125 protein-coding genes and 2 tRNA genes (1 of these 127 running past the window's edge) are annotated in these 108,755 nt (G+C 48.0%); 73 read left to right on the top strand and 54 right to left on the bottom strand.

Going from position 1 to position 108,755, the window contains the following annotated elements:
- Window positions 1–192: the beginning of a YqiA/YcfP family alpha/beta fold hydrolase gene (locus WHS43_02325; protein MEJ5338473.1), read on the bottom strand. The gene continues 492 nt to the left of window position 1, outside the view; 192 of the gene's 684 nt are visible here — the first part of the coding sequence; the start codon lies at window positions 190–192; its stop codon lies off the left edge, out of view.
- On the opposite strand from WHS43_02325, the gene WHS43_02320 reads away from it, so the two are divergent.
- The 15 genes from WHS43_02320 to WHS43_02250 all read left to right on the top strand — a co-directional run bounded on the left by WHS43_02320 (window position 185) and on the right by WHS43_02250 (window position 13,717).
- On the top strand, window positions 185–760 hold the full coding sequence (locus WHS43_02320) for a diacylglycerol/polyprenol kinase family protein (protein MEJ5338472.1): 576 nt from the start codon (window positions 185–187) through the stop codon (window positions 758–760). The two genes, WHS43_02325 and WHS43_02320, sit on opposite strands and share 8 nt — an antisense overlap.
- Before the next feature lie 2 nt (window positions 761–762).
- A complete protein-coding gene (gene murB / locus WHS43_02315) occupies window positions 763–1,656 on the top strand; it encodes a UDP-N-acetylmuramate dehydrogenase (protein MEJ5338471.1) in 894 nt (297 codons plus the stop codon).
- Window positions 1,619–2,482, top strand: coding sequence for a D-alanine--D-alanine ligase (locus WHS43_02310; GenBank protein MEJ5338470.1), 864 nt, complete (start codon window positions 1,619–1,621; stop codon window positions 2,480–2,482). The genes murB and WHS43_02310 overlap by 38 nt, the downstream gene beginning before the upstream one ends.
- Window positions 2,483–2,484: 2 nt before the next feature.
- Window positions 2,485–3,207: a hypothetical protein gene (locus WHS43_02305; GenBank protein MEJ5338469.1), complete on the top strand. Its 723-nt coding sequence runs from the start codon at window positions 2,485–2,487 to the stop codon at window positions 3,205–3,207.
- Window positions 3,204–4,457 (top strand): cell division protein FtsA, encoded by a 1,254-nt coding sequence (gene ftsA / locus WHS43_02300; protein ID MEJ5338468.1) that lies wholly within the window; start codon window positions 3,204–3,206, stop codon window positions 4,455–4,457. The genes WHS43_02305 and ftsA overlap by 4 nt, the downstream gene beginning before the upstream one ends.
- A 16-nt stretch (window positions 4,458–4,473) precedes the next feature.
- The gene (gene ftsZ, locus WHS43_02295) at window positions 4,474–5,559 is read left to right on the top strand and encodes a cell division protein FtsZ (protein ID MEJ5338467.1); all 1,086 of its coding nucleotides are present in this window, start codon (window positions 4,474–4,476) and stop codon (window positions 5,557–5,559) included.
- 2 nt (window positions 5,560–5,561) lie between these two features.
- Window positions 5,562–5,834, top strand: a complete 273-nt coding sequence (locus WHS43_02290; GenBank protein ID MEJ5338466.1) for a hypothetical protein — start codon at window positions 5,562–5,564, stop codon at window positions 5,832–5,834.
- A 40-nt stretch (window positions 5,835–5,874) separates the two neighbouring features.
- Window positions 5,875–7,056 (top strand): TolC family protein, encoded by a 1,182-nt coding sequence (locus tag WHS43_02285; protein MEJ5338465.1) that lies wholly within the window; start codon window positions 5,875–5,877, stop codon window positions 7,054–7,056.
- Window positions 7,053–8,417 carry an efflux RND transporter periplasmic adaptor subunit gene (locus tag WHS43_02280; protein MEJ5338464.1) on the top strand — a complete coding sequence of 455 codons (1,365 nt, stop codon included), beginning with the start codon at window positions 7,053–7,055 and terminating at the stop codon, window positions 8,415–8,417. The genes WHS43_02285 and WHS43_02280 overlap by 4 nt, the downstream gene beginning before the upstream one ends.
- A 123-nt stretch (window positions 8,418–8,540) precedes the next feature.
- Complete coding sequence (locus WHS43_02275; GenBank protein ID MEJ5338463.1) at window positions 8,541–9,155, top strand: hypothetical protein; 615 nt, start codon at window positions 8,541–8,543, stop codon at window positions 9,153–9,155.
- Window positions 9,152–9,529, top strand: a complete 378-nt coding sequence (locus WHS43_02270; GenBank protein ID MEJ5338462.1) for a DUF411 domain-containing protein — start codon at window positions 9,152–9,154, stop codon at window positions 9,527–9,529. Before WHS43_02275 ends, WHS43_02270 begins: the two co-directional genes overlap by 4 nt.
- A gap of 4 nt (window positions 9,530–9,533) precedes the next feature.
- On the top strand, window positions 9,534–9,854 hold the full coding sequence (locus WHS43_02265) for a hypothetical protein (protein MEJ5338461.1): 321 nt from the start codon (window positions 9,534–9,536) through the stop codon (window positions 9,852–9,854).
- Between the two features lie 11 nt (window positions 9,855–9,865).
- Window positions 9,866–10,318 (top strand): nitrous oxide reductase accessory protein NosL, encoded by a 453-nt coding sequence (locus WHS43_02260; protein MEJ5338460.1) that lies wholly within the window; start codon window positions 9,866–9,868, stop codon window positions 10,316–10,318.
- Window positions 10,319–10,469: 151 nt separating this feature from the next.
- Entirely contained in the window at window positions 10,470–13,508 is a 3,039-nt protein-coding gene (locus WHS43_02255; protein ID MEJ5338459.1) for a CusA/CzcA family heavy metal efflux RND transporter, read from the top strand.
- The gene (locus WHS43_02250; protein ID MEJ5338458.1) at window positions 13,505–13,717 is read left to right on the top strand and encodes an AtpZ/AtpI family protein; all 213 of its coding nucleotides are present in this window, start codon (window positions 13,505–13,507) and stop codon (window positions 13,715–13,717) included. The genes WHS43_02255 and WHS43_02250 overlap by 4 nt, the downstream gene beginning before the upstream one ends.
- On the opposite strand, the gene WHS43_02245 is transcribed toward WHS43_02250, so the two are convergent.
- Genes WHS43_02245 through WHS43_02195 form a run of 11 tightly spaced genes read right to left on the bottom strand, consistent with a single transcriptional unit; the run spans window position 13,668 to window position 22,219 of the window.
- Window positions 13,668–14,090: a thioesterase family protein gene (locus WHS43_02245; GenBank protein ID MEJ5338457.1), complete on the bottom strand. Its 423-nt coding sequence runs from the start codon at window positions 14,088–14,090 to the stop codon at window positions 13,668–13,670. The genes WHS43_02250 and WHS43_02245 overlap by 50 nt on opposite strands.
- A 9-nt stretch (window positions 14,091–14,099) precedes the next feature.
- On the bottom strand, window positions 14,100–14,900 hold the full coding sequence (gene pstB, locus WHS43_02240; protein ID MEJ5338456.1) for a phosphate ABC transporter ATP-binding protein PstB: 801 nt from the start codon (window positions 14,898–14,900) through the stop codon (window positions 14,100–14,102).
- An 11-nt stretch (window positions 14,901–14,911) separates the two neighbouring features.
- Window positions 14,912–15,856, bottom strand: coding sequence for a phosphate ABC transporter permease PstA (gene pstA, locus WHS43_02235; protein MEJ5338455.1), 945 nt, complete (start codon window positions 15,854–15,856; stop codon window positions 14,912–14,914).
- A 1-nt stretch (window position 15,857) separates the two neighbouring features.
- Window positions 15,858–16,781, bottom strand: a complete 924-nt coding sequence (gene pstC / locus WHS43_02230) for a phosphate ABC transporter permease subunit PstC (GenBank protein MEJ5338454.1) — start codon at window positions 16,779–16,781, stop codon at window positions 15,858–15,860.
- Complete coding sequence (locus WHS43_02225) at window positions 16,778–17,782, bottom strand: PstS family phosphate ABC transporter substrate-binding protein (protein ID MEJ5338453.1); 1,005 nt, start codon at window positions 17,780–17,782, stop codon at window positions 16,778–16,780. Before WHS43_02225 ends, pstC begins: the two co-directional genes overlap by 4 nt.
- Window positions 17,783–17,814: 32 nt before the next feature.
- Window positions 17,815–19,581, bottom strand: coding sequence for a GGDEF domain-containing protein (locus WHS43_02220; GenBank protein ID MEJ5338452.1), 1,767 nt, complete (start codon window positions 19,579–19,581; stop codon window positions 17,815–17,817).
- Complete coding sequence (locus tag WHS43_02215) at window positions 19,574–20,026, bottom strand: HEAT repeat domain-containing protein (GenBank protein MEJ5338451.1); 453 nt, start codon at window positions 20,024–20,026, stop codon at window positions 19,574–19,576. The genes WHS43_02220 and WHS43_02215 overlap by 8 nt, the downstream gene beginning before the upstream one ends.
- Window positions 20,023–20,811, bottom strand: a complete 789-nt coding sequence (locus WHS43_02210) for a hypothetical protein (protein ID MEJ5338450.1) — start codon at window positions 20,809–20,811, stop codon at window positions 20,023–20,025. The genes WHS43_02215 and WHS43_02210 overlap by 4 nt, the downstream gene beginning before the upstream one ends.
- Entirely contained in the window at window positions 20,789–21,319 is a 531-nt protein-coding gene (locus WHS43_02205) for a GTPase domain-containing protein (GenBank protein MEJ5338449.1), read from the bottom strand. Before WHS43_02205 ends, WHS43_02210 begins: the two co-directional genes overlap by 23 nt.
- Entirely contained in the window at window positions 21,316–21,765 is a 450-nt protein-coding gene (locus WHS43_02200; GenBank protein MEJ5338448.1) for a hypothetical protein, read from the bottom strand. Before WHS43_02200 ends, WHS43_02205 begins: the two co-directional genes overlap by 4 nt.
- Window positions 21,713–22,219 carry a hypothetical protein gene (locus tag WHS43_02195; GenBank protein ID MEJ5338447.1) on the bottom strand — a complete coding sequence of 169 codons (507 nt, stop codon included), beginning with the start codon at window positions 22,217–22,219 and terminating at the stop codon, window positions 21,713–21,715. The genes WHS43_02200 and WHS43_02195 overlap by 53 nt, the downstream gene beginning before the upstream one ends.
- Before the next feature lie 80 nt (window positions 22,220–22,299).
- Between WHS43_02195 and WHS43_02190 the strand changes: the two genes are divergently transcribed.
- On the top strand, window positions 22,300–23,817 hold the full coding sequence (locus WHS43_02190; GenBank protein MEJ5338446.1) for an HDIG domain-containing metalloprotein: 1,518 nt from the start codon (window positions 22,300–22,302) through the stop codon (window positions 23,815–23,817).
- Here WHS43_02190 and WHS43_02185 read toward each other — a convergent pair.
- Window positions 23,780–24,460 carry a type III pantothenate kinase gene (locus tag WHS43_02185; GenBank protein MEJ5338445.1) on the bottom strand — a complete coding sequence of 227 codons (681 nt, stop codon included), beginning with the start codon at window positions 24,458–24,460 and terminating at the stop codon, window positions 23,780–23,782. The genes WHS43_02190 and WHS43_02185 overlap by 38 nt on opposite strands.
- On the bottom strand, window positions 24,441–25,340 hold the full coding sequence (thrB, locus tag WHS43_02180; protein MEJ5338444.1) for a homoserine kinase: 900 nt from the start codon (window positions 25,338–25,340) through the stop codon (window positions 24,441–24,443). The genes WHS43_02185 and thrB overlap by 20 nt, the downstream gene beginning before the upstream one ends.
- A gap of 58 nt (window positions 25,341–25,398) precedes the next feature.
- Between thrB and WHS43_02175 the strand changes: the two genes are divergently transcribed.
- From WHS43_02175 to WHS43_02140, 8 genes are read left to right on the top strand one after another with little or no spacing between them, the layout of a single operon-like run.
- Window positions 25,399–25,773, top strand: coding sequence for a CZB domain-containing protein (locus tag WHS43_02175; protein ID MEJ5338443.1), 375 nt, complete (start codon window positions 25,399–25,401; stop codon window positions 25,771–25,773).
- 36 nt (window positions 25,774–25,809) lie between these two features.
- Window positions 25,810–26,184, top strand: a complete 375-nt coding sequence (locus WHS43_02170; protein ID MEJ5338442.1) for a hypothetical protein — start codon at window positions 25,810–25,812, stop codon at window positions 26,182–26,184.
- A gap of 11 nt (window positions 26,185–26,195) precedes the next feature.
- Entirely contained in the window at window positions 26,196–26,510 is a 315-nt protein-coding gene (locus WHS43_02165) for a hypothetical protein (protein MEJ5338441.1), read from the top strand.
- 12 nt (window positions 26,511–26,522) lie between these two features.
- Complete coding sequence (locus tag WHS43_02160) at window positions 26,523–26,726, top strand: hypothetical protein (protein ID MEJ5338440.1); 204 nt, start codon at window positions 26,523–26,525, stop codon at window positions 26,724–26,726.
- Window positions 26,723–28,807 (top strand): heavy metal translocating P-type ATPase, encoded by a 2,085-nt coding sequence (locus tag WHS43_02155; GenBank protein MEJ5338439.1) that lies wholly within the window; start codon window positions 26,723–26,725, stop codon window positions 28,805–28,807. Before WHS43_02160 ends, WHS43_02155 begins: the two co-directional genes overlap by 4 nt.
- 6 nt (window positions 28,808–28,813) lie before the next feature.
- Window positions 28,814–29,089: a hypothetical protein gene (locus WHS43_02150; GenBank protein MEJ5338438.1), complete on the top strand. Its 276-nt coding sequence runs from the start codon at window positions 28,814–28,816 to the stop codon at window positions 29,087–29,089.
- Window positions 29,086–29,343, top strand: a complete 258-nt coding sequence (locus WHS43_02145; protein MEJ5338437.1) for a hypothetical protein — start codon at window positions 29,086–29,088, stop codon at window positions 29,341–29,343. The genes WHS43_02150 and WHS43_02145 overlap by 4 nt, the downstream gene beginning before the upstream one ends.
- A complete protein-coding gene (locus WHS43_02140) occupies window positions 29,327–29,662 on the top strand; it encodes an SCP2 sterol-binding domain-containing protein (GenBank protein ID MEJ5338436.1) in 336 nt (111 codons plus the stop codon). Before WHS43_02145 ends, WHS43_02140 begins: the two co-directional genes overlap by 17 nt.
- Here the strand turns inward: WHS43_02140 and WHS43_02135 are convergent.
- From WHS43_02135 to acs, 7 genes are all read right to left on the bottom strand, one after another.
- Window positions 29,659–29,865 (bottom strand): hypothetical protein, encoded by a 207-nt coding sequence (locus WHS43_02135; GenBank protein MEJ5338435.1) that lies wholly within the window; start codon window positions 29,863–29,865, stop codon window positions 29,659–29,661. The two genes, WHS43_02140 and WHS43_02135, sit on opposite strands and share 4 nt — an antisense overlap.
- A 24-nt stretch (window positions 29,866–29,889) precedes the next feature.
- Window positions 29,890–30,336, bottom strand: a complete 447-nt coding sequence (locus WHS43_02130; GenBank protein ID MEJ5338434.1) for a hypothetical protein — start codon at window positions 30,334–30,336, stop codon at window positions 29,890–29,892.
- Window positions 30,314–31,423, bottom strand: coding sequence for a glycosyltransferase (locus WHS43_02125; protein MEJ5338433.1), 1,110 nt, complete (start codon window positions 31,421–31,423; stop codon window positions 30,314–30,316). The genes WHS43_02130 and WHS43_02125 overlap by 23 nt, the downstream gene beginning before the upstream one ends.
- On the bottom strand, window positions 31,410–33,656 hold the full coding sequence (locus WHS43_02120) for a glycosyltransferase (protein MEJ5338432.1): 2,247 nt from the start codon (window positions 33,654–33,656) through the stop codon (window positions 31,410–31,412). Before WHS43_02120 ends, WHS43_02125 begins: the two co-directional genes overlap by 14 nt.
- Complete coding sequence (locus tag WHS43_02115) at window positions 33,583–34,329, bottom strand: DUF2334 domain-containing protein (protein MEJ5338431.1); 747 nt, start codon at window positions 34,327–34,329, stop codon at window positions 33,583–33,585. The genes WHS43_02120 and WHS43_02115 overlap by 74 nt, the downstream gene beginning before the upstream one ends.
- An 85-nt stretch (window positions 34,330–34,414) precedes the next feature.
- Entirely contained in the window at window positions 34,415–35,782 is a 1,368-nt protein-coding gene (thiC, locus tag WHS43_02110; protein ID MEJ5338430.1) for a phosphomethylpyrimidine synthase ThiC, read from the bottom strand.
- Between the two features lie 117 nt (window positions 35,783–35,899).
- Window positions 35,900–37,792, bottom strand: a complete 1,893-nt coding sequence (acs, locus tag WHS43_02105; GenBank protein ID MEJ5338429.1) for an acetate--CoA ligase — start codon at window positions 37,790–37,792, stop codon at window positions 35,900–35,902.
- Between the two features lie 238 nt (window positions 37,793–38,030).
- Between acs and WHS43_02100 the strand changes: the two genes are divergently transcribed.
- The 4 genes from WHS43_02100 (at window position 38,031) to WHS43_02085 (ending at window position 42,990) form a co-directional block, all read left to right on the top strand.
- On the top strand, window positions 38,031–38,288 hold the full coding sequence (locus tag WHS43_02100; GenBank protein MEJ5338428.1) for a DUF4212 domain-containing protein: 258 nt from the start codon (window positions 38,031–38,033) through the stop codon (window positions 38,286–38,288).
- Between the two features lies 1 nt (window position 38,289).
- The gene (locus WHS43_02095) at window positions 38,290–40,290 is read left to right on the top strand and encodes a VC_2705 family sodium/solute symporter (GenBank protein ID MEJ5338427.1); all 2,001 of its coding nucleotides are present in this window, start codon (window positions 38,290–38,292) and stop codon (window positions 40,288–40,290) included.
- A gap of 226 nt (window positions 40,291–40,516) precedes the next feature.
- Complete coding sequence (locus tag WHS43_02090) at window positions 40,517–42,370, top strand: putative nucleotidyltransferase substrate binding domain-containing protein (GenBank protein ID MEJ5338426.1); 1,854 nt, start codon at window positions 40,517–40,519, stop codon at window positions 42,368–42,370.
- Window positions 42,367–42,990 carry a 3'-5' exonuclease gene (locus WHS43_02085; protein MEJ5338425.1) on the top strand — a complete coding sequence of 208 codons (624 nt, stop codon included), beginning with the start codon at window positions 42,367–42,369 and terminating at the stop codon, window positions 42,988–42,990. Before WHS43_02090 ends, WHS43_02085 begins: the two co-directional genes overlap by 4 nt.
- Window position 42,991: 1 nt before the next feature.
- On the opposite strand, the gene WHS43_02080 is transcribed toward WHS43_02085, so the two are convergent.
- The 7 genes from WHS43_02080 to WHS43_02050 form a co-directional block, all read right to left on the bottom strand.
- Window positions 42,992–43,065 (bottom strand) — tRNA-Met (locus tag WHS43_02080).
- A 22-nt stretch (window positions 43,066–43,087) separates the two neighbouring features.
- Window positions 43,088–44,152: a Xaa-Pro peptidase family protein gene (locus WHS43_02075; GenBank protein ID MEJ5338424.1), complete on the bottom strand. Its 1,065-nt coding sequence runs from the start codon at window positions 44,150–44,152 to the stop codon at window positions 43,088–43,090.
- Window positions 44,149–45,258 carry an RNA polymerase subunit sigma-54 gene (locus tag WHS43_02070; protein ID MEJ5338423.1) on the bottom strand — a complete coding sequence of 370 codons (1,110 nt, stop codon included), beginning with the start codon at window positions 45,256–45,258 and terminating at the stop codon, window positions 44,149–44,151. Before WHS43_02070 ends, WHS43_02075 begins: the two co-directional genes overlap by 4 nt.
- The gene (locus WHS43_02065) at window positions 45,255–46,502 is read right to left on the bottom strand and encodes a hemolysin family protein (protein ID MEJ5338422.1); all 1,248 of its coding nucleotides are present in this window, start codon (window positions 46,500–46,502) and stop codon (window positions 45,255–45,257) included. Before WHS43_02065 ends, WHS43_02070 begins: the two co-directional genes overlap by 4 nt.
- On the bottom strand, window positions 46,471–47,382 hold the full coding sequence (locus tag WHS43_02060) for an ABC transporter ATP-binding protein (GenBank protein ID MEJ5338421.1): 912 nt from the start codon (window positions 47,380–47,382) through the stop codon (window positions 46,471–46,473). Before WHS43_02060 ends, WHS43_02065 begins: the two co-directional genes overlap by 32 nt.
- Window positions 47,379–48,749 (bottom strand): oxygen-independent coproporphyrinogen III oxidase, encoded by a 1,371-nt coding sequence (hemN, locus tag WHS43_02055; protein ID MEJ5338420.1) that lies wholly within the window; start codon window positions 48,747–48,749, stop codon window positions 47,379–47,381. Before hemN ends, WHS43_02060 begins: the two co-directional genes overlap by 4 nt.
- Before the next feature lie 51 nt (window positions 48,750–48,800).
- On the bottom strand, window positions 48,801–49,271 hold the full coding sequence (locus WHS43_02050) for a rhodanese-like domain-containing protein (GenBank protein MEJ5338419.1): 471 nt from the start codon (window positions 49,269–49,271) through the stop codon (window positions 48,801–48,803).
- A 141-nt stretch (window positions 49,272–49,412) separates the two neighbouring features.
- Here WHS43_02050 and WHS43_02045 point away from each other — a divergent pair, with 141 nt between their 5' ends.
- The 11 genes from WHS43_02045 to WHS43_01995 are packed head-to-tail and all read left to right on the top strand — an operon-like array spanning window position 49,413 to window position 59,313.
- A complete protein-coding gene (locus tag WHS43_02045; protein ID MEJ5338418.1) occupies window positions 49,413–50,615 on the top strand; it encodes a methionine adenosyltransferase in 1,203 nt (400 codons plus the stop codon).
- Between the two features lie 52 nt (window positions 50,616–50,667).
- Window positions 50,668–51,024: an NADH-quinone oxidoreductase subunit A gene (locus tag WHS43_02040; protein ID MEJ5338417.1), complete on the top strand. Its 357-nt coding sequence runs from the start codon at window positions 50,668–50,670 to the stop codon at window positions 51,022–51,024.
- Window positions 51,025–51,050: 26 nt separating this feature from the next.
- A complete protein-coding gene (locus WHS43_02035; protein MEJ5338416.1) occupies window positions 51,051–51,437 on the top strand; it encodes a hypothetical protein in 387 nt (128 codons plus the stop codon).
- A gap of 17 nt (window positions 51,438–51,454) precedes the next feature.
- A complete protein-coding gene (locus tag WHS43_02030; protein MEJ5338415.1) occupies window positions 51,455–51,991 on the top strand; it encodes an NADH-quinone oxidoreductase subunit B family protein in 537 nt (178 codons plus the stop codon).
- Window positions 51,992–51,999: 8 nt separating this feature from the next.
- Window positions 52,000–53,757 (top strand): NADH dehydrogenase (quinone) subunit D, encoded by a 1,758-nt coding sequence (nuoD, locus tag WHS43_02025; GenBank protein MEJ5338414.1) that lies wholly within the window; start codon window positions 52,000–52,002, stop codon window positions 53,755–53,757.
- Window positions 53,754–54,284: a Uma2 family endonuclease gene (locus WHS43_02020; GenBank protein ID MEJ5338413.1), complete on the top strand. Its 531-nt coding sequence runs from the start codon at window positions 53,754–53,756 to the stop codon at window positions 54,282–54,284. Before nuoD ends, WHS43_02020 begins: the two co-directional genes overlap by 4 nt.
- Entirely contained in the window at window positions 54,284–55,294 is a 1,011-nt protein-coding gene (nuoH, locus tag WHS43_02015; GenBank protein MEJ5338412.1) for an NADH-quinone oxidoreductase subunit NuoH, read from the top strand. Before WHS43_02020 ends, nuoH begins: the two co-directional genes overlap by 1 nt.
- On the top strand, window positions 55,294–55,953 hold the full coding sequence (locus WHS43_02010) for a hypothetical protein (GenBank protein MEJ5338411.1): 660 nt from the start codon (window positions 55,294–55,296) through the stop codon (window positions 55,951–55,953). The genes nuoH and WHS43_02010 overlap by 1 nt, the downstream gene beginning before the upstream one ends.
- Window positions 55,931–57,598, top strand: a complete 1,668-nt coding sequence (gene ilvD / locus WHS43_02005) for a dihydroxy-acid dehydratase (GenBank protein MEJ5338410.1) — start codon at window positions 55,931–55,933, stop codon at window positions 57,596–57,598. The genes WHS43_02010 and ilvD overlap by 23 nt, the downstream gene beginning before the upstream one ends.
- A 13-nt stretch (window positions 57,599–57,611) precedes the next feature.
- The gene (locus WHS43_02000; protein ID MEJ5338409.1) at window positions 57,612–58,478 is read left to right on the top strand and encodes a slipin family protein; all 867 of its coding nucleotides are present in this window, start codon (window positions 57,612–57,614) and stop codon (window positions 58,476–58,478) included.
- Window positions 58,450–59,313 carry a DUF58 domain-containing protein gene (locus WHS43_01995; GenBank protein ID MEJ5338408.1) on the top strand — a complete coding sequence of 288 codons (864 nt, stop codon included), beginning with the start codon at window positions 58,450–58,452 and terminating at the stop codon, window positions 59,311–59,313. Before WHS43_02000 ends, WHS43_01995 begins: the two co-directional genes overlap by 29 nt.
- Here WHS43_01995 and pheA read toward each other — a convergent pair.
- Window positions 59,299–60,390, bottom strand: coding sequence for a prephenate dehydratase (pheA, locus tag WHS43_01990; protein MEJ5338407.1), 1,092 nt, complete (start codon window positions 60,388–60,390; stop codon window positions 59,299–59,301). The genes WHS43_01995 and pheA overlap by 15 nt on opposite strands.
- A complete protein-coding gene (locus tag WHS43_01985; GenBank protein ID MEJ5338406.1) occupies window positions 60,390–60,824 on the bottom strand; it encodes a hypothetical protein in 435 nt (144 codons plus the stop codon). Before WHS43_01985 ends, pheA begins: the two co-directional genes overlap by 1 nt.
- 19 nt (window positions 60,825–60,843) lie before the next feature.
- On the opposite strand from WHS43_01985, the gene WHS43_01980 reads away from it, so the two are divergent.
- From WHS43_01980 to rpmA, 9 genes are all read left to right on the top strand, one after another.
- The gene (locus WHS43_01980; protein ID MEJ5338405.1) at window positions 60,844–61,884 is read left to right on the top strand and encodes an FAD-dependent oxidoreductase; all 1,041 of its coding nucleotides are present in this window, start codon (window positions 60,844–60,846) and stop codon (window positions 61,882–61,884) included.
- Window positions 61,885–61,964: 80 nt separating this feature from the next.
- A complete protein-coding gene (locus tag WHS43_01975) occupies window positions 61,965–63,923 on the top strand; it encodes a PhoX family phosphatase (GenBank protein ID MEJ5338404.1) in 1,959 nt (652 codons plus the stop codon).
- Window positions 63,924–64,042: 119 nt separating this feature from the next.
- Window positions 64,043–64,459 (top strand): OsmC family protein, encoded by a 417-nt coding sequence (locus WHS43_01970; GenBank protein MEJ5338403.1) that lies wholly within the window; start codon window positions 64,043–64,045, stop codon window positions 64,457–64,459.
- A 10-nt stretch (window positions 64,460–64,469) separates the two neighbouring features.
- Window positions 64,470–65,888, top strand: coding sequence for an acetyl-CoA carboxylase biotin carboxylase subunit (accC, locus tag WHS43_01965; GenBank protein ID MEJ5338402.1), 1,419 nt, complete (start codon window positions 64,470–64,472; stop codon window positions 65,886–65,888).
- 12 nt (window positions 65,889–65,900) lie between these two features.
- Window positions 65,901–67,862 (top strand): 2-oxoglutarate carboxylase large subunit, encoded by a 1,962-nt coding sequence (gene cfiA / locus WHS43_01960; protein MEJ5338401.1) that lies wholly within the window; start codon window positions 65,901–65,903, stop codon window positions 67,860–67,862.
- 43 nt (window positions 67,863–67,905) lie between these two features.
- Entirely contained in the window at window positions 67,906–68,382 is a 477-nt protein-coding gene (locus tag WHS43_01955) for a peroxiredoxin (GenBank protein ID MEJ5338400.1), read from the top strand.
- Window positions 68,383–68,430: 48 nt separating this feature from the next.
- Complete coding sequence (locus WHS43_01950; GenBank protein MEJ5338399.1) at window positions 68,431–68,655, top strand: hypothetical protein; 225 nt, start codon at window positions 68,431–68,433, stop codon at window positions 68,653–68,655.
- 58 nt (window positions 68,656–68,713) lie between these two features.
- Window positions 68,714–69,013, top strand: coding sequence for a 50S ribosomal protein L21 (rplU, locus tag WHS43_01945; protein ID MEJ5338398.1), 300 nt, complete (start codon window positions 68,714–68,716; stop codon window positions 69,011–69,013).
- Window position 69,014: 1 nt separating this feature from the next.
- A complete protein-coding gene (gene rpmA / locus WHS43_01940) occupies window positions 69,015–69,281 on the top strand; it encodes a 50S ribosomal protein L27 (GenBank protein MEJ5338397.1) in 267 nt (88 codons plus the stop codon).
- Here the strand turns inward: rpmA and thyX are convergent.
- A complete protein-coding gene (gene thyX / locus WHS43_01935) occupies window positions 69,271–70,200 on the bottom strand; it encodes an FAD-dependent thymidylate synthase (GenBank protein MEJ5338396.1) in 930 nt (309 codons plus the stop codon). The two genes, rpmA and thyX, sit on opposite strands and share 11 nt — an antisense overlap.
- Window positions 70,197–70,931, bottom strand: a complete 735-nt coding sequence (locus tag WHS43_01930; protein MEJ5338395.1) for an NAD-dependent deacylase — start codon at window positions 70,929–70,931, stop codon at window positions 70,197–70,199. The genes thyX and WHS43_01930 overlap by 4 nt, the downstream gene beginning before the upstream one ends.
- Between WHS43_01930 and WHS43_01925 the strand changes: the two genes are divergently transcribed.
- On the top strand, window positions 70,911–72,023 hold the full coding sequence (locus WHS43_01925; GenBank protein MEJ5338394.1) for a KamA family radical SAM protein: 1,113 nt from the start codon (window positions 70,911–70,913) through the stop codon (window positions 72,021–72,023). The two genes, WHS43_01930 and WHS43_01925, sit on opposite strands and share 21 nt — an antisense overlap.
- On the top strand, window positions 72,007–72,768 hold the full coding sequence (locus WHS43_01920; GenBank protein MEJ5338393.1) for a YhjD/YihY/BrkB family envelope integrity protein: 762 nt from the start codon (window positions 72,007–72,009) through the stop codon (window positions 72,766–72,768). Before WHS43_01925 ends, WHS43_01920 begins: the two co-directional genes overlap by 17 nt.
- Here the strand turns inward: WHS43_01920 and WHS43_01915 are convergent.
- From WHS43_01915 to uvrA, 4 genes are read right to left on the bottom strand one after another with little or no spacing between them, the layout of a single operon-like run.
- Entirely contained in the window at window positions 72,751–73,104 is a 354-nt protein-coding gene (locus WHS43_01915; GenBank protein MEJ5338392.1) for a hypothetical protein, read from the bottom strand. The genes WHS43_01920 and WHS43_01915 overlap by 18 nt on opposite strands.
- A gap of 43 nt (window positions 73,105–73,147) precedes the next feature.
- Complete coding sequence (locus tag WHS43_01910; GenBank protein ID MEJ5338391.1) at window positions 73,148–73,600, bottom strand: TIGR00725 family protein; 453 nt, start codon at window positions 73,598–73,600, stop codon at window positions 73,148–73,150.
- Window positions 73,597–73,935 carry a hypothetical protein gene (locus WHS43_01905; protein ID MEJ5338390.1) on the bottom strand — a complete coding sequence of 113 codons (339 nt, stop codon included), beginning with the start codon at window positions 73,933–73,935 and terminating at the stop codon, window positions 73,597–73,599. The genes WHS43_01910 and WHS43_01905 overlap by 4 nt, the downstream gene beginning before the upstream one ends.
- A 49-nt stretch (window positions 73,936–73,984) precedes the next feature.
- Window positions 73,985–76,768, bottom strand: coding sequence for an excinuclease ABC subunit UvrA (uvrA, locus tag WHS43_01900; protein ID MEJ5338389.1), 2,784 nt, complete (start codon window positions 76,766–76,768; stop codon window positions 73,985–73,987).
- Window positions 76,769–76,800: 32 nt separating this feature from the next.
- Between uvrA and carB the strand changes: the two genes are divergently transcribed.
- Complete coding sequence (gene carB, locus WHS43_01895) at window positions 76,801–78,474, top strand: carbamoyl-phosphate synthase large subunit (GenBank protein ID MEJ5338388.1); 1,674 nt, start codon at window positions 76,801–76,803, stop codon at window positions 78,472–78,474.
- On the opposite strand, the gene WHS43_01890 is transcribed toward carB, so the two are convergent.
- From WHS43_01890 to WHS43_01880, 3 genes are all read right to left on the bottom strand, one after another.
- Complete coding sequence (locus WHS43_01890) at window positions 78,471–79,421, bottom strand: DUF523 and DUF1722 domain-containing protein (protein MEJ5338387.1); 951 nt, start codon at window positions 79,419–79,421, stop codon at window positions 78,471–78,473. The two genes, carB and WHS43_01890, sit on opposite strands and share 4 nt — an antisense overlap.
- A gap of 32 nt (window positions 79,422–79,453) precedes the next feature.
- Window positions 79,454–79,969, bottom strand: a complete 516-nt coding sequence (locus WHS43_01885) for a fasciclin domain-containing protein (protein ID MEJ5338386.1) — start codon at window positions 79,967–79,969, stop codon at window positions 79,454–79,456.
- 92 nt (window positions 79,970–80,061) lie between these two features.
- Entirely contained in the window at window positions 80,062–80,205 is a 144-nt protein-coding gene (locus tag WHS43_01880; protein ID MEJ5338385.1) for a hypothetical protein, read from the bottom strand.
- 87 nt (window positions 80,206–80,292) lie between these two features.
- Here WHS43_01880 and WHS43_01875 point away from each other — a divergent pair, with 87 nt between their 5' ends.
- Genes WHS43_01875 through WHS43_01860 form a run of 4 tightly spaced genes read left to right on the top strand, consistent with a single transcriptional unit; the run spans window position 80,293 to window position 83,257 of the window.
- The gene (locus WHS43_01875) at window positions 80,293–80,721 is read left to right on the top strand and encodes a DUF420 domain-containing protein (protein MEJ5338384.1); all 429 of its coding nucleotides are present in this window, start codon (window positions 80,293–80,295) and stop codon (window positions 80,719–80,721) included.
- Window positions 80,718–81,191, top strand: coding sequence for a 2-C-methyl-D-erythritol 2,4-cyclodiphosphate synthase (gene ispF, locus WHS43_01870; protein ID MEJ5338383.1), 474 nt, complete (start codon window positions 80,718–80,720; stop codon window positions 81,189–81,191). Before WHS43_01875 ends, ispF begins: the two co-directional genes overlap by 4 nt.
- Complete coding sequence (locus WHS43_01865; GenBank protein ID MEJ5338382.1) at window positions 81,181–81,927, top strand: patatin-like phospholipase family protein; 747 nt, start codon at window positions 81,181–81,183, stop codon at window positions 81,925–81,927. Before ispF ends, WHS43_01865 begins: the two co-directional genes overlap by 11 nt.
- Complete coding sequence (locus WHS43_01860) at window positions 81,917–83,257, top strand: MATE family efflux transporter (GenBank protein MEJ5338381.1); 1,341 nt, start codon at window positions 81,917–81,919, stop codon at window positions 83,255–83,257. The genes WHS43_01865 and WHS43_01860 overlap by 11 nt, the downstream gene beginning before the upstream one ends.
- Here the strand turns inward: WHS43_01860 and WHS43_01855 are convergent.
- Complete coding sequence (locus tag WHS43_01855) at window positions 83,252–84,259, bottom strand: GGDEF domain-containing protein (GenBank protein MEJ5338380.1); 1,008 nt, start codon at window positions 84,257–84,259, stop codon at window positions 83,252–83,254. The genes WHS43_01860 and WHS43_01855 overlap by 6 nt on opposite strands.
- A 9-nt stretch (window positions 84,260–84,268) precedes the next feature.
- Between WHS43_01855 and WHS43_01850 the strand changes: the two genes are divergently transcribed.
- From WHS43_01850 to WHS43_01835, 4 genes are read left to right on the top strand one after another with little or no spacing between them, the layout of a single operon-like run.
- Window positions 84,269–84,748 carry a hypothetical protein gene (locus tag WHS43_01850; protein ID MEJ5338379.1) on the top strand — a complete coding sequence of 160 codons (480 nt, stop codon included), beginning with the start codon at window positions 84,269–84,271 and terminating at the stop codon, window positions 84,746–84,748.
- Window positions 84,749–84,781: 33 nt separating this feature from the next.
- Complete coding sequence (ilvC, locus tag WHS43_01845) at window positions 84,782–85,783, top strand: ketol-acid reductoisomerase (protein MEJ5338378.1); 1,002 nt, start codon at window positions 84,782–84,784, stop codon at window positions 85,781–85,783.
- Window positions 85,780–86,403 carry a CDP-alcohol phosphatidyltransferase family protein gene (locus tag WHS43_01840; GenBank protein MEJ5338377.1) on the top strand — a complete coding sequence of 208 codons (624 nt, stop codon included), beginning with the start codon at window positions 85,780–85,782 and terminating at the stop codon, window positions 86,401–86,403. Before ilvC ends, WHS43_01840 begins: the two co-directional genes overlap by 4 nt.
- The gene (locus tag WHS43_01835; GenBank protein MEJ5338376.1) at window positions 86,400–87,059 is read left to right on the top strand and encodes a 2,5-diamino-6-(ribosylamino)-4(3H)-pyrimidinone 5'-phosphate reductase; all 660 of its coding nucleotides are present in this window, start codon (window positions 86,400–86,402) and stop codon (window positions 87,057–87,059) included. The genes WHS43_01840 and WHS43_01835 overlap by 4 nt, the downstream gene beginning before the upstream one ends.
- Here WHS43_01835 and WHS43_01830 read toward each other — a convergent pair whose 3' ends face one another.
- Both WHS43_01830 and WHS43_01825 read right to left on the bottom strand, forming a co-directional pair.
- Window positions 87,060–87,551, bottom strand: coding sequence for an efflux RND transporter periplasmic adaptor subunit (locus WHS43_01830; protein ID MEJ5338375.1), 492 nt, complete (start codon window positions 87,549–87,551; stop codon window positions 87,060–87,062). It lies immediately after the preceding gene.
- Window positions 87,548–87,835, bottom strand: coding sequence for a DUF2103 domain-containing protein (locus WHS43_01825; protein ID MEJ5338374.1), 288 nt, complete (start codon window positions 87,833–87,835; stop codon window positions 87,548–87,550). The genes WHS43_01830 and WHS43_01825 overlap by 4 nt, the downstream gene beginning before the upstream one ends.
- 16 nt (window positions 87,836–87,851) lie before the next feature.
- Here WHS43_01825 and WHS43_01820 point away from each other — a divergent pair, with 16 nt between their 5' ends.
- The 4 genes from WHS43_01820 to rpoD are packed head-to-tail and all read left to right on the top strand — an operon-like array spanning window position 87,852 to window position 90,882.
- Window positions 87,852–88,487 carry a phosphoribosyltransferase family protein gene (locus WHS43_01820; protein ID MEJ5338373.1) on the top strand — a complete coding sequence of 212 codons (636 nt, stop codon included), beginning with the start codon at window positions 87,852–87,854 and terminating at the stop codon, window positions 88,485–88,487.
- Window positions 88,474–88,989: a nitroreductase family protein gene (locus WHS43_01815; protein ID MEJ5338372.1), complete on the top strand. Its 516-nt coding sequence runs from the start codon at window positions 88,474–88,476 to the stop codon at window positions 88,987–88,989. Before WHS43_01820 ends, WHS43_01815 begins: the two co-directional genes overlap by 14 nt.
- 40 nt (window positions 88,990–89,029) lie before the next feature.
- On the top strand, window positions 89,030–89,173 hold the full coding sequence (locus WHS43_01810; GenBank protein MEJ5338371.1) for a hypothetical protein: 144 nt from the start codon (window positions 89,030–89,032) through the stop codon (window positions 89,171–89,173).
- Complete coding sequence (rpoD, locus tag WHS43_01805) at window positions 89,170–90,882, top strand: RNA polymerase sigma factor RpoD (GenBank protein MEJ5338370.1); 1,713 nt, start codon at window positions 89,170–89,172, stop codon at window positions 90,880–90,882. The genes WHS43_01810 and rpoD overlap by 4 nt, the downstream gene beginning before the upstream one ends.
- Here rpoD and WHS43_01800 read toward each other — a convergent pair.
- Window positions 90,854–91,732, bottom strand: a complete 879-nt coding sequence (locus tag WHS43_01800) for an NAD(P)-dependent oxidoreductase (protein MEJ5338369.1) — start codon at window positions 91,730–91,732, stop codon at window positions 90,854–90,856. The genes rpoD and WHS43_01800 overlap by 29 nt on opposite strands.
- The gene (locus WHS43_01795) at window positions 91,729–92,040 is read right to left on the bottom strand and encodes a hypothetical protein (protein ID MEJ5338368.1); all 312 of its coding nucleotides are present in this window, start codon (window positions 92,038–92,040) and stop codon (window positions 91,729–91,731) included. The genes WHS43_01800 and WHS43_01795 overlap by 4 nt, the downstream gene beginning before the upstream one ends.
- 14 nt (window positions 92,041–92,054) lie before the next feature.
- Here WHS43_01795 and WHS43_01790 point away from each other — a divergent pair, with 14 nt between their 5' ends.
- The 5 genes from WHS43_01790 to WHS43_01770 all read left to right on the top strand — a co-directional run bounded on the left by WHS43_01790 (window position 92,055) and on the right by WHS43_01770 (window position 96,515).
- Window positions 92,055–92,573 (top strand): ACT domain-containing protein, encoded by a 519-nt coding sequence (locus WHS43_01790; GenBank protein ID MEJ5338367.1) that lies wholly within the window; start codon window positions 92,055–92,057, stop codon window positions 92,571–92,573.
- On the top strand, window positions 92,570–93,076 hold the full coding sequence (gene def / locus WHS43_01785; protein ID MEJ5338366.1) for a peptide deformylase: 507 nt from the start codon (window positions 92,570–92,572) through the stop codon (window positions 93,074–93,076). Before WHS43_01790 ends, def begins: the two co-directional genes overlap by 4 nt.
- Before the next feature lie 82 nt (window positions 93,077–93,158).
- Window positions 93,159–93,599, top strand: a complete 441-nt coding sequence (locus WHS43_01780) for a DsrE family protein (GenBank protein ID MEJ5338365.1) — start codon at window positions 93,159–93,161, stop codon at window positions 93,597–93,599.
- A gap of 12 nt (window positions 93,600–93,611) precedes the next feature.
- A complete protein-coding gene (locus WHS43_01775) occupies window positions 93,612–95,678 on the top strand; it encodes a TonB-dependent receptor (protein MEJ5338364.1) in 2,067 nt (688 codons plus the stop codon).
- A 111-nt stretch (window positions 95,679–95,789) separates the two neighbouring features.
- Window positions 95,790–96,515 (top strand): LytTR family DNA-binding domain-containing protein, encoded by a 726-nt coding sequence (locus tag WHS43_01770; GenBank protein MEJ5338363.1) that lies wholly within the window; start codon window positions 95,790–95,792, stop codon window positions 96,513–96,515.
- On the opposite strand, the gene WHS43_01765 is transcribed toward WHS43_01770, so the two are convergent.
- The 8 genes from WHS43_01765 to WHS43_01730 form a co-directional block, all read right to left on the bottom strand.
- Window positions 96,512–97,795 (bottom strand): deoxyribodipyrimidine photo-lyase, encoded by a 1,284-nt coding sequence (locus tag WHS43_01765; GenBank protein ID MEJ5338362.1) that lies wholly within the window; start codon window positions 97,793–97,795, stop codon window positions 96,512–96,514. The two genes, WHS43_01770 and WHS43_01765, sit on opposite strands and share 4 nt — an antisense overlap.
- Window positions 97,792–98,232 carry a hypothetical protein gene (locus tag WHS43_01760; GenBank protein MEJ5338361.1) on the bottom strand — a complete coding sequence of 147 codons (441 nt, stop codon included), beginning with the start codon at window positions 98,230–98,232 and terminating at the stop codon, window positions 97,792–97,794. The genes WHS43_01765 and WHS43_01760 overlap by 4 nt, the downstream gene beginning before the upstream one ends.
- Window positions 98,199–98,450 carry a DUF454 family protein gene (locus WHS43_01755; protein MEJ5338360.1) on the bottom strand — a complete coding sequence of 84 codons (252 nt, stop codon included), beginning with the start codon at window positions 98,448–98,450 and terminating at the stop codon, window positions 98,199–98,201. The genes WHS43_01760 and WHS43_01755 overlap by 34 nt, the downstream gene beginning before the upstream one ends.
- Window positions 98,450–99,043: a flavin reductase family protein gene (locus WHS43_01750; GenBank protein MEJ5338359.1), complete on the bottom strand. Its 594-nt coding sequence runs from the start codon at window positions 99,041–99,043 to the stop codon at window positions 98,450–98,452. The genes WHS43_01755 and WHS43_01750 overlap by 1 nt, the downstream gene beginning before the upstream one ends.
- Before the next feature lie 184 nt (window positions 99,044–99,227).
- Window positions 99,228–100,214 carry a histidine kinase gene (locus tag WHS43_01745; GenBank protein MEJ5338358.1) on the bottom strand — a complete coding sequence of 329 codons (987 nt, stop codon included), beginning with the start codon at window positions 100,212–100,214 and terminating at the stop codon, window positions 99,228–99,230.
- Window positions 100,208–101,662 carry an NAD(P)/FAD-dependent oxidoreductase gene (locus WHS43_01740; GenBank protein MEJ5338357.1) on the bottom strand — a complete coding sequence of 485 codons (1,455 nt, stop codon included), beginning with the start codon at window positions 101,660–101,662 and terminating at the stop codon, window positions 100,208–100,210. The genes WHS43_01745 and WHS43_01740 overlap by 7 nt, the downstream gene beginning before the upstream one ends.
- 54 nt (window positions 101,663–101,716) lie before the next feature.
- Window positions 101,717–103,003 (bottom strand): phosphoribosylamine--glycine ligase, encoded by a 1,287-nt coding sequence (gene purD / locus WHS43_01735; protein ID MEJ5338356.1) that lies wholly within the window; start codon window positions 103,001–103,003, stop codon window positions 101,717–101,719.
- A gap of 7 nt (window positions 103,004–103,010) precedes the next feature.
- Window positions 103,011–103,598, bottom strand: a complete 588-nt coding sequence (locus WHS43_01730; protein ID MEJ5338355.1) for an aminodeoxychorismate/anthranilate synthase component II — start codon at window positions 103,596–103,598, stop codon at window positions 103,011–103,013.
- 24 nt (window positions 103,599–103,622) lie between these two features.
- Here WHS43_01730 and WHS43_01725 point away from each other — a divergent pair, with 24 nt between their 5' ends.
- The 3 genes from WHS43_01725 (at window position 103,623) to WHS43_01715 (ending at window position 105,587) form a co-directional block, all read left to right on the top strand.
- Window positions 103,623–104,588, top strand: a complete 966-nt coding sequence (locus WHS43_01725) for a flippase-like domain-containing protein (protein ID MEJ5338354.1) — start codon at window positions 103,623–103,625, stop codon at window positions 104,586–104,588.
- A complete protein-coding gene (gene lpxK, locus WHS43_01720) occupies window positions 104,563–105,552 on the top strand; it encodes a tetraacyldisaccharide 4'-kinase (protein MEJ5338353.1) in 990 nt (329 codons plus the stop codon). The genes WHS43_01725 and lpxK overlap by 26 nt, the downstream gene beginning before the upstream one ends.
- Window positions 105,515–105,587: transfer RNA gene (locus WHS43_01715), tRNA-Lys, on the top strand. The genes lpxK and WHS43_01715 overlap by 38 nt, the downstream gene beginning before the upstream one ends.
- Here the strand turns inward: WHS43_01715 and glgB are convergent.
- Window positions 105,549–107,465: a 1,4-alpha-glucan branching protein GlgB gene (gene glgB, locus WHS43_01710; protein ID MEJ5338352.1), complete on the bottom strand. Its 1,917-nt coding sequence runs from the start codon at window positions 107,463–107,465 to the stop codon at window positions 105,549–105,551. The two genes, WHS43_01715 and glgB, sit on opposite strands and share 39 nt — an antisense overlap.
- A gap of 27 nt (window positions 107,466–107,492) precedes the next feature.
- Between glgB and WHS43_01705 the strand changes: the two genes are divergently transcribed.
- On the top strand, window positions 107,493–107,891 hold the full coding sequence (locus WHS43_01705) for a HEPN domain-containing protein (GenBank protein ID MEJ5338351.1): 399 nt from the start codon (window positions 107,493–107,495) through the stop codon (window positions 107,889–107,891).
- On the top strand, window positions 107,836–108,192 hold the full coding sequence (locus tag WHS43_01700; protein MEJ5338350.1) for a nucleotidyltransferase domain-containing protein: 357 nt from the start codon (window positions 107,836–107,838) through the stop codon (window positions 108,190–108,192). Before WHS43_01705 ends, WHS43_01700 begins: the two co-directional genes overlap by 56 nt.
- Here the strand turns inward: WHS43_01700 and WHS43_01695 are convergent.
- Complete coding sequence (locus tag WHS43_01695; protein ID MEJ5338349.1) at window positions 108,168–108,656, bottom strand: DsrE family protein; 489 nt, start codon at window positions 108,654–108,656, stop codon at window positions 108,168–108,170. The two genes, WHS43_01700 and WHS43_01695, sit on opposite strands and share 25 nt — an antisense overlap.
- Between the last annotated feature and the right edge of the window lie 99 nt (window positions 108,657–108,755).

Below are 108,755 nucleotides of genomic sequence, written 5' to 3'. Positions count from 1 at the left end.
AAGGACATCAAGCACCTCAAGGACTCTGCTGGTGGTAGTGGTCTGGTAGTCCATATCCATGGCAAATAGGGAAAATCTACCCTGAAGGCTCCTTTCTCTCAGGACCTCCAGCTTGCTACCCTTTACGTTGCTGGCAAAGCCGTGAAGGTGTATTAAAATAACCTCAGGGTTTGTGAGCTCGTAGATGAACATAGGGGAAATTATAGAGGATTTGGAAACAAGAAGAAAGGTTTTTCACCTTTTTGCCCTGCTTTTATGGTTGGTTCCGCTGGGCTTTTTTCCCGCATGGCTAAGCTTTTTGCTGTTCCTTGGCGTATTGGGGGTCAACCTTCTTACTGTGATGAAGGCCTGGAAAGACAGGTTCAGGCTATACTACCAGCTTGTTTACAGGCTTGAAAGGGAGAAAAACCTATCAAAGCCAGGCATTCAGGCTCTGTGGGCAAACCTGGGCATATTCCTGGTTTTCATCCTCTTTGGAAGAGAGCCTGCCATAGTCTCTGTGGTGGTTCTTGCAGTGGGGGATGCTTTTGCCAGCATAGTGGGGATTAGGTATGGAAGAAGGAGGATTGGAGAGAGAAGCCTTGAGGGGACGCTTGCCTTTTTCCTTTCAAGTTTTCTGGTGCTTCTGCCCTTTGTGGAGATGTGGAAGGCTCTCGTAGTCTCTTTTCTTTCTGCAGTTGTTGAGGCTCTGCCTGTAGGGATTGACGACAACTTCACAGTGCCCTTGACTGCAGGCTTTGTATACTGGATAATGCTTTAAGCATGTTGATAAGAGAAAGGGTTGGGCTTTCATCCTATACTACCATAGGAGTTGGCGGTAAGGCAAAATACTTCGCCCAGCCAGACAGAGAAGAGGATTTAAGATACTTACTTTTTTTTGCACAGGATAAAGGTCTTGAAGTCTTTATCCTCGGCAGGGGTGCTAACACCATATTTGGAGATTTTGATGGTCTCGTTATAGGCATGAGGAGTTTCAAGGCTCTGAGGGTAAAAGGGGAAGGCGATAGCCTTTACATAGAAGCTCAGGCGGGGGTGCCTCTTTCGGAGCTTGTAAACCTTTCCCTGAGGGAAAATCTTGAGGGTTTTTACAGGCTTGGGGGCTTTCCTGCGACGGTTGGGGGCGCGGTAGCTATGAACGCGGGAGCCTTTGGTTATGATATAAGCGCGCACCTTGTGGAGGTGAGCTTTATGGACTGGGAGGGGAGGGTTCACAGGGCAAAGAAGGAGGAGCTAAATTTTACTTACAGAGGCTCTCCCTTTCCGGAGCTTGGTATGGTGTTTCTTGCCAGCTTCAGGGTGCCACTCAGCAGGGCAGATGTGAGAAAAGAGTATGAGCTTATAAGAGAGAGAAGAAAACGGACACAGCCCATAAACATGCTAACGAGCGGGTCCACCTTCAAAAATCCTCCGGGCGATTATGCGGGAAGGCTTTTAGAAAAGGTAGGTATGAAGGGCTTCAGGGTTGGAAGCATTGCCTTCTCAGAGCTTCACGCCAACTTTCTTGTAAACTTGGGCGGAGGGAACTACGAGGAGGTGGTTAGAATAATAGAAGAGGCCAAAAGAAGGGTCTTTGAAGAGTTTGGTATAAACCTTGAGGAGGAGGTAAGGCTCGTTGAAAGTGGTAGTGCTTATGGGAGGAAGGTCTGCAGAGCGTGAGATTTCTCTAAAAAGCGGTCAGGCGGTGCTCAGAGCCCTTCAGGAGCTGGGGCACGAGGCTATACCCCTGGACCTGACTGACGACCTCTGCGAGAGACTGAAGAATATAAAGCCTGACAAGGTTTTTATTGCCCTTCACGGTCCCTACGGGGAGGATGGTAGGGTTCAGGGGCTTCTTGACATACTTGGAATTCCCTACGTGGGCTCTGGAGTTCTCGGAAGCAGTATAGCCATGGACAAGGATATTACAAAAAAGGTGCTCTCCTTTCATGGTATCAGAGTGCCACGCTGGGTCTGCATAAGGTCCGAAGAGGAAGAGCTCAGATGGCATATATACCCTGCAATCGTAAAGCCTGCTGACCAGGGCTCAAGCTTTGGACTTTTCCTCGTGAGGGATGAAGTTGAGGCGAGAGAGGCTATAAAAAAGTGTCTTGAACTTTCAAAAAAGGTCATGGTGGAAGAGTATATAGAGGGCAGAGATGTAACCGTGGGGATTCTGAAAGAAAAAGCACTGCCGCCGGTGGAAATAAGGCCAAAGAGGGGAATATACGACTATGAAAGTAAGTATACTAAAGGCATGACAGAATACCTTTTCGTGGAGGATAGAGACCTTGCTGAAAGACTTCAGGAAACTGCACTTCTTGCCCACAGATTACTTGAACTCAAAGACCTTTCAAGGGTCGATTTCAGGATAAGCGAAGACAACAGGCTCTACCTTCTGGAGGTAAACACCCTACCGGGTCTGACAGAACTGAGTCTTTTCCCCATGGCTTGCAAAAAGGCAGGACTTGATTTTAGAGAGTTGATAGATATGTTATTATTTTAATCATGAAAAAGGATGGGAGACGGGGAAGATGGCTGGGTTATATTCTTTCAGCGCTCTGGCTCTTCTCAATGGGTCTTTCTGGATTCTTTGTTCCCTACTTTACGGATAACATAGACTTTTTCAAGATTAAAGCTCTTTACGTAGAAGGTATTGAAACCATACCTCCTGAGGTTGTTGCCGATGAGGTAAAAAAATTCAAAAATAACTGGTTATTCATAAACAGTGCCGCTCTTTTAAACAATCTAAACGCCAGAACCAGGAACTCTGTTAACAGCGTCAAGATAGATAGAGTCTTTAGTAGTAAGGGTGTAGAATTAAAGATATTTATTGAAGAGAAAAAGCCAGTAATCGCCGTAATTAAGAATGATGTTGTATATTTCTTTGACAAAAATGGAACAGTATTTCAATCACAATACATAAAAATCGTCAGGCCAGTGGCATATACCCATGATGTTGAATTTATAAAAAGGAACTTTAATAATTTAAAAACACTTGTTGATTTAATGGGAAATAAGCTGGGAGAAATCTATGTTACAAATCTGAATACTGTAGCCTATACCTGGGACGGGTTGAAGATAACCATGCCCCCACTCTTTCTCCTGGATAGAGGGGTTGTGGAGAATGTGGTGAATGTCTTTAAAGTTTATAATATTGATATGAACACAAAGGAGTTAGATGTAAACATGGAGGGTTTAGCGATAATAAGAGGTGAAAAGGTAAAATGAAGCTAATAACAGCCCTTGACATAGGCACCAGTAAGGTGGTAGCCCTTGTGGGTGAGATAGATAGCTACGGTGATGTTCATGTCATAGGCATAGGGGAGAGCCCCTCAAAGGGTATAGACAGGGGTTATGTTACGCGTCTTGACCTTGCAGTAAACTCAGTCCTTAGTGCTATGAAAGAGGCTCAGGAAATGTCTGGTGTAAAGCTCTCAACGGTTGTGCTTGGCATCTCCGGTCCAACTCTAAAAAGTCAGAATGAGAGGGATACGGTAAGCATATCCTCCCAGCCAGTAGAGATAGACTACACTCACATAGAAAGGCTGATAGACAGAGCCATCATGCGCTCAAGGGAAGAGGGTTATGAAATACTGAGCGCCATACCCAGAAGGTTCGTGCTGGACGAGCAGGAGGGTGTAATAGACCCCGTTGGACTTCTTGGGTCAAAGATGTCTGCAGAGGTGCATGTGGTAAAGATAGGAGCAAGCCTTCTCAAGAACACGGAGAAGGTGGTCATGAACGCAGGCATGGACATAGCCGGGAAGTTTCTTTCTCCTCTTGCCTCTGCAGAGGCAGTGCTTACCTACGAGGAGAAGGAAGAGGGGGTGCTTATGATGGACATGGGTGCCGGACTTACAAACTTTGTGGTTTTCTCTGAAGGTTCCATACTGGTCACGGGATGTGTTCCCATGGGAGGGATTAACATAACTAAGGATATAGCCCATTTTATGAAAATAAACGTGGAACAGGCAGAGAGGATAAAGATAGAGAATGGTTACGCACTGGCGGATGCGGTAAACGAGACAGAGAGGATAAAGATAAAACCCAGGGGTGAAGAGAAGGAAGTGACCGTTGGCAGAAAACAGCTCGCTGAAGTTATACAGATAAGGCTTGAGGAAATCATGGAAAAGGTGGCGGACTACCTGAACGCTCAGGGGGTGAACCTGGACTCGCTCCATGCAGGTGTGGTTATAACGGGCGGGTCTGCAAAGCTGGCCGGTATGAGGGAATTTCTTGAGAGATACTTTGACCTTCCAGTAAGGATGGGCTACCCCATGGGTGTAATAGGGCTCAAAGAAAAGGTTCAGGACCCAGCCTATGCTACAGCTGTGGGGCTTGTTAAACTGGCCTACAGAGAGCTAACCCTGGAAAAAAGGGGAGTATCACAGAAGGGAAAAGAAAAAGTTTCAGAAAATACCTTTAACCTTTCAAGTCTTATAACGAGGTTCAAGTCTTTTTTTAAGGATATAATGTGAACTAAGGAGGAAGGATATGGAAGGTCTGAACCCCACGAGGATAAAGGTATTTGGAGTCGGAGGTGGTGGCTCCAACGCAGTAAACAGGATGTATCTTGAGGGTATTGAGGGTGTAGAGCTTTTTGTGATAAACACCGATGTCCAGCATCTTGCGTCCCTCTCAGTTCCCAACAAGATACAGATAGGAGAGAAGGTCACGAAAGGTCTGGGAGCGGGTGCAAAGCCTGAGGTGGGAGAGCAGGCAGCCCTTGAGGATGCGGACAAGATAAGGGAGGTTTTGAGAAACACCGACATGCTCTTCATAGCCAGTGGACTTGGCGGAGGAACCGGAACCGGTGCAGCACCCATAATAGCGGAGATAGCAAAGGATATGGGCATACTCACCGTATCTGTGGTTACTAAGCCTTTCAACTTTGAAGGACCAAAAAGAATGCAGGTAGCAAGCGAGGGGCTGGAAAAACTCAGAGATGTGGTGGACACTTACATAGTGGTCAACAACCAGAAGCTGGTGGAGATGGCAGACAGAAACTTCAGCATAAAGGATGCCTTCAAGATGGTGGACGATGTGCTTGCAAAGGCGGTTATGGGAATTACCAGCATAGTGGTCACTCCAGCCCTTATAAACGTGGACTTTGCGGACGTAAAGACGGTGATGGAAAAGGGAGGGCTTGCCCTTATAGGAATAGGTGAGGGCAAGGGAGACGGAAGAAGGGACTATGCCATTGAACAGGCAATTAGCAGCCCACTCCTTGAGGGCAACAGCATACAGGGAGCAAGGAGATTGCTTGTGACCCTCTGGGTGAGCGAGGATGTGCCCTTCAGAGAAGTTGAGGAAACTATAGGCAGGATAAGGGAGACTGCCCACGAAGATGCCCTGATAATCTTTGGTGCCATGCTTGAAAACAGCAGGGAGAACTTCATGAGAGTGGCTGTGGTTGCCACGGACTTTGAAAATGCCCAGAGTCTTGGGCAGCTGAAGGTGGTCAAAAAGCCAGAATTCAAGGAGCCTCTGAAAAAGGCAGTTCCGGAAACAACCATAGAACCAGTCCAGCCGGAGATTGAGGATATACCTGCCTACCTCAGGAGGAAGAAGAAGATATAAGAATGCAGAGGATAGAAACAAGAAGTGATAAGTCCATAGCCTTCATCCTGGGGCTCGTTTACGGATACAGGAACGCACAGTTTGAGCTTAAGGTCCTGAGCCTTGAAGAGTTTCGTGAGGAAAACCACCTTGAGGACAGGGTCTATTACATAAACAGACAAAAGGGGGAGGTTTATGAGTGCTACAGGGAAGGCACCAGCCATATATGTGTCATAAGAGAGGATAAAATTAACGGTAAAGTTTGGCTTTTTGTATACAAAAATAAAGTGAAATAAAAGCCTTGAAATAAAAAGCTCTGAAGCCTATAATAGTCACATGCACTTAATGATACTCATTCTCTTTATCTTTTCCTTTTCAGGCGCAGGGGAGCTTGAAGTGCTCATAAAATACGCCCTTGACAATTCACCGGCTCTCAAAACCTACCAGCATATGAAAAAATCTGCTGAATACAGAGAAAGATATTCAAAAAGCCTTCCAAATCCCTCAGCATACCTTGGTCTCAACAACCTTCCTCTCAACAGACCATACCCAAGCAAGTATGAGAGTATGAGCAGTCTTTCTGTAGGCTTTAGCCAGATGTATGTGCTTCCGACAAAAAGAGAAAGGGAAGCCCTTACTGCAAGGGTAGAGGGTGAGATTTTCCGGCTTCAGGAGGAGGTGGCAAAAAGGGAACTTATAAGAGAGATAAAGCTAAGATACCTTGAGTGGCTTTACACCTACAAAAGAGAAGAGCTCTATAGAAACATACTCTCCGAGATAAGGTCTCTTGAAAAGCTCACAGAGGAAAACTACAGGCTCGGTAGAGCAAACCTTTCTGAACTTCTTTCCCTGAAGGCTGAGGCTCTGAAGGTTGAGAGGGACATGAGAAACCTTCTTGAAGACCGAAGAATTCTAAAGGTTGAATTGGACAGCCTTGTGGGAAAGAGCTTTGAACTGAGAGGGGAAGAGCCAGCAATTCAGGAAGTTGACCTGGAGGCTTTAAATGCGGAAAAAAGCCCTTACTTAAAGGTGGTGTCCGAAGAGATAGAAAAGCTCAAGGCTGAGGTGGAAAGACGAAGGGTGGAGTATCTGCCGGATGCAGAGTTTATGGCGGAGTATATGATAAGACCCGGGCTTGAAAACATGTTTAGCCTCAGAGTAAGCGTCAGCCTTCCACTCAGAAGGTCTGTAAGGGAAGAACTCATGGTGCTTGAAAAACTGGAGGAGCTCAGGGCTAAGGAATTGGAGCGTGAAAGGCTAAGGCTTCAGCTAAGAAAGGAAATTCAGGCTCTCAAAGTGGAGGAAGTGAGGGTAGAAGGTTTAAGAAATCTCACCCAAAGGCTGGTGGAGGAAAAGGAAAATGAGCTCAAGGCTCTCCAGATTGCATACACCTTTGGAAAGGCAGACTTCAGGGACATACTGAGGCTCTACAGGGAGCTGTGGGAACTCAGGATGAACCTTCTTGAGCTTGAGCTTGAGAGGAAAAGAATAAAAGTAAGGGCGGAGGTGTATCTATGAAGAGATGGCTCTTTTTGGGCATTTCTGTCCTGATTGCAAGTCTTACGGCTTTCTTTCTCTATCTTTCCTGGAAGTCTAAGAAGGCAGAAGATATAGCGCCTAAGGGATACCTCCTGACTTTAAGCCTTGAAGGAGAGGGTGTAGTGCTGAAGCTTTATACGAGGGATGGAAGCCTGAGGGTGGGGAAGAATACTGTCTTTGTGGAGATAAAGCCAGAAAAGAGGCTTCAGAGCCTCTACTTTTACATGCCTCCCATGCCCGGGATGGGGGAGATGAGGGAGGATGCAGGGCTTAAAGAGTTGAAAAGTGGAAGATACGAGGGCACTGTGGACATAAGCATGGCGGGCTCGTGGCAGGTAATCGCACAGGTTGAAGGGAAGATTCTCAAAAGGGACATATCCATTCCCTTTACCCCAGGGCAGGGCGAGCAGAAGAGAGAAGAGGGAATCAGCGTAAGCCCGGAAAAGCTCCAGCTTCTTGGAGTGCAGACGGAGGAGGTAAAAAGGGTTGAGCTCCTGCAGAGCTTTAGCACCGTTGGATACGTTTCCTATGACCTTTCAAGAACCTACGAGATTACTGTGAGGTCTGATGGATGGGTGCTTGATACCTTTGGCAGGTTTGAGGGAGAGCTGATAAACAAGGGCACCCCACTTATGAGGATAATGAGCCCGGAAGGGGAAATAGCACAGGCGGAGCTCAGGCTCGCAAGGGATATGGGAAGAAAAGAGCTTGAGAAGCTGGTGCTTGAAAGGCTCTCTTACCTCAAAGCCGGTGATGTGGTCACTTCCCCATACTCGGGGGTTGTGCTTGAGAGAAGGGTTTCTCCCGGAGGTTTTCTGAAGGCTGGAGATGTTGCTTACAGGATTGCGGACATATCAAGGGTGTGGGTAATCGCAGAAGTGCCACAGGAGTATGCAGGAAGTGTGAAAAGGGGGATGAAGGTTTTGGTGAGCCCGGTGGGAGGAGAGTCGGTCTCGGGCAGAGTTGACTACATATTCCCGGAGGCTAACAGGGATGCAAGGACTGTAAGAGTTAGAATAGACCTGCCGGGGAAAGGTCTGAAGATAAACCAGCTCGTGGAGGTTTACTTTGAAAGACCTCTGGGGGAGGCTCTTGCAGTGCCGGAGTCAGCGGTGGTGGATACAGGAAAAAGGCAGATAGTCTTTGTGGAAAAAGAGCCAGGGCTATACGAGCCAAGAAGGGTAAGGGTTGGAAGAAGAGCAGAAGGATACTATGAGGTGCTTGAGGGTCTCAGAGAAGGGGAGAGGGTAGTGGTCAGGGGAACATTCCTTCTGGACTCAGAGGCACAGCTCAGAGGCGTCTATGGACAGGAGGTGAAGGGTCATGAACATCATCATTGAGCTACCTTCTGCTCATAAATCTACCATAGAGGTGAAGAAGGTAGAGCAGAGCAAGGCTGAAGACAATAAGCCCAAGAAAGTAGAGAAGAAGGTCCATGAAAAAAATTATAGGAGACGCTGAGCATGGAAAGAGAAGAGTTTTCAGAGCTCCTTAAGTTTACATTAACTGGATACATACTCGGGCTTTCTCTCGGAGTCTTTCTTGATGGTCTTGACATAAAACAGAATCCTTTTGGGGAATGGGCTGTAAGAACGCTCTCTGGGGAAGGTGAAAGCCTCTTTGAAGGCATCTACGCCCTTAAGAGCAGACTGGTTGGGGCGGAAGTTTCTATGGCGGAAGCCTATGGATGGGGAAAGCTTATGGGTATGGTCTTCCCGTGGGTCGTTGACCTTTTCTCACGCCTGCTCGGAGTTAACGTATACGGTGTGGAAGGCTTTTATATTCCTTATTTCTATGCCCTTAGCGACCAGATAGGGGCGAACATATCAGGCTTTCTATTTCTCCTCAGAAGGAGTAAAAGCCTTAAGGTTGCCCTTAGGGACTACATAAAAAACCCTGTGATGCTGACAAGCCTCGGGGTTGTGCTCTTTGTTCCTCTCGGGCTCTTAGTGGTGAGGTTCGTAAGCTTCAGCCCCACTACTAACCTCTATGTGGCACTTGAAACTATAGCAGCAAATCTTTGCTGGCTACCACCCTTGGTCGGATGGCTTTATGAAAGAAAGGAGGTGAAAGGATGAAAACTCTTGCCTTTTTACTAAGCCTGCTTGCCTTTCAGGCACTCGCTGGTGAGCTAACTGCTTATTACAGCCCCAGCTGTGGGTGTTGTAGTAAGTATTTCTCAAGGCTGGAAAGGGATGGGTTTAATGTAAAGAGGGTTGAAGTGAGCCCAGAAAGGCTTATGGAGATAAAGAGCCAGCTTGGCGTACCTCCACAGCTCAGGTCGTGCCATACCATGGTCTACGAAGGAAGGTTCATAGAAGGGCATGTGCTTCCAGAAGGTGTAAGAAGGGTTATAAAGGACAGGAGTATAAGGGGTGTGGCTTCAAGCCACGGAAAGAAGAGCGCCTATGGAAGCTACGAGGAAAGCTATCAAATAGTTGAAAGGAGGTAGTATCATGAGAAAACTTGTTATGTCATCGATTCTTCTGGTCATGTCCGTTCCAAGCCCTTACACCCGAGAGGCTCATACGCAAGGCTCAGGTGATTACAGGAGCTCACAGGGTATGATGATGCATATGATGGATGACCCTGAGATGCAGAGGATGATGATGGAACACATGCATAGATGCAGTGAGCAGATGATGGAAATGATGATGAAAAGCCCAAGCTCTATGGAAAGGATGATGAAGATGATGCTCCAGCACAGGGAAACCATGAGAAAGGTCTTCGAGAATAACCCTGATATGAAGAGACGCATGGAAGAGTTTCTAAAGTAGGAGGTGGAACTATGAAAGCCCTTATTCTTATCCTTTCAACATTATTCATAGTCCTGTTTGCCTTTTCACAGCCAAAGGAGCCACCAAGGGGTGAAAGGTGCGTTGTTTGCGGTATGGATGTGAACATGGAACCAAGGCTCACAGCTCAGGTAAAACTAAAGGATGGCTCATACAAATATGCAGAGTCTCCAAAGCACATTCTCAAGTATTACCTTGAGAACAGAGAAAAGGTGGCTGAGCTATGGGTGAAGGATTTTAAAAGCGGTAGGTGGATAGACGGCACAAAAGCCTTCTATGTTTCCATAAAAGAAGGACCCATGGGCTACGACCTTGTTCCTTTCAGAAGCAGGCTTGACGCTCAGGAGTTTGCAAAAAGCCCAAAGTCCGCAAAGGACAGGGTATATCAGCTTAAGGAAATAGACAAGGTCTTTCTTGAGCACCTTGATATGGGGCATGTTCATTAAAAGGAGGTGATTGATATGATGTGGATGTGGGATATGCATGGAATGGGCTGGGGTATGGGGCTTATTTATATCCTTGTGCTCCTCTTTCTTATCCTCGGCATAATGGCTTTCATAAAGTATCTGATTAAAGGGTGAGATGGGGGGTGTTTAAGTGAAGGCATTGACCGAATTTCTTCTGAGATACAGGTTTATAACCCTTATCCTCATGGCTTTTCTTGTGCTTTATGGTCTTGAATCTTTGAGAAAAACTCCCATAGACGCTCTCCCAGACCTCACAGACACACAGGTTATCCTATACTCTGAGTGGATGGGGCAGGCTCCTCAGGTTATAGAAAACCAGCTCACATACCCCCTCAGCTCTGCCATGCTGGGACTTCCCAGAGTAAAGGCGGTAAGGGGCTACTCCATGCCCAACTATTCTCTGGTGTATGTGATATTTGAGGATGGGACTGACCTCTACTGGGCACGCTCAAGGGTTCTGGAAAAGCTCTCCTCCATAAGAAGCCAACTGCCCCAGCAGGCAAGGGTGGAGATAGGTCCCGACGCCACGGGACTTGGCTGGGTCTATCAGTATGCCCTCTATTCGGAGAGGAGAAGCCTTGATGAGCTCTGGAGCTTTCAGAACTTTTACATAAGGTATGCCCTGCTGTCTGTGCCTGATGTGGCGGAAGTGGCAAGTGTGGGGGGCTTTGAAAAAGAATACAGGGTGGTGTTAAAGCCTGAGCTTCTCTCCCTTTACGGGGTCTCCCTTGAGGAGGTCGCCAGAGCAGTAAAAGGCTCAAACATAGAAGCGGGTGGAAAGTATGTGGAGTTTGGTGGCAGAGAGTTTACGGTAAGGCTAAGAGGTTATGTGGGGAGCAAAGAGGATATAGAAAAGGCGGTTGTAAAAGATGTGAGAGGAATACCCATAAGGGTGGGTGACATAGGTAAGGTGGTGGAAACTCCAGCTCTGAGGATGGGCACCGCAGACCTTAACGGTCTTGGAAACACGGTGGGGGGAATAGTGGTGATGCGATACGGTGCGGACGCCTACAAGACCATAAGGGAGGTAAAGAGGAAGCTGGAAGAGGTCAGGGCAGGACTGCCTGAGGATGTGAAAATTGTGCCCGTATACGACAGGTCTGACCTTATAGAGAGGGCAATAAGGCACCTGTGGAGGGTATTGCTGGAAGAGTCTGTGGTGGTTGTGGTGGTTGTGGGCATATTCTTGCTCAGCCTGACTCTTAGCCTTTCTATCGTTGTATTTCTCCTGCTTTCTCTGTTTGGCACCTTTATTCTCATGAACCACCTTGGCATAAACTCCAACATCATGTCCCTTGGTGGCATAGCCATAGCCATAGGAACTATGGTGGATGCGGGCATTGTGCTGGTGGAAGCCTTTTCAAGGAAAAGGGAGGAGGGAAAGGATATAGAGACTGCCATAGTGGAGTCTGTCTCCGAGGTGGGAAAGCCCATATTCTTTGCCCTTCTTGTGGTGGCAGTGTCCTTCGTTCCCATGCTTGCCCTCAAGGGACAGGCAGGAAGACTTTTTGAACCCCTTGTGCTTACCAAAACCTTCGCCATGCTGGTGGCGTCCCTTCTCAGTATCCTTCTCTTTCCCTCCCTTCTCTACTACCTTGGAAGGGGAAGACAACTTCCCGAGGAGAAAAACCCCATCGTAAAGGGACTTATAAGCCTCTACTCCCCCCTCTTTTACCTTTCTCTGAGGCTCAGATATCTTTTCCTCGCGTTTGCCCTTCTTTCCATACCCCTCACATACCTTCTCTACAGAAACCTTGGAAGGGAGTTTATGCCAGACCTGAGGGAAGGCACGCTCCTTTACATGCCCATCACAGCCCCGGGTATTTCCATTCAGGAAGCCCAGAGGCTCATAACCCTTCAGGACAGAATCATAAAGAGCTTTCCTGAGGTAGAAAGCGTCTTTGGAAAGGCAGGAAGGGCAAACACCCCCACAGACCCCGCACCCCTCTCCATGATAGAAACTACCATAGTGCTAAAGCCTGAGAGCCAGTGGAGGGAAGGTATGACCTACGAAAGGCTAATCGCAGAGCTGGACAGAGCCCTTCAGCTTCCGGGGCTTGTAAACAGCTGGACTATGCCCATAAAGGGAAGGATAGACATGATTACCACTGGCATAAGGACTCCCCTTGGCATAAAGGTTTACGGCAGAGATGTAGAAGAGCTCTCAAGGCTTGTGCTTGAGTTTGAAAGGGTCCTTCAGGGTATAGAGGGTGTGATGAGCCTTTACGCAGAGAGAGTAGGGGGTGCCACATACCTTGAGATAAAGCCAGACAGGGACAGGCTGTTGCTCTACGGACTGAACCTTGAGGACATAGCCTCTGCGGTGGAAACCCTTCTTGCCAACAGTCCAGTCTCCGTTTACCTAAGCGACAGAGAAAGGTATTCCATAACCTTAGGAATTCCAAGAGATTACAGAGAAGACCTTGAGAGGCTCATGCTGCCCCTTGGAGACAGGCTGGTCCCCCTCAGTGCGGTAGCAGAGATAAAGAGGTTAGAAAGCCCTGCCGAGATAAAGTCAGAGAACGGTATGCTGGTTGCCTATGTTTACATAACCCCTGAGCCGGGCGCCGACCTAGGAAGGATATTGGAAGAGGGAGAAAAAAGGATAAAGGAGGGTATAAACTTGCCATCGGGCTATTTTTATGAGTGGAGCGGTCAGTTTGAATACTGGAAGAGAGCTATGGAAGACCTGAGGGTTATAGTTCCCCTCGTGCTCCTTACCATAGTCCTTCTCGTGTATCTGAGCCTTGGGAGGCTCTTTGAAACTCTGCTTGTCCTATTTACTCTGCCCTCTTCCCTTTTTGGAGGCTTCTTCCTTATGTGGCTCTTTGACTACAAACTTTCCATAGCGTCAATAGCAGGCTTTCTTGCCCTTCTTGGTATCGCCGCAGAGATGGGTATAGTGATGGTTGTTTACATAATGAAAGCCCTCGAACGGCGTGGGGAGAAGAGTTTTGAAGAGGCCGTATACGAGGGTGCCGTCAAGAGGATAAGACCCAAGAGCATGACCATGCTTACGGTGGTAGCCGGGCTTGTGCCAGCGGTTTACCTTCAGGGAACGGGCGCGGAGGTCATATCCCGCATAGCTCTGCCCATGCTGGGGGGAGTTGTCTCCTCCTTTCTTACAGCCCTGTTTGTTTTGCCTGCACTGTATACTTTTAAGAGATGAAGGGTAAAGACTTTCTTGCCCTGACGGTAGGCTTTAACCTGCTGGGTGGCATAATAGCAGGGCTGTTGGTGGGATATGCCTTTGACCGGTGGCTGATGGAAGGGCTTTTTGGGCTCAGAATCTTTCCCTTTGGAATGCTCTTTTTCTTTTTTATAGGCATCATCTCTGGTTTTCTGAATGCCTACAGAGACCTGAAAAAGATTGGATAAGTCTCTCCTTTACCTCCGATGGTATGGACACTATTCTGCCTTCTTTTACGACGCAGTGCTTCGTGTTTCCTCTGGCTCTCAGAAGCTCTGAAGACCTGAGAAGATACTGGAAGGAAAAGGTAAAGCGGTCTATGTGAGAAAGGCTCAACTCAATCGTAAACTCCTCATCATAATAAAGTGGCTTTAAAAACTCACAGCTGGCAGATATGAGCACTACCTCAAAGCCATCTTTTCTGAGTTGTGAGTATGGGTATCCTAAGGAGCGGAGGAGCTCCCCCCTTGCCTCCTCAAAGTATCTGAAGTAGTTAGAGTGATGCACTATACCCTGAGCATCAGTCTCGTAGAACTGCACACGCCTGCGGTAGTGGAACACAGAGATATTTTATCCAAACCTTCCTGTGATGTAGTCTTCTGTGAGCTTCTTCTCGGGCTTTGTGAATATCTTCTCCGTGGGTCCAAACTCTACAAGCTCTCCAAGATACATGAAGGCGGTGTAATCCGATATCCTTGCCGCCTGTTGCATGTTATGGGTAACGATTACTATGGTAATCCTGTGCTTTAGCTCCACTATGAGGTCCTCTATCTTGGCGGTAGATATGGGGTCAAGGGCAGAGGTAGGCTCGTCAAAGAGAAGCACCTCAGGCTCTACAGCTATTGCCCTTGCAATGCACAGCCTCTGCTGCTGACCACCGGAAAGGGAGTAGGCGTTCACATGGAGCCTATCCTTTACCTCGTCCCAGAGGGCTGCACCCACAAGGGCCTTTTCTACTGCCTCGTCCAGAAGCTTTTTGTTCTTTATACCCCTTATTTTCAGCCCATATGCCACATTTTCGTATATGCTTTTTGGGAAGGGGTTGGGTTTCTGGAAGACCATGCCTATGCGCATGCGCACCCTGAGGGGGTCTGTTTTTCCATCTATAAGGTTTATACCGTCTGGATACATAACTATCTCCCCCTGGTAGCGGGCACCGGGATAGAGGTCGTGCATGCGGTTGAAGGCTCTCAGAAGAGTGGTCTTTCCACAGCCAGAGGGGCCTATTATGGCGGTTACCCTTTTCTCGTGAATGGGAAAGTTTATGTTCTTCAGGGCGTGAAAGTTCCCATAATGGAAGTTAAAATTCCTTACTTCAAGTTTTACATTGATTGGACCAGTGCTCTGCACCACTTTCCTCTCTTCTAACATTTTAGCAGGGTTTACCATTGGTATTTCCTCCTTACTTTAAACCTCAGATAGAAGGCGATGGAGTTCATAAGAAGGGCTATAACTAGAAGTATAAAGCCAGCCGCTGCCGCGTTTGTATGAAAGGCCTCCTGAGGCCTTGAAACCCAGTTGTACATCTGTATGGGAAGAACTGTAAAGGGGGACTTGAGCATACCCAAAAAGTCCTCCCAAGGCGCTGGAGGTAGGAAGGCTATAAAGGTGAGAGCTCCTATGGTTATAAGAGGTGCGGTTTCCCCGATTGCCCTTGAAGCTGCGATTATGAGACCGGTGAATATTCCTCCAAGCGAGTAGGGTAGTATGTGATGGAAAAGGGTTTCCCACCTTGTGGCTCCAAGGGCATAGGCGGCCTCCCTAATGGACCTGGGTATCCTCCTTATGGATTCTCTTGTAGCAACCACAACAACCGGAAGCATCAGAAGCCCAAGGGTAAGCCCTGCTGTCAGGACACTCTCACCAAACTCAAACCTGTAAACAAACACGCCAAGAGCTAAAAGACCGTACACTATAGATGGAACAGCAGCAAGATTAGAAATGTTTGCCTCTATTATTCTTGCTATCTTCCCCTTACCACCATACTCTTCAAGGTATATGCCTGCAGGAATTCCAAGCACCACAGCCCAGAATATGGCTCCGAGCATCACATAGACCGTTCCTACCCAGGAGGAAAGTATGCCTGCCTGCTCGGGAAACCTTGAGGGGTAAGAGGTGTAGAAACCTGGGTCCTTTATCCTCACCCATCCATCAATTAGGAGGTCTACGGCTATTGCAAACAGAAAAAGAAGCACAAGAAAAGTGGCTATCATACCCACAGCTTCAAAAATTCTGTCTCTTTTCCTTACACCCTTTATGTAGGCTTCTATATCAAAATCCTTCAGCCTCGTTTCCAGCTCTCCTTTGACTTCAATACTCTGTTCCATCTTAATACCCCACTGCTTTAGATTTCAGATAAACCGCTATGGAATTTAGAAGGAGCGTAATAGCAAAGAGTGTAAAACCCGCAGCAAATATGGAAAGATACTCAAAGGAGCCAAAGGGCAGGTCTCCAAGGGCCACTTGAACGATGTATCCAGTTATGGTCTGTATGGGCTGGAGGGGATTGGCAGTAATCTGGGGATACATGCCAGCGGCCACAGCCACCACCATAGTTTCACCTATTGCCCTTGAAAAGCCAAGAAGATATGCTGAAAGCACCCCTGACTTTGCAGCGGGAAGGACTACAAGAAGGGCAGTCCTGAGCTTCGAAGCCCCAAGTGAATAAGATGCCTCCCTGAGATACTGGGGGACTCCTTTGAAAGAATCCTCTATCATGGAGGCGGTGTAGGGAAGTATCATTATTCCTATGACTACTCCAGGAGACAGGGCGTTCATACCTTCCATGGCTATACCAAAGAGGGAAAAGAATTTCTGAAGAACAGGTGTAACCAGCAGGAGGGCAAAGTAGCCATAAACAACTGTAGGAACAGCCTCAAGAAAATCAAGCCAAGGCTTTACTGTTTCTCTCACCTTCCAGCTTGCATACTCACTCAAATAAACTGCAACCGCTATTCCAAGGGGAACAGCCACTATCATGGATATAAGAGCTATCAAAAAGGTGCCATTGACAAGCGGCCATATGCCTATCTGTTTGTTGTAAAAGGTGGGCGTCCACTGTGTTTCCGTAAAAAACCTTATAAGGGAGGTGGGGAAGCCACCCCCTTCGGGGTGGGTGAAGAACTTTATCGTGTCTCCAACGAGAACCCATACTATGGCAAAGGTTACAAAGACCGACACCGCCCCCATCACCATAAGGAAGGCATACAGGGCGATGTCTATTGCCTTTTTTGCACCAAGAGAAAGGGTCATTGCTTGGCTTCCCTCTTGAGGAGCTCATCTATTGTCAAACCCACCTCGGGCTCACCGCCAAAGACGGTGCCAAGCACTCTCTTGTTGAACCTTTCCTCGGCAAGTTTATAAGCTCTGTCGGGTAGTGCTATGTAGCCCACTTGCTTGGATATCTTTCCAGCATTTTTAAGATAGAACTCCACAAACTCTCTGACTTCAGGTCTTTCCTGAACTGCCTTTGCGTTCACGTATATGAAGAGAGGCCTAGAAAGGGGCTGATAGGTACCCTTCTGAACTGTATCATAAGTGGGTGCCACACACTGACCCGTCTTGGGGTTCTTAATCTGAATTGCCTTCACCTTACCCTTGTTCTCTTCCACATAGGCAAGTCCAAAGTAGCATATGGCTCCCCTTTCCCTCTGGGCAAACTGCACCAGCACATTGTCATCTTCGGAGGCAAGGTAATCACCCCTTGAAGCCTTTGCTTTACCCACTATTGCCTCCGTAAAGTAGTCAAAGGTTCCAGAGTCAGAGCCAGGACCGCAGAGCTTTATCTCTTCTCTGGGCCATTTGGGGTCAAGGTCTGACCACATGAACTTTTTGCCCTGAGACTCGGGCTTCCAGATTTCCTTCAGCTGTTCCACCGTCATGCATGTTGCCCAGTTGTTTCTGGGGTTTACCACCACGGCAAGACCGTCGTAGGCCACTGGGAGCTCAATATACTGAACGCCGTTCTTCCTGCACTCCTCCATCTCCTTTGCAAGGATGGGCCTTGAGGCGTTGGATATGTCTGTTTCAGCTCTGCAGAACTTCTTGAAGCCACCACCTGTTCCGGAGATACCCACAGTGACCTTTACCGCACCCTTCTTAGCCTTCTGGAACTCCTCTGCCACGCCCTCCGTTATGGGATAGACGGTGGAAGAGCCGTCAATCTTGATTACCTGCTGTGCCTTGGCAGGCACTGACATGAGAGCTATAGCTCCCATTGAAAGGACAGCCGTCTTGAGCATCCTCTTTCTCATTTTAGCACCTCCTTAAGGATTTTGCTATAAGTTTACAGGTCAATTGTTAAGATTTCGTTAAGACCCTCCACCACAAGCACACTGCCTCTTACAGACTTTGCTTTCTTCTTGAGCTGAGCAGACCTTCTGGATATGTCCAGTGGGTCAGGAGAGCCCTTCACGAGCACCATGGAAACATCCGCCAGGGGAAACTCTCTTATTTCCTCCTCCCTGCTCCTTGCCATAAAGTAGCCTCTCTGTATGTCTTCAGGACTGTAAAACTCAAGGAGGTTCGCCTTCAGGTTCTTTAATAGCTCAAATAGTTTGCCTTTTACATCCTCCAGGGCAGTATCCCAGAGTATAAGGACAAAGTCATCTCCTCCTACATGCCCTACAAAGACCCTGCCAACGTTCTCGCTCTCAAAGTTTTTGAGCAGAAAGCCCACCTTTTTTATCATCTGGTCCCCCGCATAAAAACCGTAGGCGTCGTTAAAGGCTTTAAAGTTGTCTATGTCAAGATAACAGACATAGAAGTCATAGCCAGAATTTCCCAGTCTTTTTATGGTCTCCTCTATAGACCTGTTTCCTGGCAGTTGGGTTAGGGGGTTGCTCTCAAGAAGTTCCTTTGTGAGCTTCCTGTGAAGGTAGTCTATAAGGTTATGCTTTTCAATCACCCTCAGAGCACCATTCCCCTTTCCAAGGACAAAAACCTCCCAGTCTGAGGAGGTAACCAGGTCAAAGAGGTTCCTTAAGTTAGAATTGCTCGTGTCTACCTCTGGTAGGTTTTCAACGCTCACAAAGACCTCCTTCATAAGACCTGTAGCTTCTCTGATGTTCCTGTAGTAATAAAGGTTCCTTTTTATGTGGTTAAGCTGGCTTTTTAACTTCCACAGGTCAAGAAGGTATAAGTTTCCATCCATATCCAGAAGAGTATACCTGTCCTGAAACTCTTCTACTCTTTCCAGAAATGAGCCAAACTTCTCCTCACCTTTAACATGGAGGATACGCAAGTCTACGCCGTGCAGACCCTTATCCTGAGAACACAGACACAGTCTCGCCTCCAGCTTGAAGTTTCTCAAATCTTCTGGAGAAAGGGGTAATGAGAAGTAGAAACCCTGAAAGAGGTGGGCGTCAAAGTCCTGACAGAGCACAAGAAGGTCTTCTTGCTTTTCGAGCCCCTCGTATATGGGCCTTGCACCTATACTGAGGGACACCTCCGTAAGAACCTTTATAAGACTATGTCTTATTTTGCTTCTTGAAACGCCATTTATAAGCTCCCTCGGAAGCTTTACGTAGTCTAGTAGCCCCTCAAGGTTTAAGAGGTGTTCAAGGGAGTTAAAGCCCGTGCCTATGTCGTCTATGCCAACATGAAAGCCCATATCCTTGTAGTGGCTTAGGGCACCCTTTAAAAGCCTCATATCCTGCACCTTTTCTGCTTCTGTGAGTTCTAGGACTACGCTGCGGGGATTAAAGCCAGACTCAAGCACATAGCTCATGGTGTGCCCCTTCCCCATGTATTCAGACACAAGATAGGATGGGTATACATTCAGGAAGAGTTTGCCCTTCAGGTCCCTTGGAAAGTTTTCAAGGGCAACTTTCCTGCACATAAGGTCAAGCTCCGATGCTGCGTCAATATCCTTAGCCATGCTGAAGATTTTCAATGGACTAAAGTTCTTCCCATCCAGCTCAAACCTGCTCAGTGCCTCGTAGCCGTGTATGTCTCCCGAACTCAAGTCTACTATGGGCTGATAATGGGGCTTTATCTTTATTCTTTCAAGAAACTCCCTTTTTACAAGGGATTTTAACCCAGTGTTATACATCGCTGATTCTCTTCTGAAGGTGCATGATAGCCCTTGAACGCACCACAGGGTAGCGGTGCTGCGCCAGTTTTCTCAGGAGGTTTGTGGCTTCTGGCGAGCTCATCCTCGAAAGAGCGTCCGCAATCTCCATAAGTATTATGGGGTCTGTTTCCCTGTTTACCATCAGCTCAAAGTGAGGCAGGGCAAGCTCTAAGTCTTTTCTTCCCACTGTGTATATAACGTTCTTTTTCATGTCCTTCACTGGATGTTCAAGGGCCATTATGAGCTTGTATTCGTATGGAAGCTGATGGAACTCTGTAAGGTCATATCCGCAGTTAGGACACACTTTATCGTCCTTTGAAACGGTGCTCCAGCAGGCTGGGCAGAAGTAGAGTATGGGATGTTCTGGGTCATACTTTACTATCCTTAAACTTCTGTCATCGGGAATAAATTCAAGAGGGTTCATGGGTTCCACGGATGCCACAACTCCTGAAGGTAGCAAAAGCTCATAAAAGGTGCGTCTTCTTCAAAGCCTTCGCTGAAAACCTCCTCACCCTGAGAGAAAATAAGGTATCCATACTTTTCAGGCGATACGCTTACCACAATAGCAGTTCCAGAAAGGCTTTTGAAAGGCACGTCTTCAAAGCTCTGATACAGACCGGCAAGTTCACAGTCAAGTAAGAGAAAGGAAAGTAGCTCCTCGGGTATCTCATACACCTTCATGGAGCACATGTCTTTGCCGAGGTCCTCAATAATCTTTACGAGAGCGTTCCTGCCACTTTCTTCTGCGTAATGGGCTCCCACCACCAAGCCTTTCTGCAAAAGCAGTGTTCCCCTTATGAGCTTTACCCTGTTGTCCACCAGCATAAAGCCTGTGACCTCAAAATCTTGAAGTTTTTTAAAAAACTCCCTTATGTTGAAGTTTATGCTCTCTAAGTTCACCCAGAGGGGTCTGTCGCTGTAAAGTGGAAGACGATACTTCTCGTAAAGTTCAAAAGCATGCACAACGAAGTTTTCAAGTGTGGAGTAAAAGCTAATAAGCTCAAATTCTTCTGACAGAGCACCTTTTAACCTTCCTTCAAGCACTGGAACGAACTCAAGTCCTTCCAGACTCTGAAGCATAAAGTAGCCTGACCTGAGAGAACTGCTAACCGTTTCCGTGAGCCATGAGACGTTCACCATGTCCCTGTGAAAGGGTCCATAAAGAGGCCTGAGCTTGAGGCTTAGCTCAGCCAGCATGAGCCTTTGCATGGAGAACCTCCCTGATAATTGCCCTGAAAGTCTCTGCAACACCCAGCCCATCCTTCGCAATCGCTTCCAGCACTTTAAGGCCGTCAAAGGCCCTTGATATTTCTTCCATAGGAATGGGGTTGTCTGCATCCCGCTTGTTCGCCTGAACCACTACCGGCAGGGAAGTAAGTCCGTATTCTTCCAGCTCCTGGTAAGCCTTGAGATTCTCCTCAAGACTTCTGGAGGAATCTAACACCATCACAAGCCCATCCACATGTCCAAATATCCACTTTCTGAGAATTTTGAACCTTTCCTGTCCTGGAGTGGTGAAAAGGCTCACCTCTACCTCTTCATTACCTGTCTTTGTTTTGAGGTTAAGAGCGAGTATGTCAAGGTAAACGGTCCTGCCTTCGGTGGTCTGCTGATGAAGCCTGTCATTTACAAAGGAGGCATATATTTCCCTGAGCTTTTCAAGGTTTGTGGTTTTGCCCGCCATACCAAGTCCGTGGTAAAGTATGCGCAGGTTCATATAGCAAGGTCCTCAAACCTTACCACCTTTTTCTGGTTTCTGCTTCTCGCCCTTTTAAGTATTTCCCCTATCTCTCTTGACAGTCTTTCTTTCATGAGCTTGACGCTTCCGAGAGGAACCTTATGATTAAAGACCGATGCAAGCAGAAACTTTTGGTCTATCACGTGCACATACATGTTCTTGTCTACTCCAGAGAAATACATGTTTCTCTTGGAAGATATCACATGCTCAAGCTGGTCCACCGCACCCACAACCGCCGCACCTACGATGGCGACCCGCTGAACCATGGGTTTTAGAGTATCCACGTAGGGTGCATAGCTCACAAGCCTCCCCCCATCGTCCATAAGCACCACAAGCTCAAGAAAAAGGGAGTTTTTAAAATCCTGAAGCCTATTAGTTATTTCCTCCAGCTCTTGCTGGCTCAGGCTGTAGTCCAGCAGGTCCATTTTCTTCACCTCCAAAGAAAAACTGGCATACGCCCTCCCTGTGAACTACCTCCCTGAGATTGCCAAGGTTTATCCTTTCTGCAGTCCCCTGCATGTAACCTTTGCAGAGAGAGCACAGCATTCCTCTCGTGGGCTCTATACCATTGTTTTTCAAAGTGTCAATTATGGGATATTTCAGTTCCATGCTGAGCCTGTAGTCATTGGTAGGAAGCCCGAAGAAGTTGTGAAGAGCCTGAGATTCAAGGGCAACCCTCCTGCCTATATGTCCCATAAGCACGCTTCCAGCCCGGTCAAAGATGTATGAGATGCTTCTCTCTATGGCTACGAGCGGGTCTGTCCCATTGAGCTCTTCCACAAGCCTGCGGAAGGTTTTTCCGGCCATCTCCCCACCGATAAGACCCACCTGCTCCGTCACAATTTCCAGAAGTCCCTGAGGATTTTTGAAAAGCTCCATGGCTTTCCTCCTTTGTCTATGAGTTTACCCCCAGAGTGTTAAGTTTTCGTTAAGAAGAAGACTGCATATATTTAAGTCCCATGGATGTCCTCTTTGAGAAGGGCATAAAACACACAGCCCACGGGCTCAACTTTTACATGACTTACTTTGACGATATTGCAAGGGTTCTTCCAAGGGAAGCACTCTGTTTTATAGTGGGTGGGTGGGTTAGAGACAGGCTTCTGGGAGAGTCTGTGGGATACCATATAGATGTGGACCTTCTTGTGACCTGCGACCCCAGAGAGACCGCAAAAAGGCTGGCGGAGAGAATAGGCGGTTCTTACTTTGAGTTTGAGAAGAAGGGGCTCTTCATAAAGAGACCCACCATAGCGACTGTGGTTCTCAGGCTTGGTCCCTACAAATACAGGTTTGACTTTGCCCAGATAAAGGGTAGAGATGTGGAGAAGGCTCTGGTGGAAGACCTGCTCTCGAGGGACTTTACCGCCAACGCCATGGCAGTGAGTATTGACGATGTGCTCAGCATTGGAGCAAAGCAAACTCTGATTTACGACCCCGCCCATGGCGTGGAGGACCTGGAGCGAGGGCTTTTGAGACCCGTATTTCTGAAAAACCTCGAAGAAGACCCGGTCAGGATCCTCAGGGGCTTTCGCCTTGCGGTAGAAAAAGGGCTGGAGCTCACGGAGGATTTTTACCGCTTTGTGAGGGAAAAGGGGCATCTGCTCAGGAGGGCTCCGGCGGAGAGGATTACCCTTGAGCTCTTTAAGGTTCTGAGAGCTTCCGGCAGCTACAGAGTTCTCAGGGAGCTATACGCGCACGGCGTCCTGCAGACGCTTTTTCCAGACACAGCCCGCTGGAAGGAGGTAAAGGACCAGGGTGAGCATCATGTTTATCCCCTTGAGGAGCATGTCTTTAAGGTGCTGGAGTTCTTGGAGAGGGTTATAGAAGAACGGGACAGGTATCTGCCTGCAGAGCTTCTTGAGGACTTTGGAAGGATGGAGGTGCTCGGTGAGTTTTCTGACCTTGAGCTTCTCAAGCTTTCAGCCCTCTTTCATGACCTTGCAAAGCCCCATACCTTTGAGGTGAGAGAGGGCAAGGTCACCTTCTACAACCACGATAAGCTGGGTGCGGACATGGTAAGAGAATACGGGAAAACCTACAGGTGGGGGGAACATGCCACAGAGTTTGTAGCAAAGCTTGTAAGGGAACACCTCAGACCCTTCTACCTAAGAGAGTCTCTCTTTAAGGGTCAGCTCACCGATAGAGGAAGGGCAAACTTCTGGAGAGAGTGTGGAGATATAGCACCCCACCTTTTCCTTCACGCCATTGCGGACGCCCTCGGGAGCGGTGATGAGGAGGTGGAAATAAAGAGACTTCTTGAGACAATCCATGACCTTGTAAGCTTCAGAAGAGTCAGACTCTCAAGGATGCCAGTAAAAGCTCTCCTTGACGGCAGGGAGATAATGGAGCTTCTGGGCATTGAGCCGGGACCACAGGTCGGGAGGATAAAGAAGGCTCTCGAGGAGGCACAGCTGGATGGGAGGGTAAGGACAAAGGAGGAGGCTATAGAGTTTGTAAAGGGCTATAGAGAAGAAGCATAGCCCTGTGAATGAGAAGGGGGTCGTAAACGCCCACTTCCTCAAAAAGCCAGCCATCGCCACCCGTTATCACCAGCCTGAGGCTTCTGCCATAAAGCTCCTGCCATTCGCTGAGGCATCCCCTCAAAAAGTGCATGCTCTGCTTTATGAAGCCTCCAAGGATGGCGCTTTCCGTATCCGTGCCTATGTCTGGGTGAACCCTTTTGAAGGTCAGAGGTGGTATTAGCTCTGCCCTTTGGGACAGGCACTCAAGCCCAGAGCCAATCCCGAGGGTTATAAAGCCACCCTGAAAGACGCCATCCACCGCAAGGTCAACCACAAGAGCAGTCCCAAGGCTGGCGACCACCACGTTTTCACCGTATAGCCTTACAGCACCAAAGAGGTTGAGAAGCCTGTCAACGCCCACCCTTTCCTTTCCCTCAAAGGCAGTCCTGACGGGCACATGCTCCGCCTTTATGAACTTTGCCTCCGGATAGACTTCTTTCACAAGGGCATTGGCAGAAGGTCTGACAGAGGACACGAGCACCATGTCCGCTTCAACTCTGGGAAGGTCTGTATGTCTAAACTTTCCAAGGTAGGAGAGAGTGCCCTCAAAAAGGCAGGCGTCCACCGATGTGTTCCCCACATCAAGGGTCAGGATTTTCAACCCTTACACCCTCCCGAGATGAAGAGAGCACCATGTATGTTGAGCTTATTCCCCTTTCTCTGAAGGCTTCCACCATAGCTTTTCCCACCCCATCGCAGTTTTTAAGACATAGACCCGCTATGGAGGGTCCTGCACCGCTCAGGAAAAGGGCCACCGCACCTGCAGAATAGGCACTTTCCATGACTTTCCAGAACCCGGGTATGAGCTCAGCCCTGTGGGGTTGATGAAGCCTGTCTTTTACCGCTTCCCTCAGGAGGTCAAACCTGCCAGAAAGCAACGCCCCCACAAAGAGGGCAGACCTCTGAAGGTTAAAGACTGCATCTTTCAGAGAAACCTCCCTCTTTAACACCTCCCTTGCCTTCTGAGTGGAGAGCTCAAAATGGGGAATGCAGACCACAACCTTTAGCTCCTCAGGAAAGTCAAGCCTGAGAAACTTCACCCCTTCCTCAGAGCCTGCACACACCACGAAGCCCCCAAGAAGAGCAGGAAGCAGGTTATCAGGATGAGGCTCAAACTCAAAGGCAATCCTGAGTTTATCCTCAAGGCTTAACTTTACATGGTGGAGAACTTCAAAGGCAGAAATGCCTCCTACTATGGCGGTGGCTGATGAACCAAGACCCCTTGCGGTGGGCACCCTGTTTAACTGTTTGAGCCTTATGGGTTTTTCTGGTATTCCTGACAGCTGACATGCCCTTGCGTATGCCTTTATAAAGAGATTGTTTCTGTCCCTCGGCAGATGGCCACCTTCGCTCTCAATTTCAACCGAGTATTCCTCTGAAAATTCCACCATGAAGTCGTTATAGAGGCTTAGTGCAAGCCCAAAGGTATCAAAGCCAGAGCCAAAGTTGCTGGTGCTGGCGGGAACTACGATTTTAAACATGCAGAAAATTTTAACACTGCTTGTTTGTTATAATTTAATGCGGGCTGGAGCGAGCACTGTGATAGATGTGAGGTTTTATCTGGCACAGCATGAGCTTTATCTGAAGAGGCTTAAGAGGGCCATAGAAAATAGAAAAGACTTTAACCATAAGGAGTGTTGCAGGGATACAAAAGAGAACTGCTGTGCCTTTGGGCAGACCTTCTACAGAGACGTAATGCCTAGAATAGATGAATTTCCCCAACATATAAGGGATGTGCTGCTTCAGATAGAAGAGGTTCACTGCAGGTTTCACGAGATAGGGAAGAACATAAACACGAAGGAACCCGATGAAAACCTTGTAAAGCAGATGCAGGATACATCCCTGACCCTTTATCATCTCCTGATGAAACTGGAGCGTATGCTAAAAGGTCTCGAAGAGGTCCGCTATCCTTAACCAAATCTTAACAATCCTACTTTATAATCTTCCCTAATGATAGAATATGTGTCCCTCAGAAGAGGTGAAGCAAGGCTTTACTTCTCAAGTGTTGCAGAGAGGGACCTGTTTCTGCGTGGCATGAACGGGGTGGAGGGGGTTGAGGGGGTTGAATACAAAGAAAACACAAGAACGCTTCTTGTGAAGTTCAGAGAAGGGAGTTTTTTCCACTACATCATTGAAAACCTCAAGGGTGGCAGAGCACCCCAGAAGCTGGAAAGGGAAGACCTGCATTTTTATATTCAGCCCTTTTTGAAACATCCTGCAGTAAAGCTGGGCTTTAGCATGGCTCTTCTTGGGTGGAATGTGGGGCTTATTTCCTTTGCAGTCTGCAGTATGTTTCTTATACCATATTTAAAGAATAAGCTATAAGGAGGTAAGGCATGTTTAACGTCAGCATTCCAAGCACCATAGGTGGGTGCCTTTCAACCAACATGATGCTTTATGGCTTTGGTGCCATTGCAGGGCTTGTGGTCCTCAGTAGGCTCATGAGAGACGCAAGACCTTTCCTTGTATCCACCACCAAGGAGGTCATAGCCTTCCAGCAGTGGCTCACGGGAAATCTTGAGGAAGGAAAGGAGTTCTGGGAAGATGTGGTATCTGAAGCTAAGCACCTCTACAGGCTTGAGGTGGAGAAAAAGCTTGAAGTTCTCCAGAAACAGCAAGAAATTCTGCAGAGAATAAAGGAAAGACTGTGAGGAGGTGAAAACATGAACAACATAACTTCACTACTTGGAAAGGCAGTATGTTCAGGTCCTTTCAGTTTTGCCCTTGGCTTTGGTCTTGGGGTGCTTGCCTTCTACATGCTTGACAGGGCAAAGGAAAAGAGAAGGCTGGAAGAGACCCAGAGAGAGATTGAGGCAATGGTGAAAGCCCTTGAGCTCAAGCTTCAGCAGGAGAGCAAAACAGAATGACCTACAGGGTAGAAAGGCTCTCTCCTGGAAGGCTCAGGCTCACATCATACCTCTTTCAGTATTTACACCATCCAGATGAAACGCTCAAGTCTTATTTTTCAAGGTTTGGGGGCGTAAGGAAGGTAAGCTACTCAAGAACTTCAGGAAGACTAATTCTTGAATATGACCCTCAGAGCTTTGACCTCATAGAGTTTCTCAGCCACATTGAGAACACACCAAGGGATGTTTTCCTTGAAGACCTCTCAAGGGAAAGGGCGAGTGTTCACAAGAAAGATACGGGGACATCTCGCTGGCTAATGCTGAGCACCGCTGGTTTTCTGCCATACCTCCTGAGGGGCGTAATTCCCGGTCCACTTCTCGCAGGCATGACCCTGCTCCTCTCAAAGCCCATATTTGAAAAGGCTATAAGCTCCCTCAGAGGAAGAAAGCTTGATGTTCACTTTCTTGATTCCTCAGCCATAGTGCTGGCAAGCCTCACAGGGAACCCACTTTCTGCACATACCATGGTATTCCTGCTGGCTCTTGGCGATTACCTCTCCGAAAGGGTAGAGAAAAAGGCTTATGAAAAGATTGAAAAGCTCTTCTCCTACAAGGAGGATACTGCATGGCTCCTTATAGGCAATGGTCAGGTTATAAAGATAAAGGCCCTTGACCTTAAAAAGGGCGACCTGATAGCTGTCTACGCCGGGGAAAAGATTCCTGCAGACGGTGTAGTGGAGGAAGGGGATGCTCTCGTAAACCAGGCATCCCTGACGGGAGAGTCAAACCCGGTTCACAAAAAGGTGGGCGATAAGGTTTTTGCGGGCACCTTCGTTGAAGATGGTAAACTTTACGTAAGGGTAGAAGAGGTGGGAGAAGAAACGGTGGTGGCAAAAATCGCAAAAATCGTGGAGGAGAGCATAAAAGAGCCCATAAACATACAGAAGATGGCAGAAGAGACCGCCAACAGGCTTGTGATGCCGACCGTTGGCCTTGGCACGCTGTCTTACCTTCTCAGCGGTCAGGTGGGAAGGCTCACCTCCACACTTATCATAGACTACCACACGGGTATTCATCTTACAACGCCTCTTACGGTGCTATCCAGTGTGGCACAGGCCTCCACTTACGGCATACTCATAAAGAGCGGTGGAAAGCTGGAAGCCCTCTCAAGGGTTGACACCTTTGTCATGGACAAGACGGGAACACTAACGGTGGGGCATCCAGTGGTTGAGGATGTGGTGGGGCTTGAGATTTCTGAAGAAGAAACCCTCAGATACGCCGCCTCCCTTGAACAGAGGATAACCCATCCGGTGGCAAGGGCGATAGTGAAGCTGGCAGAGGATAGGGGGCTGGAACTTGTCCCAAGAGAAAACTCCCAGTATCACATAGGACTGGGTATAGAGGGTGAGCTGAATGGAACAAAGTTCATGCTGGGAAGCACCCGTTTTATGCAAAGGAAGAGGATAAGGATAAGTCAGGAAGTTAGAGACCTTGTGGATAAGTTTCACTCCGAGGCGAAGTCCGTTCTCTATCTTGTGAGGGAAAGGAAAATAGTTGGTCTTCTCACCTTCAGAGACCCACTCAGAGAAGAGGCAAAGGATGTGGTTGCTGAGCTCAGAAAGAGGGGTAAGAAGGTCATACTTTGCACTGGGGACAACGAAGGTATAGCCAGATATATGGCAAAGGAGCTTGGTCTGGAAGAATTTTACGCAAGGGTTTTCCCTGCAGAGAAGGCAAAGGTTGTGGAAAAGCTTAAAAAACAGGGAAGGGTGGTGGCCTTTGTTGGTGATGGTGTAAACGATTCACCAGCCCTTTCCTCCTCAGACGTGGGCATTTCCCTCAGGAGCGGAACCGACATAGCCATAGAGGTGGCGGACATCGTCATCGGGGATAGCCTCTGGCACCTGGTGGATGTGGTGGACATTGCGGAGCACACCGTAAAGAAGCTCAAAACCACATACAGGCTTAACGGCCTTATAAATACTATAGGTCTGATAGGCTCAGCCCTGGGGCTTATCGGGCCATCTGTTTCAACCCTCATAAACAACGGCACTACCGTGCTGTTGGGTATATATTCATTACAAAAACCCCAAAGGAGGTGAAAAGCCATGGAAGAAAAGAGGGACCTTGCTCAGGAGCTTGAGAGAATCAAGGCAGAGCTTGAAGAGCTCAAGAAGAAAATGGGAGTGGCAGAGGAAGAAAAGAGCCTCAAAGACCTTCCTGCTGAAGCTCTATCAAAGGTTATGGATATCAGCAAGGAAATAGTCAAAACCACGGCGGAGATAGGAGAAAAGGCTCTCAAGGTTGTGAGGTATTCCGTTGAGGGTGCCGTGGAAGGAGCCAAAAAAGCCCTAAAAGAAGAGGAGAAAAAAGAGGAAGGATGAACTTTATAAGGACAAGAAGTGGAAGGTATCTGAACACCCTCCATGTCATTTCCCTTTCGGTGGAGGAGGCAAAGATAGAGATAGAGGGTAAGAAGAGGCTGGTTTACAAGGTGGTTGCTTACATGAGCCAGCCTCTCCTCCCCGCCGTTCTTGGCATATACTCCACAGAGGAAAGGGCTTTTGACATTCTTGAGGATATCATCAGGAGGCTCTCTCAGGATGAAAGGGTCATACACATTGAAAGCGAATACTGAGGATTATGTAAGGGAGCTCAAGCTCCTTGCCCATCATATTCAAGAAACACACGGGGAATTTTTAAAAAACATACAGGAGCCACTCTTACTTGAAGTTGAGCTCCCAGAAGCGGGAAAGGCTAACTTTCTGATAAGCTCTGAGGGCATACGTTATAGCTCTGGAATATCAGAGGCAAGACATGTGATAAGCATTAGCTACAGAGACCTGCTCAGGCTCGTGGAAAAACCCTCAAGAATATTACGCTACATCTTTGAAGGTAGAGTGAGGATAAGGGGGGACTATCAGAAGGTTCTGTCCACTCTTCAGAGGCTCCTCTAAAAGAGTCTGTTTACTGCCTTTGTTATAAGGTTTTCCAGAAGCCCACCCACCACAAAGGACTCTATCAGTATGGTTCTATCCTTTTCGGTGAGGAAGGTGTCTCTTTCTCGCTTCCTGAGCCTCTCCCCTTTCCTCAGAAACCTTCTGTAGCAGTCCTTCTCCCTCTCAATCTCCTGAATGAGGCTATCAATCCTCTCCTTCATGCTGAATAGTTTAACCGAGAATTGTTAAGATTCTGTTAAGGGTTTTTGTATTTCCTGCCTTGTCTCTGAAGAGGGGGAAAATTTGACTACCACTATCCTCAGAAGAGCCAGAATGAACATTATGATACCTATCGATATGGACATATGAATATCAAGCTTTCCTGAGTATACCGTTATGATAAGCTCTCTGAGCATGAAGGATATGGAGGCATCCACAAGGAAAGTAAGTTTTACCCTGTGATACTCAAATATGCCGAGCACTGCCCTGAATATTTCATAAAGAATGACGAGTTCAAGAATCCTTATTGTGAGTTTCTTGACAAGATTTTCAAAGCTGAGCTCCATGGAGAAGATTTCCACAAGAAGCAGAAAAAGCCCGAGGAATATAACACCGTATGTGAGAACTCTTATGCTGTAGTAGAGCACAAGTGAGGGGTTGACTATCTGGCTATACCTGAGCAAGGACTCCACGGTAAACCCCGAGAAGCCTGTCAAAGGTGGATTCCCATGAAAAGTGCCTCTGAACATAGGAGCTTAGCCTTTCTCTGTTGGAAAGGCTTAAGGCATTGCATGCATGAATTATTGCGTCGTAAAAGGCTTCCAGGGTCGGCTCTCTCACAAGAAACTCTTTGAAGGGCTGGGTTTCAAGACCCATATCAAAGGCAACCAGAAGACAGCCACATGCCTGAGCCTCAAGGAAGGCAAGTCCATAGGTTTCACCGCAGGATGTGCTCACAAAAACATCACAGCTCGCATATACCCTGGCAAGTTCCTCCTCCCTGTGAAGGTATCCCAAGTAAGTGAGGTTAGGAAGCTTCTGGGTGAGTTTTTCCACCTTTTTTCTTGCAGGACCATCCCCCGCCACAACAAGGTGGAAAAGTGTAGGGTCAAGGTGCTGGAAAACTTCAAGAAGAAGGTCTACGTTTTTGTCCGGTGAAAGCCTCCCAGAGTATAGTAGTTTAAACTTGCCCGCACCTATGCCCAGAGCTCTGTCAAAGTATGGGTCTCTCTTTGACGGGTTGAACACATCCGTGTCCACTCCAAGGTTTACCGTAACCACATTTTCAAGCCCCGAAGCCTTAAGAAACTCTTCCTGCACTCTTGAGGGTGTAATTATCATATCTGCCCTGGAGAGCTTCTTCTTTATGGTATGTTCCAGAAGGGCTTTTCTGAGCCTTTCCGGAGCAGGGAGCAGGGACAGGTCAGTCCTTATGTCAGAGTGATAGAAAACGCTCAGCAGGTATCTTTCAGACTTGAGATGGTTTACTGGCTGGTAGGTTCCGCCCAGCTCCACCACATCAGGCTCCTCCCTCTGCAGTATCTCCCTTATCTCTGAGAAAGAGGAGAAGAACCTGTAACCTCCAGTGAGGGGGAGGGGGAAGGAGGGAAGTTCGTAAACTCTCGTAGCATTTATGCAGTATGTTCTTCTCTCCCTGCCGGGAACTATGAGCACATGCTCCACACCCCTTTGCTGCAGATATTTTGTTTTTTCAAGCAGATACCTCCTTATGCCTCCGCTCCTGCTGTGAAAATAAGGTGTTATATCAACAAGCTTCATGGACAAGCCTCCCGAGACCTGCTATGGCTAACATGTAATCTATGTAGGTTTTTCTCATGTCAAGGCTTTTTGCATAGTAGAGGGCTTCCTGCGACATGTTTCTTCTCATTTCTTCTTTGGATATGAGAAGGGAGAGCTTTTCCACGAATTCTTCTGTCCTTGTGGCTATAAAACCGTTCACTCCTTCCTGCACATGCTCGTGAGAAGCACCTCTTGAGCTAACTATTACTGGAAGTCCGCTTGCCATCGCTTCCAGAACCACCTGTCCATAGGTCTCCGTCTCAGAGGGGAAGAGAAAGACATGAGAGCTTGCGTAGGCTTTTGCAAGCTCTTCCCCCACCATATAGCCCACCAGGTGCATGTTTTTTGGCTTTTTGTTTTCGAGCTCCTTCCTGTAGGGACCATCTCCCACCACCACAAAAACATCCTCAGGGAAGCATCTTGCTGCGTAAAGGAATTTGTCCAGACCCTTTTCCTTTGAGACTCTTCCTACATAGAGGATAACTTTCTGATGCCTTTTGACTCCAAGCCTTTCGGTCCAGAAGTCGTCGCTTTTCTTGTCAGGGGAGAATAACTCAGTATCAACGCCACGCCTGAAGGTGCTTATCTTGCCGTAGTTTAGCCCCCTGCTTACAAAAATCTTTCTGTAGTGTTCTGAGGGAACAAAGAACCTGTCGGATATGTTGCCGAGGAAAAGGAAGGCTTTCCAGAGCATTTCTTCCAACTCTGAGTCTCCTGTGTAGGTTTTTGCGTAAGATGGTATGTCCGTATGGAAGGCAAAGGTTACTCTTAGACCAAGAAGCTTACCCAGAAGAAGGCCCATAAGACCCAGAGGTCCGGGTGTGGCTATGTGAACCTGAGTAAAGCCCTCCCTCTCAAGAAAGTCCATGAACTCTATGAGGTTGGGCACTCCCATCCTTAACTCTTCATAGAAGGGCGTGGGCAGTTCAAAAAGGGGCTGGAGGTTTACCAGGTTCTCCTCCTCCATAACCTGCGAGCTGGATATAACCACAGTAAAGGGCAGTTCTTCTTCAAGAGCTATCTCTCTTATTAGCTTATTGCTTCTTGCAACGCCGTTTATGTGGTGGTATGTATCTGTAAGGTAGGCAACCTTTGGTGTTTTTCCGTTGACTATTCCAAACTCCTTTCCAAGAGCCTTTATCTTCTGCTCTTCTTTTCTCTGGGCGTATTTTAAAAAGGCGGGGAAGCCATGAGCCATGAGGGACAGGCACAGCTCCCCGATGGTTTGCGGTGAGGGGCTTTTCAAAAATCTCTCTAAGGTAAAAGAGGGCAGCTTTTTTGCTATCTCCCTCAGGAGGTCCACCCTTTCTGCCTTTATACTTAAAAAATTCCTCAGAAGCATACCTACCACTGGATTGTCTGAATGCATAAAAAGGTAGTCGGTAATAGGCTTTACTTCAGAGGGTATATGGTTTTTGCTCCTCAGAAAGTCATAACCAACTCTACACACCATATTTAGAAGCCTCTTATCGCCAAGTTCTTCTGTGCCCACCTGCGTTCTACCCTCCCATAGGCCTTTCAGGAAATCTTCTCTGGTGGTTGCCCCCTCAACCCCTGTCCATGTTCTGCCCACATCCATACCACCGTGGTCGTCAGAGCCTGCGGTAAAGGCTATTCTTTCTCTTGTCCTCTGAGGTTCAATTCTGTGCCTTTCGGCCAGATAGTGTATTCTGTCCCATCCATCGTAAGCACGGGCTATGGTCTCCTCTATGTATCTGACTCCGTCACCCCTTGTTCCGTTTATCACCTCCCAGTTATCAAAGAGAAGCACAAGCTTTTCCACAAGACTCCTGCTCACCCTTGTGCCCTGAACAGAGTAGAGGGGATGGGCAAGTGAATGGGCTATTCTATAAGACTTGAGATAAGGGACAAAGTCGTAGATGTTTTCTCTGAGCCTGAGAAGGTCCTGATGCTGTGATTCTGTAATGCCATACACCAGCACGTGCACCTTACCCCTTTCTTCAGGTATCTCCACCGTATATTCGCAACTTATGAAAACCTCGGGCATGTGAGCTATCTCAAGAACTCCGCTTACGGTATTGTGGTCCGTTATGGTTACAAAGCTCATGCCTCTCTCTTTTAGCCTTCTGTATATCTCAAGAGGCTCTGTAAAGCTCTCTGGGCATCCTACGAGCCTGCTAAACCAGCCCCCCGGCAGGTTGGAGGCCTTTGAGTGAAGGTGAAGGTCCGCCTTTGCCAAGTATTTCCCCATAGCTGGTTAACCTCCTGCTGTTTTTTATCCTGCAGAGTATATCCCTCCACAGTCTTACCTTTCTTTCATCTCTAAAATCTGCCATATGGAGTGCAAGCCTGAGAAGGTCATGATTGCTGTAAATCTTTTCAATGTTTGGGACAACCTTCAGGCTGAGCCAGGAAAAAAGGTGCCTGTTGCTGAAGGTGAGGACCGGGGACCTTATGGCCCTTTCTGCCTTCAGGTCTTTTATGTGCCAGCGGTAAGCCACACCCATAAAGCCAAGAGAATAGAGCACGTCCTCAAGATATGGGTTTCCTATCCAAGCGGGCGGAACGAAAAACCTTGTCTTTAGCCCAAAGTGTTCCATAAGTTCCAGGCCTGCATGAACCCTCTCATAGGTTTCTGACAGTCCCAGCCCTCCAAACTCTCCCTCCCCGTCCGTCCAGAGCATGTGCTGAAGCCTCTTTCTGCCCCTGTGCGTATAGCCATGAAGCAAAAGCTCTGCATCAAGACCTTTGAGAAGGCTTAAAAAGCCCATATCCCCTCCCAGAGGTGCACATTCCCAGAAGTAGGGCACCACCAGGAGGGAAAATCTATGCAATCCCACCTCCTCCAGAAGCTCAAGAGAGGCTAAAAACTCAGCCCTGTAGTAGGGGCTCACATCGTGCAGTTCCACTATGGCGAGCTTCATGGGTAAAAGGATAGGGCAGAAAGGTTAAGATTTCTTTAAGGTTTGGTTAAGATTTGGTTAAGAGGGGGCAAAGCCCCCAGGGATTTTATGGAGCGAGCCAGTTTTCAAGCTGCAGAGCTTCTTCCATCTTGGAGGAGACGTTCTGGGATATCTTGTAGGCGCAGAACTCTGGTCCGCACATGGAGCAGAACTTGGCAGTCTTGTAGCCCTCCTGAGGAAGGGTCTCGTCGTGGTAGGCTCTTGCGGTATCTGGGTCAAGGGCGAGCTCAAACTGCCTGTTCCAGTCAAAGGCAAAGCGAGCCTTTGACATCTCAAGGTCCCACTCCCTTGCACCGGGCCAGTTTTTGGCAACGTCTGCGGCATGAGCGGCAATCTTGTAGGCTATGACCCCTTGTTTCACATCCTCAAGGTTTGGAAGCCCAAGGTGCTCTTTGGGAGTCACGTAGCAGAGCATGGCTGCGCCATACCAGCCTGCCATGGCGGCGCCTATCGCTGACGCAATGTGGTCGTATCCTGGTGCCACGTCTATCACCAGAGGCCCCAGCACATAAAAGGGTGCCTCGTGGCAGACTTTCTGCTGAATCTTCATGTTGAACTCTATTTGGTCCATGGGCACATGTCCTGGACCTTCCACCATAACCTGCACATCGTGTCTCCACGCTCTTTCGGTGAGCTCCCCGAGGACTTTAAGCTCAGAAAGCTGAGCCTCGTCGCTGGCATCTGCAATGGCACCTGGTCTGAGACCATCTCCCAGTGAGAAGCTCACATCGTATTTCTTGAATATCTCACATATTTTGTCAAAGTGCTCGTAGAGGGGGTTCTGCTTTCCGTGCTCCACCATCCACTGGGCCATAATGGCACCACCGCGAGAGACTATGCCCATAACCCTGTGCTGAACGAGGGGCAGAAACTCCCTCAGCACCCCTGCGTGTATGGTCATGTAGGAGACTCCTTGCTGAGCCTGTTCTTCTATAACGTCCAGTATGAGGTCCACCGTCATGTTCTTCACATTGCCCTTTGCCCTTCTCAGGGCTTCGTATATGGGGACAGTTCCTACCGGAACGGTGCTTACACCTATTATGGCCTCCCTTGTTTCCCTTATGGCTTCACCGGTGGAGAGGTCCATTATGGTGTCTGCACCGTATTTTATGGCAACCTTTGCCTTTTCAATCTCTGTGGGTATGTCGCTGGCAAGCCCGGAGTTGCCTATGTTGGCGTTTACCTTTACCTTTGAATTTATACCAATACACATGGGCTCAAGGTGAAGGTGGTTTATGTTGGCAGGTATTATCATCCTGCCCCTGGCAACCTCCTGACGGACAAACTCAGGATGAAGCCCTTCTCTCTTTGCCACATAACGCATTTCTTCTGTTATGATGCCCTGACGGGCAAGGTGCATCTGGGTTTTATTCTTATAGCTTTTTCTGCTCTCTATCCACTCCGCTCTGAGCATGAGATACCTCCTTATAAGATTGGTGTTAAAAAGATATTCCAGAAAAGGACTATTTCAATATGAGATTTTGCAGGGTCAGGGTTGTTTTTGGATGGAAGGGGGCAAAGCCCCCAGTTTTCAGTCCTCCAGCGTTGAGACGTCCCCCACTGGAAGCCCGAGTTCCTGAGCCTTGAGAACCCTCCTCATGATTTTCCCGCTCCTCGTCTTTGGCAGCTTTTCCACAAACTCTATCTCGTCAGGAACTGCTATGGCGCCCAGAATCTGCCTCACGTGCTGTTTTATTTCCTCTTTTAGGTGGTCTGAAGGCTCCACGCCCTTTTTCAGAATGACAAAGGCCTTTATGGACTCACCCTTTATCTCATGCGGCTTTCCTATTACTGCAGCCTCTGCCACAGAGGGGTGGTCCACGAGGGCACTTTCTACTTCCATAGTTCCTATCCTGTGTCCCGCCACGTTGAGAACATCATCCGCACGACCCAGTATCATCACATAACCCTCTTCATCATAAGTGGCAAGGTCTCCTGCCAGATAGTAGCCGGGTATGGTGTTCCAGTATTTCTCATACCTCTCTGGCTCTCCCCAGCAGGTTCTCAGCATGGAGGGCCATGGGGTCTTTATTACAAGGTTTCCGACTGTGTTCGGAGGGAGCTCATTACCCTGGCTGTCCACCACGGCCACTTCTATGCCAAAGTAGGGCTTTCCAGCCTTTCCGGGCTTTGCAGGATATGAGGGTATGGTGGTTATCATGTGCATTCCAGTCTCGGTCTGCCACCAGGTGTCCACTATGGCACAGTTTTCCCTGCCTATGTGCTTGTAATACCAGTGCCACGCCTCTGGGTTTATGGGTTCTCCCACAGAGCCAAGAATTCTCAGAGAGGAAAGGTCATACTTTGCCGGCCACTGCTCTCCGTATCTCATAAACATCCTTATGGCGGTGGGAGCCGTGTAGAAGATGTTCACTCTGTATTTTTCCACATAGCTCCACCACCTTCCCGGGTCAGGGTAGTCGGGTGCACCCTCTGTAATAACAGACGTAGCTCCGCATGCAAGAGGACCGTAGACTATGTAGCTGTGTCCTGTTATCCAGCCTATGTCTGCAGTGCACCAGTAAATGTCATCGTAATGAAGGTCAAAGGTAATCTTGGTGGTGAAGTAGGTTCCCACCATGTAGCCACCCGTTGTGTGAAGGACACCCTTGGGCTTTCCTGTAGTTCCAGAGGTGTAGAGAATAAAGAGGGGGTCCTCTGCGTCCATCTGCACGGGCTCACAATCGGGTGCGCCGTTTTTGACAAGCTCATCAAAGCTGACAAAGAGACCACCAGAGCCGTTAAGCACATCTCCATCCCTGTCCCACACTACAACCCTGTCCACGAACCCAAGACCGTCTATTGCCCTCTGGACGGTGGCAAAGAGGTCTATCTTTTTGCCTCTTCTTTTCGTGTAGCTTGCGGTCAGGACCACCTTTGCCTTGGCATCCTCAATCCTGAGCCTGAGAGCCCCCTCACTGAAGCCAGCAAAGACCACACTGTGTATGGCCCCAATTCTGGCGCAGGCAAGCATGCAGGCTATGGCCTCTATGGTGTTGGGCATGTAGATGGAGACCCTGTCTCCCTTTTTAACCCCAAGAGACTTTAGACCATTCGCTATGCGGTTCACAAGCTCAAGGAGTTCACCGTATGTAATCTTCTTTTCTCTGCCGTCCTCGTCCACGAAGATGTATGCCACCTTGTTTCTCTTTCCATTCTGCACATGTCTGTCAAGACAGTTGTAGGTTATGTTGGTCTTCCCGCCTACGAACCACTTGGCATAGGGGTAGTTCCACTCAAGGACCCTGTCCCACTTTTTGAACCAGTGGAGTTCTTCAGCCATCTTTGCCCAGAAGCCTTCCCTGTCCCTGATAGATTCCTGATAGAGGCCTTCGTAGTCTTTTACCCATGCCTTCTCAACCACATGGGCTGGTGGGCTGTATTTCTCCTCTACCTTCAGGTGAACCTCTTCTCTTACTTCCATGTTAAAACCTCCTCGGCTGATTTGTTTAAAAAAGTATAACCCAGATTGTATTACGGAAAACATGGATTTAAAACCTGCACTTGTAGTTTAAATTATTTATCAATCCGGTCAAAATCTTACGACTTTTATCATATGTTTTTGAAAAAGAGACATAAATATATGCTAAAAACACCATACTCTTGACACAAAATAAAAAACTTGTAAAATAAATCACAAACTTTTGGAAGGAGGTAAAACCATGCTGTCAAAAGAGCAGCTGGAAAGCTACTGGCGGGAGAATCGAAACCTTATGATTCTGGTTCTCCTCATATGGGCTCTTGTCTCTTACGGTGCTGCCCTGATATCGGGCTGGCTCAACAAGGTGGTTATCTTTGGCTTTCCACTGGGCTATTACATGGGTTCTCAGGGTGCACTCATCGTTTTTCTTCTTCTTATCATTTTTTATGCAAAAAGCATGGATAAGGTGGACAGAAAATACGGAGTAGAGGAGGAGTAAGATGGTGGACAGGAGCTTTGCAGAGAGGTTGAGAAAAGTCTACGCCATTTATACGGGCGGTCTTATAGCTCTCCTTATTCTCCTCTACATAGGAGAAAAGACCCTTGGACTTTCTCCTACCTTCATAGGTTATGTGTTCCTTTTTGGAACCATAGCGGTCTATGCGGCCATCGGAATCATATCAAGAACGGGACAGGTGGCCGAATACTACGTAGCAGGAAGGAGGGTTCCTGCGATCTTTAACGGAATGGCAACGGCGGCCGACTGGATGTCCGCAGCATCCTTTATAGGCATGGCCGGTGCTCTTGCCCTTCAGGGTTATAACGGACTTGCCTTCATAATGGGATGGACGGGTGGTTATGTGCTCCTCGGGGTTCTCATCGCACCTTATTTGAGAAAGTTCGGTGCCTACACCATACCAGACTTTCTTGATGCCAGATATGGTGGGAAGTTTCCAAGGTTTGTAGGGATAGTGGCAACCCTAATAGTGTCCTTTACATACCTTGTGGCTCAGATAACGGGCGTGGGTATAATAGCCAGCAGGCTTCTTGGACTTCCCTTTGAAGTAGGCGTCTTTGTGGGTCTTGCGGGCATACTGGTATGTTCTTTCCTGGGAGGTATGAAGGCGGTAACCTGGACGCAGGTTGCTCAGTATATAGTGCTCATAATCGCATACCTTATACCCGTTACAGTGCTCTCTTACAAATACACGGGCAATCCCATATCTCAGGTCTCTTACGGCTTTGCCCTTCAGGGCATAGAGCAGAGGTTTGCACAGCTCAAGGATGACCCAAAAGAGCAGGAAGTAAGGGATATACACAAAAAGAGGGCAGAAGACCTAAAGGCAAAGATAGCGGCACTGCCTCAGAGCTGGGAGCAGGGTAAAAAGGAGCTTGAGGAAAAGCTGAAAGCCATGCCGGCGGATGACCCCAAGAGGGCTGAAGTAGAGAAACAGCTCAAAGAATACCCCAAGTCCCCAGAGGAAGCAAAGGAAAAGTGGACCGATGCCATGAAAAAGGCTCAGGAAGCCTCCAAGCCTCCCAAATCCTATGTGGCACCCCCCTCTGACGCCAAGGGCATGGCAAACTTCCTCGCACTCACCCTTATGCTCATGCTTGGAACCGCAGGACTTCCCCACGTCATAATGAGGTTCTACACTACACCCACCGTGAGGGAGGCGAGAACATCTGCAGGATGGGCGCTCTTTTTCATACTTCTTCTCTATATAACCGCACCTGCCTATGCAGCCTTTGGTAGGTATGAGATGCTAAACCTTGTGGGCAAAGCCTTCAGTGAGCTTCCAGACTGGGTACAAAAGTGGGCAAAGGTAAACCTTATAAGCATAAAGGACCTAAACGGCGATGGTATTGTGCAGTTTGCGGAGATCTCCATACATCCCGATATGATAGTGCTTGCAACGCCAGAGATAGCTGGGCTTCCTTACGTGATAGCGGGCTTTGTGGCAGCTGGTGGTTTGGCCGCAGCCCTATCCACAGCGGACGGCCTTCTCATAACCATCTCCAACGCCATATCCCACGACCTGTATTACAAGATCATCAATCCTAACCTCTCTCCTTCCACAAGGGTGAAAATTGGAAAGGCTTTGCTTCTTGTTGTGGCTTTGATAGGTGCTTATGTGGCAAGCTTTAGGCTTGCCATAATAGTGGAGCTTGTGGCTTGGGCTTTCTCTTTGGCTGGTGCCTCCTTGTTCCCCGCCTTGGTGCTTGGCATATGGGACAAGAGGATGAACAAGCAAGGAGCTGTAGCCGGCATAATAGTGGGGCTTGGCGTTACTATGATTTACCTCTATCTTAGCCGTTTCCAAGGTGTGGAGCTTTTTGGCATAAAGCCCATAGCCGCAGGCATATTTGGTATGCCCCTTAACTTCATAGTGGCCCTTATAGTCTCAAGGCTAACACCCCCACCACCTCAACAGGTTCAGGAGTTTGTGGACCACATACGTTATCCAAAGGGTGCAGTAAAGGCTGGCGAAGAGGAATGATAGAGCAGGTGTTAAACTACAGCCTTGCCTTTTATATGTGGCTCGTCCTCGGGCGGGCCGCCCTTTCCTTTTTTACCACAGACAGAAGAAACTTCTTTTATAACATGCTCTATGTGCCAACAGAGCCTATATACAAACTATATAGGTCCTTTTTGCCTTGCTGTCATACGCTTGCGATAGTTCTGACTCTATTTATTCTCAGGTATGCGGTCGTAAAATTATTCTGATGCTGGATGCGGAGAGATTTCTGTCAGAGGTAGAACCCTTTAATCTTCTGAGTGAAAAGCAAATAAGAACCGTTGCCCACAACCTGCTGGTAGAGTATTTTAGAAAGGGTGAAGTTATCTTTGAGGAGGGCTCAAAACCTCTTGAATTTCTCCACATACTAAGGAGCGGCAGCGTGCTTCTTGAAAGAGAAGGACAGCCAGTGGAATACCTGCATGAGGGGGAAACCTTTGGCTACATATCACTTATGAGCAAATCACCGCCAAGTTCTACTGCAAAGGCTGTAGAAGACAGCGTGGTATTCTTGCTGAATAGAAAACTCTTCAACTCTCTCATGGGGGACCATGAAGGTTTCAGAGAATACTTTACTCAGAAGCTGGCAAAAAGACTACTGACCAGTTCAAAAAAGGCTACTTCCACCGTAGAGAGGCACATGGAGGTGCGACTTGAGGATATAAATCTCAGACCACTGCTGGTGCTTGATGGCTCCCTGACCGTTGAAGATGCGGTAAAGGAAATGGTTGCGAGGGACAGCACCTGTGTCCTGGTAAGGCTGCCTGAGGCTTTTGGTATTCTGACCGAAAGGGATGTGCTCAAAAGGGTTCTGGCTAAGGGACTAAGACCTGAGGAGGTAAAACTCAGGGATGTGGCCACCTTTCCTGTGATTTCTTTAGAGAGCAACAAAACCCTTTATGATGCTATGGTGCTTATGGCAAGGCACGGCATAAGGAAGCTGCTCATAACGAGAGAAAACAAGCCTGTAGGGCTTCTTGAAGACAGGGACATAATAGCCTACGAAAGCAAGAACGCAGTTCTTCTGATAAAGGAGATAGACAAGGCAAAGACGGTAGAAGACCTCAGATACCTTTATGGTCTCGTAAAGGAACAGGTGCTGGAGCTTGTATTTCATGGCACTGACCCTGAAAGACTGGGGGAATACATATCGGAGATAAACGACCGCTTTATGAAAAGGGCAGTTTATGTAGCCCTGAGCAGACTGGGTGAAGAGCCTGTGGTGCCCTTCAGCATAATGGTTCTGGGAAGTGAAGGAAGAAGAGAGCAAAGCCTCAAGACAGACCAGGATAACGCCCTCATTTACCAGGATTATCCTCTTCTTGACTTTGAGCCAAAGGTATACTTTGAAAGATTTTCAAAGGAATACATAAAGGTGCTTCTTGAAATAGGTTTTCCTCCCTGTCCTGGCAACGTTATGGTCTCAAACCCCTTCTGGAGAAGGTCTTCAAAGGAGTGGGAACAGGCTGTGTCAGACTGGATTGAAAAACCAAAGCCAGAAAACATACTTAACATAGCCATTTTCTTTGACTTCAGGAACGTCTTTGGAGACCAGACACTGGTTCAGAAGCTCTGGGAGCATGTAAGAAAGAGCATAGAGAAAAACCCGGGCTTTATTCCCTTTCTTGCCGTGGATGCGGTAAGGTTCAAGCCACCTATAGGCTTTTTCAGGGACTTTGTGGTGGAAAGAAGTGGTGAACACAGGGGAGAAATAGACATAAAAAAGGGTGGCATATTCCCCATAACTCAGGGAGTTAGAGCCCTTGCCCTTGAAAAGGGAATAGCTCAGCAGAACACCTTTGAACGCATAGAAGAGCTGAGTAAGGCAGGAGCAATCTCAGAGGACTATGCAAAAGACCTAAAAGAAGCCTACAGGTTCTTGCTTGCCCTCAGGTTCAGGTCTCAGGCACAGAAGATGAAGGAAGGTAAAGACCCGGACAACTACATAAATCCAGACAGACTTTCAAAGGCCGAAAAAGGAACTCTGAAGGATGTATTCAGAATAATAAAGGAATTTCAGGAGTTCCTGTACGAAAGATACAGCCTGAGGTATTTTGAATGATTAGGTGGCTCATAGATGGACTCTCAGAAAAAATAAGGCGAGAAGAGCTGGGCTGGCATATAGACAAAGAGGCTAAGCCTGAAAACACATGTTTTGCGGTTTTTGATACAGAAACCACTGGTCTTGACCTGAGAAAGGATGAGGCAATAAGCCTTGGTGCTGTGAAGATAGAGAATCTCAAAATTGACCTGAGCAGGAGCTTTTATGCCCTTTTGAAACCCACAAGGGAATATGAGGACTCAATAAGGGTGCATGGCATAACGCCGGATAGCCTGAGCAAGGCAAGGGAAAGGAGAGAAGTGTGTATGGAATTTCTGGAATATGCCAGAGGCTGTGTCCTGGCGGGGTACTTTGTAAATATTGATATGGCCATGCTCAAAAAGCTGGTCAGAGAAGAATGCAAAGCCTCCCTGAAAGTCTATGCCCTTGACCTGCTGGACATGGTGGAACACAGAGGCAAGGTGCCGAGCCTTGAGGAGCTCCTCAGAGAATACAGATTGCCCCTATCAACCCAGCACAATGCCCTTGAAGATGCCTACATGACAGCCCTTGTCCTGCTCAGACTCCTCAAGGAGAAAAGGGACAAAAGACTTAAAGACTTTCCCCTAAGACAGTTTTAACTTGCGGGGGGAGGATTTGAACCTCCGACCTTCGGGTTATGAGCCCGACGAGCTACCAAGCTGCTCCACCCCGCGTAGCAGATGTATAATTATAACTTTACAATTCCACTAAGTCAAGGGAGATTTTTGAAAGGGGTTCTCCCACACCTCTGTTGACTACCACTATGTTTTCAAGTCTGACTCCAAATCTTCCGGGAAGGTATATACCTGGCTCTATGGTGAATACCATACCTTCTTTTATTGTTACATCCTTATCCTTGCCTTTATAGTAAACTCTGGGAAACTCATGTATTTCTACACCCACACCATGACCAAGCGAATGGTTGAAAAACTTACCAAAACCCTTCTTTCTTATGTATTCTCTTGCGACTCTATCAACCTCACCCAGCTTCTTCCCTACCCTTACTTTATCAAGGGCAAAAAGGTGAGCATCTCGCACGATCTGATAAACTCTTCTGAATTCACTGTTTGCCTTTCCCAGGAAAACAGTTCTGGTAAAATCAGTGCAATAGCCTTTCCACACGAGGCCCATATCTATCAGAAGAGGTTCACCGTATTTTATAGACCTCTGAGATGTCTCATAGTGAGGTATGGCTGAGCCTTCTCCGCTCGCTACTATGGCAGGAAAGCTTTCACCACTGGCACCTTCCCTGAAAAACTGCTCCACAAGATAAGACCTGAGCTCAAGCTCAGTCATGCCTTCCTGTATATTCTCAAGAAGCCTTTTATAAACCCTGTCGCTTATCCTCACACCCTCTCTCATGGTGCTCAGCTCCTCCTCATCCTTTATCATCCTCAAATCTTTCAGAAAGCTGGCGATTCCAACCCATGCAAAGCTACCCTTCAGGCTCTTTCTGAATTCACAGCTTACCCTGTCCTCTTCATAGCCAACTCTGAAGACACCAAGCTTTTTCAGAAAGCCCTTTATGACTTTTATGGCATTTTCTCTTATGAGCACCACATCCCAGCCCTTCAGAGCAGACCTGGCCTTTTCATAGTATCTTCCATCAGTAAGAAGATGGTGGGAGTCTCTCGTGACTATTATGTAGGCGTGGCTGGACCTGAAGCCAGACAGATAAAAGACGCTGGGCTGTGAGCTAAAGAGAAAGGCGTCAAGCCTGTATTTTTTGAGGAGCTCCTGAACCCTCTGTATTCTCTTCATGCTTTTCCCTCAAGCATTCTTCTGTATTTGTTTACTGTCCTTCTTGCTATCTTTATGCCCCGCTCTCTGAGGATTTTTGACAATTCTTCATCAGAAAGATGGCTTTTTTCAGACTGCAGAATTTCTTTGAGTGCCCTGAGTATCTCTTCCCTGCTCAGACCTTCCTTCGTTTCCCTGAGGAAAAAGGACCTTAAGGGAAATATGCCCACGGGTGTTCTTGCATATTTTCTGCTTACAACCCTGCTCACCGTTGACAGGCTCACCTCTGCCTTGCCGGCCACCTCGCTCAGGGTAAGACTTTTTAGTGGCTCCTTACCCAGCATGAAGCCTGCCTGCCTTTCCAGAATAAGCTCGCCTGCTGTGCGAAGCACCCTTCTTCTAACCTCCAGTATAAAGGCCAAAGGCTTCAGGCTCCCCGTTGCCTCCACGTCCCAGAAATCCTCCATAAGGAAAACATACCACTGGCTTCCATCATGCTCAAATACTACATCTACGCTACCACCTCTGTATACAGCCTCACCACCCTCAAAGGGACTCAGTTTCAGCCTGGACAGCACCTCCCTTGCTCTTGTATCTTTGCTCCCTCCCCTGAAAACCTGTATAACTTCCCTGTGAAGACTGTCTTCGCCAGGATACAGCTCTTCAAGCTGCAACAGAATAAACTCCTCAAGATTCTTGCTGGCAACTCCCAGAGGCTCTATTTCTCTCATGATGAACTCTCTTATATCCTCCACATAATCAGGGCTCACGCCATAGAACCCGGCTATTTCCTCAATCTTTCCGGAGAAAAAGCCCTTGTGGTTCAAACCAGACAGTATCTCAAGGGCTATCTCAAGGTCAGTGCCGTCAAACTCGTATCGGACCTGCTGCTCAACCCTGCTTATTTCACTCTGGGTAAGAGTGGGCTGGGGCTCCGTGTATTCCCTGTAGAACCATCTTGGCTTTGTTCTGAGGGTGAGCTTTATGTGGGGCAACTCTTCCTGCTTTAACTCCAGCTCCTGCAGAAGCTCCTCTGACGTCTTTAAAAGCAGGTCAAGGCTGTTTTCTATCTTCAGAAGCAGGCTTGTCTTTGGCTGGGTTATGACCCTGATAGCCTTTTCCTTCACGATTTTTCCTCCGCCTTTGCCGTAATAAAAAGGCTCAGTATCCTGTTGCCCTCCATTTTATCCACAACAAACTTGAAACCATCGTGAAAGAACTGGTCTCCTTCCTCAGGCACCTTTGAAAGCCTTGCCATCACAAAACCACCTATTGTATCGTATTCGTAATCTTCTGGAAGGCTAAAGCCTATCCTTCTCGCAGCTGTCTCCACATCAACCCAACCGCTTACTATGTAAGTATCCTTTGAAACCCTGACTATGTCTTCCTCCCAGCTCTCTGGCACATCACCAAAAAGGTATTTCATGATATCGTAGACGCTCACAAGACCGGAGATTTCTCCGTGCTCTCCCACCACCAGGGCGGTCTGCGTTCCCTGACTTCTCATCTCTTTTATCAGGTCTGTTATGCTGAGTATCTCCGGCACAAAGAGAGCATCCCTTTTAAAATCCCCGAGAGGCCTCTTAAGATTTTTAGACAGGGGCACTATGTCTTTAATGTATAGTATTCCCACCATATTATCAGGGCTCTTTGAGAAAAGGGGTATTTTGCTGTGTTTTTTCTGAATTATTTCATCAAGAACCTCCTCCAGGGTAACTTCTTCAGGCAGCATGAATATATCTGGTTTGGGCGTCATTATTTCTTTTACTGTAGTGTCTTTGAGGCTCATCGCTCTTTCCACTGTTTCCACGTCCTTTTTATCAAAATAGCCAAGGGAAACCCCAGTTTCAAGTATTTCCATAAAAATCTCCCCTGCCTCCTTGCTTTTCTCTTCCACATCAAAAAGCCCCGTAAGCCTGCTCACTGGTCCTGTAAAAGCCATACGAACTGGCCGCATCAGTCCGTGGATTAAAACAAAGGGTATGTAATAGAAGGGTGCGAGCCTTGTGGTGAAGGGAAGAACTGTGTTTTTTGGAATCACCTCACCAAACACGAATATGAGCAGGCTCGAAAAGACAACGGCAAATCCTGCACCCTTGGGACCCATGAAATCCACAAAGAGCTTTGTCCCGTAAGAAGAGATAAGTATGTTCACAAGCTCGTTCCCCAGCAGTATGGTAAGCAGGACTTCTCTGGGCTTTGAAAGCAGCCTGAGAAGAGCCCTGTATATTCTCCTCCTTTCCCTCAATTTGAGCAGGTATCTGTTTGCCCCAAAGAAAACAACCTCGGAAGAGCTGAAAAAACCTGACATTAAGAGCAAAGACAGGAATATGAGAATTTCAGTATAGATTGCAGGAGACGATGCGTCCATTCAGGCTTACCTCCTTGACCCCATCCTCACACTCCTTTAACCTGTGCCTGCACTGAGGAAAGAAAGGGCACAGTGCTTCAAAATCATCAGAGGAAAGGTCCTCAGTTTTCTCCCTTCTCTCAGAGGGATGTCTAACAGGCATGGTGCTTATAAGGTATTGCGTATAGGGGTGTAGAGGAGCTTTGAGAACTTCTCTTGAGGGACCAACCTCCATCAGCTTTCCCTTGTAAAGAACACCAACCCTGTCGGATACTGCCTCAACTGCCCTTATGTCGTGGGTTATGAGCAGTGTGCTTATCCCTTCTTCTCTTAGCCTGAGGAAGAGCTCCAGTATGCCTGCCCTGTAGCTCATATCAAGGGATGAAGTGGGCTCATCTGCAACAATTAATCTGGGTTTGAGGACTATTGCCCTTGCTATGGCAACCCTCTGCCTCTGACCCCCGGAGAGCTCCTCAGGCTTTCTATTCATAAAACCCTCCTCAAGCCCTGCCATCCTCAGAGCCTCCAGGACCCTTTCCTTTCTGTCCCTTTCGCCATGCACCAGCAGAGGTTCTTCTACAATGTCTCTGACCTTCATGCGTGGGTTAAGAGAGCTTCTCGGGTCCTGAAATACCACGGATACAAACCTTGTGTATTTCTTACCCATACTAAAGGGGTCCTGACCTTCAAAGAGGACTCTTCCAGAGCTTGGCTTTTCCAACCTTAGGATTATCTTACCTATGGTGCTCTTGCCAGAACCAGATTCTCCCACAAGGGAAAATATCTCCCCTGCCTTCACATAGAAGCTCACCTCTCTCACAGCCCATACAGACCTCCTGGAAAAAAGGCCAGTGGTAAAGGCTTTTGAAACTCTCTCTACGCTAAGAAGCTCACCCCTCATATGGTTCTTGAAAATCTCTGCTCCTTCTTTGCCTTCACATACTGGTCAAAGACCATGGCTATGTTCCTTATGAGAAGTCTGCCCTCTGGCAGAACTTTTATATTTCTGTCTTCTACCTTTAGAAGACCATCTCTCTCCATGTCCTGCAGCTCCTCAAGCTCTGAGGAGAAGTGCTGTTCAAAGTCTATGCCAAAGATGGACTCTATCCTTTCAAAACTGCACTGGAAGTTGCACATAAGGTCCATTATAACCTCACGCCTTATCATATCCTCCTGAGTGAGAAGGCAGCCCCTCATGATGGGAAGTTTTTCAGCATCAAGGGCAAGGTAGTATTCCCTTATGGTCTTGTAATTCTGGAAATAACCCTCGTGAAGCATGCCTATAGAGGTGGCACCTATGCCTATAAGGTCCACACCCTTTTTTGTGGTATAGCCCTGAAAGTTTCTCCAGAGGCTTCCTTCTCTCTGAGCCTGAGCAAGCTCGTCCTCTGGCTTGGCAAAGTGGTCCATACCTATGAAGACATAGCCCGCCCTCTGAAACATATCTATGGTCATCTCCAGTATGGTGAGCTTGTCCTCCGGTGGGGGGAGGGTTGATGGGTCAATTTTCCTCTGAAGAGGCTTGAGCCATGGCACGTAGGCAAAGTTAAAGACTGCAACCCTGTCAGGGTCAAGGGCTATGGTCTGTTCTATGGTTTTTCTGAACTTTTCTGGGGTCTGATAGGGAAGCCCGTATATGAGGTCTATGTTGATGCTCTTGAAGCCAAGGCTTCTGAGGTCTCTCATTACCCTTTCCATGAGTTCGTAAGGCTGTATGCGGTTTATGGCTTTCTGAACATCAGGGTCAAGGTCCTGAAGGCCCATGCTTATGCGGTTAAATCCTACATCTCTCAGAGTCTCCAGCTGACCATGGGAGAGGTATCTGGGGTCTATTTCCACGCTTATTTCTGCATCTACAGATATGTTAAAAACTTCCCTTATCTTTCCAAAAAACTCCCTTATCTCTTCGTTGCTCAGAAAGTTTGGAGTCCCTCCGCCCCAGTGAAGCTGAACTACCGGCCTTGAGGAGTCAAGATAACCCTTAAGCATGTCCATTTCTCTGTAGAGATAATCCAGATACCTTCTGGTCACATCCTTTCTGTGGGATATTATCACGTTGCATCCACAGAACCAGCAGGCGCTTTCACAGAAGGGTATGTGAAAGTAGAGGGACAGAGGTCTTTTAGAAAGATTGCTTTGCAGGAGCATTCTCCTGTAGTCTTCTTCAGTGACTCCCTCGTGAAATTCGGTGGCAGGTGGATAGCTTGTGTATCTTGGACCGGGTCTGTCATACTTCCTTATGAGAGCTTCGTTAAAGATGGTTTTCATAGAAGATAAATATAGTCTGTTTTCAGAAGGGGGCGTAGCCCCCAGAGGAGATTACTTCACGTATTCAGTAGCCGCTCTTCCCACTTCCTTTGCAAGCTCTGTCATGCCGCCTCTGAACTGAAAGGCTTTGTCAAAGCCAAGGGCTCTCAGAGCGGTAACAACCGCTGCAGCCCTGTCTCCGGTGTGGCACACCACCACTATCTTTTTGTCTTTTGGAAGCCTGTTGAGGTTCTCTTCCTTGAAGAGTTCATGCATTGGTATGTAGAGGGTATTTTTCCAAGTTGGACCAACGACCGCCATCTCCGCAGGCGTCCTCACGTCAAGAATCACAAAGTCTTCACCTTTCTGTATCATCTGGAGGAGTTGCTGTGTGGTTATCTGGCAGGGTCTCTGCTTTATAACTTCTGGAGTCATCTGAGAAAACATACCGTTAAAGCGTCTGGCAAGCTCCTTGTCGTAGGAAAATACCGTTCCACCAAATGTGAGAGCACCAATTGCAAGGGCAAGCACCGCCTTTTTCATGATTCACCTCCTTTGATGATTTTTATCATATATTCAATTATAAGCATATTCTAATAGTCTGTCAAGACTATACCGCAAGAAGACTGCAGTAAAGGTCTGTGTTATACTTTCTCTATTCAGAACTTCCCAAGGAGGTAACAGGTGGCAAACATAGTGATAACACCCATGACTTTTAAACCCGTTTATGAGCTTGATGCAGAAATAGTGGAGCGTAAGGGCACCGGACACCCTGATACCATATGCGACTACCTTGCAGAGAATCTCTCAAGAGAGCTCTGTCTGTGGTATATGAAGGAATACGGTGCTGTCATGCATCACAACGTGGACAAGGCTCTTCTCGTGGGTGGAGTGGCGAAGGCGGAGTTTGGCGGTGGTGAGGTTATAGAGCCCATAGAAATATACCTTGTGGGAAGAGCCATACTGGAAAAGGACAGCAAAAGGCTTGATGCCCACGAGCTTGCGGTTGAGAGTGCAAAAAAGTGGCTGAGTGAAAATATAAAGAACCTTGATGTGGAAAGGCATGTGGTAATCCATACCAAGATAAAGCCTGGAAGCAAGGACCTGGTGGAGCTCTTTGAAAGGTTTCAGAAAAGGGGTGAGGTGCCTCTGGCAAACGACACATCCTTTGGTGTAGGCTATGCACCCCTTGACAGCCTCGAGAAGGCAGTCTTTGAGGCAGAGAGGTTTCTCAACTCTGAAGAAATCAAAAGGGAACATCCAGAAATAGGGGAAGACATAAAGGTTATGGGCGTGCGCATAAGGAACAAGTTCAGACTCACCATAGCCCTTGCCTTTGTAGGAAAGTATATAAAGGATATAGAGGATTACTTTCAGAAGAAAGAAGAAGTGCACAGAAAGGTCAAGAAAAGGGTGGAGGAAGCCGTGGGTAAAGAAGTTGAAGTTTTTATAAACACTGCAGACAGCAGGGAGAATAGCTCCGTATACATTACCGTTACAGGCACATCTGCAGAACAGGGGGATGATGGTCAGGTGGGTCGTGGCAACAGGGTGAACGGTCTCATAACTCCCTACAGACCCATGAGCCTCGAAGCAGCAGCAGGCAAAAACCCCATATCCCACATAGGAAAGATATACAACAGGGTGGCAAACCTCATAGCCCAGAGGGTGGTAAAGGAGATAGAGGAGGTTGAAGAATCATACTGCTACATAGTTTCACAGATAGGAAAGCCCATAAACGAGCCTCAAGTGCTGGATGTGAGCGTAAGGAGCAAGAAAGACCTGAGCATGCTGGAGCCGCTGGTGAAGAAGATAGCACAGGAGGAGCTGGAAAGGATGCCCGATGTATGGAAGGGCTTTGTAGAGGGGCTATATCCGGTAGCCTGAGATAGCTCATAAACTTTTGAAATTATGTAGCAAAGGTGGTAGAATTAAAGCCATGGAATACTTAGGTATTCTTCTCTTTTTCCTGATCGCAGTATTTGTTGGCCTTGCCTTTAGCTTCCTCAATGACCTTCTGGGTCCAAAGACTAAGGAAAAGATGGAGGACTATCCTTACGAATGCGGTGTGCCTCTGTATGACCCCGAGGCGAGGGGCGTCTTCAAGCAGGGCTACTACCTTCTGGGTATATCCCTAATACTCTTTGACATTGAAGTGGCATTTCTCTTTCCATGGGTAGTTGTCTTTGAAGAGGTTGGACTTTATGGACTTGTGGGAGCTCTCCTTTTTATCTTTATCCTCACACTTGGTCTTGCCTACGAATGGAGAAAGGGAGCCTTCAAGTGGCAGTTCTGAAAGCAGGGCATATAATTTAAGAAGCCATGGCAGTCCCGCCCTATGAAGTTTACAAAACTCTTGAAGAGGAACTGGGAAAGGAGAAGGCGGAGAAGATTGGCAGAGTTATTGAAGAGACGCTCACCGCCATAGAGAGAAGAGCCTATGAACAAAAGCCTATCTTGAAGGCTGAGTTGAGAGATGAACTGACCAAAGAACTCGTAACGAAGGCGGACATCGCAGAAGTAAGGGCAGAAATCGCAGGGGTTATGGCCGAGGTAGAGAAAGTAAGGGCGGAGGTCAAGGTGCTGCAGGCAAAGTTTACTGAGGAGTTTAAGCTCATCAGGGTGTGGCTCATAATTCTGACATTACTGGTGGCGGTCTTTAACAGGGATGCACTGGGAATTATCTTAGAAATAGTTTTAAACTTTTAAGGTAAGGAGGTTTTACCATGGCTATGCTCAATTCTAACGGCTTTGTGCTTACCACTGTGGATGAGCTTTTGAGCTGGGGCAGGCGTAACGCTCTGTGGCCGCTTACCATAGGGCTTGCCTGTTGTGCTATAGAGATGATGCACGCTGCAGCATCAAGGTTTGACCTTGACAGGCTGGGGGTTATCTTCAGGGCCTCTCCCAGACAGGCAGACCTTCTCATAGTGGCAGGCACGGTGGTCAACAAGGTCGCTCCCATGCTCAAGCTTCTATGGGAACAGATGCCAGACCCCAAGTGGTGCATTACCATGGGAGGTTGTGCCTCGGCGGGTGGTCCTTTCCCTACCTACTCAACCCTTCAGGGCATGGATAGGATAATACCCGTTGACGTATACATTCCCGGTTGCCCACCACACCCTCAGGGACTTCTGTATGGCATACTCCAGCTTCAGAAAAAAATAAAGGAAAAGGGTGTTAAAAAATACGACAGGGCCTTAGAGGAGTTTAAGAAAGATATAGAGCGTCAGGGACTCATTCCAAGAGAAATAACCGTATGAGGTGAAACATGCCCTGGATGAACAGAGCTGCTGCAGACAGAGTCAAGTTTGAGTTCAAGGATGTGGAGCTGGAGTTTACAAAGCACACCACAAACCTGCATGTCCGGCAGGAAAGACTTTTAGAACTGCTAAGACACTTGAGAGAAAAAGAGGGCTACAGGCTCTTTATAGACCACACATGTATAGACTTCCCCGATAGAAGAGAAAGATTTCAGGGCATATACATACTTTACAACCCGGACACCAACGAAAGGGTAATAGTAAAGACATGGGCAAAGGAGGGAAAACTTCCCTCTCTTGAAAGGCTCTGGCCCTGTGCAAGGTGGGCAGAGAGGGAAGCCTACGACATGTTTGGCGTAGTCTACGAGGGGCATGAGAATCTCAGAAGGATGTTCATGTGGGAAGGCTATCCATATTATCCCCTCAGAAAAGATTTCCCAATGGAGGGTATTCCAGAGGTTGAGCTTCCATCGTTGACGGAGCTCTATGCTGGCAGGACTGACCCACCCAGTCATGACTATGAGCTTATGCACACGAGGGTTGCAACCCTTGAAGACCTGGAAAGGACTGAAAAATCAAGGCTTCAGAAAAAGGCTCAGCTTGTGCTCAACTGGGGACCACTCCACCCGGGAACTCACGGCACCATATGGTTTCTCTTTGACCTTGATGGGGAGAGGGTTGTTCAGTCAGATGTTATACTGGGACAACTTCACAGGGGCATGGAAAAGATTGCAGAGAATGTTTACTACTTCCAGTTCCTGCCTTACACAGACCGTATGGACTACATATCCGCCATATGCAACGAGCTATCTTACGTGACCGCAGTTGAAAAGCTCCTTGGGGTGGAAGTGCCAGAAAAGGCAAGATACATAAGGACCATGTTTGCAGAGCTTCAGAGGATAAACTCCCACCTTCTGTGGCTTGGCACGGGTGCCCTTGACCTTGGGGCTCTTACTGTGTTTCTGTATGCCTTTAGAGAAAGGGAAAAGATAATGGACATCATAGAGGGCAACGCAGGCTTCAGGCTCACCTCTGCCTTTTTAAGAATTGGAGGAGTGCATTACGACCTTGCGGAAGGCACTCTTGACGTGGTAAAGGCCTTTGTAAAGGACTTTCCCAACAGGCTCAAAGAATACCACAACCTCCTTACCAGAAACCGCATATGGCTCAGAAGGACAAAGGATATAGGAGTTATCAGCAGGGAGGATGTTTTCAACTACGGCCTTACTGGACCCGTTGCCAGAGGCTCTGGAGTGCCTTACGACATGAGAAAACTTGAGCCCTATGCAGCTTACGACGAGGTGGACTTTGACATCCCCGTTGGAGAGGTAGGAGATGTTTACGACCGCTATCTGGTGCGTATGGAGGAGATGGTGCAGAGCCTCAGAATCATAGAGCAGTGTGTAGCAAGGCTGGAAAAAATGCCGAAGTCCGCACCTTATGTAAACAAGGAACATCCTGCAGTGATGGCACCAAAGGAAGATGTTTTCATGGACCTTGAGGATATGGTAAAGAACTTCCGCATAGTGGTTCACGGGGAGTCCGCACCCCCAGGGGAAGTCTACGCCAGCGGAGAAAACCCCAGAGGCGAGCTGGGCTTTTACATATATTCGGTCGGTGGCTCCAAACCTTATAGGCTCAGAATAAGGTCAGGGGCTCTTTATAATCTTTCCATCTTCCCAAAGCTCATACAGGACGGCACGATTGCTGACGCCATAGCCCTTCTTGGAAGCCTTGACCCAGTGGTGGGAGAAACGGACAGATGACTGTAAAGGAATTGCTAACCTACGAGGATATACCTCTACTGCCTAAGGAGGGCAGGTATGAAGTTGTAGAAGGGAGGCTCGTAGAGATGTCCCCAGCAGGTGGATGGCATGGGTATGCGGTGGCGGAGATAAGTGCAGTGCTCAGAGAAAAGTTGAGAGGCAGGGGCTATGTGCTTTCTGGGGAGGTGGGACTTGTGATAAACAGAGAGCCTCTTACACTCAGGGCATCTGATATAGCCTTTTACTCAAAGGAAAGGCTCAGAGAGATTCCCAGAGGGCTTCTGCACGAGCCACCTGACCTTGTGGTGGAAGTTATCGCAGAGGAGACCTCAATGGAATACTTTGAAGAAAAGTTGAGAGACTACATGAGCTTTGGGGTAGGCAGGATAGTGTTTGTGGACCTTCTCAAAAGGCTTGTGCTGGTGGTGGATGAGGAAAGAAGGATTGCAGTTTACACTTTTGAGGAGGAGGTGGAGTTCTTTGGGGGAGTGAGATGGAAAGTTTCTCAAATAGTGGAGGGCATGTGATGGAGCTCTGGCTTTCTATTGTGATAACTCTTGTTAAAATCCTCGTAGTCCTTGGTGTATTCCTTGGTATAGGTGCCTATCTCACATGGTTTGAGAGGAAGCTGGCGGGGCACATTCAGGCAAGGATGGGTCCAAAGCTGGTGGGTCCCTTTGGACTGCTCCAGCCTCTGGCGGACGGAATAAAGCTCCTTACAAAGGAGTCTATTATTCCCCAGAATGCGGACAAGGTGGTTTACTACCTTGCGGTAGTTATGGCAGTGGCTCCCGCCATTCTCTTGTTTTCTGTAATACCCTTTGGTCCGGGCTTTACGCTCTTTGGCTACGAGATAAAGCCCATAATTGCGGACGTAAACATCGCTCTACTTCTGGTCTTTGCCTTTGGCTCTCTGGCGGTGTATGGCACCATATTTTCCGGATGGGCTTCTAACTCCAAGTATGCCTTTATAGGCTCTCTCAGGAAGGCGGCGGTCATAATCTCTTACGAGGTGGTGCTTGGCTTTTCGGTGCTTGGGGTTATTCTGCTTGCGGGCACTATGAGCACCACGGGCATCGTTCAGGCACAGATAGAGAGGGGTGTGTGGTTTATAGTGTATCAGCCTGTTGCTTTCATACTCTACCTTTTCTGTATGCTGGCAGAGTCTGGAAGGGTGCCTTTTGACATTCAGGAGGCTGAGGCAGAGCTGGTTACTGGCTATAACGTGGAGTATGGAGGTATGAGGTTTGGGGTCTTTCCTCTGGCTGAGTGGTATCTCAATGTGATGGCTCTTTCTGCCATTGCGGTGGTGCTCTTCTTTGGGGGATGGTCTGGTCCGCACATATTCGGTCCTCTCTCTCCCTATCTGTGGTTTCTTATAAAGATGTTTGCCCTTGTTTTCTTTGTTCTCTGGCTTCACTGGACGCTTCCCAGGTTTCAGGCAAAGGATATTACCGAAATAGGTTGGAAGATAATGCTACCCATATCCATAGTTAACGTAGTATTCACTGCAGTCCTTGCCTATATTCTACAGTAATGGAAAGGGTTGAAGAGAGGGTAGACAGGCTGGAGAGAAAGTTTGAGTGGTTTATAGAGGAAATGGCTGACTTTAAAAAGTGGGTCATGAGATATTCTGCAGATACTGATAGAAAGATAGAAGAATATAGAGCTGACACGGATCGCAAGATCGCCGAATACAGGGCAGAGACAGACCGCAGGATAGAAGAAAACAGAAGAGAAAATAACAAACGCTGGGGTGAGATAGCCAACAAGCTGGGGACTGTGGTTGAGGATATTGTGTTTCCTGCACTCAGGCCAGTGATAAGAAAATACTTCAATTGTGAACCAGAAAAGACAGCCCTCAGGCTTGAATACACAGACAGGAAAAGGGGTATATACGAGGAGTTTGACGCCATAGCGGTCTGTCAGGACAGGGTCTTTCTCCTTGAGGTCAAGTCCACGCCAAGGGAGAAGCACATAGAGGAGTTCAAAGAAAAGGCAAGAAGGTTTTTACAATACTTTCCAGAGTATGCAGACAAAAGGCTGACCCTAATCATGGGAAGTTTGAACTTAAACGAGGATTTTGTAAAGCTACTGTCTAAGGCCGGCATATACGCCATGGCTTACAGAGAGTGGGAATACATGGACATACTGAACTTTGAGGAGGTGCAAAATGCTCAGGAGCGACAGAGTTAAGAAGGGCATAGAGAGGTCTCCACACAGGGCATTACTGAGAGCCTGCGGGCTAAAAGATGAGGATTTTGACAAGCCCCTCATAGGCATTGCCAACTCATACATAGACATAATCCCCGGACATGTGCATCTCAGGGAGTTTGTTCAGCCCATAAAGGACGAGGTGCGAAAGGCTGGCGGTGTTCCCATAGAGTTCAACGTCATCGGCGTGGATGACGGCATAGCCATGGGGCACTATGGCATGCATTACTCCCTGCCCTCAAGGGAGCTCATTGCAGACTCCATAGAGACGGTGGTGGAAGCCCACCAGCTGGACGCCCTCATATGCATACCCAACTGCGACAAGATAGTGCCCGGTATGCTCATGGCTACCGCAAGGCTAAACATTCCCACGATTTTTATAAGCGGTGGTCCAATGCTTGCGGGGGAGGTAAACGGCAGAAAGGTGGACCTCATAAGTGTCTTTGAAGGAATAGGTCAGCTTCAGGCTGGGAAAATCACAGAAAGAGAGCTAAAGGTCATAGAAGAGCATGCCTGCCCCACCTGTGGGAGTTGTTCTGGTATGTTTACTGCCAACTCCATGAACTGTATCACCGAGGTGCTTGGTCTTGGTCTGCCGGGCAACGGCACTATACCTGCAGTGGACCCCAGAAGAGAGCTCCTTGCCCGCAGGGCAGCAAGGCAGATAATGGAGCTTATAAGAAGAAACATAAGACCCAGAGACATTCTCACACAGGAAACCTTTGACAATGCCTTTGCGGTAGACATTGCCATGGGAGGTTCTTCCAACACGATTCTTCATCTCCTTGCCATAGCCCGTGAGGCAGGTGTGGAATACGACCTTGCCAGGATAAATGACATATCAAAAAGAACGCCCAACATATGCAAGATTTCCCCCGCTTCCCACTACCACATACAGGACCTTGACAACGTAGGTGGCATGCCTGCCATAGTAAAAGAACTTATAAAGGGCGGATACCTGCCTCATCCAGACAGACTAACAGTCAGCCTGAAAACCCTCAGAGAAATCGCAGAAGAAGCCCCAGATGCGGATGGAGAGGTCATAAGAAGAGTAGAAGAGCCATATTCTAAAGAAGGAGGCATAGCCATACTCTTTGGAAACCTTGCACCAGAAGGCTCTGTGGTAAAGACCGCAGGTGTGGACCCCAGAATGCTTGTCTTCAGAGGAAAGGCCATATGCTTTGATTCAGAAGAGGAGGCCATAGAGGGTATTCTTGGAGGGAAGGTAAAGTCCGGGCATGTGGTGGTAATACGCTATGAGGGACCAAAGGGCGGTCCGGGTATGAGGGAGATGCTCTCGCCTACCTCTGCCATAATGGGTATGGGTCTGGGAGATAAGGTGGCTCTCATCACAGACGGAAGGTTCTCTGGGGGCACGAGGGGTGCCTGCGTAGGACACATAGCCCCAGAGGCGGCCGCAGGGGGACCCATAGGCATAGTGCAGGATGGAGACGAAATACTCGTAGACATTCCTGGCAGGAGGCTTGAGCTTCTCATACCGGAGGAGGAGTTCAGAAGAAGGATGGAAAACTTTATTCCAAAGCAGAAGGATATAAGAAGCCCATGGCTGAGGAGGTATGTAAGGTTCGTGGCCTCTGCATCAAGAGGTGCGGTGCTGGAGGCATGATATAATTTAGCCCATGAAGCCCATACTTGACCTTCTGCCCTTTTTGCTTTTTGTCCTCGTGGTGCTTGCCAGCATAGCGGGAGGAGACATACTTAAATTCATAGGAGGATTAGCCATGGGTTTTTCACCCCTTATAGTGATAGCTATAGCGGTAGTTATCTTTATTGCGGTTGCGGTAAAGATAGTTCCAGAGTATCAGAGGGCTGTTATCTTCAGGCTTGGAAGGGTAATTGGTGCAAAGGGACCGGGACTCTTCATCCTTATCCCCGTAATTGACAGAATGGTTAAGGTGGACCTGAGAACGGTCACCCTTGATGTGCCAACTCAGGACATAATAACCAGAGACAACGTGTCCGTGAGCGTGGATGCGGTGGTTTACTTCAGGGTAGTTGACCCTGTCAGGGCTATAGTTCAGGTAGAAAACTATCTCTATGCCACATCCCAGATAGCCCAGACAACCCTCAGGAGCGTATGCGGTGCTGCAGAGCTTGACGAGCTGCTTTCAGAGAGGGAAAAGCTAAACTTGCAATTACAGGAGATAATTGACCGACAGACAGACCCCTGGGGAGTAAAGGTGGTGGCCGTTGAGCTGAAAAGAATAGACCTGCCAGAAGAGCTTCGTAGAGCAATGGCAAGACAGGCAGAAGCCGAAAGGGAAAGAAGAGCAAAGATAATAACCGCAGAGGCCGAATATCAGGCAGCTCAGAAGCTGGCAGAAGCGGCACAGATACTGGCAACCCAGCCCATAGCCATACAGCTCAGATATCTTGAGACCATTCAGAACGTGGCCAACAAGCCCGGAAACACCGTTCTTGTTCCTATACCCACGGAGCTTTTCAGGGTATTCTTTGGTGAAGGTAAGATACAGGGTCAGGGTTAACAGAGCTGGTCTAATATTTATTGGTATAACTATATTCCTTGGGGTGGCGGCGGTAAACACCGCCAACAATCTGCTATACCTCGTGGTCTCTTACATGCTGTCTTTTATGCTACTTTCCGGGATTATCTCTCTCTATAACCTGAGAGGGCTTGAAGTGGTCCTTATCCCTCCAGATGAAGTCTATGCAGGCTCAAGGGCATCCTTCAAGGTTGTGGTCAAAAACAGAAAAAGATTACCCTCCTTTCTCATAGTAATAAGAAAAGAAGGAAGTGATTGCGTATTTCCCCTTGTCCAGGGGGAGGTTGAAGGCAACCTGCCCGTAGTTTTTGAAAAAAGAGGGCTACATCCTATCCTTGACATTGAGGTGAGCTCTACTTTCCCGGTGGGCCTTTTTGAAAGGTTCTACAGGCTTGAAATTCCCCTGAACCTTATAGTGTTCCCGCATCCAGTCCCTGCAAGGGAAAAGTTTCTGAGCGTCCCTCTAAGAGAAAGAGGGCATTCAAACCTCCAGAGCAGAAAACGGGGTTATGAAGAACTGCATGGGGTAAGAGAGTATTCCAGCGAACCCATCAAGCTCATACACTGGAAGCTCTCTGCCAAAACTGGAAATCTGTATGTGAAGGAGATGGTAGAGGAGTCAGCACCACCGGTCATGCTCAGTCTGGATATAGTAGATGGCAGTCTGGAAGAGCGTATCTCAAAGCTCACCCATTTAATAATAAAGCTTACCTCAGAGGGGAAGGCTGTAGGACTCAGGCTTGCCAACAGAACAATAGAGCCTTCAACGGGCAATTCTCACAGGAAAAGGCTCCTTACCGAACTAGCCCTCCTGTAGAAGAGCTTTTGGGTATGAACCAAGAACCTTGACCAGCTGGGCTCTTTCCTTTAGTAGCTCCAGAGCACCTCTCACACTCTCTTCTTCTGCATGACCCTCCAGGTCCACAAAAAACACATAGTCCCATAGCTTTTTTCTTGAAGGTCTTGAAACTATCTTGGTAAGGTTCACACCATATCTGTAGAAGCTCTCAAGGGCTCTGTAGAGAGCTCCAGCTTCATCCTTTATGGCGAATATGAGGCTCGTTTTATCCTTGCCAGTGGGCTTCATGCCCCTTTTACCTATGACCAGAAACCTCGTATAGTTGTTGAGATTGTCCTGTATGCTCTCTGCCAGTATGTTCAGATGGTATGTGTAGGCAGCCACCTCGCTTGCTATTGCTCCAGCATCTTCAAGCTCCATTACAAGCTCACAGGCTTTGGCAGTGCTTTCAGTTTCCATGAGGTTTGCCTCAGGAAGATGTCTCCTAAGCCATTCTTTGCATTGGGCAAGGGCATGCCTGTGGGAGTATATGGTTTTTATGTCCTCTAAACTGCTGGCAGTGGAAAGCAGGTTGAGCCTTATGGGTATCACTATCTCCCCCACAATTTTGAGGTCAGACTCTAGAAACATGTCAAGAGTATAGTTGACCACCCCTTCTGTTGTGTTCTCTACGGGAACCACGCCATAATCAACCCTGCCCACTTCCGCCTCCCTGAAGACATCCCCTATGGTGCTCACTGGCACGTAATGGGCCGAAAAGCCGAAGTATTCAAGGGCAGCCTGATGGGTAAAGGTTGCCTTTGGACCGAGGTAAGCAATCCTGAGTTCCTTCTCAAGAGAAAGACAGGCGGAGATTATTTCCCTGTATATGTGCACTACCGCCTCTGCCGGAAATTCTTCTCCGTAAAGTTCCCTGTTGAGCATTATTATCCGGTTTATTATCTCCCTTTCCCTCTCTGGTGCGTGAACCTCAAGCCCCATTCTCTTCTTTATTTCACCGGCTTTCTTTGCAAGTTTTGCCCTTTCATTAAGCAAGCGTAAAATCTCTTCGTCAATGCTATCTATCTTTTTTCTTAAATTCTTTAGGTCATCCATTATTTACGGGCAAAGTGCAAACCTTCAAGCGCCTCACTGGTTGAATGCCTTACAGAATAAAGACCCTTCTCCTTTACTTTCCAGTATTTCCTTCTTTTCCTGTAAACCTCTCTCAGATATTCCCTGAGCATAAGGCTGGGATATCTTCCCTTTGCTATCTTGTGAAGGTGCCACCACCACTTCTGTATGGGCTGGCTGTCGTCATCCTGCATGGGCTCATCAGAACCCTCAAGAAGTTCAAGAAACCTGTGCACATTCTGAAAGAGCTTTCTGTCCGCTTTTTTCACATACACACTGTCTTCCAGACCCTCCTGGTAAACCTTCTCCCTTAGCTTGATTATAAGGTCGGGATAACCCACCCCGTAGTTAAAAAGCAATTCAACTTCCGCAAAGTAAACATAATCTGTATCAAGTTTTCTTTTAAGTTCACCCATAATAGGTAAATTATATACCATGAGAAAAATCATCGTGGTTGGAAGTGGCGTGATAGGTCTTAGCTCTGCCCTCCTTCTTGCCCTTGAGGGACACAAGGTTCAGGTCATAACAAGAAACCCAGAGGAGGCAGCCTCCTGGGTGGCAGGTGGCATGCTGGCACCTTTTTCTGAAGGATTGCGGGGAGACCTCTTTGATTTCTCTTACGGTAGTCTGAAGGAATATCCCGAGTTCCTCAGGCTCGTGAAGGAAGTCTCAGGACAAAGTGTAGACTTCTGGCAGGAAGGTATATACAGAGTTGTGCTGAAGGGTGAAGAGGGACTTCTGGAGTTAGCTGAAGGATACAGGGAAGCAGGCTATGGAGTTGAGTTTGTAGAGCCTTCTGAAGCCAGCCAACTCTCCACAGAGGTTATTACTCTTATTAATTACACTGAGGAGGCTTGGGTAGATGCGGAGATGTTGATGGATGCCCTCCTCTCTGCCATGGGAAGGCTTGGGGTTGATTTTGTTATAGATGAAATTACAGAAGTTATAAAAGAGGGGGGAGAAGTTAAAAGGCTCAGGGGTCTTAAATCCGATTACACGGGAGACTTCTACGTGTTCTCCACGGGTGCCTGGACAAGAGAGCTTTTTGACCTTCCAGTCTATCCCATAAAGGGGCAGGGAATGAAACTGAAAAGTTCAGGGCTGCCAAAAGTCCTCTACTCCTCCATATCCTACCTCATTCCCAGGAAAAGATACCTCTATGTGGGCGCCACCTCAGAGGATGTGGGCTTTCTGGGTGGAAACACGCTTGAGGGCTTAAACAGACTTTCCGAAGGTGCTGTGCGTGTGGCACCTTCCCTCTCACAGGCACAGATTATGAACATGCACTATGGCTACAGACCAGCAACACCAGATGAAAAGCCAATATTTGAAGCTGGAGAGAGCTATTTCGTAGCCACAGGGCACCACAGGAACGGCATACTTCATGCACCTCTGACTGCAAACATCGTCAAGGAATACATAGGAGGCAGGGTTTTACATTTCACAGGTGTGTTTTCACCAAATAGATTCTCTTAACAAAATCTTAACAGAACCTTAAAGGTTTTTTAACAATTCTTCCCTAATCTATTTATTCAAAAGTATCCGGAGGTATTGAGATGAGTGAATACTTTGGTGATGTGCTTTCAAGAGCAATGAGCAGAAGGGACCTTTTGAAAGGTGCCCTTTATGGTAGTGCCGGCATTGCCCTACTCTCCTGTGGCGGAGGTAGTGGAGATACCCAACCTCTCACCTTTAGAACTATTCAGCCTAATACCGAAGACAGAATAACTCTCCCTGAGGACTTCAACCATAATGTGGTTATAAGATGGGGAGATGCCCTGGATAGCGGGCCAAATCTTGACTGGAACAGGATAAGACAGAGTGGACCAACTGCACAGGACGTGGAGCGTCAGAGAAATTGTTTTGGCTATAACTGCGACTTTGTTGGCTATTTGAAAACCCAAGATGGAAGGCACATACTTGTGGTAAATCATGAATACTGCAATCCAGAACTCATGTTTCCCGAACCCTTCATAACCAACAACGCACCCTCTGCAGGAAGACCTACCAGAGAGGAATCAAACCTTATGCTGGAAGCCCACGGGCTGTCGGTTGTGGAGATAAGAAGGAAAAGCGATGGCAGCTGGGAGTATGTAAAGGGTTCCCCCTACAACAGAAGAATAACTGGTTCTACAAGGTGCGATATATCCGGACCCGCCAGAGGACACAGGTTGATGAGAACTTCTTATGACAGCCAGGGAACCTTCGTCCTCGGAACCCTGAACAACTGCGCCGCAGGTAAAACTCCCTGGGGAACGGTGCTGACCTGTGAAGAAAACTTTCACAGCTATTTTGGAGGAAATAGAGACAACATAACTGGCGAGGATGCAGACCTCATAAAGAGCATACATAGGAGATATGGTGTTCCATCCACCTTCGCGGATTACTACGGCTTTTATAAGAATGGACATGAAAGGTTCAACATAGAAAGAGAACCCAGGGAGGCCTTCAGGTTCGGATGGGTTGTAGAAGTTGACCCCTTTAATCCTAATAGAGCACCGATAAAAAGAACAGCCCTGGGCAGGATGAAACACGAAGCCGCTACTTACGCTATTGCACCTGATGGTAGGGTGGTTTTTTACATGGGTGATGATGAACGCTTTGAGTATATATACAAGTTCATAACAAAGGGTGCTTTTAACCCAAACAACAGGGAAGCAAACTTTGGATTACTTGATGAAGGAGATTTATATGCGGCAAAATTCAACGACGACCTGAGCGGGCAGTGGCTTCTCATAGCCAGAGTGGAAAGAAATGCTGACGGGAGCTTTAGAATAACTCCAAATTCAAGCCTGCCGGACGCTTTCAAAAATGACCCAGTTCTGTGTTTCATAAATACAAGAGCAGCTGCAGATGCCCTTGGAGCTACGAAAATGGACAGGCCAGAAGACATAGAATGGAATCCAGTGACCAGAAGTGCATGGGTAGCGCTCACATACAACGAAAGGAGAGGAGCAAGCGGGCAACCAGGGGTTGATAGGGCAAACCCCAGAGCCAACAACGTAATGGGACACATACTGGAAATAAGGGAAGCAAACGGCAATCCTGCCTCGGTCACCTTTACATGGAATATACCAGTTCTGTGTGGTGACCCCAACGCCTCCGACCAGAACAACAGGCTTGTGATATACGGTCAGCCTGCAAGCTCCTCAACACCTGCAATATCTGCACCAGACAACTTTGTTATAGATAGACTTGGCAATGTATGGATTGCCACAGATGGAAACCCAAGCTCAGTGAGGCTAAGGAAAAACGATGGCGTTTACGTGCTTAATCCTATAAACAAGGAATTTAAGATGTTCCTCTCAGGGGTTCCGGGCTGTGAAATATGTGGTCCAGAGTTTTCCGATGACTGGAAGACCTTCTTCTGTGCAATACAGCATCCGGGAGAGGCGGAGGGTGGCAGTAATCCCAACCAGCCTTCCTCTAGATGGCCTTACGGGGACAATGTGCAGGTTCCAAGGCCTTCTGTCATAGCAGTTTGGAGGAAGGACGGAAGGGACATTTTTGCCTGAAAGGTCCACGCATACATCCACCGCCCCCGGCAGGGGGCTCTTTATTTTTTTATGACCAAAACCACCACTTTTTGAAAAATTTGCTTATAATTTTTACCCACTATTTTCAGGAGGCAGGCATGAAGGTGAAGGTGGTTCAGAAGGAGGATTTTCACTTTGTGGGCACGGGCGAGTCTGGCAGGGAAGTGCCCATAGACGCAGCGGGTTACGTGGGTGGTAAGGGCAGGGGTATAAGACCTCCTGAGCTTCTTTTCCACTCCATAGCGGGCTGTGTGGGCATACACCTTTACGAAGCCCTTCACAAGGAGGGCAAGCATACTGAACACATAGAGATAGAAACGGATGCCGAGAGAATCACCGAGGGCTACCCAAAGGTTTTCACAAAGATATACCTTTTTGTAAAAGTTAAAGGTGAAGTTTCTGAAGAGGACGTGAGGAAGGCTCTTGATAAGACCATATACAACCCCGGCACATGCTCCATAGCTTACATGATAAACAGGGTAGCACCCATTGAATACAGGATAGAGCTTCTTTAGGAGGCAGGGCATGTTTAATAAGGTTCTTATCGCCAACAGGGGTGAGATAGCCTGCAGGGTCATAAGAGCCTGCAAGGAGCTGGGTATACGCACCGTCGCCATATACAACGAAATAGAGTCTACCGCAAGGCATGTGAAGATGGCGGACGAAGCCTACATGATAGGGGTCAACCCGCTGGACACCTACCTGAACGCAGAGCGTATCGTGGACCTTGCCCTTGAAGTGGGTGCGGACGCCATCCACCCCGGATACGGCTTTCTTGCAGAGAATGAAAACTTTGCAAGGCTCTGCGAGGAGAAGGGCATAAACTTCATAGGTCCTCACTGGAAGGTCATAGAGCTTATGGGAGACAAGGCAAGGTCAAAGGAAATAGCCAAAAAGGCCGGGCTTCCCACTGTGCCGGGGAGCGATGGAATACTCAAAGATGAACAGGAGGCAAGGCACATCGCCAGGGAGATAGGCTATCCCGTGCTTCTGAAGGCCTCTGCAGGTGGAGGTGGAAGAGGTATAAGGATATGCAGGAATGAAGAAGAGCTTCTGAAAAACTACGAAAGTGCTTACAACGAAGCTCTGAAGGCCTTTGGAAGGGGAGACCTTCTTCTTGAAAAATACATAGAAAACCCACACCACATAGAGTTTCAGGTGCTGGGAGACAAATATGGAAATGTGATACACCTTGGAGAAAGGGACTGCTCTATACAGAGGAGGAACCAGAAGCTGGTGGAAATCGCACCCTCGCTCCTCTTAACACCCGGCAAGAGGGCTTATTACGGTGAGCTTGTGGCACAGGCGGCAAAAGAGATTGGTTATTACAGCGCCGGCACTATGGAGTTTGTGGCGGATGAGAAGGGCAACATATACTTTATTGAGATGAACACCCGTATTCAGGTGGAGCATCCTGTCTCCGAGATGATAACAGGAGTGGACATAGTTAAGTGGCAGCTCAGGATTGCAGCGGGTGAGCCACTTAGATACCGACAGGAGGATATAAAGTTCAACGGTTACTCCATAGAGGTCAGGATAAACGCAGAAGACCCCAAGAAGAACTTTGCCCCCAGCATAGGGACCATAGAGAGATACTATGCTCCCGGTGGCTTTGGCATAAGAGTAGAGCACGCCGCATCAAGGGGATATGAGATTTCACCCTATTATGATTCCATGATAGCCAAGCTCATAGTCTGGGCACCCCAGTGGGAAGTTGCCATAGACAGAATGAAGGCGGCCCTTGAGACCTATGAGATAACGGGCATAAAAACCACCATACCACTTCTCATAGAAATCATGAAAGACCCAGATTTCAGGGCAGGCAGATTTAACACAAAATATCTTGAAACACATCCTCATCTCTTTGAGTATGAGGAGGTGAGAAACAAGGAAGATTTTGTAGCCTTTATATCTGCGGCTATAGCCGCATACCATGGACTCTAAAGGAGGTAAGGCATGCAGGCTGTGGAGATAATGGAAGAGATTCAGGCACAGCTCAAGGAGCTGGAAAGGTCTGGCTTCAAGAAAAAGATACTTATCACAGACCTCACACCAAGAGACGGACAGCAGTGCAAGCTGGCAACGCGCGTGCGAACCGATGACCTTCTTCCCCTGTGTGAAAAGCTGGACAAGGTGGGCTTCTATGCGGTTGAGGTGTGGGGCGGTGCCACTTATGACGTTTGCCTGAGATACCTGAAAGAGGACCCATGGGAAAGGCTCAGGCGCATAAAGGAGGTCATGCCAAACACTAAACTGCAGATGCTTTTCAGGGGTCAGAATATCGTGGGATACAGGCCCAAGTCTGACAAACTGGTCTACAAGTTTGTGGAAAGGTCTATTGCCAACGGTATAACCGTCTTCAGGGTCTTTGATGCCCTCAACGACAACAGAAATATACAGACTGCAGTGAGGGCAATAAAGGAGCTGGGCGGGGAAGCCCACGCAGAGATAAGCTACACAAGGAGCCCAGTTCATACCATAGAAAAGTGGGTGGAGTATGCCCTCGAGATTGCGGAGATGGGTGCGGACTGGCTGTCTTTTAAGGATGCAACGGGCATAATCATGCCCCTTGAGACCTACACCATCATAAAGAGGATAAAAGAAGCTACTGGTGGAAGGCTCCCAGTTCTTCTTCACAACCACGACATGAGCGGAACAGCCATAGTAAACCACATGATGGCCATACTGGCTGGCGTGGACATGGTGGACACAGTCCTTTCACCCCTCGCCTTTGGTTCATCCCACCCCGCAACGGAGTCCGTTGTTGCCATGCTGGAGGGCACACCCTTTGACACGGGACTGGACCTAAAGAAAATAGAAGAATGTGCCGAGATTACGAAGCAGATACGCAAAAAATACAAAAAGTATGAGACGGAATACGCAGGCGTGAACGCCAAGGTGCTTATACACAAGATACCGGGTGGAATGATATCCAACATGGTAGCTCAGCTCATAGAAGCAAACGCCATAGATAAGATAGAGGAGGCTCTTGAAGAGGTTCCAAACGTGGAAAGAGACCTTGGATATCCGCCGCTGCTGACTCCCTCTTCTCAGATAGTGGGTGTTCAGGCAGTTCTGAATGTAATATCCGGTGAAAGATACAAGGTAATAACCAAGGAAGTCAGAGACTACGTGGAGGGCAAATACGGAAAGCCACCGGGTCCAATTTCCAGAGAACTGGCTGAGAAAATACTGGGACCAGGAAAAGAGCCAGACTTTTCCATAAGGGCTGCAGACCTTGCAGACCCCACTGACTGGGACAGGGCCTACGAGGAGACAAGGGCCCTTCTTGGAAAGGAGCCCACAGATGAAGAGGTGCTTCTGTATGCCCTTTTCCCCATGCAGGCAAAGGACTTTCTTGCGGCAAGGGAGAAGGGAGAACTGGTGGCAGAGCCTATGGAAGAGCTTGCAGAAGCCACAGAGGTAAAACCCGGCACTGTCCCCGGCGCAGCCCCTGTGGAGTTTGAGGTTATATACCATGGTGAGAAGTTCAAAGTTAAAGTTGAGGGCGTGAGCGCCCACGCTGAACCAGGAAAACCAAGAAAATACTATGTGAGGGTTGACGGAAGACTGGAGGAAGTCCAGCTAACTCCTCAGCTTGAAGCCATACCCTCTGGAGGTGTGCCTCAGGCTGTGGCTCAGGCGGAGGAAAAGGGCATACCAAAAGCAACCCAGCCCGGAGACGCCACTGCACCCATGCCCGGAAGGGTGGTCAGGGTTCTCGTGCAGGAAGGTCAGCCAGTTTCTGAAGGACAGACGGTAGCCATAGTGGAAGCCATGAAGATGGAAAATGAAATACATGCTCCCATAACGGGCGTGGTCAAGAAGATATTCGTAAAGCCCGGGGACAATGTAACTCCCGATGATGCTCTCCTGAGGATAGAGGCAGTTAAACCCGAAGGTGACACATACGGATGAGAATGGTGGGGGCAGGTCCCCCCACCTGTCGTATAATATTAGCATGCTGAAAGAAGGAGACCTTGCTCCAGAGTTCTGTCTTGAAGGAATAGATGAAGAAGGAAGGGAAGGAAGGTTTTGCCTTAAAGACCTTCTTTCTTCGCCACTCATACTTTACTTTTACCCAAAGGATGACACTCCGGGTTGCACTCAGGAGGCATGTGATTTCAGAGATAACCTCAACAGCCTGAAGTCAAAAGGTTTCAGGGTGGTAGGTATAAGCCCAGACAGTGTTCAGTCCCATAGAAAGTTCAGGGAAAAATACGGACTGAACTTTACCCTTCTCAGCGACCCTAAAAAAGAGGTCTTGAGGGCTTATGGAGCTTATGGCAAAAAGAAGATGTATGGGAAGGAAACAGAGGGTGTTATCAGGAGCACTTTTGTGATAGCTCCAGAGGGTAAGATATTAAAGGCTCTCTACAATGTAAAGGCAAAGGGGCACGTAGGGTCCCTTCTCAAGGAACTTGACAGTCTAACTTGACAGGCTGTATAATGTTAGCTTATATAACCTATAAAGGAGGTAGCTAAAATGAGGAAGTTCATAGCACTCGGAGTTGCAAGCCTTGCACTCCTGGCAGCATCCTGCCAGCAAAAGCCTGCTGAACAGCCTGCACAGCCAGCTCAGCCTGCACAGGAGCAGCCTGCACAGCCAGCTCAGCCTGCACAGCCTGCGGAGCAACAGCAGCAACAGCAGCAACCTGCAGAGCAGAAGCCTGCAGAACAGCAGCAGCCCGCAGGAGAGCAGAAGAAATAAAAACCTGGGGGCATTGCCCCCCTTGCGTTTTTTTAGCTTTTTCTTTCGGAGAGGTAGGATGTACGCAATTATAGAAACAGGTGGAAAACAGTATAAGGTTGAAAAGGGTCTGAAATTGAGGGTAGAGAGGTTGCCCTACGATGCTGGCTCAACCATCGAGTTAACCCCCATACTTTTGAGAAAAGAAGACGGCTCTGTAGAGCTTGGTAAGGGTAGGGTTGTGGCTGAGGTTCTTTCCCACGACAGACAAAGGAAAGTCACCGTCTTCAAGTTCAGGGCAAAAAAGAACTACAAACGCTGGAGAGGACACAGACAGCCTTACACAGAGATACTGATAAAGGATATAAAGGAGGTCTGATATGGCATCCAAGGCAAGTGGAGGTTCAACAAGAAACGGAAGGGACAGTCATTCCAAAAGGCTTGGCGTAAAGAGGCATGATGGTCAGCTTGTCAGGGCAGGAAATATTCTCATAAGACAGAGAGGGACAAAGGTTTATCCCGGCGTAAATGTGGGTATGGGTTCGGACTTCACCCTCTTTGCTCTGGTTGATGGCGTTGTTAAGTTTGAAAGCAGAAGAAATAAAAAGGTAGTAAGCGTCCTTCCTCTGGAGGCTGCTACAGTCTGAGGCTTTTATCGCTTCCTCTGTAACCCACGAGCTCCTTTATAGCCATTGCAAACTCTCTTATCTCCTTCTGCGCACCCTCATGGGTTCTCAGGCTTATAAAGTTGTCAAGAGATACTCTGGGAACGGTCCAGTAAAACCTTGTCTTCATAAACTGGGGCAGTATGCCCCTTGCCAGCTCCCTTGCAATTCCCTTTTCTGTCATTGCCCTGTATAGCTCTTGAAGGTCCTGTATATACCACCTTATCTTTTTGAGGAAAAGGGAGTTCCATGGCTCCTCCACAGGTTCTTCAAGGGAAGCCTGTTTGTTGCTCTTTGCCTGTTTTCTCAGATACTCAGGAACGTAAAATTCAGGCTCGTAGCTCACATACCTTCTGCTAACCTCGTTGTAGGAGCCAAACCTGTGCCTGTGCCACTGGCGGGCAACAAAGAGGGGACACTCCACCACAAAGGCATAGTAGTCCATATCCGTCCCCAGCTCAAGGCTGTCCACAAGACCTACCCAGCCGGAGGAGGTTTCTCTTCTTTCCTTCATGTAGGCTGTATCTGTGGAGTAGCCATCCGGTTCTTTACCCCTCATGATTGCAGTTGTTGCCGGCAATCTTTCGCAGAGGAGACCTTCAACCTCTGGCGGGAATAGCTCCACAGCATTTATGTAGTTTCTGAGGTTTACCCACAGGTATCCTCCAGAATAATAAACCTGCACCGCAGGGCTTGGAAGTTTATTGAGTATGCTGAGCCATAGTTCCCTGCTGCCCTCAAAGGCAATAACCACATGTTCAAAGGGCGAAGCATGCCTGTGCTGAAGAAGGTATTTTATGAGCCTTGTGTCTCTTTCCCTGTCAACCTCTTCATCTTTACCAAAAGAAACACGTGCACACCTAACAATCCTTTGGTCAGAACCCATCAGGTGAATCTTCATAAGACCTCCAGAAGTTTTTTTACGCCTGTGCTGGCTGGCTCTCTAATTATAACATCCGCTATGGAAGAAAGGGGCGTGCTTTCTGGGTTTATTTCTATGACCTTTGCGCCATACCTCTTGGCTATGAAGGGAAGCTCTGCCGCGGGATATACCACTGCAGATGTGCCTATGGATACAAATACCTGGCATGATTGAGCCCACAGGTAAGCGGTGCTGAGAGCATTCTCTGGGAGGCTTTCTCCAAACCAGACCACGTGAGGACGGATAAGACCACCACATCCTCTGCACTTGGGTGGAAGGTCCTCATAAGAGGTTCTGTAATCGTAATACACAAGCCCGCAGGCAAGACATCTGACTTTCCATATGTTTCCATGCAGTTCCACAATCCTCTGTGAGCCCGCCTTTTGATGAAGCCCATCCACATTCTGGGTTATGAGCAAAAAGCCATCGCCAAGCCTTCTTTCAAGCTCTACAAGGACCATGTGTCCTTCATTTGGCTCCGCTTTTGCGATTATACTCCTTCTCCAAAGATACCACTCCCACACAAGCACAGGATTTCTTGCAAAAGCCTCCGGAGTTGCCAGTTCCTCAGGTCTGAAATTTCTCCAGAGACCATCTTTTCCTCTGAAGGTGGGAATACCGCTTTCTGCAGATATGCCTGCACCAGTGAGGACAGCAAGTTTCATATGTGAGATAATTATATCTCTGCCATGAGAAGGTTTTTTTCCCATGTTCCCGAGGAGCTCTGGCATAGCTACCACTGGCAGGTGCAAAACAGGATAAGGACAAAGGAGGAGTTAAGAAGATACATAGATTTAACACCAGAAGAGGAAGAGGGCATAGACCGCACTGAAGGGCTCTATCCCATGGCTATAACGCCCTATTACCTTTCTCTTATAAACCCAAGCGACCCAAGCGACCCGATAAGGCTTCAGGCAATTCCAAGGGTGGTGGAGGTGGAGGAAAGGGTTCAGAGCATGGGAGAGCCGGACCCCTTCAGGGAAGAGGGAGACATCCCGGGGCTTACGCACAGATACCCTGACAGGGTGCTTTTTACCCTCACCACCTTCTGCGCAGTCTACTGCAGGCACTGCATGAGAAAGAGGATTTTTCAGGAGGGTGAAAGGTCAAGGACAAGGGAGGAAATTGACAAGTTTATAGAGTATGTGAGGGCTAACCAAGAGGTAAGGGAAGTGCTCCTCTCCGGCGGTGAGCCTCTTTCGGTGAGCAACGAAAAGCTGAGCTATGTGCTCTCAAAAATAAGAGAAATTCCCCATGTGGAAGTCATAAGGATTGGCACAAGGCTTCCCGTGCTTGCACCCCAGAGGTTTTTTGATAAAGAACTTCTGAAGCTTCTTGAAAGGCACTCTCCTGTATGGATAAACACACACTTCAACCATCCTGCAGAGATTACAGAAGAGTCCGCAGAGGCTGTTGAGAACCTTCTGAAACACGGAGTGCCAGTTAACAATCAGACAGTTCTTTTAAAGGGTGTGAATGATAAGCCTGAGGTTATGCTTGAGCTAATGAGAAAGCTTCTGAGAATAAAGGTGCGTCCAGTGTATCTCTTTCACTGTGACCCTGTCAAGGGGGCTGTGCACTTCAGAACGAGCCTTGAGAAGGGTCTTGAAATAATGGAGTTTCTCAGAGGCAGAATATCGGGCATGGGAATACCCACCTATGCGGTAGACCTCCCCGGCGGTAAGGGAAAGGTTCCCATAAGCCCCAGCTACATACTGCACAGGGAGGGAAACACCTACACCTTCAAAAGCCCAATTAACGGTTACGTGAAATACACCATAGAAGATGCGAAGGTTTTTTAGGGCTCTCCTTTTCTCCCTCCTGGATTCCTTCAGAGAAAACCTTGGCTATCACAGTGCCTCGCTCACCTATCAATTTCTTACCGTTGTGGGCTCTGTGATAATGCTTCTTGGCTTTGTGTCCATGTATCTGCCTCTTCTTGAACCTGTAAGGGTTTATGAGTATGCGAAGGGTCTTTTCCCTTCTCATGCGGAGCTGGTCTTTGACAAGCTCCTGCCCATTTACGAAAAAAGAGCCTCTGGTTCGCTTCTGTCCCTTGCTCTTGCATATTACTTTTCCCTCTCTTTTGCCAAGACTCTCAACATATCCTTTGGCTTTGTTTACCGGAAAAAGCCCTTAGAGAGTGAGGTCTTCTTCTGGGTATACATGCCTTTTCTGCTTGTTCTCTACACAGCAGTCCTATCCCTTGCAGTAGCCCTGCTTGCCCTGAGCAAGTCATACCTTGGCAGCCTATATCAGAGGCTTACAGAGCTACTCAACTTTATGCTTCTTTTCTCCATACTCGGCATGCTTTACTCTTCATACTTTCGCCCCAGAAGGCAAGTTTTCCTTGCTTCTGCCTTTGTTGCCTTTTTGCTTTTGCTTCTGAATAAACTCTTTTCACTTATCGTGGTAAAACTGCTAAGTGCAAGCCCTCTTTATAGCGTTATAGGCTCACCACTTCTTTTTCTTGTGTGGCTTTATTACTCCTTTTTCTGCCTTCTTCTGGGTGTATGCTTTATCAGGAGATTAGACGAGCCTCTCTAAGAGGTTGTTGGCTCCGTTGAGCTTCTGGTAGGCGGAGGATAGAACGTAGTATATCTGTTCGCCCTCCGCTATGGAAAGGTCGTAGAGTGTGATATTCAGGTCTCTCAGCACCTGATAGAGGGTTGTGTAGAGGCTCTCTTCAAGCTTTTTCTCGGGGTTTGGAATCTCCCTGTAGGTCTGCATTATGTAGTCGCACATACCCTTTATGCTTTTGGCAATGTTGAGAATTTCCGGGTCGTGGGCATAGAGCTGGACCACCTCCTCATATCTTTCTTCTATCTCCTGAGCGGTGCTTTTAAAGAGCAGGTCTTCAAGAAAGAATAGTTCCTGGTCCATCTTTCAACCCTCCACTATAAATATGGTCTGTTGAGAGGAATTTTCAACTGAGGAGTCTGTCAAGAAAAAGGAGGATTTCCTCAAGGTGCTCCGCCTGAATTATTCCTTCAACTCGGTGAGTTCTGCAGCCTATTATGGGCTTTCCAAGTATCAGGGCGTAGGCAATCTCAGAGAGGGTTCCCCAGTTTCCTCCTATGGCGACAACCACATCCCCACTGGCAACCACAAGAGGATTTCTGTTCCAGTTCATGCCAGTTCTTATCTTTATGTCCACATAAGGGTTCGCCTCCTCGCCGGTGTAGGAGGGCAGTATCCCTACTGTAAGACCTCCTTCTTCCTTAGCTCCTCTGCATACCGCCTCCATCACGCCCCCACGCCCCCCGCAGACCACTATCAAGCCTCTCTTAGCTATCTCTCTTCCGAGCTGGTATGCCAGCTGGTATTCTTCGCTTTCAGGCTCCGCCGTGGATGAGCCAATAACTGCAACCTGCCTCATTTCAGACCAAAGATGGTTTTTACAAACTCCACAAAGACAGGATTAAGCAAGGTAAGCCCAAGCACCACAAGACCTATGAGGATTTTCAGGTAAAGCTCAAGCCTGTCAATTCTTCCTTCCAGCTTAGCCTCAAGGACGTCAATTCTCCTTTCCAGTTCCAGCTTGACTATCTGAAGCTCCTCCTTGGTCACAAGTTCCTTTGTTAATTCCTCTTTTATTTCAGCTTTGAGAATGGGCTTTTGCTCCCTTGCCTTCTCCTCTATGACCTTCAGGCTCTCCTCCAGCACTTTTGCCACTCTATCTGCCTTTTCTTTACCCAGCTCCTCTTCAAGCATTCTCTATACTTCATAGTTCAACATCACGTTTTAAATTATAAGCCTGTCTTCAAGCCTTAACACCCTGTAGCACCTTTTTCAGATAATATCCAGTGTAAGAGTGTGGGTTTTCCGCCACCTCTTCCGGAGTGCCCACAGCCACCAGATAACCTCCCCTGTCCCCTCCCTCTGGTCCCAGGTCTATAACCCAGTCTGCACACTTGACTACATCAAGGTTGTGCTCTATGACCACCACCGTGTTGCCTTTCTCCACAAGCCTCTGTAGTATGTCTATGAGCCTTTTCACATCATCCATGTGGAGCCCTGTGGTGGGTTCATCCAGCAGATACAGGGTTCTGCCAGCTTCCTTTTTAGATAGCTCCCTTGAGAGCTTTATCCTCTGGGCTTCACCCCCGGAGAGGGTGGTTGCTGGCTGTCCCAGCCTTATGTAGCCAAGCCCTATATCTCTAAGAAGCTGTAGCTTTCTCCTCACTGGGGGAATGTTTTCAAAAAACTCGTAGGCCTCGTCCACCGTCATGTCCAGCACATCGGCTATACTCTTGCCCTTGTATAGGATGTCAAGGGTCTCTCTGTTGTATCTTTTGCCCTTACACACATCGCAGGGCACATACACGGGGGGCAGGAAGTGCATCTCCACTTTTATGACTCCCTCTCCCTGACAGGCTTCGCACCTTCCACCTTTGACATTAAAAGAGAACCTTCCTGCGTTGTAGCCCCTTGCCCTTGCCTCCGGTGTCTGGGCAAAGAGCTCCCTTATGTGGTCAAAGACTTTGGTGTAGGTGGCAGGGTTTGACCTTGGCGTTCTGCCAATGGGGGACTGGTCTATGTTTATGACCCTGTCAAAGTGCTCAAGTCCCTCTATGCGGTCAAAGCCCTCCAGCTGCGGCGTGCCACCGTAAAAGACCGCTCTCGCATACTCCCACAGGATATCGTATATTAGCGTGGATTTACCACTTCCAGAAACTCCAGTGATACACACCAGAAGACCCACGGGTATTTCCACGGTAATGTTCTTGAGGTTATGCTTTCTTGCTCCCGCTATCCTGAGCCATCTGCCATTTGGCTTTCGCCTCACAGAGGGCACTTCTATGGAGAGCCTGCCAGAGAGATATGCCCCCGTAAGAGACCTTTCGTCATAGAACATCTCCTCCACCCTTCCCTGAAAGACCACCTCACCCCCCTTCTTTCCAGCCCCCGGACCCATGTCTATGACCCAGTCAGCACTGAGGATGGTCTCTGGGTCATGCTCCACTACTATGACCGTGTTTCCAAGGTCTCTGAGGTCTTTGAGGGTGTTTATGAGCTTGTCTGTATCTCTGGGATGTAGTCCTATGGAAGGCTCGTCCAACACATACAGAACGCCAGTGAGCTTTGAGCCTATCTGGGTGGCAAGTCTTATGCGTTGCATCTCTCCACCAGAGAGGGTGGTGGCACTGCGCGCCAGGTCAAGATAATCCAGCCCCACATTGAGCAGAAAGCCGAGCCTGTCCGATATCTCTTTTATGAGTCTTTCCGCCACCAGGAGGTCCTTACCACCGAGCCTGTATATAAGGTTATCAAAGAATTCCCTTGCCTCCCTTATGGGCATCCGCACCAAATCCCATATACTTTTGCCCTCTATCAGCACAGAAAGGGCTTCGGGTTTAAGTCTGGCACCACCACACTCGGGACATGGCTTTTCTCTTATGAACTCTGCAATCTCTTCTCTGAGCCTCTCAGACTCCTCCTCAAGAAACCTCCTCTCAAGGTGCTTGACAATACCCTCAAAACTTCCACCCTCCACAGAGCCCCCATACAGAAGAAGGCTCCTTACGCTCTGAGGGAGTTCCTTGAAGGGTATCCTCGGGTCGTAGCCCAGCTTTCTCAGAAGGTTCATCACAGGATATCTCAGGTAGTCAAAGAAGGAAGAGTCCGTTATTCTGAAGGCATCCACCGCCGGCTCTTTCTCATCTACAAGTAGCCTTACATCCACCTCCCACTTTACGCCCAGTCCCTTGCAGGCAGGGCAGGCACCGTATGGAGAGTTGAAGGAAAAGAGCCTTGGAGATAGCTCCTGTATGGAAAAGCCATGGTCCGGACAGGTGAGGCGCTCACTGAAGACCTCCTCCCTCTGGCTTTCCACATCTTCCACCTTCAGGAGTCCCTTTGAGAGCTCCAGAGCTCTTTCCATTGCGGTCAGAAGCCTTGCTCTTTCCTCTTCTTCAAGGGTCAGCCTGTCTACCACAAGGTCTATGTGGTGCTTTCTATTTTTGTCAAGAGGTGGCACTTCCAGAATACGCATGTATTCACCGTCCACCTTTACCCTTGAAAAGCCCATGCGGTCAAGCTCTTTAAAGAGCTCCCTGAACTCTCCCTTCTTACCCCTCACAAGTGGGGAAAGCACAGCTATGCGTCTTCCCCTGTATCTTTCCCAGACCTTTTCCAGAATCTCGTGGGCAGAAAGCCCTTCAAGGAGCCTCCCGCACTCAGGACAGTGGGGCTTTCCCACGTTTGCCCAGAGCACCCTCATGTAGTCGTAAATCTCTGTGACCGTTCCCACCGTGGAGCGTGGGTTTCTGGAGGTGGTCTTCTGGTCTATGGCAATGGCGGGAGACAGACCCTCTATTATGTCCACTTCGGGCTTTTCCATCACTCCAAGAAACTGCCTTGCGTAAGAGGAAAGGGACTCCACATACCTCCTCTGCCCTTCTGCGTATATAGTATCAAAGGCGAGAGAGGATTTGCCAGAACCTGAGGGGCCTGTTATAACTACAAGCCTGTTTTTTGGTATATCAAGGTTTATGTTTTTGAGGTTGTGCTGGCGGGCACCGCGGATGAGTATGTGGTCAAACATCCCTTGCAGAATAGTATAAAATATAAACCTTAATGCCCAGACGCACCGACATAAAAAAGATACTCATCATAGGCTCGGGGCCCATAGTAATAGGTCAGGCGGCAGAGTTTGATTACTCGGGCACTCAGGCGTGCAAGGCTCTAATTTCAGAAGGCTACGAGGTGGTGCTGGTTAATTCAAACCCTGCCACCATTATGACAGACCCTCAGTTTGCCCACAGGACATACATTGAGCCCCTCACGGTGGAGGTGCTGGAAGAAATCATAAGGGTTGAGAGACCCGACGCCCTTCTGCCAACCCTTGGGGGGCAGACAGCCCTCAACCTCGCGGTAAAACTCTACGAGGAGGGAATTCTTGAAAGATACGGTGTCAGGCTCATAGGTGCCAATTATGAAGCCATAAAAAAAGGAGAGGATAGAGACCTATTCAGAAAGTCTATGGAGAAGATAGGTCTGAAGGTCCCCCCAAGCGTGGTGGTATCTTCCCTTCAGGAGGCCCTTGAAAGGGTGAGAGAGGTCGGCTTTCCAGCAATCCTGAGACCTGCCTTCACCCTTGGAGGCACAGGGGGCTCTATTGCCTATAACATGGAGGAGTTTAAAGAGAAAGTAGAAGTAGCCCTCAAAACTTCCCCCATAGGTCAGGTGCTAATAGACAGGTCTCTTATTGGATGGAAGGAGTTTGAGTTTGAAGTGATAAGGGATTCAAAGGACAACGTGATAATAGTCTGCAGCATTGAGAACTTTGACCCTATGGGTGTCCATACGGGAGACTCCATCACTGTAGCACCGGCACAGACTTTGACAGACAAGGAGTATCAAATCTTGAGGGATGCCTGCATTGAGGTTATGAGGGAGATAGGGGTGGACACGGGTGGCTCCAACATACAGTTTGCAGTGAGCCCGGAGAACGGAGACTTTTATGTGATAGAGATGAACCCCAGGGTTTCTCGCTCCTCCGCCCTCGCTTCAAAGGCAACGGGCTTTCCCATAGCAAAGGTTGCTGCGAAGCTGGCGGTGGGCTACACTCTTGATGAGCTCAAGAACGACATAACAAAGCATACGCCTGCTTCCTTTGAACCCTCCATAGACTATGTGGTGGTAAAAATACCACGCTTTGACTTCGCCAAGTTTCCAAGAACGGAGAGAACCCTCGGCACCATGATGAAGTCTGTGGGTGAGGTTATGGCAATAGGCAGAACCTTCAAGGAGGCTCTTGGCAAAGCCATAAGAAGCCTTGAGCAGGATGTTTACGGTCTTGCCTTTCCAGACTACTCAGACCTTGAGGAGGAGGAACTCAGAAGAGGGCTCAGAGTGCCAAATCCCGACAGACTATGGTATATATCTGCTGCCTTCAGAAGGGGCTACAGGGTGCAAGAGGTATACGAGCTTTCAAAGATTGACCCATGGTTCTTAGAAAACATGAAACAGATTGTGGACTTTGAAAGGGTTTTGAGAGAGCAGGAGCTTACTCTGGACCTTCTTAGGCTTGCCAAAGAGATGGGATACTCTGACAGAGAGATATCAAGACTGCGAGGGGTCTCAGAAGAGGAGGTAAGAAGCCTCAGGGTGAGGTGGAACGTCTTCCCTGCCTTCAAGGGCGTGGACACATGCGCCGGCGAGTTTATTGCATATACTCCCTACTACTACTCAAGCTACGAAAGACCCTACTACACGCTGGAAGACGGAGAGCTTCTGGACGAAGACTAATTCTGGAGATCCTCCGGGTAGGGCTGAAGGTAGGTCTGAGTCATAAGATACTGGTTTTCAAACCTGTAGGCGTAGCTCCTTAGAAACTCCAAAAGTATCTTCCTGTCTATCTTTCCTCCCCTGTTGTTTTCTACAAGCCTCATAAAGTGGGCCTTTTCCTGTGGGTTGAAGTTTTTTGAGAGATGTCCGAAGATGTGGATTATGGTGTTCACATGCTGACCCACCGAGGGCCTTCTCTTGAGAGCTTCTATGAAAAGCCTTCTGTATTCCTCCAGAGTTTCTCTGAAGTTTTCCATTTTCGCGTTAGCCACCAGCCTCCCCATAGCCTTTAACTTCACCTGAGAGTGGGCCATTAAGAGATACTTGTATCTCTGATGAAACTCCATAAGCTCACTTACCTCCTGCATTCTCCCTGTGCTTTCTCTCAGGTCCGCAAGGGCAAAAAGCCTTGTTAGAAAATGCTCTCTGAGCTCTGGGCTCTTTAGCCTGCCTTCATCCTCTACGGGAAGGTCTTGAAAGTTTTCCAGCACCCTCATGGCAAAAAACCCCTTTCCCTTTGAGTAAAACTCCTTCCCCTCTGGGTTTCTGTATACCTTTGTGTTGGAAACACCGCAGGATGGGGATTTGCTCTTGAGTATAAAGCCATCAATATCTCTGAGACTCCTGAGAAACTCCCCCGTAAAGCTTTCCATCTTGTCGGTGAGCTCAAGCCCCGTTGATGGCTGAGAGAGACCAAAACCCTCATCCTTTTTATAAACTATTATCCTGTCCCTTGGAACGCCAAGACCTATGGAAACCTCAGGACAGACCTCTATCACTTCGCAGTATGGAAGAAGCCTGAGCACAAACTCGTCTCTGACCTCCTGACCGTTATACCTGACGGGCTTGAGGTTAAGGCATGCACTGACTACTACCCTTGGTCTCGGAAAGGCTCTCACATAGAGCATTTTATATGAGAGCCCCCGAAGGGGCAAGTGGCTCACCTGGGCATTATGACCGTATCTATGACATGAATGACGCCGTTGGAGGCTTCTATGTCTGGCTTTACTATGTTGGCATTGTCAATCTTTGGACCGCCCTTAAGGCTTATGGTTGCCTGCTGACCCTGAAGGGTCTTTACCTTCTGTCCGTCTTTGAGGTCTTTCGAGTAGACCTTGCCTTCAACTACATGATAGAGAAGGACCTTTTTGAGAGCTTCCTTGTCTTTGAGAAGGGCGTCCAGTTTGTCCTTTGGCACCTTAGCAAAGGCTTCGTCGGTGGGTGCAAAGACGGTAAAACAGCACTTGGTTGCCAGAGTTTCCTCAAGACCGGCCTCTTTGAGGGCTGTGAGCAAGGTCTTGAACTGACCTGCCTGCTGGGCAGTCTGGACTATGTTAGGCTTTGCCGCTGCCTTTTGACCGCCCTTTTCGTGCATACCGGCTACAGCCAGCCCAAGGGCAAAGGAAAAAACTGCAGTGCCAAGAAGGGCCTTTTTGAAGAAAACAGTTCTTAGCATGACTACACCTCCTGATGGTTTTAATTAAAAAAATCTTCATGAATACCACAGGTCTTTGAAAGTGTTCATTTCTATGTTTCAATCAGTAATTTTTACGCTTTGTATTTTTTAGAATTGATATGTGACATCGCAGCCCTGCCCTTTTTACGACTGGATGTTGCGGGGCATATAAAAACTCTTCTGATGATACCTTCCACATCCCCTCTGTGTAACTTCACCCTAACCTGAACTATCATAGCCCACCTCCTTTTAAGCCAATATGGGTGTTAATTGTTAAAAATTCGTTAAACCATCGGTAGACTTCTGGTTGTATAATAGAGCGTATGCTCACAACCTTTGTAACCATACTGAGTATGCTCACCATATCCATAAGCGGGTTGGCGATAGTTCTGGGTGTATTCCTTATCAGGGCAGGGAAAAGGGAAGCCCACAAAAAGGCCATGATAACCGCCTCCGTGTTTGCGCTCATCTTCGTTTTCCTCTACATTTTGAGGAACGTCCTTCAGGCTCAGGGGCTTGTGCCGGTGGGGAAGTATGAAGGACCCTATAGGGGGCTTTTTCTTTTCATTCTCTGGTCGCATACCGCCCTTGCCATAGTGAACTTCCCCCTTGCGGTCATAACTCTCAGGTATGCCCTCAAAGGCCTTTTTGAAAAGCACAGAAAAATAGCACCCATAACCGCCTTCGTCTGGATTTATGTGGCCGTAACCGGCTGGCTTATCTTTTACTTCATGCAGTTTCTCAACAGATGAACATAAGAATAGGGCTTGGCTTTGACTCCCACGGGTTTGAGGAGGGTAAACCTCTAAAACTGGGTGGTGTGCGTATAGAATTTCCAAAGGGGCTCAAAGGACATTCTGACGGAGATGTGCTTCTTCATGCCATAACTGACGCCATACTGGGAGCCCTTGGGGAGCCAGACATAGGACAGCTTTTCCCCGACACGGACCCCAGGTGGAAGGATGCAGACTCGGTGCTCTTCCTTCAGGAAGCCCTGCGCAGGATGAAGGCAAGGGGCTACAGGATAGTCAACCTTGACTGCCTTTTCATCGCAGACCAACCCAGAATAGCACCCTACAAGGGTCTTATAGAGAAAAAACTCTCGGAGCTCCTTGAGACAGCCCAGGAAAACATCTCAATAAAGGGAAAGAGCAGAGAAGGCTTTTGCACAGAAGAAGGCATTGCCTGTTTTTGCACTATCCTTTTAATGCATGAAGGTTAACCTTGCCCTCTCAGGTGGAGCATCCCGTGGCATAGCCCATATAGGCGTCATAAAAGCTCTTGAGGAGCTGGGTTTTGAGATATCAGCTGTCAGTGGTGTAAGTGCAGGGGCTCTTGTTGGAGCCTTTTACTGCGACGGCTACAGTCCGGAGGAGATGCTCAGAGTGGTAAAGTCAAGGGACTGGCTCAGGTATCTCAGACCCACTGTGCCGAGGCTTGGGCTTGTGTCCCTGAAAGGTGCAGAAGTTTACCTCAGAGGCATGCTATCTGTGGACAGGATAGAGGAGTTAAAGAAAAGGCTTTTCATAGGTGCGGTGGACCTGAAAAGCGGCAAGACCCATTACTTTGACAGTGGAAGTCTTTTCCCCATCCTTTTAGGTAGCTGTGCCCTGCCGGGCATATTTGAACCTGTAAGATACAGAAGCCATCTCCTGATGGATGGAGGAATAACCAACAACTTACCCGTTGAACCTCTAATAGACATGGAAGGCCTTCTCGTAGGTGTGGATGTAAACCCGAACGCACCAATAGAAAAAGTTGGGAATATATTTCAGATACTTGTGAGAAGTTTTCTGCTGGCGGTCCGGTCCAACGTGGAAAAGAGAAAAGAGCTCTGCCATGTGGTCATAGAGCCAGAGCTATACGCCTATTCGCCCCTCAGTCTCCTCAAAGCGGAAGAAATATACAGACTTGGCTATGAGAAAACCATGCAGGTAATGAGGTCCTATGCCCGATAACAGAATTCTCATAGACCCCTCAGAGGGAAAACTGAGGGTTGCCAGAAGAGTCCTTAAGCTGGCACTTCCCATAATCCTTTCAAACCTGCTCTACACAATAGAAAGTGCCTTTTCCATAATCCTTGTCTCAGGGCTTTCTGCCTCTGCGGTGGCGGCGGTGGGATACTCTGCCAGTATGCTCTGGTTTATATACTCCCTGATGGCACTTGCCTACACGGGCACTTCCGTGCTCGTCGCTCAGAGGGTGGGTGCGGGTAAAGACCCATCTCCTGCACTTCTGTGGGGAATTGCCCTTTCCTTCCTGATAGCCCTTCCACTCACCTTCTGGGGCGAGGAGCTCGTGTCATACCTTATGCTGACCTTTGGTGCTTCCCAGAAGGTGGTTAGCCTTGCGAGAGAATATTTAGAGCCCGTTTTTCTCTTCATAACAGTGGGCTTTGCCACAAACGCCCTATATGCAGCATACAACGGATATGGAGATACAAAAACTCCCTTCAAAGTTGCCCTTCTCATGAACGTGGTCAACATAGGCTCTGCCTATCTTCTCATATACGGAAAGTTTGGCTTTCCAAGGCTTGAGGTGGCAGGAGCAGGCTGGGGCATAGCCCTCTCAGAGCTTGTGGGGCTTGTATTCTACGCATACCTGTATGCAAGACACAGAAAGCCCTTCCCCGTCAGGATGAGCCTGAGAGGGGACATCCTGCTCCAGATGCTCCGCATTGGAACGCCCACAGCTGTAGAGAGGGCCTTTACGAGCCTTTCCTTCAACATCTTCGTGGGACTTGTAGCCCAGTTTGGAGACAAGGCACTGGCGGCCCATCAGGTGGGACTGAGGGTGGAGAGCCTTTCCTTCATGATAGGCTTTGGCATGATGATTGCCTCAACCACCCTTGCAGGTCAGAACTACGGTGCAAGGAACTTCAGAGGGCTTGACTATGGGGTGAGGGTAAGTGCCCATACCACAGCACTGGTAATGGGTTTTATAGGGCTCTTAATAGCCCTTTTTCCACAGTATTTTTCCCTTATATTCACACGAGATAGAGAAGTGATAGAGTATGCGGTTTACTATCTTGTAATAGTTGCCCTGTCTCAGCCTCAGATGGCTTACGCCAGTATCTTCTCAGGTTCTCTGAAGGGTATGGGGAAAACCCACATACCCCTTGTGGTTAACCTTTCATCCTTCTGGCTGTTCAGGATTATCCCCTCCCTGCTGGTGTTAAAGGTGTTGCCCAACCCCATAGTCCCCTGGGTCTTCATGAGCCTTGAAACTACCCTGAGGGCTCTCATCTTCTACTGGGCATACAGGAGAGAAATAAGGAAAAACCTATAAAGCCCTGTTTTTCTTTTGCTGATACATGAGCTCATCAGCCTCTTTTATCATATCTTCCAGGCTGGAGAACCTGTCCTCAGACTCTACCACACCGTAGCTGAAGGAGAGTCTAATCTTCTGCCCTTCAACTATTATCTCAAGGTCTTCAACGGCTTTTCTCAGCCTTTCAGCCACATTTATTGCCTGTTCTTTCCTTGTCCCCGGCATCAGCACTGCAAACTCGTCACCCCCCCATCTTGCCAGTATATCCTTGGCCCTCAGACTCTGTCTGAACAGATGTGCTATACGCCTTAGAACCAAATCCCCCGCAGAATGACCATATAGGTCGTTTATCTTTTTGAAGCCATCAAGGTCAATAAGGACAAGAGAGAAGAGAGCATATCTTTTCTTATACTCATCAAAGGCTTCCTTGAGCGCCCTTTCAAAGGACCGCCTGTTGAAGGTATTGGTAAGATAGTCTATGTTTGCCTCTGCCTCTGCCTGCTCCAGCCTCTCCCTGAGCTCCTCTATCATATGCTGTTGCTCTTCTATTCTCTTGAGGAACCTCTCGTTCTGAGCCTTTATGTCCCTTAAGTGCATGAGAAGCTCCAGTATGAGTGGGGTCAGCTCACTTTCAATCGCCTTTTTCTCTATACTTGATAGCTCTTCTTCCTTTTTATCGGCGTATTCTCTGTGCTCTTTTATGAGTCTGTGGAACTCTTCCACCAGCTTGCTCAGCACCTCAAGAGTCATCTCCACATCAAACTTAACATCGCTTATCTTCTCACCGTTATACATACTCTGGTATATCTCCACCAGCTCTGCATCTGAAGGCAGCCTTCCCTTCTCAAGAAGGTGGCAAAATACCAGAAACCACTTCTCATAGTTTCTTGGCGTGGGCAGTATGTTGTTCCTCACAAGAAACTTTAGCTCCTCTCTTATTATCTCTCCGAGCAATTTAACCTCCTCGTCCTTGAGAGGCAACCCCCTCGTTATTTTTAAATAAAGTTCGCACCTGTTCATTTCTTCCCCTTGAAAATATATTTTATACTCATGGGCATATTTATTGAAGACCTTTTGAATTTTGGAAACCTCATAGACGCAGAGCTTGAAATTAGGCTAACTCCGGAGGAGCTTCGCAGGGCATATCCTGGTATTGACTTTGAGATAGGGGATGGAATATTCAGGATAATACGGAAGAAGAAAGTGCTTTTTCTGAGTAAAACTCAGGAGATAAGGCTTTCGGATGCAGACGGCAGGGTAAGGAAGGACAGGGAAAACTCAAAGCAGTGGGCCCTCTTCAGATTGCTTTCAAGGGATGGGCTTGAGGATATAAAGGGGCTCAGTGGTTTCATGCTAGAGGGCGAATATCTTGGCATGGATATGATGCCAGCTGTTGTTCTCACCGATACCTACGAAAAGATACCAAAACAGTTCAGGGATAAGCTCCTCATAAACAGATACAAGATAGGCAGAGATTACATCTCTGTATTTTTCAAGTTTGAAAAGTAGTGTATAATTCCTTAAAAGCTCTGGAGGATAAGGATGGCAAAGGTTTATTACGACCAAGATGCAAGTCTTGAACCCCTGATTGGCAAGACTGTTGCCATACTGGGCTATGGAAGTCAGGGGCATGCACACGCACTTAACCTGAGAGACAGTGGTGTGAGGGTCCTTATCGGTCTTTATGAGGGTAGCAGGTCAAAGGCGAAGGCTATTGCAGATGGTTTTCCTGTTCTCCAGCCAGAGAGAGCAACTCAGGAAGCAGACATAATAATGTTTCTGACACCAGACACGGTCCAGCCACAGCTCTACAGAGAGAGCGTTGAGCCTTTTCTTGACAGCTCAAAAAGCCTGGCCTTTGCCCACGGCTTTAACATACACTTCAGACAGATAGTGCCACCAAGGGATGTGGACGTTTTTATGGTGGCGCCGAAGGGTCCAGGACATCTCGTGCGATGGATGTATGAAGAGGGAAAGGGCGTTCCAGCCCTCCTTGCCATATATCAGGATGCCTCGGGCACATGCAGAGACAAGGCCCTTGCCTATGCAAAGGCTCTGGGTGCCACAAGGGCAGGCGTGATAGAGACCACCTTCAGAGAGGAGACAGAAACTGACCTCTTTGGAGAGCAGTCCGTGCTGTGTGGTGGTGTTACTGCGCTCATAAAGGCAGGCTTTGAGACCCTTGTGGAGGCGGGGTATCAGCCGGAGGTTGCCTACTTTGAGTGCCTTCATGAACTCAAGCTCATAGTAGACCTGATATACCAGTATGGGATAGCAGGCATGAGGTATTCCATATCGGACACCGCCAAGTATGGGGATGTGACAAGGGGAGATAGGATTTACAGGGCCGTCAAGCCCCTTATGAAGGGTATACTGGAGGAAATACAGAGAGCTGAGTTTGCCCGTGAATGGATACTGGAAAATCAGGCAGGAAGACCTGTCTTTAACGCCCTTCTTGAAAGAGACAGACATCATCTCATAGAAAGGGTGGGTGAAGAGCTCAGGCGTATGATGCCGTGGATTACAGGTAAGGAGCTTAAATGAACCTTACAAAGAGAAGAGAAGCCCTAAAGAAGGTTTATACCCCTGTGGGGGTTGCGCTCTACAGACTTCATCTGCCTCCAAATCTGATAACCCTCCTCTCGGTTGCCCTCGGAATGGCCTCTGCCTATGCCTTTTACCACGGAAAGTTTCTTACTGCCGCAAGCCTGCTTTTTCTTTCTGGGCTCTTTGACCTTGCGGATGGTATGGTGGCAAGGCTTTCAGAAAAAGCCTCCAAGTTCGGCGCAGTTTTTGACTGGCTTGCAGACAAATGGGTGGACGGTTTTGTGCTGGGCACAGTGGGATACTTTTATGCAGGACCACTCACCGCCATAACTGTAGTGACCGCCTCCATGCTCCACTCTTTTATAAAACCCGTGGTGTATGCGGAGATAGGCTACGAGGAAAGAACAAAGGGCAAGATAAAGGACCCACTTGAAGGGGTGGGCTTTTTTGGAAGGCCAGAAACCCACATAACGCTTATAATCTTTACCCTTTTTGAGAGGTTCCACGCCCCTCTGGGCCTTGAGTTTGGAATAAAGCTTATAGCAGTGCTTACCATGGCTTCGCTTCTTCTGAGGATACTTTACCTGTATAAACATTACGGGAGAGAATACGAATGAGACCCTATGTGATAATAGTTTCTGAGGTAAGTGTGGATGGAAAGCTTACACTTTACAGGGGGGCCTCCAGCAAGGAGCTCATGACCCTCATGGACCAGGAAGCATACCGGTATCTTCATGAGATAAGGGCCAAGGTGGAAGGCATAATGGTTGGGTGTGAAACGGTAAGGACGGACAACCCCAGTCTCACTGTAAGATATGTGGAGGGCAAAAACCCCACCAGAATCATACCCTGCTCCACCGCCAACGTGCCGCTGGATGCCAACATCTTTTCAAAGGATGCACCCACCATAATAGTCACCACAAGCAGGGCACCAGAGGAGAGGGTGCAGAAAATAAGGTCATTGGGGGCTGAAGTGCTGGTGGTGGGTGAGGACCTTGTGGACTTTGAGAGGCTCATGCCTATCCTCTATGAAAGGGGGATAAGAAGCCTCATGGTGGAGGGTGGTGCCTCCATAAACTGGGAGTTTATAAGAAGGGGCTTTGTGGACGAGATAAGGCTCATACATCTGCCCGTTATAGTGGGCGGAGAAAACGTGCCAACGCTGGTGGGGGGTGAAGGCTTCAAAAGCCTGAAGAATTTGCTCCATCTCAGACTCAGGTCCCATTTCAAAAGAGGGAGCCATCTTATCACCGAGTGGGAAGTGGTGAGATAATTAACGCTCTTCAATAATCAGAAGAAGCTCTGGGCTCAGCGTGCCGTTCACAAAGAGCCCTTCTCTGACCAAGAGCTTCTTTACCACGCCTCTAACAGGAGACTTTATTGTGCAGTATTCTATGAGCTTTTCAGTCCTCTCAAGCTGAGCTCTCAGGGCTTCATAGTTTGCAAGCTCCTTTTCATACTTGCTCTTCCAGTCCTCATATTCGCTCCTTGAGAGAAGTCCCCTGTTGAAGAGCTCCTCATGCCTTCTGAAGTCCCTCTCCACCTTCTCAAGGCTAACCTTCTGAGAGCTGAGCTGAGCCTGCAGACCCTTCTTCTGAGTTGTGTAAAGAACTGGGTCTATCTGCACAAGCATGTCTCCTCTCTCCACCCTCTGACCATCCTTTACAAAAACCCTCTCCACCCTGCCCTGCACTATGGCAGAAACCCTGACCTCCTGAGCCATCAACAAGTTTATGAAAAGAAGGAATAAGGGTAAAAATCTCATAGTTGCACCTTCTCTCTAAAGGCTTTTTCAAAGGCCTGTGGGTCCTTGCAGACTACAAAGATTTCCTGAACGGAGGTGCCAATTTTGTAGAGGAGCTTGTAGCCGGAGTTTGTCCTGTATTTTAAAAAAAGTCCCCTTGAACCCCTTCCCCCATTTTGCCTTGATATCCTGCCCGGTATTATTGAACTGACAGAATCCAGACCAGAGAGTTTTTCCAGATATTCTTCCAGACCTTCCAGAAGGTGATGCTCAAGTTTTACCTTGGCTTTTCTGTGTTTTGCCATGGTTTAAAATTATAAAATGGTCTTTGCAGACAGAAAAGAGGCGGGTAGAATCCTTGGAGAGCATCTTAAGGACATGGGCTTTCAGGCTGACCTCGTTCTTGGGATTCCAAGGGGTGGTGTGGTGGTGGCAAAGGAAGTCTCAAAAGCCCTCGGCGTTCCCCTCAGCCTACTTATAGTGAGAAAGCTGGGTGTTCCTTCAAACCCTGAACTGGCCTTCGGAGCCATAGACCCCGATGGACGCATATACACAGACAGATGGACGGTAGAGTATTTCAGGCTCTCTCAGGAGGACATTGACAGGGTTGCACAGGAGGAACTGAAAAAGATAAGGGAAAGGGAAAAAAAATTTTTAGGTGGTAAACAGCCAGAAGTTAAAGACAGGAGAGTTCTCGTGGTGGACGACGGCATTGCCACGGGTCAGACGGTAATTGCCGGAGTTGAATACCTTAGAAGAAAGGGGGCGAAGAAGGTTATTGTGGCTGTGCCAGTCTGCCCTGCAGAGAGCGCAGAAAGGTTGAAGAAGCACGCTGATGAGGTTTACTGCCTGCATACCTCTGAGGGTGGCAGCTTTGCGGTGGGCATGTTTTACAGGGACTTCAGACAGATTGAGGACTCAGAAGTAGAGGAGATTCTGAAAGATGGAGTTTTTTGAGGTTCTGAAAAAGAGACATTCCATAAGAAGCTATCAGAAAAGACCTGTTGAAGAAGAAAAGCTGAGGAAAATAATGGAGGCGGTAAGAAGCGCTCCTTCTGCGGGAAACCTTCAGGCATATGAGGTTGTTCTGGTTCTTGATGAAGATAAAAGAATGGAGGTGGCACGCTGGGCTTTGAGTCAGTGGTTCATAGCGGAAGCCCCTGCAGTTTTTGTCTTCTTTGCAAACCCCTCAAGGAGTGCTTTAAAGTATGGCAAGAGGGGGGCGGAACTATACTCTGTGCAGGATGCCACCATAGCCTGTGCTTACGCCCAGCTTTCTGCTGTAGCCCTTGGGCTTGGAACTTGCTGGGTCGGAGCCTTTGAAGAGGCTGGCCTGAAGTCCTGTCTTTTTGCTCCCAGAGAGTGGAAGCCTGTGGCAATACTCACTGTGGGATACCCTGCAGAAGAACCAGCACCTACACCGCGAAGGAGCCTTGAGGATATGTTTACTATAATTTGAGTTGCCAGAGAGGGTATGCCTGAGTATATTTTAGAAAGTTATGGAGTTGGGATTGAAAAGCACGGGTAAAGAGAAGGAATTATACAACAACCCCTATCTTAGCAGACATCAGATATCTGAGAACCTGTGGCACAGAGGGATGGATTTTACTGGCATAAATCTTCATAAAGGAGGTTTTGCATGATTTACAAGCAGCTCATGAAGAAGCTTATTGATATCAGTGAAAAGGGGTATGTGACCTACGACGAGATTAACGACCTTCTTGGACCTGAGCTTGTGGACACGGAGCTTTACGAAGAAATAATGGACTTCCTTCAGGAGAGGGGCGTAAAGATAGTGGAAACAGAGGAGGCTGTAGAAGAGCTGGAAAAGGATGAGGCATTTACTGTTTCCACTGAGAGCCTTCTTCTTACAGGTAAGGATGGAGACCCGGTGAGGCTGTATCTCAAAGATATGGGCAAGATACCCCTTCTCAAGAGGGAAGAGGAGATAATGTATGCAAGGCAGATAGAGATTGGAAGAAAGGTAATGAGAAGGGGACTTTTGAGAACCTCTTTTCTGATAGACAGGGTTCTGAAAGACTGGGGGGAGGTATGCAACGGCAAGCTAAAAGCCAGTGACCTCATGGACACAGTGGATGAGAGCAAGACCCTTGAGGAATATGAAGAAAGCCATGAACATTTAGAGAGATACTTCATAGAAAAGGGCTTTGAGCTGGCAAAGGCATACAAAGAGGCTCTTTACTGGAGAGACTCTTACCTTTTTTACGCGACACCAGAATACAAGAAGGAATATCTGAGAAGACACGCCAGAATGAACAGGATACTGAAAGATATGAAGCTCAAGCATTCCAAGTTTGAACGCATTGCGGACGAGCTTCTGAACCTCTACAACAGATACACAAGAAAGCTCAAAGAGTTTGAAGTCAGAAAAAAGAAGCTGGAGAGCATACATCCGGACATAGAGGAACTCATACAGAAATACGATGAAGACCCCCTCTTGCAAAAAAAGGCTGAAAGGGCAGGTTATGGCTTTGCAAGGTTTCATATGTTAAGGGATGAATACCTTACTCTCAGGAGGGAGATAGAGGAACTGAGGCGTGAGATGGGAATCCTTCCCGAGGAGCTTCAGAGGGTCATACACATAATAAGAGAGGGGAGGACAAGGGTAACTCAGGCAAAACAGGTTATGGTAAAGTGCAACCTGAGGCTTGTGGTCTCAATAGCCAAAAAGTATGTAAACAGAGGGCTTCACTTCCTTGACCTCATACAGGAAGGAAACATTGGTCTTATGAAGGCTGTGGACAAATACGATTACAGAAAGGGCTACAAGTTCTCCACCTACGCCACATGGTGGATTCGTCAGGCGATAACAAGGGCAATAGCGGACCAGGCAAGGACCATACGCATACCCGTCCACATGATAGAGACCATAAACGACATAACAAAGGCACACAAAAAGCTCTTTCAGGAGCTGGGCAGGGAGCCCACCGCCGAGGAAATTGCCAAGTATCTGGGCATATCACCGGAAAAGGCGAGAAAGGTAATGAGAGTTTCTCAGGAGCCTGTCTCCCTTGAGACCCCTATAGGCGACGATGAGGAAACCCACCTGAGGGACTTTATAGAGGATAAGAGCGTGCCATCCCCCGAAGAACAGGTTTCAAGAAGACTTCTCAGGGAACAGCTCATAAAGGTGCTCAGCACCCTTGGAGAAAAGGAGAAGGAGATACTCATGTATAGATACGGTCTTGTGGATGGCATAGAGTATACCCTTGAACAGATAGGTAAGATGTTTAACGTGACAAGGGAAAGGATAAGACAGCTCGAGACAAAGGCCATAAGAAAGCTCAGGCACCCTGCAAGGGCTAAGTATCTGAAGGATTTTGAGCTCTGAGCCTTCTGTAGAGCTCCACGAGGACTGAAAAGTCCTCACCCCCCATTCCCAGATATTTAGCGAGGGCGTAGGCGTTCTTTACATTCTGCACGCTGAAACTAAAGGCTCCGAGGTCCTTTATCATGTCCTCTGCATAGTGGAGGTCCTTGTGTATGAGGTCCACTGAGAAGTGAACCGAATAGTCCTTTTCAAGGAGTTTCTTTTTCTTAACCTCAAGAAGGTAGGATTTTCCTGCACCGCTCTCAAGTATGTTTATAAGTAGTTCCCTGCTAAAGCCAGCCAGCTCCCCGAGGGCTATTGCCTCAGAGAGAACCTGCATGAAGCCTCCCAGGACTATGTTGTTTATGAGTTTGAGTTTGCTGGCATTGCCAGCGGTTCCCACGTAGAATATGTTTTTGCAGAACTTTTCAAAGATGTGCCTGTTTTCCTCAAACCTTTCCCTGTCCCCGCCTACAAGCACCGTGAGCTCACCCTTCTGGGCAGGTATAACGCTTCCAAGTATGGGTGCATCAAGGTAGAAGGCACCCAGTTTACTGAGCTCTTCGTAGGCGGTTCGGGCGTAGGCATAGTGGTTTGTGGTCATATCCACTATGGTTTTGCCCTTAACTCCACCTTCAACCAGCCCTCCCTTTCCAAATATTACCTCCTCAGAAGCCTGAGAGTCAAAGACTATGATAAAAACCCTGTCCACCTGCCTTATGAGGTCCGCAGGACTTTCCACAACTGGAAGACCAAGCTCAAGTGCCTTCTCCCTTGTCCTGTTCCAGAGTAGCACATCAACACCCTGCTCCACAAGCCTCTTTACTATTGCCCTTCCAAGGCTTCCAAGTCCTATAAAACCCAGTCTCATAGTAGGCTCATTATAACAGGACTTGCAGATTCCCAGTCCTCGTAAGAGAGGCTCACATAAGCCCTCTCAGAGTCTGACATTACATCCTCAGGCGCACCCCCTATGCTTTCCACCAGCTTCTGGAGCCTGCCAGCCTTTTCTCTGGGAACGCTTATGGTGTAGGTCCTGCCAGCCCAACCCTCAGAGGTTTTTTCCATATAGACATCTATCCATATGTCTCCAAATTCGTAAGAAAGCATAAAACCCATGGGCTCTGCAAGACCGAGGATTCTTGCCACTTCTGATATGTGAAATTCCAGCTCATCCATATTAAAATCTTAGCATGAAGTTTTTTATCCTCTCCATATTTGGTAAGGACAGACCCGGCATAGTTGCAGGTGTTTCAAAGGCTCTTTATAGGATGGGTCTGAACCTTGAGGACTCTTCCATGACCAGGCTCAACGGTGAATTTACCATAATGCTCATAGTTGCCTCTGAAAGAGATACAACCGCAGAAGATATACTTCAGAGTCTTCAGGAAGTTGGACAGAATTACGAGCTTTTTATGGTGTGCAGGGAACTGGAGGAGGTAGTCTATCCTCAGACGGAGGCAATTTACAGGATAATCGTCTTCGGTTCTGACAGGCCGGGGATAGTCTACAGAGTTACATCTACGCTTGCAGACCTTGGGCTAAACATCAGCGACCTTAGGACAGAAAAGAGGGGAAATCTCTATGTGATGGTCATAGAGGCTGAGGGGAAGGAAGATATGGAGGAGGTTCTCAGGCCTGAGCTTGAAAGATTAAGGGAATCAATGGGCGTAGACATAAGCATAGAGAGGGAAGAGGAAGAAAAGCTGTGAGGAGACTTCCCATAATAACCTATCCCGATGAAAGGTTAAAGGTGCCTTCCCTTGAGGTGGTATCCTTTGACAAGAAACTGCAAGACTTTGTTGAGGACCTCATCTACACCATGAAAACATCTCCAAGTTGTGTGGGTATAGCGTCCCCACAGGTGGGCGTCCACAAGAGGATAATAGTAGTGGACACTTCTGGCTCAAAACATAAGGAAAACAAACTTAGCCATGGACTTATGGTGCTCATAAACCCCCAGATAGTCCAGCAGGATGGTGAACTGGTAGTAAGGGAAGGCTGTCTGAGCGTTCCAGACTATACGGGAAATGTAAAGAGACATTACTGGATAAGGGTAAGGGCACTTGACCAGAGAGGAGAACCTGTGGAGTTTGAAACGGAGGGCTTTGAGGCTGTGGTAATTCAACATGAACTGGACCACCTTGAGGGCAGGGTTTTTCTTGAAAGGCTTATATCCCCCAAAGACCTTTTCAGAAGAAAGGTCTATAAGTAACTCTTGACTCTTCTTTTAAACCTTGACAGAGGTCATATTGTGCATTACAATGTTAATTAAACATTAAATTGGAGGTAAAATCATGAGAATCAGAACACTGCTTGTGGCAGGTATCCTGGGTGTAATGCCCGCCCTTTCACAGCAAAGCCTGGCACACTCCCACCAACAGCATCAGCAACAGCAGGCTCAGGATAACATCAAGGTGGTGGTAAACCTTACAAGGGACAAAGCACCTTCAGCCCTCATGGCTATAAGGTTCGCCACCATATCCCTTCAGAGGGGCAATGAAACAGTTCTCTGGCTCAACTCGGAAGGTGTAAGACTTGCAGATGCCAAGGCAAAACACGCTCAGACAGGGAAGATGCTCAGAGACTTCATATCAAAGGGCGGGAAAGTCTATGTATGTCCTCACTGTGCTCAGATGCTGGGAGTCAGGGAGCTCATAGAGGGCGCAGAATTTGGAAAGCCAGATACCATCTTTGGTCTCCTTTCAGAAGACAGAGTGAGGGTCATATCCTGGTGAGGAGGTATAGAAATGAAGAGAGCACTTCTGCTTGGTGCAATTCTTAGCTTTCCAGCCTTTTCTCAGGAGCTTTTACTCAAAGAAGTTGAGGTCAAGGGCAAGAAAGAAACCTTCAAGGACAGTCTTGAGATAAGGGAGGTTAGAGAGTCCTTTGCCAAGGATGTGGGAGAGGCTCTCCAGAAGCTGGATGGAATCCACAAGGTGAGAAAAGCAGGAATAGCCAACGATGTGGTCATAAGAGCCTTCCAGAGAGACAACATAAACGTGCTCATTGATGAATCTGAAGTTCACGGTGCATGCCCCAACAGAATGGACCCGCCAGCCTTCCATGTGGACTTCTCTGAAGTGGAAACGATTGAGGTGATAAAGGGTCCCTTTGACATAAGGCATCAGGGCTCCCTTGGGGGTCTTGTGAACATAGTGACCAGAAAGCCAGAAATGGGCTTTAGACTGAGGCTGAACGCCACGCTGGGCTCCTTTGACTTCAGGAGCTTTTCTCCTGTGGTTTCTTACAGGGACGAGAGGTTTTACGGTCTTGCAGGATATTCCTACAGGTATTCAAAGCCCTACAAGGATGGGGATGGCAAGAGAATCACAGAGTATGCCAACTACAGACCTCAGTATATAAACTCCAAAGCCTTTGAGATAAATACATACTGGACAAAGTTCGGTTTTAAGCCCCTGGAAAACCACGAGGTTGAACTTGGCTACACAAGGCAGGATGCCAGACATGTGCTGTATCCAGCTCTCATGATGGACGCCATATACGACAAAACTGACAGGTTCAATTTTAAATATAGCATAGGAAAGGTATCCGACCTTCTAAAATCCCTTGAATTCCAGTTTTACTACACAAAAGTAGACCACTGGATGGACAATAGATACAGAACTTTTATGGGAACTCCTTCTGGTCCCTACTCTATGGCTACCGATGCAAAGACAAAAACCTATGGAGGGAGGCTGGAGGCAAAGGTTGCTGACTTTACCCTTGGAATGGAAGCCTATAGGAGAAACTGGGATGCAGTTAATTACATGTGGAACCAGATGGCTGGAAACTACGGGCGTCAGTTTATCATTCCTGATGCTGACATAACAAACTTTGGAGTTTATGGAGAATACAGAAAGTCCTTCTCTCCAAAGCTCAGAGTCATTGCTGGTTTAAGGATTGACAGCACCAAAAGCGAGGCAGACTCTTCAAAGGCGAATACAAACCTTTACTACGCCTACCACAACACAAGAAGCACCTCAAAGACGGACACATATCCCTCAGGAAACCTTCAGCTCTTTTACAACCTTACGCCGGAGCTTGAGCTTTTCACTGGCCTTGGCTATGCAGTAAGAGTGCCAGACCAGCAGGAAAGATACTTTGCCCTCAACAGGGCCATGATGTGCAATCCACCTCAGAATACATACTGTGCATGGGTAGGTAATCCTGAGCTAAAACCCTCAAAAAATCTCGAGCTTGATGTGGGTCTCAAGCACCAGACCCAGAGGTCTCTGACAAAAGCCACAATCTTTGTAAGTTATGTGCAGGACTATATAACTGTAAACAACAAACCTGTGGTAAATCCAATACCCATGGTTGCACCCGCAGGCGGTAGGGCAATGACTTACGCCAATACAGACGCACGTTTCTGGGGATTTGAGCTCAGCTCCACATACAACCTCTGGAACAACCTTTTCCTTCTCGGAGGTGCCAGTTATGTAGAGGGAAGAAAGGACAGAAAACCTGCTATTGGTATAACGGACAGAGATGTGGCGGAAGTGCCACCTCTCAGGGGCAGGCTCGGGCTAAGGTATGACACTGGCATGTGGTATGTGGAGGGTGAGGCTGTGGCCTCTGCCACACAGAACAGGGTAGATTCAGACCTCAGAGAGCAGAAAACCTCCGGATGGGCTATAGTGAACCTCAAGGCTGGTTTAAGCTACAGAGGGCTTACATTAAACGCCGGAGTTGAAAACCTCTTTGACAAAAAATACTACAGCTACCTTTCATATGTAAGAAATCCCTTTGCCACAGGAGTGAAGGTTCCAGAGCCCGGAAGGAGCTTTTACGTAAGTGCAAGCTATCACTTTTAAAGCCCCGCATGGCTATACCCAAGGCTCTTCTCCCGTGGGGGAGCCCTCCTTTTATATGAAATGTAAAAAACTGGTTGCAAAATGCACAGAAAGGGATGGAATATACAATACATGAGAGCTGTTATAGTTGAAGATGAGCCCCTTGCGGTTCATAGGCTCAGGAGAATGATAAAAAGCGACGGCAGGCTGGATGTGGTGGGAGAGGCTGGCACCTACGAAGAGGCTATAAAGGTGGTAGAGGAAAAGAAGCCCGATGTGCTTTTTCTTGACATAAGACTGCCCGACGGAACTGGTATAGACCTTGCAAAGGAGCTGCTGTCTATGGGGCTAAGACCATACATCATCTTCACCACCGCATACGGCGAATATGCCCTTGAAGCCTTCAGAGTTTCTGCGGTGGATTATCTTCTCAAGCCCTTTTCTCAGGAAGACCTCAGCAAAGCCATAGACAGAGTGCTGGAAAAGAAAAACAACACCCAGCAGGTGATAAACCTTATAAGAAACGAACGCCCCATAATACCAGCAAGGATTGGCAACAAGGTCATATTCCTGAGCCCTGAGGACATATACTACGTGCAGGCGGAGATGGGAGAGGTAAGCGTCAGAACCAGGGAAGGGCTTTTGCCCCTTAGCAAGAAACTCTACGAGATAGAAGAACAGCTCAGGCCCTACAACTTCTTCAGGGTCCACAGGTCCTATCTTGTAAACCTCAACAAGGTAAAAGAGCTAAAAAGCGTAGAGCAGAGTAAGTATGTGATAGTCTTTAAGGAGATAAACGAAACCCTCAAGACCAGCAGGGAGGGTGCCAAAGCCCTCAGGGAATACCTGAACATTTAGCCTTTTTGCCCGTAGGCTTCCTTTGCCAGCTTTATCCTCTCGTAGTAGTTTACAATGGGTCTGTGGTAGGGAAGTCTGTGGCTCAGGGGGTCGTGGAGCATATGGCAGGGCACTTTTGAAAGCTCCGGTAAATATGTCTTTATGTACGCACAGTCGGGGTCATACCTCTGAGCCTGAAGTATGGGATTAAAGAGCCTGAAGGGTTTTGGGTCTGCACCTACGGAGGCGGTCCACTGCCAGTTTCCCGTGTTTACCACCTCGTCGTAGTCCAGAAGATGCTCCATGAAGAACTTTTCCCCAATCCTCCAGTCTACGAGCAGAACCTTTGTGAGAAAACTGCCCACTATCATTCTCATCCTGTTGTGAAGCCATTTTTCTTCTACCAGCTGCCTTATGCCTGCGTCCACTATGGGATAGCCAGTTCTTGCCTCAAAGAAGGCCCGTATGTGCTCTTTTCTGTTTTCCCACTTTATGTTTCTCCTTTTTACCTGAAACTCAAGATCTCTGGACTGGGGAAAGTTAAGGGCTATGTGATACCAGAACTCTCTCCAGGCAAGCTCCTTGATAAACTGCTCACTTCTGAGGTGAGCCCTTTTATAGATTTCTCTCAGAGAAAGCACCCCAAACCTTATACAGGGGGAAAGCCTTGAAGAGCCATCAACCGCAGGGTAGTTTCTGAGCTCTTCGTATTTTTCAAAAGGAAAGGTGCTGAGCCTTTTCTCGCAGTCTTCTGGGTAGAAGGGATAAGGGTCGCTGTAGTCAAGGTTGAGGTCCTTCAAAGCAGGAAGGGGTAGTTGGGGAACGGTAAAGTTTTCTGGGGATGTCTCAGAGAGGTCAACCTTCTTTGTCCACTCTGTATAAAAAGGGGTGTATACCTTCCTCTGCGGAATTGCCTCGGGCACTGCAAGAAAGTTGTCAAAGACCTCCACATATTCCACACCGTATTCCCTGCAGAGCTTCCGTATTTCCCTGTTTCTTTCCACACCGCTCCAGCTGTAAGAGACTGTGGTGTAAAGATGGGTGGGCTTTGCGACTCTGAAGACCTCTCTCAGGGCTTCTTCTGTGCTTGCTTGCAGGCAGTAGAGCCTTATCTGGGAGGAAAGTAGGGCGACAGCCCTCACCAGATATCCCAGCCTCTTGTAATCAACCTTAAGGGTGGTAAGTATGTCCCTGTCAAAGATAAACACAGGCACTATTTCTCTGTGATTTTTTGACGCAAGGGCTAGCCCTCTGTTGTCCTTTACTCTGAGGTCTCTTTTAAAGAGGTAGACTGCCCTCATGGTTTTACTACTGCGAGGTAGATGACCGCAAGAGACACCACTATGAGGGGAAGGGCAACCACATAGTTAAAAAGGTCATATTTCTCGTAGGCCTTCATCCTGTCCTTTGAGCGTGGAATGTAGAAGTTTACAAACCAGAAGTTGAGAACTTCAAGGGGCAAAAGCACACCGAGCACCAGCGGTAGCTTGTAGTTTAGCCAGCTTATATCAAACCTGTATTTCAGCAAATGTATCATATAAAGACCCATAACCAGAGCGAGGACAAAGCCCAGTATCTCAAGGTTTGTCATCCAGCGGTAGAAACTCCTGAGTACGTGCTGGTCACAGCCTGTAGGTCTTCTCATAGAATAGAGCATGAAAAGCCCCAGAGAAGACGATGCACCTGCCCAGAGGAATATGCCGATTAAATGGATAAACTTTGCGGTCGTGTATTCCATCTTCTGAGGTATTTTACAGACTTCCTGATGTATGGGTATATCCTTTCACCTATAAAAGGCAACTTTTTGAGCCTCACTATGTCCCTTTTGGATGCTCTGGAAAGCATTATTATGGCAAGCAGATACAGGGGGACTGTGGGTAAGATGGGAAGGAATATGCCAAGAGTGCCGAGCCCGAAGAAAGAAAAGCCAAAAAGTCTGTAAACACCTCTTTTCATCACTTATAAATATAAGCCTTTGAGTTTCTTGAGAAATAAGCCTTGCCCATGTGAAGGGGATATTTAACCTTTTCAGGCTTCAGCCTGCCTTTTCTGTAGTGTATGAGCTCCACCCTTCCTATAAGAAGGCTGTGGTCGGGGAGCTCCATAACCCTCTCCTGGGTGCACTCATACAAAAGAAGGGATTGTTCTATGGCAAGGGCTTTAACTTTCAGGGCTCTGAAGGGTCTGAGCCTCTTAAAAAGTTTCCACTTGTCCGTCTGGTCTCCATGGTGTCTCCCTGCAGTCAGAATATCCTCAAGGTAGTCTTCTGGCAGGAAGTTTACCGTAAAGTCCACGCCCTCTACGATTAGCCTGTGGCTGTAGTTTTCTCTTGCTATGGCCGCTGCATACAGAAAGGGCTCTTTGTTTGCGGGCATGTGCCAGGCGACCGCCAGTGGGTTTTCTCCAACGCACACCACTGCAACCGGTCTTGGCACATAACCCAAAAAGTAGGCATCCTGTAGAGTCTTAAAATTTTTCTGAAGGGCGGGGGAGGTCCCTTCAGGAGGAGGCAAGGCATGGGCGTAGTGGCTGTTTTTCAGGCTGTCCATCTGCCGAGCAGAAACACAAGGGTTATTCCAATTATGTGAACTATCCACCAGCCTATTCTCATGAACCTGAAAGCCTCTGGTAGTTGCATGGCTTACACCTCCTTACAAGTTTTTCCTATTCATGAGAATATACCCTGCACCCTTCCTCTGACAGATTTCTATTCCACCTTCCAGAGGTTAATTTTTACTCTTCACTGAACTCCATTCTGAAAAAAGTCAATTCCTTATCCCTACGGTAGCTGAGTCTGCCCCCGCACAGCTCAAGCCTTTTCCTCAGGTTGGACAGTCCAGTCCCTTCTCTTATATGTTCAAAGCCTACGCCGTTGTCCACAACCTCAACTATCTTCCTGTTGCCTTCGGTGTAAGCCCTTACCTCAACCCTGCCATGCCTTAGCTTGAGTCCATGCTTGAGAGCATTCTCAACAAGCACCTGAAGGGAAAACTTGGGCACCTTGAGGCTAAGAAGACCTTCATCTACTTTCACAACAAGGTCAATCTTCCCCACAAACCTCAGGCTTATAACCTTCCAGTAGTCTCTGAGCAGGTTAAGCTCGTCCTCCAGACTTATAAGAGGCTCAAAGTGGAGACTTCTTCTCAAAAGCCTTGCCAGAGCCAGTATGGCCTCTTCCGCCTTGCCCGGGTCCTGATGAACCAGCTCTGCCAGTGCGTTGAGGGTGTTGAACATAAAATGAGGACTTATCTGGCTCTCCAAGTTCCTTATGTGTTCCTCCAGCAAAAGTCTCTTGCTCTCTTCTTCTCTTCTCTGCAGAGAGACCAGCTTGTAGAGGAGATAACCCAGAGATGCGGTCATGAGCCCCAAAAACACTGAAAGGCTGAGGGCTTTGCCCATGGGCAGGTGCAAGTCTACTATTCCAAGGGCTTCGTTGGTGAGGTATCCACCCATGGCACCCAGAAAACCGGAAACCAGTGCAAGAAAAAGACTGAAAGGCGTTCTGAGAAAATCTGGAAGCATCCTCACAAGCCAGCGGTTGTTTATCTCTGTGGTAATGAAGGAAAGCACAAATATGTAGAGCGAGGTTATAAGCCCGAGGAACATAACAGGCATTAGCCTCTGGCCATGAAGTGATGCCACAAAGCCCGATATGGAAAAGCCAAGAAGGGAAGCAAGCAGGAGTATGTAAAGCCACTCTCTGAGCCTTATCTTCAACATAGCTTGAAGTCCTTCTCTATGAGCTTAAGAAGGTTTATGACACCCATGCTGACCCCTGGCCATCCCTGACCCGGGAAGACAGTATCACCCACCAGATAGATACCCTCCACCGGTGTAACGGGTGAGGGGTAGGAGAAGGGGAAGTTTTCTTTTGTGAGGGGCACACCGCCTACCGAACCTCTGTATCTGCCCGTGTAAACTTCAAAGGTTCTGGGAGTGCCTGCAAATACATAAACCTTCTTTAAGCTCCTGAGCTGAGGAAGATACTGGTATATGGTCTCAAGGCAGTATTCAAGAGCCCTCTCTTTCCTGTCTTCATACTCCTCTCTGGAAAGACCTTCCCACAGCTCAAGCATTGTATGGGTAGATACGGTGATGCTTCTTGTTCCCTCCTTGCTGAGCACAGGGTCGTCCCTCTCTGATATGGACACGAACAGAGACCTGCTTCCCGTATAGGGTATGGGCTCTCTCAGAAGTATAAAGTGGTGGTGGGCAAAATCCTCCGGGAGCTCTCCCTCTACCGTCATGTATATAGTAAAGGCACCCCACAACTTCCAGAACCTTTTTTTTGCAATCTCAGAGAATTCCCTCAGCTCTTCCACAAGGTCTCCCGCCTTCCATATGGTGGTGTTGAGCACCACCCGCTTTGCCTCGCAGTTTCCCCTGTTGGTCTCTATGAGAAAGCCCCAGGGTTTTCTTTTTATGGCTTTTACCCTGGTCTTCATGCTTATGTTTTTTACACTGCTGGCAAAGGCATCAAGCAGTTTTCCCATACCTCCCACTGCGTAGTAGTTGGTAAGATTAGGGTATGTGAGCCCGAGAGATGCCACGGAAAAGGGCACTTCCTCCAGAAAGCCCTGAGCGGTTATAAGAGTGTGGTGTGTGAGAAAAAGCTCGTAGTCGGAGTTGAATTTGCCAAGGTAGACGCCAGCTACACTTCTTGCACTGAAGAAGTTGCACAACAGGGTGGAAAAAAAGTCCAGAGGATGCCTTGAAAGACTTCTGAGGGGAGATGTAAGGCTTGGATAGGGCAGGCTGTCGCACCACATGCTCCACATGGCATCACTTACCCTGTAGACTCTCCTCCAGAAGGAGGTGTGCTCAAGCCCTGGAAAGGCCCTTTTTATCTCTTCAAGGGACTGGTCTCTGTCCTTCCACCTTCTTATAACCCTATCACCAAGGTATATTACCATAGCCGGGTCTATTGGCTTTATGGGAAGCTCTACTTTGAGAAAATTTGCTATCTTACCAACTGGAAGGTTCTCCTCTGCCCCTACAAAGGTGGCAGCACCCACATTGTAATAAAAACCCTTTCTGCGGAAGGTGCCCGCACAGCCTCCGAGGTAGTCAAGGGCTTCAAAAAGGATAACATCCTTTCCTATGTGTGAAAGAAGGGCGGAGGCGAGAACTCCACCTATACCACCGCCAACTACTGCATAGTCAAACATAGGAATAAATATTTCCAGAGAAAGGAGCCAGGTTGAAGTATACACCTTATTTTTTCAGGAGCCTGTTCTTCCAGTTAATATCCTGATACCCCTCAGACCTATATCCCTCCTGTAGTGCATGCCTTCAAACCTTATCTTCTCAACTGCCCCGTAAGCCCTTTCCCTCGCTTCGTATAGGTCCGCTCCCCATGCACACACATTGAGAACTCTTCCTCCCTTTGTGTATACCTTTCCGTCCCTCCTTTCTGTCCCCGCATGAAAGACAACCACATCCTCCATATTCTCAACTTCCTCAATCCCGATAATCTCCTTACCATCCTCCGGCTTTTCCGGATAGCCTTTGCTTGCAAGCACAACGCAGAGTGCGTTTCTCTGGTCTATCTCAATGTGTATTTCCCTTCCCTCATAAAAGTCAAGAAGTATCCGAAGCAGATCTCCCTTTGTTCTCACGAGAAGCGGTTGAGCTTCCGGGTCTCCAAGCCTTGCGTTGAACTCAAGCACCTTCGGTCCCTTGCCTGTGAGCATAAGACCCACATAAAGAAAGCCTCTGTAATAAATCCCCTCCTCCTTCAGCCCTCTTATTACCCTTTCCACTATGTGTTCCTTTATGAGCTTTTCCATAGCTTCGTCAACGAAAGGATTCGGTGAATATGCCCCCATACCGCCCGTATTGGGACCCATATCACCGTCAAGAAGTCTCTTGTGGTCCTGAGAGGTGGGAAGGGGCACATATCTATCGCCGTTGAGCATCACTATATAGGAAGCCTCCTCACCTTCTAAATATTCCTCCACCACCACCCTTGAGCCTGCATCTCCGAGACTTTTCCTTACCATGAGCCTGTCTATAGCCTGAAAGGCTTCCTCATAGTTTTTACAGACAATCACCCCCTTACCACTGGCGAGACCATCCACCTTTATAACCACAGGCACTCCAAAGTCCCTTACAAAGCTCTTTGCCCTCTGAGGGTCTTCAAATATGTGAAACTCTGCGGTGGGAATGCCATACTTCTGCATAAACTCCTTGGCAAAGGCCTTGCTTCCCTCAAGCATGGAAGCCCTACTATCTGGTCCAAAGATTCTAAGACCCCTCCTCTCAAACTCATCAACAATACCAGCCACCAGCGGGGCCTCAGGTCCAACCACCGTAAAGTCAATACCTTCCCTCTGGGCGAAGTCTGCAAGGGCTTTTATATCAGTTGGCTCTACAGGGATATTCTGAGCTATTCTTGATGTTCCTGCATTTCCCCTTGCACAGTAGAGGGCTTTCACAAGAGGACTCTGAGAGAGCTTCCATGCTATGGCATGCTCCCTGCCGCCGTTTCCGACTACGAGAACCTTCACATGTTTATTATACCAGAACTCTTTCCCTTGCTATCCTCAGGAAGTTTTCAAGAAGCTTCATACCTTCTTCTGAAAGCACAGACTCCGGATGGAACTGAACCCCAAAGAGGGGATATGCAATATGCTGAATGCCCATTATCTCACCGTCCTCAGACCATGCGGTAATTTTCAAAAAGTCCGGAAGAGTATTTCTGTCAATTACCAGAGAGTGGTATCGCACTGCAGTAAATGGGTTCTTCAGCCCTTCAAAGATACCCTCTCCCGTATGGGATATCTGGGATGTTTTGCCGTGCATGAGCTTTTTTGCCCTTACAATACTGGCACCGAAGGCATACCCTATGGACTGGTGCCCCAGACAGACACCCAGTATGGGGATTTCCCTGTAAAACTCCCTAATTAAATCAACGGATATGCCCGCTTCCCTTGGGGTGCAGGGACCGGGAGATATGACTATGGCATCCGGGCTTGCCCTTCTTATGTCCTGAAGACTTACCTCATCGTTTCTCCTTACCGCCACATCCGCAGAAAGAACCTGAAGATACTGAACAAGATTGTAGGTAAAGGAGTCGTAGTTGTCCACCACAAGAACCCGCATGGGGATTAAAATATAGACCTGTAGATGCACAGGTCAATTCTGTATGGCATAATTCTTACTTTCCTGTTCGTTGCAGGGTCTCTCATTTACATAATGAAGAAGACACTTACAAAGGACTTTCTGGGTGTGCTACTTCACGCAGACAAGAAGTATCTGCTCCTATCCATTCTGTTCATGTTCTTTTACCACAGCTTTGACAATCTCAGACTTTTTGTGCTCTCAAGGGCTATGAGGCTAAGGTATTCCTTTTCCTATGGTTATGTTGTCTCTCTCATAAACACCTTTGGGGCAACCATAACACCCGCCCATATGGGCGGAGAATTCATGTCCGTGTATACCCTTTCAAGGAAAGGGGGGAAACTGCACAAGGTTATGAGCATAGTTACTATGAAAACTGTAACTGGTATGGCCTTTTTTATACTGGCTCTTCCATATGTTCTTCTTCATTTATACAGAAACCCCTCACACGGAGTGAGAATAATCTACATCTTGCTTTTTTTCTTCCTTCTGGGCTTGCTCATATACGCACTCTTCAGGCTCTTTTCAAACAGAAGAACCGCAGAAAATCAGAGATTTGTGCAGAAGTTTAAATACACCCTCAAGAGGTATGTGGTGGTCTCAAGGATATTCCTCAGGGATAAAAAGGGGAGCATACTCGTTGCATGCGTCAGCAGCGTGCTTCTCTACCTATCCTTCCTGGCATCGGGAGCTTTTCTTCTCAAAAGCCTGAACCCAGCACCATATCTTATAACTCTTATGGAACACCAGCTTATGCTTCTTTATGCCATATTTTTAAGCCCTACTCCTGGAGGTAGCGGCGTGGGAGAAGTGGGAGCGCTTTATGCCTTCGAGCCCTTTCTTGAACTTTCTCTTCTTGGAGGTTTTTCTTTGCTCTGGAGGTTCATAACACAATATCTGAGTGCCATCATCGGCGGTATCCTGCTTGCCCTTCTTCTCTTAAAGGATGCAAGAAGGTTCAGAAATGCCTGAAATTCTCAACCCATACCTCTGGGCGATAGGCTTCAGAAACTGGGCTTACGACAATGGGCTAATTTCCCAGTGCAGGTTTTCCCTGCCAGTTATCTCTGTGGGCAACCTTTCCCTTGGAGGAAGCGGTAAAAGTTCACTTGTGAGGCACATTGCCACTCTTCTCAGGGATTTCAGGGTATGCATAATCTCGCGTGGATATAGGAGAAGAACTAAGGGCACCTTGCTGGTTTCTGAATGGGGCAGGGTGCTGGCGGGCTGGGAAGATGCAGGGGACGAATCCTATATGCTGGCAAGGCTTCTGCCAGAGGTGAGCGTGCTCGTGGACGAAGACAGGTGCAGGGGGACGAGATATGCCCTTGAGAGGCTAAAGCCTGAGCTTATAATCCTTGATGATGGCTTTCAGCACAGAAAAATACACAGAGACCTGAACATACTTCTTCTGAGAAAGAGAGACTTTTCAGACAGGCTTTTGCCCTTTGGAAGGCTGAGAGAGCCTCTCAAAAGCATGAAGAGGGCAGATGTGATAGTGCTTTCTTACGCAGAGCTTGAAGATTTTGACTGGAAGCATCCAGAAAAACCAACATTGAAGATGAGAAGAGGGGGCTGGAAAGTGGTAAGAAGCTCAGATGGAAGTGTTCTTGAAGATTTCAGGAACCTCAGCTTTGTAGCCTTTTCAGGTCTTGGGGACAACGAGCAGTTTTTCAAAATCCTCACAGGAATGGGCATAGCCCTTGAGAAAACCATATCACTTCCTGACCACTACAGCTACAGAGGCTTTAATATAGACAGGGGCAGGCTCTACATAACAACACTGAAGGACCTTGTCAAGCTCCAGCCCGCAGAGAACCTTTTTTATCTTGACTTTGAGGTAAGCGTGGATGGATTGAAAGAGATTCTGGAGAGGTCTATAATTAATAGACTGCAAAGGGTCGGTAGCTCAGCTGGCAGAGCAACGGACTCTTAATCCGTGGGTCGCGGGTTCGACTCCCGCCCGACCCATTTGAACACTGCCACTGCAAGGGGTGGAAGCGTCAGGCTTACAGAGTAAGGTCTTCCATGGAAAGATACTTCCTCTGCGTGCACTCCTCCAAGGTTTCCAAGATTACTGCCCCCATATATCTCTGAGTCTGTGTTTAATATCTCCTTCCAGAAACCTGCCTCTGGCACTCCAATCCTGTAATCAAAACGGGGCACTGGAGTGAAGTTGCAGACCACCAGCAAAAGCTCACCCTCTGAGGATTTTCTCAGGTAGCTTATTATGCTGGCTTCCCAGTCTGAAAAGTCCACCCACTCAAAGCCCTCGTGTTCGCAGTCAAGCTCGTGCAGAGCCCTCTCCTGTCTGTAGAGCCTGTTTAAATCCTTTACAAGCCTTTGAATTCCCCTGTGGCTATCATAGTTTAACAGGTGCCAGTCAAGGCTTTCCTCATGGCTCCACTCCCTCCACTGGGCGAATTCACCGCCCATAAAAAGAAGCTTTTTGCCGGGATGTGTCCACATGTAGGCAAAAAGAAGCCTGAGGTTTGCAAACTTCTGCCAGTAGTCACCTGGCATTTTAGAAATCAATGAGCCCTTTCCATGAACCACCTCGTCATGGGAAAGGGGAAGTATAAAGTTTTCATAGAAGGCATACCAGATGCTGAAGGTGAGCTGATGGTGATGGTACTTCCTGTATATGGGGTCCTTGGACATGTAAAAGAGGGTGTCATTCATCCAGCCCATGTTCCACTTAAAACCAAAACCAAGCCCGCCAAGGTATGCCGGCCTGCTCACCATAGGAAAGGCTGTGGACTCCTCTGCCACCGTCTGGATACCTTCAAAGTTCCCGTAGAGGCATACGTTGAACTTTCTCAAAAAGTCTATTGCCTCAAGGTTTTCCTTTCCTCCATAGATGTTGGGGACCCACTCGTGCCTTGAGTAGTCCAGGTAGAGCATGCTTGCCACCGCATCAACTCTTAGTCCATCCACATGGTACTTTTCAAGCCAGAAATGAGCTGAACTCAGAAGAAAAGAACGCACCTCACCTTTCCCATAGTCAAAAATGTAGCTATGCCAGTCAGGGTGCCAGCCCTTCCTCCAGTCTCCATACTCATAGAGGTGTGTTCCATCAAAGTAGGCAAGCCCGTGCCCGTCTGTGGGAAAGTGTGAGGGGACCCAGTCCAGTATGACGCCAATGCCCTGCTGATGCAGGTAGTCCACAAGATACATGAAGTCCTGGGGCGTGCCGTAGCGGGATGTGGGTGCAAAGTAGCCGGTAATCTGATAACCCCATGAGCCATAAAAGGGGTGCTCCATAACGGGCAAAAACTCCACATGGGTAAAGCCCATCTCCTTCACATACTGGGCAAGAAGTGGAGCAAGCTCCTTGTAGCTCAGCCACCTGTTGCCTTCCTCCGGAACCCTCCTCCACGAACCAAGATGAACCTCATATATGCTTATGGGTGCCCGATGGTGGTTGAGCTCCTTCCTCCTTCTTAGCCACTCATCGCCCTGCCAGCTGTAGCTGAGGTCCCACACCACAGAGGCGGTGCCCGGCGGTTTTTCATGAAAAAAGCCAAAAGGGTCCGCTCTGTCTGTCCAGTAGCCCCAATGGGTGTAGAGGTGGTATTTGTATTTATGACCTTTTCTAACGCCCTCCACAAAGCCTTCCCATATGCCAGAGCCATCCTCCCTTCTTTTCAGGGGAAGAGACCACTTGTCCCAGCCGTTGAAGTCTCCAAAGACAAAAACCTGCTCTGCATGAGGCGCCCAGAGGGCAAAGTAAGCACCATCCTCAAAAAGATGACAGCCCAGTTTTTCATAGAGCCTGCAGTGAGAACCTTCCCTGAAAAGATAAACATCGTAGTCCGTAAGAAGGGAGAAGTGGTGGCTCACAGCCATGTGAATATGATAGCTTAAAATTTTTCCATGAACCGCTGGAAAGACTGGTGGGAGCAGGCTCTCAGAGACAGAGAGAAGGCAGAGCTTGACCTTGAGCATGGATATTACGAGTGGGCTTGCTTTACAGCCCAGCAATCTGCAGAAAAAGCTCTAAAAGCCTTCTCCATGTATAAGGGTTTTGAACCTTGGGGTCATTCTCTGCTTGCCCTTTTGAAAGCCCTCAGGCAGGCCGGTTTTGAGTTTCCCCCCAAGCTAGAAAGCTCAGCAAAGAGGCTTGACCTTTACTACATTCCCACGAGATACCCTAACGGTCTGCCGGCGGGTAAGCCTTCAGAATACTACACGGAGGAGGAAGCCATTGATGCACTCAATGCGTGCGACCATATACTCAGATGGTGCAAAACTCATATACCTGAAGAGGGATGAGCTCCTCAGGAACCTTGAGAGCCTTGCTCAGGAGCTCGCCAGAGAAATTCCAGAGGTAGACGCTCTGTATCTTTTTGGTTCTCTTGCAAGGGGTGAACAAAGGGGATTAAGCGATGTGGACCTTCTTGCGGTGGTGAGTGTGCCCCTCAACAGGTCCAACTTCTGGAAGGTGTATGAGAGGGTGTTTAACTTTATGGCGGATAGGTTACAGCTGGAGTTTGACCTCATTGTGGTAGAGAAAAATAAGGCGGAGGAAACCCTCAGAAGGCTCGGGACTTACCTTCTTATCTCAAAAACTTGAGGAATCATAAGAGCGTAGCCCTGCAGTTGCCAGTGGATTATCTCTGTTATGGCAGAGGGGACAAGCTCCACAAAGGGATAAAAATCCTTTTCAGAAAGACCGTATATCTGCTCTGCAGCCATCTTGCATACCTTGAATTTGACCCCATACAGGCTCAGGCTCTCAAGCCTCTCCACTATGTCTGCATACTGGTCTCTGTTTCTTGTAGCGAATACAGGAAGCTCCCTGCCATGGGAAACCACCACTATCTGAATGTCTTCGGGGCTGTAGTTGTAGGGTGGGTTGGTAAGCACAAAAATAACGTTCGATATCCACCCCAGCGCTGGCCTTATTTTCTCTGGATGGTCCAGAAACAGCTCATAGACCACTTTGAAAGGCACTGTATAGGGCGTCTGAACAGACTTACCATGTGGCTGAGCGTGGGCAAAAAACAAAAACAAAAGCAATCCGAATATTACTTTCATTTCTTCGCCTCCTCACCTATAATAACCCGAGTTGCAAGTTATAAGAAATTATGGTAAAAAAAAGCTCCCCATGGAAAACCCATAGGGAGGATTAAGATG

It is taken from the genome of Aquificaceae bacterium (assembly GCA_037481935.1).
GTDB lineage: Bacteria > Aquificota > Aquificia > Aquificales > Aquificaceae > Pampinifervens.
The sequence above is the reverse complement of the archived record's forward strand: the minus strand, read 5'-3'. Positions and strand labels throughout refer to the sequence as shown.

What these genes read in the sequence shown, in the direction of transcription:
- WHS43_02320 (MEJ5338472.1), top strand. Translation starts at nt 185, where the DNA reads ATGAACATAGGGGAAATTATAGAGGATTTGGAAACAAGAAGAAAGGTT.
- murB (MEJ5338471.1), top strand. Translation starts at nt 763, where the DNA reads ATGTTGATAAGAGAAAGGGTTGGGCTTTCATCCTATACTACCATAGGA.
- WHS43_02305 (MEJ5338469.1), top strand. Translation starts at nt 2,485, where the DNA reads ATGAAAAAGGATGGGAGACGGGGAAGATGGCTGGGTTATATTCTTTCA.
- ftsA (MEJ5338468.1), top strand. Translation starts at nt 3,204, where the DNA reads ATGAAGCTAATAACAGCCCTTGACATAGGCACCAGTAAGGTGGTAGCC.
- ftsZ (MEJ5338467.1), top strand. Translation starts at nt 4,474, where the DNA reads ATGGAAGGTCTGAACCCCACGAGGATAAAGGTATTTGGAGTCGGAGGT.
- WHS43_02290 (MEJ5338466.1), top strand. Translation starts at nt 5,562, where the DNA reads ATGCAGAGGATAGAAACAAGAAGTGATAAGTCCATAGCCTTCATCCTG.
- WHS43_02285 (MEJ5338465.1), top strand. Translation starts at nt 5,875, where the DNA reads ATGCACTTAATGATACTCATTCTCTTTATCTTTTCCTTTTCAGGCGCA.
- WHS43_02280 (MEJ5338464.1), top strand. Translation starts at nt 7,053, where the DNA reads ATGAAGAGATGGCTCTTTTTGGGCATTTCTGTCCTGATTGCAAGTCTT.
- WHS43_02275 (MEJ5338463.1), top strand. Translation starts at nt 8,541, where the DNA reads ATGGAAAGAGAAGAGTTTTCAGAGCTCCTTAAGTTTACATTAACTGGA.
- WHS43_02270 (MEJ5338462.1), top strand. Translation starts at nt 9,152, where the DNA reads ATGAAAACTCTTGCCTTTTTACTAAGCCTGCTTGCCTTTCAGGCACTC.
- WHS43_02265 (MEJ5338461.1), top strand. Translation starts at nt 9,534, where the DNA reads ATGAGAAAACTTGTTATGTCATCGATTCTTCTGGTCATGTCCGTTCCA.
- WHS43_02260 (MEJ5338460.1), top strand. Translation starts at nt 9,866, where the DNA reads ATGAAAGCCCTTATTCTTATCCTTTCAACATTATTCATAGTCCTGTTT.
- WHS43_02250 (MEJ5338458.1), top strand. Translation starts at nt 13,505, where the DNA reads ATGAAGGGTAAAGACTTTCTTGCCCTGACGGTAGGCTTTAACCTGCTG.
- pstB (MEJ5338456.1), bottom strand. Translation starts at nt 14,900, where the DNA reads ATGTTAGAAGAGAGGAAAGTGGTGCAGAGCACTGGTCCAATCAATGTA.
- pstA (MEJ5338455.1), bottom strand. Translation starts at nt 15,856, where the DNA reads ATGGAACAGAGTATTGAAGTCAAAGGAGAGCTGGAAACGAGGCTGAAG.
- pstC (MEJ5338454.1), bottom strand. Translation starts at nt 16,781, where the DNA reads ATGACCCTTTCTCTTGGTGCAAAAAAGGCAATAGACATCGCCCTGTAT.
- WHS43_02225 (MEJ5338453.1), bottom strand. Translation starts at nt 17,782, where the DNA reads ATGAGAAAGAGGATGCTCAAGACGGCTGTCCTTTCAATGGGAGCTATA.
- WHS43_02220 (MEJ5338452.1), bottom strand. Translation starts at nt 19,581, where the DNA reads ATGTATAACACTGGGTTAAAATCCCTTGTAAAAAGGGAGTTTCTTGAA.
- WHS43_02215 (MEJ5338451.1), bottom strand. Translation starts at nt 20,026, where the DNA reads ATGAACCCTCTTGAATTTATTCCCGATGACAGAAGTTTAAGGATAGTA.
- WHS43_02210 (MEJ5338450.1), bottom strand. Translation starts at nt 20,811, where the DNA reads ATGCAAAGGCTCATGCTGGCTGAGCTAAGCCTCAAGCTCAGGCCTCTT.
- WHS43_02205 (MEJ5338449.1), bottom strand. Translation starts at nt 21,319, where the DNA reads ATGAACCTGCGCATACTTTACCACGGACTTGGTATGGCGGGCAAAACC.
- WHS43_02200 (MEJ5338448.1), bottom strand. Translation starts at nt 21,765, where the DNA reads ATGGACCTGCTGGACTACAGCCTGAGCCAGCAAGAGCTGGAGGAAATA.
- WHS43_02195 (MEJ5338447.1), bottom strand. Translation starts at nt 22,219, where the DNA reads ATGGAGCTTTTCAAAAATCCTCAGGGACTTCTGGAAATTGTGACGGAG.
- WHS43_02190 (MEJ5338446.1), top strand. Translation starts at nt 22,300, where the DNA reads ATGGATGTCCTCTTTGAGAAGGGCATAAAACACACAGCCCACGGGCTC.
- thrB (MEJ5338444.1), bottom strand. Translation starts at nt 25,340, where the DNA reads ATGTTTAAAATCGTAGTTCCCGCCAGCACCAGCAACTTTGGCTCTGGC.
- WHS43_02170 (MEJ5338442.1), top strand. Translation starts at nt 25,810, where the DNA reads ATGATAGAATATGTGTCCCTCAGAAGAGGTGAAGCAAGGCTTTACTTC.
- WHS43_02165 (MEJ5338441.1), top strand. Translation starts at nt 26,196, where the DNA reads ATGTTTAACGTCAGCATTCCAAGCACCATAGGTGGGTGCCTTTCAACC.
- WHS43_02160 (MEJ5338440.1), top strand. Translation starts at nt 26,523, where the DNA reads ATGAACAACATAACTTCACTACTTGGAAAGGCAGTATGTTCAGGTCCT.
- WHS43_02155 (MEJ5338439.1), top strand. Translation starts at nt 26,723, where the DNA reads ATGACCTACAGGGTAGAAAGGCTCTCTCCTGGAAGGCTCAGGCTCACA.
- WHS43_02150 (MEJ5338438.1), top strand. Translation starts at nt 28,814, where the DNA reads ATGGAAGAAAAGAGGGACCTTGCTCAGGAGCTTGAGAGAATCAAGGCA.
- WHS43_02145 (MEJ5338437.1), top strand. Translation starts at nt 29,086, where the DNA reads ATGAACTTTATAAGGACAAGAAGTGGAAGGTATCTGAACACCCTCCAT.
- WHS43_02135 (MEJ5338435.1), bottom strand. Translation starts at nt 29,865, where the DNA reads ATGAAGGAGAGGATTGATAGCCTCATTCAGGAGATTGAGAGGGAGAAG.
- WHS43_02125 (MEJ5338433.1), bottom strand. Translation starts at nt 31,423, where the DNA reads ATGAAGCTTGTTGATATAACACCTTATTTTCACAGCAGGAGCGGAGGC.
- WHS43_02120 (MEJ5338432.1), bottom strand. Translation starts at nt 33,656, where the DNA reads ATGGGGAAATACTTGGCAAAGGCGGACCTTCACCTTCACTCAAAGGCC.
- WHS43_02115 (MEJ5338431.1), bottom strand. Translation starts at nt 34,329, where the DNA reads ATGAAGCTCGCCATAGTGGAACTGCACGATGTGAGCCCCTACTACAGG.
- thiC (MEJ5338430.1), bottom strand. Translation starts at nt 35,782, where the DNA reads ATGCTCAGAGCGGAGTGGATAGAGAGCAGAAAAAGCTATAAGAATAAA.
- acs (MEJ5338429.1), bottom strand. Translation starts at nt 37,792, where the DNA reads ATGGAAGTAAGAGAAGAGGTTCACCTGAAGGTAGAGGAGAAATACAGC.
- WHS43_02100 (MEJ5338428.1), top strand. Translation starts at nt 38,031, where the DNA reads ATGCTGTCAAAAGAGCAGCTGGAAAGCTACTGGCGGGAGAATCGAAAC.
- WHS43_02095 (MEJ5338427.1), top strand. Translation starts at nt 38,290, where the DNA reads ATGGTGGACAGGAGCTTTGCAGAGAGGTTGAGAAAAGTCTACGCCATT.
- WHS43_02090 (MEJ5338426.1), top strand. Translation starts at nt 40,517, where the DNA reads ATGCTGGATGCGGAGAGATTTCTGTCAGAGGTAGAACCCTTTAATCTT.
- WHS43_02085 (MEJ5338425.1), top strand. Translation starts at nt 42,367, where the DNA reads ATGATTAGGTGGCTCATAGATGGACTCTCAGAAAAAATAAGGCGAGAA.
- WHS43_02075 (MEJ5338424.1), bottom strand. Translation starts at nt 44,152, where the DNA reads ATGAAGAGAATACAGAGGGTTCAGGAGCTCCTCAAAAAATACAGGCTT.
- WHS43_02065 (MEJ5338422.1), bottom strand. Translation starts at nt 46,502, where the DNA reads ATGGACGCATCGTCTCCTGCAATCTATACTGAAATTCTCATATTCCTG.
- WHS43_02060 (MEJ5338421.1), bottom strand. Translation starts at nt 47,382, where the DNA reads ATGAGGGGTGAGCTTCTTAGCGTAGAGAGAGTTTCAAAAGCCTTTACC.
- hemN (MEJ5338420.1), bottom strand. Translation starts at nt 48,749, where the DNA reads ATGAAAACCATCTTTAACGAAGCTCTCATAAGGAAGTATGACAGACCC.
- WHS43_02050 (MEJ5338419.1), bottom strand. Translation starts at nt 49,271, where the DNA reads ATGAAAAAGGCGGTGCTTGCCCTTGCAATTGGTGCTCTCACATTTGGT.
- WHS43_02040 (MEJ5338417.1), top strand. Translation starts at nt 50,668, where the DNA reads ATGGAATACTTAGGTATTCTTCTCTTTTTCCTGATCGCAGTATTTGTT.
- WHS43_02035 (MEJ5338416.1), top strand. Translation starts at nt 51,051, where the DNA reads ATGGCAGTCCCGCCCTATGAAGTTTACAAAACTCTTGAAGAGGAACTG.
- WHS43_02030 (MEJ5338415.1), top strand. Translation starts at nt 51,455, where the DNA reads ATGGCTATGCTCAATTCTAACGGCTTTGTGCTTACCACTGTGGATGAG.
- nuoD (MEJ5338414.1), top strand. Translation starts at nt 52,000, where the DNA reads ATGCCCTGGATGAACAGAGCTGCTGCAGACAGAGTCAAGTTTGAGTTC.
- WHS43_02020 (MEJ5338413.1), top strand. Translation starts at nt 53,754, where the DNA reads ATGACTGTAAAGGAATTGCTAACCTACGAGGATATACCTCTACTGCCT.
- nuoH (MEJ5338412.1), top strand. Translation starts at nt 54,284, where the DNA reads ATGGAGCTCTGGCTTTCTATTGTGATAACTCTTGTTAAAATCCTCGTA.
- WHS43_02010 (MEJ5338411.1), top strand. Translation starts at nt 55,294, where the DNA reads ATGGAAAGGGTTGAAGAGAGGGTAGACAGGCTGGAGAGAAAGTTTGAG.
- ilvD (MEJ5338410.1), top strand. Translation starts at nt 55,931, where the DNA reads ATGCTCAGGAGCGACAGAGTTAAGAAGGGCATAGAGAGGTCTCCACAC.
- WHS43_02000 (MEJ5338409.1), top strand. Translation starts at nt 57,612, where the DNA reads ATGAAGCCCATACTTGACCTTCTGCCCTTTTTGCTTTTTGTCCTCGTG.
- pheA (MEJ5338407.1), bottom strand. Translation starts at nt 60,390, where the DNA reads ATGGATGACCTAAAGAATTTAAGAAAAAAGATAGATAGCATTGACGAA.
- WHS43_01985 (MEJ5338406.1), bottom strand. Translation starts at nt 60,824, where the DNA reads ATGGGTGAACTTAAAAGAAAACTTGATACAGATTATGTTTACTTTGCG.
- WHS43_01980 (MEJ5338405.1), top strand. Translation starts at nt 60,844, where the DNA reads ATGAGAAAAATCATCGTGGTTGGAAGTGGCGTGATAGGTCTTAGCTCT.
- WHS43_01975 (MEJ5338404.1), top strand. Translation starts at nt 61,965, where the DNA reads ATGAGTGAATACTTTGGTGATGTGCTTTCAAGAGCAATGAGCAGAAGG.
- WHS43_01970 (MEJ5338403.1), top strand. Translation starts at nt 64,043, where the DNA reads ATGAAGGTGAAGGTGGTTCAGAAGGAGGATTTTCACTTTGTGGGCACG.
- accC (MEJ5338402.1), top strand. Translation starts at nt 64,470, where the DNA reads ATGTTTAATAAGGTTCTTATCGCCAACAGGGGTGAGATAGCCTGCAGG.
- cfiA (MEJ5338401.1), top strand. Translation starts at nt 65,901, where the DNA reads ATGCAGGCTGTGGAGATAATGGAAGAGATTCAGGCACAGCTCAAGGAG.
- WHS43_01955 (MEJ5338400.1), top strand. Translation starts at nt 67,906, where the DNA reads ATGCTGAAAGAAGGAGACCTTGCTCCAGAGTTCTGTCTTGAAGGAATA.
- WHS43_01950 (MEJ5338399.1), top strand. Translation starts at nt 68,431, where the DNA reads ATGAGGAAGTTCATAGCACTCGGAGTTGCAAGCCTTGCACTCCTGGCA.
- rplU (MEJ5338398.1), top strand. Translation starts at nt 68,714, where the DNA reads ATGTACGCAATTATAGAAACAGGTGGAAAACAGTATAAGGTTGAAAAG.
- rpmA (MEJ5338397.1), top strand. Translation starts at nt 69,015, where the DNA reads ATGGCATCCAAGGCAAGTGGAGGTTCAACAAGAAACGGAAGGGACAGT.
- thyX (MEJ5338396.1), bottom strand. Translation starts at nt 70,200, where the DNA reads ATGAAGATTCACCTGATGGGTTCTGACCAAAGGATTGTTAGGTGTGCA.
- WHS43_01925 (MEJ5338394.1), top strand. Translation starts at nt 70,911, where the DNA reads ATGAGAAGGTTTTTTTCCCATGTTCCCGAGGAGCTCTGGCATAGCTAC.
- WHS43_01930 (MEJ5338395.1), bottom strand. Translation starts at nt 70,931, where the DNA reads ATGGGAAAAAAACCTTCTCATGGCAGAGATATAATTATCTCACATATG.
- WHS43_01920 (MEJ5338393.1), top strand. Translation starts at nt 72,007, where the DNA reads ATGCGAAGGTTTTTTAGGGCTCTCCTTTTCTCCCTCCTGGATTCCTTC.
- WHS43_01915 (MEJ5338392.1), bottom strand. Translation starts at nt 73,104, where the DNA reads ATGGACCAGGAACTATTCTTTCTTGAAGACCTGCTCTTTAAAAGCACC.
- WHS43_01910 (MEJ5338391.1), bottom strand. Translation starts at nt 73,600, where the DNA reads ATGAGGCAGGTTGCAGTTATTGGCTCATCCACGGCGGAGCCTGAAAGC.
- WHS43_01905 (MEJ5338390.1), bottom strand. Translation starts at nt 73,935, where the DNA reads ATGCTTGAAGAGGAGCTGGGTAAAGAAAAGGCAGATAGAGTGGCAAAA.
- uvrA (MEJ5338389.1), bottom strand. Translation starts at nt 76,768, where the DNA reads ATGTTTGACCACATACTCATCCGCGGTGCCCGCCAGCACAACCTCAAA.
- carB (MEJ5338388.1), top strand. Translation starts at nt 76,801, where the DNA reads ATGCCCAGACGCACCGACATAAAAAAGATACTCATCATAGGCTCGGGG.
- WHS43_01890 (MEJ5338387.1), bottom strand. Translation starts at nt 79,421, where the DNA reads ATGCTCTATGTGAGAGCCTTTCCGAGACCAAGGGTAGTAGTCAGTGCA.
- WHS43_01885 (MEJ5338386.1), bottom strand. Translation starts at nt 79,969, where the DNA reads ATGCTAAGAACTGTTTTCTTCAAAAAGGCCCTTCTTGGCACTGCAGTT.
- WHS43_01880 (MEJ5338385.1), bottom strand. Translation starts at nt 80,205, where the DNA reads ATGATAGTTCAGGTTAGGGTGAAGTTACACAGAGGGGATGTGGAAGGT.
- WHS43_01875 (MEJ5338384.1), top strand. Translation starts at nt 80,293, where the DNA reads ATGCTCACAACCTTTGTAACCATACTGAGTATGCTCACCATATCCATA.
- ispF (MEJ5338383.1), top strand. Translation starts at nt 80,718, where the DNA reads ATGAACATAAGAATAGGGCTTGGCTTTGACTCCCACGGGTTTGAGGAG.
- WHS43_01865 (MEJ5338382.1), top strand. Translation starts at nt 81,181, where the DNA reads ATGAAGGTTAACCTTGCCCTCTCAGGTGGAGCATCCCGTGGCATAGCC.
- WHS43_01860 (MEJ5338381.1), top strand. Translation starts at nt 81,917, where the DNA reads ATGCCCGATAACAGAATTCTCATAGACCCCTCAGAGGGAAAACTGAGG.
- WHS43_01855 (MEJ5338380.1), bottom strand. Translation starts at nt 84,259, where the DNA reads ATGAACAGGTGCGAACTTTATTTAAAAATAACGAGGGGGTTGCCTCTC.
- ilvC (MEJ5338378.1), top strand. Translation starts at nt 84,782, where the DNA reads ATGGCAAAGGTTTATTACGACCAAGATGCAAGTCTTGAACCCCTGATT.
- WHS43_01840 (MEJ5338377.1), top strand. Translation starts at nt 85,780, where the DNA reads ATGAACCTTACAAAGAGAAGAGAAGCCCTAAAGAAGGTTTATACCCCT.
- WHS43_01835 (MEJ5338376.1), top strand. Translation starts at nt 86,400, where the DNA reads ATGAGACCCTATGTGATAATAGTTTCTGAGGTAAGTGTGGATGGAAAG.
- WHS43_01830 (MEJ5338375.1), bottom strand. Translation starts at nt 87,551, where the DNA reads ATGAGATTTTTACCCTTATTCCTTCTTTTCATAAACTTGTTGATGGCT.
- WHS43_01825 (MEJ5338374.1), bottom strand. Translation starts at nt 87,835, where the DNA reads ATGGCAAAACACAGAAAAGCCAAGGTAAAACTTGAGCATCACCTTCTG.
- WHS43_01820 (MEJ5338373.1), top strand. Translation starts at nt 87,852, where the DNA reads ATGGTCTTTGCAGACAGAAAAGAGGCGGGTAGAATCCTTGGAGAGCAT.
- WHS43_01815 (MEJ5338372.1), top strand. Translation starts at nt 88,474, where the DNA reads ATGGAGTTTTTTGAGGTTCTGAAAAAGAGACATTCCATAAGAAGCTAT.
- WHS43_01810 (MEJ5338371.1), top strand. Translation starts at nt 89,030, where the DNA reads ATGGAGTTGGGATTGAAAAGCACGGGTAAAGAGAAGGAATTATACAAC.
- rpoD (MEJ5338370.1), top strand. Translation starts at nt 89,170, where the DNA reads ATGATTTACAAGCAGCTCATGAAGAAGCTTATTGATATCAGTGAAAAG.
- WHS43_01800 (MEJ5338369.1), bottom strand. Translation starts at nt 91,732, where the DNA reads ATGAGACTGGGTTTTATAGGACTTGGAAGCCTTGGAAGGGCAATAGTA.
- WHS43_01795 (MEJ5338368.1), bottom strand. Translation starts at nt 92,040, where the DNA reads ATGGATGAGCTGGAATTTCACATATCAGAAGTGGCAAGAATCCTCGGT.
- WHS43_01790 (MEJ5338367.1), top strand. Translation starts at nt 92,055, where the DNA reads ATGAAGTTTTTTATCCTCTCCATATTTGGTAAGGACAGACCCGGCATA.
- WHS43_01780 (MEJ5338365.1), top strand. Translation starts at nt 93,159, where the DNA reads ATGAGAATCAGAACACTGCTTGTGGCAGGTATCCTGGGTGTAATGCCC.
- WHS43_01775 (MEJ5338364.1), top strand. Translation starts at nt 93,612, where the DNA reads ATGAAGAGAGCACTTCTGCTTGGTGCAATTCTTAGCTTTCCAGCCTTT.
- WHS43_01770 (MEJ5338363.1), top strand. Translation starts at nt 95,790, where the DNA reads ATGAGAGCTGTTATAGTTGAAGATGAGCCCCTTGCGGTTCATAGGCTC.
- WHS43_01765 (MEJ5338362.1), bottom strand. Translation starts at nt 97,795, where the DNA reads ATGAGGGCAGTCTACCTCTTTAAAAGAGACCTCAGAGTAAAGGACAAC.
- WHS43_01760 (MEJ5338361.1), bottom strand. Translation starts at nt 98,232, where the DNA reads ATGGAATACACGACCGCAAAGTTTATCCATTTAATCGGCATATTCCTC.
- WHS43_01755 (MEJ5338360.1), bottom strand. Translation starts at nt 98,450, where the DNA reads ATGAAAAGAGGTGTTTACAGACTTTTTGGCTTTTCTTTCTTCGGGCTC.
- WHS43_01750 (MEJ5338359.1), bottom strand. Translation starts at nt 99,043, where the DNA reads ATGGACAGCCTGAAAAACAGCCACTACGCCCATGCCTTGCCTCCTCCT.
- WHS43_01745 (MEJ5338358.1), bottom strand. Translation starts at nt 100,214, where the DNA reads ATGTTGAAGATAAGGCTCAGAGAGTGGCTTTACATACTCCTGCTTGCT.
- WHS43_01740 (MEJ5338357.1), bottom strand. Translation starts at nt 101,662, where the DNA reads ATGTTTGACTATGCAGTAGTTGGCGGTGGTATAGGTGGAGTTCTCGCC.
- WHS43_01730 (MEJ5338355.1), bottom strand. Translation starts at nt 103,598, where the DNA reads ATGCGGGTTCTTGTGGTGGACAACTACGACTCCTTTACCTACAATCTT.
- WHS43_01725 (MEJ5338354.1), top strand. Translation starts at nt 103,623, where the DNA reads ATGCACAGGTCAATTCTGTATGGCATAATTCTTACTTTCCTGTTCGTT.
- lpxK (MEJ5338353.1), top strand. Translation starts at nt 104,563, where the DNA reads ATGCAAGAAGGTTCAGAAATGCCTGAAATTCTCAACCCATACCTCTGG.
- glgB (MEJ5338352.1), bottom strand. Translation starts at nt 107,465, where the DNA reads ATGGCTGTGAGCCACCACTTCTCCCTTCTTACGGACTACGATGTTTAT.
- WHS43_01705 (MEJ5338351.1), top strand. Translation starts at nt 107,493, where the DNA reads ATGAACCGCTGGAAAGACTGGTGGGAGCAGGCTCTCAGAGACAGAGAG.
- WHS43_01700 (MEJ5338350.1), top strand. Translation starts at nt 107,836, where the DNA reads ATGCGTGCGACCATATACTCAGATGGTGCAAAACTCATATACCTGAAG.
- WHS43_01695 (MEJ5338349.1), bottom strand. Translation starts at nt 108,656, where the DNA reads ATGAAAGTAATATTCGGATTGCTTTTGTTTTTGTTTTTTGCCCACGCT.